We start from the raw sequence: 112,372 nt of genomic DNA, 5'->3' as shown, positions 1-112,372 counted from the left end.
GGCCCGGCGCCGGAGCCGAACAGGAAGGCGGTCTTCGGGAACTGCTTGGCGGTCCTGCGGGATTCGCGCTCGGCGGCGAAGGCATCGCCCAGCACCAGCTCATAGCCGCCTTGCGCATATTCGCGCATGACACGGCTGAAATCGGCGGTCTGCACCTTCTCCGACCATTTGTACTCGATGCCGAGTTCCTTCTCGGCCTTCTGCAGGGCGACGTGGATCTGGTTGTCCCACGGCTCCTCGATCGGCGTGGCGAAGATCGCCGCCACTTTCAGCTTCTTGGTCTTAGCAAAGGCGCTGCCCGGCAGCATCGCCGCCGCAAGGCCGAGCGCGCCCAGCTCCAGCACGTTGCGTCGCGAAAGCCCTTCGCGTTTCGATTGGATTCTGCTCTTCCCGTTGTCCATTGCATGCCCCTCTGATTGGCGCCGTGTCGAGCCGGCTCTCTTCTCTGGAATATCAGCGAAGGAACTATGGAACGGTGCCCGGCTTTTGTCCACATGGTCAAATTTGAAGGGCGGAACGACGTGGGAATTCGCGCAGCCGCACCTTCAGAACGGCCGGAGTTGCTCGCTCACAATCTCTCCAGCGCCACCGCTATGCCCTGGCCGACACCGATGCACATGGTCGCGAGGCCGTAGCGGCCGCCGCGTTCGCGCAGTTCCAATGCCGCCGTGCCGGTGATGCGCGCCCCGGACATGCCGAGCGGATGGCCGAGCGCGATGGCGCCGCCATTCGGGTTGACGTGCTCCGCATCCTCGGCAATGCCGAGTTGGCGCAGCACGGCGATGCCTTGCGAGGCGAAGGCCTCGTTGAGCTCGATGACATCGAATTGTTGCGGCTCCAGGCCGAGCCGGGCGCATAGCTTCTGCGTGGCCGGCACCGGACCAATGCCCATGATGCGCGGCGCCACGCCGGCGGTGGCACCGCCGAGGATGCGGGCGATCGGCGTCAACCCGTATCTTTTCACGGCGGTTTCCGAGGCGACGATCAGCGCCGCGGCACCATCGTTAACGCCCGACGCGTTGCCGGCCGTAACCGTGCCGCCTTGCCGGAACGGCGTCGGCAATTTGGCCAGCGCCTCGATCGTGGTACCCGAGCGCGGATGTTCGTCCTTCGAGACGACGATCGGGTCACCCTTGCGCTGCGCGATCGTCACCGGCGTGATTTCCTTTGCCAGCCGGCCATTGGCTTGTGCGGCGACCGCCTTGTCCTGGCTGCGCACGGCAAACGCATCCTGGTCGGCGCGAGAGACGGCGAACTCTTCCGCCACGTTCTCGCCCGTCTCCGGCATCGAATCGACGCCGTATTGCTTCTTCATCAGTGGATTGACGAAGCGCCAGCCGATCGTGGTATCGTGAACTTCGGCATTGCGCGAAAACGCGGTCTCGGCCTTCGGCAGCACGAACGGTGCGCGCGACATCGATTCGACGCCGCCGGATATCATCAGCTCCGCCTCGCCGGCCTTGATCGCGCGCGCTGCGATGATGACGGCATCCATGCCCGAACCGCAGAGGCGATTGACGGTCGAGCCGGAAATCTCCTTCGGCAGGCCGGCCAGCAGCAGTACCATGCGCGCCACGTTGCGATTGTCCTCACCGGCCTGATTGGCGCAGCCATAGACGACGTCGTCGATGGCAGCCCAGTCGATGCCGGGATTGCGCTCGACCAGCGCCCTCAGCGGGATTGCGCCGAGATCGTCGGCACGCACCGCCGACAACGAACCGCCGAAGCGGCCGATCGGCGTGCGGATATAGTCGCAGATATAGGCCTCGGCCATTATGCAGCTTCCCTTTGCGCTGACGATTTCTGCTCCCGGCCCAGCCATGTTGGCCGCATTCTCCTTGAGACGAAAGCACATCTTGCCGCCGGCCGTTAGGCCAAAGGGAATTTCAGCTCCCGCCCGCCGGGAGCTGCGGATCAGCCGATGCTTTCACCGCCGTCGATCACCAACGCCTGCCCGGTCATGAAGGACGAGCGGTCGGAAACGAGAAACAGGATCGCTTCGGCAATTTCCTCCGCGCTGGCCCAGCGCTGCATGGGGATCTTGGTGCGGACATAGTTTTCGATCGCCGCCCGCCCGCCCATCTGCGCGATAAACGGTTCGTTGAAGGGCGTGTCGACCCAGCCGGGGCACAACGCGTTGACGCGGACATTGTGCCGGGCATAGTCGAGCGACATCTGCCGGGTCATCGCCACCACGGCATGTTTTGAGGTTGCGTAGGCGATCATTTCGCGGTCGTAGAACACACCCGAATTCGAGGCGGTATTCAGGATCACCCCGCCGCCTTGCGCGATCATCGACGGCATGACCAGCCTGGCCGCGAGGAACTGCGCCCGCACATTGATCCGCCAGGAGGCATCCATGCCGTCGGCGCCGACTTCGGTCAGCGTGCCGCCGACCTGGATCCCGGCATGATTGTGCAGGATGTCGATCCGCCGATGCCGGAGGAGCGTTCCTGCGACGAGCTGCTCGACCGCCGCATCGTCGCCGACATCGGTGGCGACGGCTTCGGCCCGACCGCCGGCCGCACGAATGTCGGAAGCGGTTGCTTCCCCCGCCGCCTGGTCCCTGTCGGCGATCACCACGAGCGCGCCTTCCCTGGCCATTATCATGGCGCCGGCACGCCCGATCCCCGACCCGGCGCCCGTCACCACGGCGATGCGATCTTTCAGAATCATGTTTTTGTCTTTCAGTGGGATGGTTTTCGCTGGCGCAATTGCCATTGGGCGAGCACCACGAGCAGAACGGAGGCGACGAGCACGATCGTCGCGATGGCATTGATCTCCGGCGTGACCCCGCGCCGGATCGAGGCAAAGACATAGATCGGCAATGTCGTCTGCGCGCCGGCGACGAAAAAAGCGACGATGAAATCGTCGAAGGAGAATGTGAAGGCGAGCAGGAAGCCGGCAATCACCGCCGGCATGATCTGCGGCAACACGATGCTGCGGAACGTCGTCAGCGGGGTGGCGTAAAGATCGCTCGAAGCCTCGACCAGATTGCGGTCGAGGCTGCCGAGGCGCGTGCCGACGATCATCGCCACCAGCGCCATCGAAAACAGCCCGTGCGCGGCGATGATCGAGCCATAGCCGAGCGCCAGGCGCGGTGGCTGGTCGTTCGGCCACAGCGAAGCGACAAACGGGTTGACCACCCCGAATAGCTGGACCAGCGCGACCAGCGTCGAGATGCCGATGACGACGCCAGGAACGACGATCGCAGCACCCAAAAGCGCATCGAAGACGGCTCGCGTCCGCGCGCCGACACGCGCCAGGCCAAGCGCCGCCGCGGTGCCGCAGAGTGCCGCGAGCAAGGCGCTGGTCGTGGCGATTAACAGGCTGTTCTTCAGCGCTTCGACCAGGAACGGGTTCGCCAGTGCCTTGCCGTACCATTGCACCGAGAAGCCAGTGAACTCGCTGGCGTGGTGGCCGGCGTTGAACGAGAACAGCACCACCAGCGCGATCGGCAGGTAGAGAAAGGCAAAGACCGCAACGACGAAGGCACGCATCAGATCAGGTCCACCCGGCGGGCACCCGAAAGCCGTGTCGAAATGCGGTTCGCGGCAAGCAGCACGACCACGGAAACCGCTACAAGGGTTATGGCGATTGCCGATCCGAACGGCCAGTTGCGCGATTGCAGGAACAGATCGACCAGCGCGTTGCCGATGAAGAACACCATGCCGCCGCCGAGCAGCGTCGGGATCAGATATTCGCCGAGCAGCAGGATCATGACCAGCGAGAAGCCGGTCATCACACCTGGCAAAGAGAGCCGCAGCGTCACGCCGAGGAATGTCGAGATCGGCGTCGCTCCGAGATCGGCGGAGGCCTCCAGCAGCCGGCGGTCGAGCCGCTCGAGGCTGACATAGATCGGCAGGATCATCAGCGGCAGATAACCATAGACAATGCCGAGCAGAACCGCTCCCGGCGTGTTGATCAGCCGCACGTCCTCCATCCCGGCATAGGCCAGCAGAGCTGGGATGCCGCGCCCGCCAAGAACATACATCCAGGCATAGGTTCGCATCAGCAGGCTGGTCCAGAACGGGATGACGACAAGCGCCAGCAGGATCAGCCGCCAGCGTTGCGGTGCGCGTAAGGCGAGGTAGTAGGCGACCGGATAGGCAACGAGAAGACAGGCCAGTGCGCCCGCCGGCGCCAGCACCATGGTGTTCCAGAAGGCGGTCGCCCGCGCCGGAAGATTGGCATACTGCGCCAAGGTGAAAGCGGCCTGATAGCCACCTTCCGGCGCCCGCTCGCCGACGCTGAAAACGGCGATCGCGACGAACGGCAAAACTAAAAACACCAACAGCCATGCGGTCGCCGGACCGAGCAGCAGGGCGGTCAGGAGATTGTGACGAAGGACATTGCTGCGCATTGAAAAAACCGCCCCGGTGCCGGCGGGCATCTGTCCGCCGAGGGAGTTGCCTGCATCGGACCTTTGGTCCGCCCGGTTCAAGCCGACTTGAAGCGTGCCATCAATTCGGCCCGGCCCGGGTCGGTCAAGGTCGCGGCTGCACCGAATTCGAGTGGCTTGAGCAGATCCGCCGCCGGATAGAGGATCGGATTTTCCAGCACCTCCTTGGGCAGCAGCGCATTGACCCGCGCATCGGTGGAAGGCGCACCGTTGGCCAGGTGCTCCTTGACCGCGACTTTCGGGTTCATCAAATAGTTGAGCAAGGCATAACCCGCAGGCTTGTTGGGCGCATCCTTGGGGATTGCGTAGAAGTCGGTCCAGATCTCGCCGCCTTCCTTGCCAAGCACGTAGGCGATTTCGGGGATGTCGCGGTGGAGCTGCGCCCCGTCATTGGTCCAGCACATCGTCATCCAGGCGTCGCCGGCACGCATCGACGGCTGGTAGTCGCTGGAGACCGCGAACAGATGCGGCTTGACCTTCAGCAGCAATTCCTCCGCCTTGGCGAGTTCGTCCGGCTTCAGCGAGTTGAACGAGAAGCCGAAATATTTCAGCGCGTTGCCGATCGTGGTCAGCTGGTAATCATGAACCATGGTCCGGCCGTCGCCCTCCGCCATCGCCGTGTCCCAGAATTCCTTCCAGCTCGTCATCGGCTTGGCCAGTTTCTTGGTGTTGACGGCAAAGCCGGTGGTGCCCCAATTCTTCGGCACAGCGTAGGTCACGCCGTCGATGGTGCCTTCCCCAGTGAAGCGCGGGTCTTCTTGCGAGCCGTCATAATTGGCAAGCTTGGCCATATCGAGCGCTTCGATGATGCCGAGCTTCTTGTAAGTCGAGATCGTGTAGTTGGTTGGAACGAAAAGGCTCCAGCCCGAGGCGCCGGCCTGCAGCTTGGCCAGCATCTCCTCGTTTGAGCCGAACACATTGACCTCGACGGCAACACCGGTCTCGGCCTGGAAATTCTCGAACGTCGCCGGGTCGTGATAATTGGGCCAGGTGGCAATCGACATGCGGTCGCCAAGACCTTCCTGGGCGAAAGCCGGCGTCGGCATGATGCCGAGCTCGCGGGCCATCACCGCCGTTGCGATGCCCAGGCCGGTAAGGCCAAGGAACTCGCGGCGGCCGATGGAACCCCGCTTGAGGCGCATCAATTGATCGACGAACTTTTCAGGGCTTATCGGCAGTCCGTCACGATATGATTTCGACATTTTTGTTTTCCCTCTGGTTGGTCCCGTTATTCTCCGGAAACGCCAGCGGCGTTCCGGCTGCAAAGCCGATGGCAACGGGTTCACCCGGCTTGAAGAGATTTCCACCGCCAATCAGATGATCGGCCTTTGCGAGCAGCGTCCCGATGCCCTGGACCTCGATTGCATATTCCGCAGTCGAACCGAGAAAGATCCGGTTGCGGACGAGCCCGTTCAGCCGGCCGCTTCCGGGCGCGCCGAGGCTTATTCAGGGCGCAGGCTGACCGAAACGGCTTCACCCTGAGCCAGCGAAGTCCGCTTGCGCGCGGCAATGACAGTGCCATCGGCAAGCGCCACCTCGACGAGCTTGCCCGAGAGCCCGACGACCTTGCCGCTCAACAGATTGGTCTTGCCGACGAAATCGGCGACAAAGAGGTCGGCGGGTTCGTCGTAGATTTCGCTCGGCTGCCCAAGCTGGACGATACGCCCGCCATTCATGACGCAGACGAAATCGCTCATCGACAGTGCTTCTTCCTGATCGTGGGTGACCAGGACGAAGGTGATGCCGATCTCGCGCTGCAGGTTCTGCAGCTCTATCTGCATGTCGGTGCGCAGCTTCTTGTCGAGCGCCGCCAGGGGCTCGTCGAGCAGCAGCACCGCCGGCTTGTTGACCAGCGCCCGCGCCAGGGCGACACGCTGCTGCTGGCCGCCGGAAAGCTCATGGATCTTGCGGCGTCCATAGCCGGCAAGCCGCACCATGGCGAGCGCCTCGCCTGCTTTCAGGCTGATCTCGCGCGACGACAGGCGCGGCCGCGCCTGGCGCAGGCCATAGGCGATGTTGTCCTCGACATCCAGATGCGGAAACAACGCATATTGCTGGAACACCATGTTGACCGGCCGCCGATAGGGCGGCGTGCCGGCCATGTCGTGGCCACGGATGAATACCGCGCCTTCGCTTGGCTGTTCGAAGCCGCCGATCATGCGCAAACAGGTTGTCTTGCCGCAGCCGGACGGCCCGAGCAAGGCGACAAAGGCAGACGGCGGGATGGCAAGATCGATGCCGCTGACCGCGATCACGCTGCCGTAGCGTTTGGTGACCCCGCGAAACTCGATGTCGGGCACTGCGGTCAAAGCTGCGGGCTCCAGCGGCTAGTTGATCTCGAAACGCTATCAGAGCCAATGGCGGCTAGTATATACCTCCCAGGTGGTATATTTCGTCTATTTTCTCGTCTGGAGGGGTATGAATTGGGCGTTTCGCGCAGCGATGAATACAGCCGGCTCGCTGCGCTCATCGCAGCGACGCGGGAGACCAGCGGCGAGCTTTTCGGCAAGGCAATGGTGGCCTGGCTCCGGCAGCATGTCAGCTTCGATTATTGCGTGATCTTCGGCTATCGCGGCGCCTTACGCCCGCCGCTGCTGTTCGAGACATTCTCGCCGGCCGACAGCCACGTCTTCGTCGCGCTCTATCAGGAAGGGCCTTATCTGCTCGATCCGTTCCACCATGCTGCGGTCGAGCGCAAGGAAGGCTTTTGGCGCATGCGCGAATTGGCGCCGGATCGCTTCTATGCCAGCGAATATTACCGCTCCTATTACAGCCAGACCAGACTTGCGGAGGAGGTCGGCTTTTTTGTGCCGCTGCCGGGAAAGGACGCACTGGTGCTCTCGCTGATGCGATTGCGCGCTTCGGGACCTTTCGGAACCGCCGATGCGAGGTTGCTGCGCGACATGGCGCCTGCGGTGATCAATCTCATCAGGCTGCGCTGGCATGATCTTCCGGCCGACAAACCGGCAGAGACGAAGCAGGACGAAACGATTGCTCCAGTCAGCGAGTTCGAACGTGCTCACATCTGGAAGAGCCTCTCGCTCACGCCGCGCGAGCAGCATGTCGTCGATCTGGTGCTTCAGGGCCATTCCACGGAATCAATCGCCAGGGCGATGCGCATCGTGCCGGGAACCGTAAAAGTCCATCGCCGCAACATCTACCGCAAGCTCAAGATAAAGTCGCAGGCGGGTCTGTTCGCGCGTTTTGTCGAGATCATGGACGCACGGATTCGGTAGTCCCAAGTTCAGCCGGCAGCGCCGTCCCAGGAACCGGTTTCGGCCATTTGCCTGAGCAGAGGTGCCGCCCGGAAGACGTCCTCGCCGGTCTGCTGGTGCCAGTGATCCAGCCGCCGGATGATCTTGTCCACGCCTTCGCGGCTTGCCCAGAACATCGGCCCGCCCTTGCCGACCGGGAAGCCATAGCCGTTGACCCAGACGACGTCGATATCGGACGCGCGGGCGGCAATCTGTTCCTCGAGGATTTTGGCGCCCTCGTTGATCATCGGATAGAGCGTGCGCTCGATGATCTCCTCGGCGCCGATTGCCCGCGGTGCAATGCCGCGTTCAGCAGCCTTGTTGTGGATGAGCGCTTCGACCTCCGGATCGGGCAGCGGCGTGCGCGAACCGTTCTCATAGCGATAGAAGCCGCTGCCGGTCTTCTGGCCGAAATGGCCCTGTTCGCACAACGTGTCGGCGATGTCAGCCGTCTGGCCACGCGCCTTGCGGTTGCGCCAGCCTATGTCGAGGCCGGCGAGATCGCTCATCTGGAACGGCCCCATCGGCCAGCCGAAATCGGTGAACACCTGGTCGACCTGGCGCGGCATTGCACCCTCGAGCAGAAGCGCCTCCAGTTCCGCACCCCGCGCCGCCAGCATGCGGTTGCCGACGAAGCCGTGGCAGACGCCGACGACGACCGGCACCTTGCCGATCCGCCGCGCCAGATCGACGATGGTCGTCAGCACGTCCGGCGAGGTCTTGTCGGCGCGGACGATTTCCAGAAGCTTCATGACGTTAGCCGGCGAAAAGAAATGCATGCCAAGGAGATCTTGCGGCCGCGACGTCGAAGCGGCGATCTCGTTGACGTCGAGATAAGAGGTGTTGGTGGCAAGGATCGCGCCCGGTTTGGCCACCGCATCGAGCCTGCCGAATACCTCCCTCTTGACCGCCATTTCCTCGAACACAGCCTCGACGATCAGGTCGCAATCGGCGAGGTCTGCATAGTCGGTGCTGCCCCTGAACAAAGCCAGCCGCTGGCGCTTGGCGTCTTCGCTCAGCGACCCGCGGGTGACGGAAACGGCATAGTTCTTGTCGATCGTCGCCAGCCCGCGTTGCAATGCTTCCTGCGTTGTTTCCAGCAAGGTCACGGGAAGACCGCCATTGGCGAACGCCATGGCGATGCCGCCGCCCATCGTGCCGGCGCCGATGACGCCGACCCGGGCGATCTTGCGCCTGACGACATCCTTGCCGGCAAGCTTTGCCGCCTCACGTTCAGCGAAGAACAAATGCCGCTGCGCGCGTGATTGGTCGCCGGCGACAAGCTTGACGAACAGGTCGCGTTCGGCCGCCAGCGCTTCGTCGAAGGGCAGCGTGAGGGCGTTGCGGACCGACTGCGCACAGGCTATCGGCGCCTCGAGACCGCGCGCTTTGCCCGCAAGCGTTGCCGCCTCCTTGTCGAAGGCCGGCAAGTCGGCCTGGTCGAGGCGATCGTTGCGGTCGCGCACCGGCGTGAACGGACCGCCTTTCGCGGCCGTTTCGCTGGCGAAACTCACCGCTTGCGCGGTCAGGTCGCCATCGAAGACGGCATCCACCAGACCGGCGGCGCGCGCCTCGGCCGCATTGATCGGCGTTCCCGAAACGATCATGCTGAGTGCCTTCAGCGGACCAACCAAGCGCGGCAGGCGAACCGTGCCGCCGCCGCCCGGCAGCAGGCCGAGCTTGACTTCCGGCAGGCCGAGCCTTGCCGCTCGGTCGGCAACACGGAAATGGCAGCCGAGCGCCAGTTCCAGGCCACCGCCGAGCGCAGTGCCGTGAATGGCGGCGACCGTCGGCTTGGCGATGGTTTCCAGCACGGCGACAATGGCGCGCAATTCCGGCTGCTGCGCCGGTCTGCCGAATTCGGTGATGTCGGCGCCGGCGACGAAGGTCCGCCCGGCGCAGGCTATCACGATTGCTCCCACCGACGGCTCGTCCCGCAGGGAAACGAGCGCCCGCATCAACGGCTCGCGCACATGGAAGCTCAGCGCGTTGACCGGCGGATTGTCGATGGTCACCAGCGCGACGTTGCCGTGCCTTGTAGTGCTGACGAAATCGGGCACGCAAACCTCATACAATGATGTTGGCCAGGAGCCCGACGGGATTTACAGCGCTGGCATGCGGATGGGAACCACATGTTTGCGGGCCGGATCGATATCCTCTCGCCGCCGGGTGGCCTTGCCTTAGCGCAGCGCCTTCTGCCCGCCGGCCGCGGTGATGACGCCGACGATGATCAGCCCGGTCAGCACCAGGCGCACGCCGACGCTTACGCCGAACGTGTTGAGCATGGTCAACAGCAGCACGAGGAACAGCGCCGCGCCCCAGACCCCCGGCACATTGGCCTTGCCGCCGGCTACCGACGTGCCACCGATGACGACGACCGCGATCGACGCCAGCAGATACTCATTGCCGATATCGACATTGGCGCCGCGGAAATAACCGGCGAGCAGTGCACCGTCGAGGCCGCCGAGCGCGCCCGACAGCGTGTAGGTGAGGAAGCGGGTGCGGCCGACATTGACGCCTGCCAGCCAGGCGGCGCGGATGTTCTGGCCGATCGCCAGCACCGAGCGTCCGTAGATCATGCGCTGCAAAACGATGCCGGCGCCGATGGTGAACAGCACGGTCAGGATCGCCAGCACCGGGATACCGAACACCTGCCAGTTGGTGAAATCGGCAAAGCCCGGCGGCGGCTTGATCTGCAAGCCGCGCCCATAGCTGATATCGACTGACTGGATGACGAAGCTGGCCGACAGCGTCGCGATAATCGGCGGAATGCGCAGCGCCCATATCAGCAGGTAGTTGACGGCACCGATCGCCATGCCGCAGGCAAGCGCGGCCAGCAGCCCGACCGCGATCATCGCATCATTGCCGTCCATGACCTTCATGGCGACAGCACTGGCAAGGCCGATATTGGCCGGCAGCGACAGGTCGACATTGCCCGGCCCGAGCGTGATGACGAACATCTGGCCGACGCCGACGATGACGGTGAAGACGGCAAGCGACAGCGCCGCCGTGATCATCCCGCCTCCGCCATAGCCGCCGGTGAAGGCGATCGTCGCCAGCCACACCAGCAGCGCCCCGAAGAACGACCAGATCCAGGGTCTGGCGAGCAGTGTCCGCAGCGAGACCATGCTCACCTCTCCCTGCGGCTGATCAGCACCCGGGCCGCCAGCACGATGATCAGGATGGCGCCATTGGCGGCAACCTGCCAGTCGGGCGGAATGTGCATGAACGTCAGCAGTGGCGATGCGGCCAGCGCCAGCGTCAACGCGCCGATGACGGCGCCGATCGGCGACACCCGGCCGCCGACGAACTCACCGCCGCCGAGGATGACGCCGGCGATCGAAAGCAACGTGTAGCCATTGCCGATATTGGCGTCGGCCGAGGTGGTGATGCCGATCAGCGCCATGCCGGACAAAACGCCGAACAGGCCGGTCAGCGCAAACAGCGCGATTTTGGTACGGAGCAGCGACCAGCCGGCGCGCTTGAGTGCGGCTGAATTGCCGCCCGATCCACGCAGGATGACACCATAGGAGGTGCGCATCAGGCCAAAGTGGACGACCGCCGCGATCAGCAATGCCGCGATGATCGGGAACGGAATGAAGGGTGGCTTGAAGGCCATCAGCGCCAGCAGCCAGTCCGGCGCCTTGCCGCCGGGCTTTGGCAGGATCAGGATGGCCAGGCCCTGCCAGACGAAACTCATGCCGAGCGTCACCACGATCGAGGGCAGGTTGCGCAGATGGATCAGCGCGCCGAGCAGCGCGTAGACACCGATCGACCCGAGCAGGATGACGACGCCGAGCAACGGCGCGTCCTTCAGCCATGTCGCCGTGACGCAGCCGACGAAGCCGACAAAGGTGCCGATTGACAAATCGAGCTCGTTGCCGGCGATGACGAACATCTGCGCGATCGTCGCCAGCGCGATCGGGATCGCCAGATTGAGCATCAGGCTGAAGCCGAAATAGCTGATGGCGCGCGGGTTGAGCCAGGCGATAGCGATGAGCACCAGCGCCAACGACAGTGCCGGCAGCAGGCTGCGCAGCATGCGCGCCCGCCTCGTGGCGCGAGCCGACGATTTTAGCCCATTCTCGATGGATGCCGCCGTCATCTCAGGCCGCGTCGCCAAACGAGGACTGGATGATCTTTTCCTCCGTCAGTTCGTCGCGACGAAGGTTGGCGACGATCCGGCCATTCTTGAACACATAGATGTGGTCGCAATTGTCGAGCTCTTCGGTTTCGGTGGTGTACCAGAGGAATGTGCGGCCATGGCGAGCTTCTTCGCGCACGAGATCGTAGACTTCGAGCTTGGTTCCGATATCGACGCCGCGCATCGGATCGTCCATCAGCACGATCTTGGCGTCGGAGCCGAGCGCCCGCGCGAACAAGGCCTTCTGCTGGTTGCCGCCGGACAGCGAGAAGATGTTGTTGTTCATGTCGGGCGTGCGGATGCCGATTTTCCGCTGCCACAGCTGGGCGAGCTCGGCTTCGCGCTGCGGTGAGATCAAGAGGCCGTTGCGCAATCGCGCCAGCGAACGGATGCCGATGTTCTCGGCGATCGACCATTGCGGAAAAATCCCGTCCGACTGGCGGTCGCCGGCAACCAGCGCCACCGGCGCGGTGACCTCGATGCCGGTCTTGGCGCGGGAAGCCGCGGCAAAGATCGCCAGCAACAGGTCGGTCTGGCCATGCCCGGCAAGTCCGGCAAGGCCGATGATCTCACCGGCACGGGCGATGAGCTCATTGCCGTCTTGCTGTCGCGCCGGCCGCGCCCGGACCCGCAGCGGACCGGGCTCCGGCTTGCCGCTCGCAATCTCTGCGGCGGCCTTCTCGCGCGCCTCCGCTCCGCCCATCGCCGTCACCAGCCTGTCGCGGTCGAAGGCGTCGGCCTGCCCGGCGGCGACCACCTTGCCGTCGCGCATCACCACGATGCGATCGGCATTTCCGAGCACTTCGCCCAGCACATGCGAGATCAGGATGCAGCTCTTGCCGGCGGCGATGAAGCGGCGCACGAACGCTAGCAGCTGGCCGGCGGTATGCGCATCGAGCGAGGATGTCGGCTCGTCGAGGATGACCAGTTCGAGCGGCTCCTGCGTGACCGTGAAGGCGCGCGCCACCTCCACCATCTGCCGGCTGGTGATGGAAAGATCGCCGACGATGTCGGATGCCGAGATGCTGTGGCCGGGGAATATCTCGTCGAGCTTGGCGGCAATCAGATGGGCGGCCTTGCGCCGCCAGCCGAAGCCATTAAGCGAGGCGTGGTTGATCCGCGTATTCTCGGCGACGCTGAGGTTCGGGCAGAGCGACAGTTCCTGGAAAACGCAACGTATGCCGAGCTGCTGTGCGCGCGGCACCGAATAACTTGCCTCGACGCCGCCGCGGACCGCGATCTGCCCGCTGTCGGGGGTAAGCGTGCCGGCCACCATATGCATGAGCGTCGACTTTCCGGCGCCGTTATGGCCGACGAGACCGACGCATTCTCCGGCACGAACGCTGAAATCGACACCGTCGAGCGCCCTGACGGCGCCGAAATGTTTTTCGGCTCCGTCCAGTCTTATGATGTCCATACTGACGGCGCCGAAATGTTTTTCGGCGCCGTCAGGCCTGATGATGTCTGCACTGGCCTCGGGCATGCCTCAACGATACCCGGTTATCTGTGGCGGCAACAATAGTGCCATGCTCACTTGATGTTGGCCTTGATCGCCGCGACGGCGTCTTCCTGCGTGTATTCGTGGCTGGCGACGCCGCCCTTCGGAATCTTCGGCAACGCTGCCTCGAAATCGTCCTGTGTGAAGGCGAGATAAGGAACCAGCAGGTCGTGCGGCACGTCGGTGCGGCCGTCGAGCACTTGCTGCGCCACCCAGAAGGCAAGCGTCGATACGCCTGGCGCGATCGAAGCCGACCAGGTCTGGTAACCGTCCTTTTCCTTCTGCTCTTTCCACCATTGCAACTCGTCCTGGCGATTGCCCATGATGATGGTCGGGCGCGGCTTGCCGGCGGCGGCAAAGGCCTGCGCCGCGCCGTAGCCGTCACCGCCCTGGTCGACGACACCGACCACATCCGGCAGCGACGGCAGGATCGTCGCTACGGCCTTCTGTGCCGTGGTCTGGTCCCAGTCGCCGGTCACCGAGCCGACGATCTTGAACTCGGGATGGGCGGCGACACCTTCGAGGATGCCGGCATGGATGGCATCGTCGATCGAAGTGCCGGCAAGGCCACGGATTTCCAGCAGATTGCCACCCTTGGGCTGGAACTTGGCCATCTGCTCGACTTCCTGCTTGCCCATGTCCTTGAAGTCGACGACGACGCGGTAGGCGCAGGGTTCGGTGACGATGCCATCGAAGGAGACGACGACAATGCCGGCGTCGCAGGCCTGCTTGATGGCGCCGTTGAGGGCATCCGGAGATGCCGCGTTGATGACGATCGCGTCATAGCCCTGCAGGATCAGGTTCTGCACCTGGGCTGCCTGCGTCGGCACTTCCTTGTCGGCCGTCGTGAAGACGTCGGCGGCGCCGACCACCTTGTCGGCGACTGCCTTCTTGGTGACGATGCCGTAGCTGTCCAGCATCGCCTGCCGCCACGAATTGCCGGCGTAATTGTTGGAGAAAGCGATCTTCTTGCCGCTGGTATCGGCAAGCGCGGTGCCTGCGGCAAGCATCGCCGCAAGGGCGCCCAAAACGAATATTTTCTTCATGTCATACTCCTCCCGTGAGTTGCTGTCTTACTGGTGGCTAATGGCTGGTTGGTGGCTAATGGCTGATACGCTCACAATGCTGTTTTTTATCTATTATCAGACAAATGCAGATAGCCAGCAAGCTGTCAACATCAATCCATGGCCGACGATCAACTTGCGGTGCAATCATTGAAACCGGTTCGACTCCTGGTCTAGGGATGGCGATGGAGACGGATTAAATGGCAGTGAACCTTGCCCCGGGTGCACCCGGCATTCCGGCGCGCTGGACGTCGAGCGCCAAGAGCGGCGTCGGCACCGCGCTGTCGCCGGCCTGCCCGATCTGGTTCACCATCAGCCACGGTATCCTCAACGAGATCTACTTTCCCCGCCTCGACAGCGCATGCACCCGCGATCTGGGGCTGATCGTCACCGGACCCGACGGCTATTTCTCCGAAGAGAAGCGCGACGCCGAGCATCGCATCGAACCCCTCGAGGACGGGGTGCCTGCCTATCGGCTGGTCAACACCGCAGCCGATGGAAGCTACCGGATCGAGAAGCGCGTCCTCACCGATCCGGAACGTCCCGTCTTGCTGCAGGAGATCATGTTCACGTCGCTCAAGGGTGTGGCCAGCGACTACCGCGTCTACGCGCTGCTGGCGCCGCACCTCGTCAATGCCGGCATGGGCAACACTGCCTGGATCGACGACCATGAAGGACAGCCTGTTCTGTTTGCATCGGGACGCGGCGTCTGCCTGGCGCTCGCCTCGTCGCGGCCGTGGAAGGCGTGCGCGGCCGGCTATGTCGGCGCCTCCGACGGCTGGCAGCAGCTTCGTCAAAGCGGCCGGCTCGATCCGGCCTGCCGCAGGGCCGAGGACGGCAATGTCGCGCTGACCGGTGAGATCGCCTTTTCGGCTGCGAACCCAAAAATGTTGCTGGCGCTGGGCTTCGGCACGACGCCGCAACAGGCGGCGGAAACTGCTTTCGCCAGCCTGAACCAAGGTTTTGGGCCCGCAGCCGGATCCTACATCGACAAATGGCGCCAATGGCAGGCCGGATTGCTGCCGCTGGACCGGCATGCGGTGTCCGCCCTCAATCCCTACCGCCTCAGCACGGCGGTGCTGGCGACACACCGCTCGTCGACCGGAGCAGCCGTGGCCAGCCTGTCGATCCCGTGGGGCTTCAACAAGGGCGACGACGATCTCGGCGGCTATCACCTGGTCTGGCCGCGCGATCTGGTCGAAACCGCCGGCGGATTCCTCGCCGCCGGCGACCCGGCGGAAGCCTTGCGCATCCTTGGCTATCTGCGCTCGATCCAGCAGCCGGACGGCCATTGGCCGCAGAACGCCTGGCTCGACGGGTCGGTCTATTGGCCGGGCATCCAGATGGACGAGTGCGCCTTTCCGCTGCTGCTCGCCGACGCGCTGCGCCGCGCCGGGCATTTGCCGCCTGCGGTACTCTCCTCCTTCATGCCGATGATCGAGCGCGCTGCCGCCTATGTCGTACGCAACGGCCCCGTCACCGGCGAGGACCGCTGGGAGGAAGACGCCGGCTACAGCCCGTTCACGCTTGCCGTCGAGATCGCCGCGCTGCTTGCGGCTGCGGACATGTTCGATGCCGCCGGCAAAACAGAGCCGGCAAACTATCTGCGCGAAACCGCCGATATCTGGAACGATCAGATCGAGCGCTGGACCTACGTCGCCGGCACCGCCGCATGCGACGAAGCCGGCGTCGAAGGCTACTATGTCCGCATCGCCCCGCCCGACACCGCCGGCGCCGCATCGCCGAAGGACGGCTTTGTGCCGATCAAGAACCGCCCGCCCGGTGATGCGGACCGCCCAGCCGAAGCGATCGTCAGCCCGGATGCGCTGGCGCTGGTCCGCTTCGGCCTGAGGGCAGCCGACGATCCGCGCATCCTCGACACGGTCAAGGTCATCGACGCGCAATTGCGCTGCGAACTGCCGCAGGGGCCGCTCTGGTACCGCTACAATGGCGACGGCTATGGCGAGCATGCCGACGGCGCACCCTTCGATGGAACCGGCCAGGGCCGGCCCGGCCCGCTGCTGGTCGGCGAGCGCGCCCATTACGAGCTGGCGGCAGGGCGCAGGGACAGTGCGGCACGCCTGCTCGCCACGTTTGAGGGCTCCGCCGGGCCGGGCGGCCTGCTGCCGGAGCAGGTCTGGGACGGTCCCGACATGCCGGAGCGCGAATTGCGGCATGGCGGCCCCTCCGGCAGCGCCAAGCCGCTGGTCTGGGCGCATTCCGAGCACATCAAGCTGCTGCGTTCGCTGCGCGACGGCGCCGTGTTCGACATGCCGCCGCAAGGCGTCAAGCGCTATATCGAGGGCAGGACGGTGTCGTGCCTCAGGGCATGGCGCTTCAACCACAAGATCCGTACCGTCCCGGCAGGCAAGGCGCTGCGCATCGAACTTCTGGCCCGGGCGGTGGTTCATTGGAGCAGCGACAATTGGGCAACCGTCCATGACACCGAGACCGCCGCGAACCTTTTCGGTATCCATCTCGCAGAGTTGCCGGTTGCCGACGCCGCTCCGGGCAATAGCATTGTCTTCACATTCTTCTGGTCCGATGCCGGCCGTTGGGAGAATGCTGACTTTTCTGTCGGCATCGGCGATACCGCACAGCCACTAGATCATCGATCCCTCAAGTAAGGCAGGACGAGACCATGCAGATAGGAATGATGGGACTGGGCCGGATGGGCGCCAACATGGTTCGGCGCCTGCTGCGCGATGGCCACGAATGCGTCGTCTACGACATTAACCCGGCGAGCGTCGCGGCGCTTGTGACCGCCGGCGCGGTCGGAGCCGCCTCGATGGAGGAGTTCGTCGGCAAGCTCACCAAGCCGCGCAGCGCCTGGCTGATGCTGCCGGCGGCGATCACCGGCCGGATCGTCGACCAGGTGGCCGCCCTGATGGAGCCGGGCGACATCATCATCGACGGCGGCAATTCCTATTATCATGAGGCCGTCGACCACGCCGCGCGCCTGGCCTTGAAAGGCTTGAGCTATGTCGATGTCGGCACCAGCGGCGGCGTCTGGGGCCTCGAGCGCGGCTACTGCCTGATGATCGGCGGCCCCGACAGCGCGGTGCAGCATCTCGATCCGATTTTCGCAACGCTGGCGCCGGGCGCCGACGCCGCTTCGCCCGCCCCTGCCAAGGACGCCGGAACCGCTCCCTTCGGCTATCTCCACTGCGGACCGAGCGGCGCCGGCCATTTCGTCAAGATGGTCCATAACGGCATCGAATACGGCGTCATGGCCGCCTATGCCGAGGGCATGAACATCCTGAAGTCGGCGAACGCCGGCAAGCGGCAGCGCACCGCCGACGCCGAAACCAGTCCACTCGAGAACCCGCAATATTACCAGTTCGACATCGACATCGCTGAGGTGGCAGAGGTCTGGCGGCACGGCAGCGTCATCGGCTCGTGGCTGCTCGACCTGACGGCCGGCGTGCTGAAGGCCGATTCGTCGCTGACACAGTTCGGCGGGCGGGTCTCGGATTCCGGCGAAGGCCGCTGGACGCTGAAGGCGGCGATCGACACCGGCGTGCCGGCGCCGGTGCTGTCGTCGGCGCTGTTCGACAGGTTCTCCTCGCAAGGCGAGTCCGAATTCGCCGACAAGCTTCTGTCCGCCATGCGCTATGCCTTTGGCGGCCATGTCGAAAAACCCAAGGCCGGCTCGTGACGGGCGACAGGGAGGCACGCCCATGAGCCAGGAACGATCGGACACGCTGGTGCTTTTCGGCGCCACCGGCGATCTCGCCCACAAGAAGATCTTCCCCGCCCTCTACGCCATGGTGGCCAAGGGAACGCTGAACGAGCCGGTGATCGGCGTCGCCTTCGATCCTTGGGATATCGCCAAGCTGCAGGCGCGCGCCCGCGACGGCATCGTCAACGCCATCGGCAGCATCGACGAGAAGATCTTCGCAAGGCTCGCGTCGCTGCTGCGCTATGTCAGCGGCGACTACCGGGCGCCTGCGACCTTCGATAAACTGAAGACCGCGCTCGGCAGCGCACAGCGGCCGCTGCACTATCTGGCGGTGCCGCCCGCCATGTTCGAGGTCGTCGTCCAGGGACTGGAGCAGTCGGGCGCTGCCCAGGGCGCGCGCCTGATGGTGGAAAAGCCGTTCGGCCATGATCTGCAGTCCGCGCGCTGGCTGAACCGGGTACTGCATCTGGTCTTCGACGAAAAGTCGATCTTCCGCATCGACCATTATCTCGGCAAGGAGGCGATCCAGAACCTGCTCTATTTCCGCTTCGCCAATTCCTTCCTCGAGCCGATCTGGAACCGCAACTTCGTCGAGAGCGTGCAGATCACCATGGCCGAGGATTTCGGTGTCGAGGGCCGCGGCCGCTTCTATGACGAGGTCGGCTGCATCCGCGACGTCATCGAAAACCATCTGCTCAACATCCTCTTGCTGCTCGCCATGGAGCCGCCGGTCGGCCGCTCGGCCGACGATCTGATCGACGAGAAGGTGCAGGTGCTGCGGGCGATCCGGACGCTGACCAGGGACGATGTCGTGCGCGGCCAGTTCGACGGCTATCTCAACGAGCCGGGCGTGGCGCCGAACTCGCCGGTCGAGACCTTCGCGGCGGTGCGCTTTTTCGTCGATACCTGGCGCTGGCAAGATGTGCCGTTCTTCATCCGCGCCGGCAAATCCCTGCCGGTGCACGCCACCGAGGTCATCGTGCGGCTGAAACGGCCGCCGCTCGACGTCTTCGATCCAATCAAGCCCAGCGACTGCAATCACGTGCGCTTCCGCATCGATCCGCAGGTGGCGATCTCGATCGGAGCCCGGCGCAAGGCGCCCGGCGACGACATGGTCGGCGAGCAGGTCGAGCTCACCGCGCTCGACGATTCGAAGGGCGACATGCCGCCTTACGAGCGATTGATCGGCGACGCCATGAACGGCAACGGCCAGCTGTTCACCCGCCAGGACGCCAGCGAGCTCGCCTGGCGCATCGTCGGCCCGGTGCTCGGCGACACCACGCCGCCCGCGATCTACGCGCCAAAGACCTGGGGGCCGACCGAAGCGATGGCTGGATTCGGCCCGCCGAACGGCTGGATCAATCCATCGAAATGATTTCTGGGAGGCGAAAGAGATGGCCAAAGCGGTGAAGCGACCGGCACCCGACGCCGAAAAGATCGTGCTTGCGATCGATATCGGCGGCTCGCACGTCAAGATCCGCACCAGCGCCGGCGGCGACGAGCGCAAGTCCGCTTCCGGACCGGAGCTGACGCCGCAGCAGATGGTCGCGGCGGTGAAGACGCTGGCCGAAGGGCTGCAATACGATGTCGTCTCGATGGGCTATCCGGGTCCGGTGCACCACAACCGGCCGCTCACCGAACCCGCCAATCTCGGCAAGGGCTGGGTCGGCTGCGATTTCGCCGCTGAGTTCGGCAAACCGGTGAAGGTCGTCAACGATGCGCTGATGCAGGCCGTCGGCAGCTATGAAGGCGGCCGCATGCTGTTCCTCGGCCTCGGAACCGGCCTCGGGGCCGCGATGATCGTCGACAACGTCGCCCAACCGATGGAGCTTGCCCATCTTCCCTACAAGAAGCGCGGCAGTTTCGAAGACTATGTCGGCGAACGCGGCCTGCAAAAGCGCGGCAAGAAGAAATGGCGCAAACACGTCTTTGACGTGGTCGACCGGCTTCGCGCCGCCATGCAGCCGGATTACGTGGTCATCGGCGGCGGCAATGTCGAGGAACTCGCCGACTTGCCCGCCGATTGCAGACGCGGCGACAATACACGCGCCTTCGAGGGCGGATTTCGACTGTGGCGCGACAAATCCCTGATTATCTGATATTGCTGATTGTCTGATATTATCGAGCACCGGCTCAGGGTTGTTAATCCCGCGCTGCCGTTAGTATTATTATTCAAAATAATGTGTGACGTGGTGCGGCGTCATTGCATTGCGCAGATTTGCCGACTAGGAATTTCTGCGACCCCCACGGACGGAGAAATAGATTGACCGACGACAACAACAACGCTCGCAAAGACATCGACCTGCTTGAGCTGACCGCCCATATCGTGTCCGCATATGTCGAGAAGAACCGCTTGCCGGCTTCCGGCCTCGGCGATCTCATCGCCAGCGTCAGCGCTTCCATAGGCGGGCTCGGGCAACCGGCAGTGCCGGTCGCCGCGCCGCTGACGCCTGCCGTCAATCCCAAGAAATCGGTGACGCCGGACTACATCATCTGTCTCGAGGACGGCAAGAAGTTCAAATCCTTGAAGCGCCATATCGGCGTCCATTTCGGGCTGACGCCCGACGCCTATCGCGCCAAATGGGGCCTGCCGTCCGACTACCCGATGGTCGCCCCCAACTACGCGGCCTCGCGTTCGCAGCTGGCCAAGGCAATCGGTCTCGGCCGCAAGGCCGCCCCGCCCGCGCCCGTCAAGGGCAGGGGCAGGAAGGCCAAGGCGACGGCCTAAAGCGTTCGGAGCAGGTCCGGTCGCTCCGCCAGCGGCAACGCCCGGCGGAGCGGAAATTGTTGATCCAGGCCGGATTTTTGCGCGCGCCCTGCGCTGAACTGCGCTAAAGGCTCTCTTGGCCGGACCAGCGCCCATCGTGGAAGTGCCCCGCCGGCCGACATCATGACCACAGAATCCCAAGTACCGCCTGACCAGCGTTATGCCGCCTTTCGCCATCGGCCGTTCCTGAGCTACTGGGCGGCGCGCTTCCTCTCGACATTCTCCACCCAGATCGTGTCGGTCGCCGTCGGCTGGCAGATCTACGATCTGACCCGCGACCCGTTCGACCTTGGGCTTGTCGGCATCGTCCAGTTCCTGCCTTCGCTGCTGCTGGTGCTGGTCACTGGCGACGTTGCCGACCGTTTTGGACGCCGCCTGATCATGGCGCTGGCGGTGCTGGTCGAGGCGGGCTGCGCTTTGGCGCTTCTGTTGCTGACGCTGCGCGGCCTCTCCGGGCCGATGCCGGTCTTCATCGTGCTCGCCATGTTCGGCATCGCGCGCGCCTTCTTCGGGCCGGCCTCGTCATCATTGTTCGCCAATCTGGTGCCGCCCGAGGATTTCGCCAACGCCATCGCCTGGAACTCGTCCGCCTGGCAGACGGCAACCATCGTCGGGCCGGTCGCCGGCGGTCTGCTCTACGGGCTTTCGGCCGAAGCCGCCTACACCACCGCGGCCGCGCTGATGCTCATCGCCGCCGTGCTGATCTTCACCATCCCGAAGCCCGCCCAGCGCAGCCGGGCCGACAGGCCGACAGTACAGACCCTGTTCGCCGGCTTCGGCTATATCTGGGGCGAAAAGATCGTGCTCGGCGCGATTTCGCTCGATCTGTTCGCGGTGCTCCTGTCCGGCGCCTCGGCGCTGCTGCCGGTCTATGCGCGCGATATCCTCGAACTCGGCCCGTGGGGGCTCGGCCTGTTGCGCTCGGCGCCCGGCGTCGGCGCCATCTGCGTCGCCATCTGGCTGGCCGGGCACCCGATCCGCAACCATGCCGGCCTTGTCATGCTCGGCTTCGTCGCGCTGTTCGGCGCGTTCACCGTCCTGTTCGGCCTCTCGACCATCACCTGGGTGTCGATCGCAGCCCTTGCCCTGCTCGGCGCCACCGACATGTTCAGCGTCTATATCCGCGAGACGCTGATCCAGCTGTGGACGCCGGACGACGTTCGCGGCCGCGTCAACGCCGTCAACCAGGTGTTTGTCGGCGCCTCCAATGAGCTCGGCGAATTCCGCGCCGGCACCATGGCGGCGCTGATCGGCACGGTTCCGGCCGTGGTGGTCGGCGGCGTCGGGGCGATCGCTGTCGCCGGTCTATGGGCGGTGCTGTTCCCACAGCTGCGCAAGGTGCGTCATCTCAGGGGGCGAAACTAAAGCGCGACGCGCTTTAGTTCGTTTGTTTGTGCATGTCGTTTTCCCAAAACCGCTGCACACTTTTGGGCGACATGCACCGACTTCACCGCAGCGCCGGCTTGCCAAAAATCATGGGCAGGAACTCGCCGAGCCAGCGCTTGAGGTGCATGTCCCAGATCAGCCGGCCACCGAGATGGTCGCGGCCGGGCTGCGCGCCGGGCAATTCGAAGCGATGGGCGCCGCGCACCACCCAGCGCTGCATCATCGCCCGGGTCAATTCGCCATGGAACTGGATGCCCCAGGCATTGTCGCCATAGCGGAAGGCCTGGTTGGGATAGGTTTCGGCCGTCGCCAAAAGTGTTGCGTCCTTCGGCAGCGAAAAGCCCTCACGATGGAACTGATAGACCATCTCCGGCCAATGCATCAGCCTGCTGCCTGCTTCAGTCGCCTTTAGCGGATACCAGCCGATTTCGACGAGGCCCTCGCCATGGCCCTCGACCCTGCCGCCGAGATGCTTGACCAGCATTTGCGCGCCGAGGCAGATGCCAAGCAGCGGCCGGTTCTCGTTGAGTGGAATTTTGAGCCAGTCGGTCTCGCGGCGGACGAACTCGTCGCCGTCATTGGCGCTCATCGGCCCGCCGAACACCACGGCGCCGGCATGGCCATCCAGCGTCTGCGGCAAGGCCTCGCCGAGCGGCGGGCGGCGGATGTCGAGATCGAAGCCTTCCTCGATAAGCATATGGCCGACCCGGCCCGAGCGCGAATGCTCCTGATGCAGCACGATCAGGATCTTTGGTCTCGGGCTTGGCTTGGGCGGCATTGGAAGGCGGGATCCTGTCTATTCGTCGCTTGACGTTCCGGCAGCACCAGGAGCCGCGGCCGCCGCCTTGAGGCGCGCCTCGACGCGGTCGCGGCGTTCGACGCCGATCAGCTCGGCGACCCGCCAGACGGTATTGTCCTCGAGTTCGTGCAGCTCGCCATCGGCATAGACGATCTCCCACATCAGGCCGATAAAGGCCTTTCGCGCCTCGGCGTCGAGATGGCGCTTGAGCACGCTGGTAAAGGCGTAAAGGTCGATCGCCTCATTGTCGGCCCGCTCGCCGGCAGCCGCCAACGCATCGAGTTCGTCGCCGCTGATCGAATAGCTTTCCGCCAGCACCTTCTTGAACCGTTCCCATTCGGTATCCTGGCGCACGCCGTCGGCGTTCATCACGTGGAAAAGCAGGGCGGATGCGGCAACGCGCGGATCGTCGGCGCTGGCGCTGGCGCCGCCACCGGACGGCAGGTCCCTTAGAAACGACAGAACGCGTTCGAACATCAAATCATTCCCAATAAGCCCGGGTCCACTCGACCCTGATCAAAACAAACGAAACCGGCGCGTCGATTTATCCGCCTCGTCGTCGGGATCGACGCCGGGGTCGTCGGGCAGCCGCGTCAACTCCTGCGCCGGCTCGACGGCTTCGGCATCGTGCGGCACCGCGGCAAACGCCGCCGCGGCGACCGGTGTCACATGATCCTCGCCGGCACGGTTTTCGGTCTTTGCTTCGGTCGCGGTGCCCGGTGTCTCGGCAGCAACCGCTGTGTGCTCGATCGCCTCGGCTGTTTCCTGTACCGGCTTGGCTGAAGCCGCAATTGCCGGCACCGATGCCTCCTGCGTATCCTCATCGCTGTCGATCAACTGGCCGAGCCGCTCCATCGGCGCTCGCCATTCGAATGCATCGAGCCTCCCGGTGATCGGCGATACCGGAGCCCAGCGGTCGGAGACGACGCCGTCGGCGACCCAGGCCGGGTCGCGCGGCGCTCTCACCGCCTTCGACAGCAACTGCCGCACCTTGCCCTGGTCGCCGGTCTCGGCCTCCTCGATATCGGCCAGCAGCAGATAGGCGCCTTCGCGGCGATCGATGCGGATGGCGGCTTCGGCCTCGCGGCGGGCGGTTGAAAAATCCTGCGCATCGAGCGCGGCGCGCGCCACGGCAAGCGAGGCCTCGGCATGGTTCTTCTTCAGGTCCTGCAGCTTCTTTGCCCGGTTCAGCCGGTCGAGCACGGCATCGCCGGGCCTGGCATGGGTGTAGAGCTCGGCGATCTCCGGGTGCGGCTCGGCCTTCCACGCCGCCTCGAGGATTTTCGAGCCCTTGCGCACGTCGTTCTGCCGAAACAGCAATTTCGCCGCGACGACCGCCGCCGGCGCGAAATCCGGCCGCAGCCGGTTGGCTTCGAGAGCCGCCGTCCGGGCGGCATTGGCATCGCTGTCGATCAGCGCCTGCGCCTTGGCGGTGAGCAGCACGGCGCGGCGCCGGTTAGCGGCGTCGCGCTCGATCTGCCGCGTCGACTTCTGGGCGTCGACAAGTTTCAGCGCGCCGTCCCAATCGCCGCGTCCAGTCAAGTCTTCCAGCGTCGATTCGGCCGCCCAGGCCAGCTGCGGCGCCACCGCCGCGGCACGGCCGGCATAGTGGCGGGCAGCATTGCGGTCGCCGAGCCGCTCGGCTTCGAGATACAGTCCGCGCAGGCCGAGCAGCCGCATTTCGGGATCGTCGAGCATGGTCTCGAACTTTTCGCGGGCGCCCTCATGGTCGCCTTCGAGCAGCGAGGCCTGCGCGTCGAGCAGCTGGATCAGCGGCTCCTGGTCGGAGCGGATCAGCTTTGCCGCTTCCTTGGTCTTCTTGCGGGCGAGCGCGCCGTCACCGGCGCCGGCGGCGATCATGCCGGTCGACAGTGCCTGGTAGCCGCGGTCGCGGCGGCGCACGCGGAAATAGCGCGAGATCGTATAGGGGCTGGTCCACAGCGCCTTGACCAGCCACCAGACGATCATCACCGCGGCAACCACGGCAACGATCGCCACCGCCGCGACCATCAGGCTGACCTGGTATTGATAGCCGTTGAAGGTGACGAGCATTTCACCCGGCCGGTCGGCCAGCCAGGCGAACCCGAGCCCGAGCGCAAAGACGACGGCAAGGAAGGCGAGGATGCGGATCATCGGGTTCCTCACGCCTTCATCGCGCCAGCGATGAGCGAATCGATCTGCGTCTCGACCTCCATCCGCGCTTTCAGTTTGCCGGCAAAGTCGGCGCCGGCGGCCTTGGCCGCTTCAGGCAGCGTTTCGTATTCGCTGAGCGCCTTGGCGTAGTCGCCCTGATTGACGGCGACCTCCATGCGGGCGACGGTTTCCGGGGCGCCGGCGCCCTCGATCGCACCGATCGGCCTGACCTTGACCAGCGATTCGGCGCTCGACAGCAGCTTTTGCAGGATGCCGGCATTCTGGTCGACAGGCGTCGCGGCAGCGACCATGGCGTTGGCGGTGGCGTCCGCTTCGGCGGCGATCTCGGCGCGCGTTGGGACCCCCTTTTCGGCATAGGCGCGCAGCGTCGCGATCTCGGGTGCATCCGGTGAGATCGCGGCAAAGGTTTCGAGTTCGGCCGCGAACGGCACACCGCGGTCGAGCGCTGCCTTGAGCGCAGAGGCGGCAATGGCCAGCGCGATCTTCGGCTGCGAAGCCTGTGCATCGACCTTGCCCGAGAGCTGTGAAACCGACTGTTCCAGCGCTGCAAGCCGGCCTTCCTGCGCCTTTGCCGTGTCGCCGGCCGATTTCACCAGCGCGTCGAGCGCGGCCAGCCTTTCGTTGAGCGGGCCGAGATCGACCGGCGCCGTGCCGCCGGCCTTACCGAGGGCCGCGACCGCCGTCTCGATCTGCCTGACTTTGTCGCCAAGTGCTGCCAGTCCGGCATTGTCGCCGGCGCCGCCTTGCTCGACCGTCGATTTCAGCGCCGCGACGTCCGCCCTGACCTGATCCAGCGCCGACGACAGCCCGTCGACTTTGGACGATGCGTCATTGTTGGCGCCGGCCTGTCTGAGGTCCGCGACCTCGCGCTTCAGCGAAACGATCTCACCATTGACCGCGTCGAGCGACACGGGGCCTGACCCCGGCGCGCCGAGCAGGCCGGCAAATTGCAGCCCGCCGGCGGCGGCCAGCGCGATGACGCCGCCGACAATACCGGCGGCGATGCCGTTGATGCCGCTCCGCTTCGGCTGCGCTGCCATATGGTCGTCCCTCGTCTCAGCTGTCTTCTCGCCGGAACCTGGTATCCTCGGTTCGTTGGCCCCGGTTCCGCTGGGTGCATCTTCGAAACTGTAGTCGGAAGCCGTGAAGCGACCGACCGGCGCATCCGAACCGGCCGGATAAGGGATTTCCGCTTCCCGGGAAGAATCGGCGCCTGCGTCCGTCGGCTCTTGCGTGCCGGCCCGCGCGGCTGCGTCGGCATGTTCCCATGGTTCGAGATCGGTCTGGTCGGCATGCACCGGCTCCTCAGGCGGCTCCGGCTGCGATGCGTTCGCCGCTTCCTCGGCCCGCGCCTCGTAGGTCTGCGCCGCGGCCGGCTGCTGCGAGCTGGCATCCTGTTCGTCGGCGACTCGCGAGACGGCGCCGGGCTCCAGCTCGATGGTCACCGGTTCACGGCGGCTCTTGGAATGCCGCATCTTCGGCGTCTTGACCATGCTCGGGCTCCGCAAAATTCGCTTCGGGATGGTTGAAAGGGTCTAGCACATCACCAAGCGGTGAAAAGGGGCGGCGTGATGACGCCACGGCTTGGAGTTCAGTTTTGGCAAAACGCCGCAGCGGTTTTGGGAGATGCAATGCGGGGCCAGAAACGAAAAACCCGCCTCGGCGGCGGGTCGGTGGGGCGAATCAGCACCATAAGTGATTTTCTAGCATAGCTGCCGGCACAAAGCAAGAACAAAATGTGCCCGAGCGCAATTGTCTCAGGTTGGTGGCTGCCCGTCAAGCTGCCGATCTCCCCCCTTGCGGGGGAGATGGCCGGCAGGCCAGAGGGGGGTGTGACAGAGCACCAACGTCTACCTAAACCCATCCCCCAACCGGGAATGGAGGGCTCGATTGGCTGACAGGTCGGAGGGACAGCACCCCCCTCTGCCCTGCCGGGCATCTCCCCCGCAAGGGGGGAGATCGGCAGCTTCGCCGACAGCGCCTGCTGCGGAATAAATTGAGGATGCCGGCAGGAGGTATGCCAACGTCCGGAACAGGCGGATGCCGGTCAGCGCCGCGCCTGCAAAAGCCCCAGCAAGGCATCTTCGCTGGGCTCGGGCGCAATCCGGATCCTTTCGCCGGCGACATCGCCGAGGACCGCGACAATGCGTCTCGACAACACGAAAAACCGCGTTTCCTGGAAAAGGCCACGCAGCGCCGGCCGGCCAGCCAGGGCCTGCATAGCGGTGGCCGCCTTGGCCGAATAGAGCAGCACCGCCTCGACCGGCTGGGCGGACAGGCGCGCAAGAACGGCCTCGTCGGAGTAATCCAGCACAACGGTGTCGTAGGTCTCCACGGCGCGGACCTGAAAGCCCGCCGCCTGCAGCCGCTCCTCGAAGACCGGAAACCGCACCCGCCCGCAGAGATAGACGATGGTCTGCCCCGCGTAACCGCCAGCAAATCCATCGGCCAGCGCCTCGGCATTGCCCGGGCCTTCGCTGACCGACAGAAACCCGGCCGCGCGGGCGGCTTCCGCCGTCTTCCTGCCGACGGTGTGGCACGGCAAGCCGGCGAGCGCCGCGATGACCTCTTTCGGCGCATGGCGAAGGGCATTGGCGCTGGTGACCGCGACCGCCGCGGCGCCATCGGCGACCGCGCCGGCATCGACCGCCAGCGCCACCGTTTCGGTCAATGGCAGCAGGATCGGCTGAAAGCCGGCGTCAGCGAGCCGGCGCGCCGTGCGCGAGGCGCCCGGTTCGGGCCTCGTCACCAGGACGCGGAGCATGTCAGGTCCAGCCGTCGAAGAATGTTTCGCCGGCCTTGGCCCGAACGGTCGCGGCGGCTTTCGCGCCAATGTGCGACGCCTCCTGCACTGGCCCTTCCAGCCTGACCTCATGCGACTGCGTGCCATCGGGCGAGATGATCAGCCCGGCAAAGGAAACCGTTCCGCCCGATATCGTCGCATGGCCGGCGATCGGCGTGCGGCAGGAGCCGTCGAGCGCCGCCAGGAAGGCGCGCTCGCAGGCCAGCGCCTCGCCGGTCGGCCCGTCATGGATCGCTGCCAGCATCTGTTCCACGTCGCGGTCGCCGATGCGGCTTTCGATGCAGATCGCGCCTTGCCCCGGCGCCGGCGGAAAGACGTCGAGCGGCATCAGGTCAGTGACGACATCTTCGAGGCCGAGCCGCTTCAGCCCGGCATAGGCGAGGATGGTGCCGTCGGCGATGCCTTCGTCGAGCTTGCGCAGCCGCGTCTGCACATTGCCGCGAAACATCACCACGTCGATGTCCGGCCGCATCCGCCGGATCAGCGCCTGGCGCCTGAGCGACGACGAACCGACCCTGGCGCCTTGCGGCAGGCCGGCAATCGTTCGCGCCGCCTTGCCGATGAAGGCGTCACGCGCGTCCTCGCGCGGCAGGAAGGCGGCCAGCTCCAGCCCCTCGGGCAACAGCGTCGGCATGTCCTTCGACGAATGCACGGCGATGTCGATGCGCCGCGCCAGCAGCGCCTCCTCGATCTCCTTGGTGAACAGGCCCTTGCCGCCGGCTTCGGACAGCGGCCGGTCCTGGATGCGGTCGCCGCTGGTCGAGATGACGACCACCTCGAACGCCTCGGCCGGCATGCCATGCGCCGTCGTCAGCCGGGCCTGCGTTTCATGCGCCTGCGCCAGTGCCAGCGGGCTGCCGCGTGTTCCGATTTTCAAGGTTGTTTGCATGGCGCGCCGTCCGTGATAACCCCCGGCAGGATCGAGGTCCGTCTTCCCGGCTTTCTCCTATCGGGGAAAGGCAGGCCGTACAATCCTTGGAGACAGCGACGAATTGATCCGCGTTCTGGGCATCGAGACGAGTTGCGACGAGACCGCCGCCAGCGTGGTGGCGCTGGACGATCGCAGCGCGCCCCAAATCCTGTCGAACATCGTGCTCAGCCAGATCGAGGAGCATGCCGCTTTCGGCGGCGTCGTGCCGGAGATCGCCGCGCGTGCCCATGTCGAGGCGCTGGACGGCATCATCGAGGCAGCGCTTGCTGATTCCGGCGTCGATCTCGCCGACATCGATGCGATTGCTGCCACCGCCGGTCCCGGTCTTGTCGGCGGGCTGATCGTCGGCCTGATGACGGCAAAAGCCATCGCCGCGGCAGCCAAAAAACCGCTGATCGCCATCAACCATCTCGAAGGCCACGCGCTCACCGCCAGGCTGACCGACGGGCTCGACTTTCCCTACCTCTTGCTGCTGGTCTCCGGCGGCCATACCCAGATCGTCGCCGTGCGCGGCGTTGGCGACTACCAGCGCTGGGCGACGACCATCGACGACGCGCTTGGCGAAGCCTTCGACAAGACGGCTAAGATGCTCGGCCTGCCCTATCCCGGCGGACCGAATGTCGAGAAGGCGGCGGCAAATGGCGACGCGGCCCGTTTTGCGTTTCCGCGCCCGATGAAGGGCTCGGTGCAGCCCGATTTTTCTTTCTCCGGCCTCAAGACCGCGGTGCGCCAGGCGGCAACCGCGATTGCCCCGCTGAGCGACCAGGACGTCGCCGATATCTGCGCCTCGTTCCAGGCGGCGGTGGCGGATGCGCTCGGCGACCGTGTTTCGCGGGCGCTGACCAGGTTCCGTCAGCAATTCCCGGACAAGGCTGAGCCTGCGCTGGTTGTCGCCGGCGGCGTCGCCGCCAACCGGACGATCAAGGCGACATTGCAAGCGCTGTGCGAGCAGGCCGGGTTCAGCTTCGTCGCCCCGCCGCTTAACCTCTGCACCGACAATGCGGCGATGATCGCCTGGGCCGGCATCGAGCGCCTGCGCGCCGGCATATCAGGCGAAAACGCCGCCGATTTCGTGCCGCGCTCGCGCTGGCCGCTGGACAGCGTCTCGGCCCCGATGGTCGGCTCTGGCCGGCGCGGGGCCAAGGCGTGATGAGCAAAGCCATGACGCGCAAAGCCAGCACCGGCTGGCGTGTCGCCGTGCTCGGCGGCGGCGCCTGGGGCACGGCGCTGGCGCTGGCCATGCTGCGCGCCGGTCATTCGGTCCGGCTGTTCGCGCGCGACCCGGAGACCGTCGCGGCGATCGACCGTGGCGAAAATCCGCGCTATCTGCCCGGCATCGCGCTCGATCCCGGCATCGCGGCGACAAGTGACATCAAACTGGCTCTCGCCGACGCCGACTGCGTGCTGGCGGTGGCGCCGGCGCAATCGTTGCGCGCCATGCTGACGGCCGCGTCCAGCCATGTGCCGAAAGGCGTCCCGCTGGTGCTCTGCGCCAAGGGCATCGAGCGCGACACCGGCGCGCTGCTGTCGTCCATTGCCGAGGAAATCCTGCCGGCAAATCCGGTCGCCGCCCTGTCGGGCCCAAGCTTTGCCACCGACGTCGCCAGGGGCCTGCCGACGGCCGTCGTGGTCGCCGCCCGTGACGAGGCCCTGGCCGCCGACCTTGCCGCCCGTTTTTCGGCTGAAAACCTGCGCTGTTATTCGAGCGACGACCTAATCGGCGTCGAGATCGGCGGCGCGCTGAAGAACGTCTTTGCCATTGCCGCGGGTGCCGTCACCGGCGCCGGGCTCGGCGCCAGCGCCCAGGCCGCAATGGTGACGCGCGGCTTCGTCGAATTGCGCCGCATCGGTGCCGCCTTCGGCGCAAAGCCGGAGACGCTGATGGGGCTTTCCGGCCTCGGCGACCTGCTGCTCACCTGCTCGTCCGCGCAGTCGCGCAATTTCGCCTATGGGCTGGCACTGGGGCAAGGCAAGCCGCTTGCCGGCCTGCCTCTGGCGGAAGGCGTGCCGACGGCGGCGATCGCCGCCCGCATCGCCGGTGAGCGCCGGATCGATGCACCGATCATCGCCGCCGTCGCCGCCATACTGGACGGCACCGTCACCATAGACCAGGCTGTGTCGGCGTTGATGACCAGGCCGCTCAAAACCGAAACCGACATGTGATCCCGAACGATTGCGGAGATGGAAAGATGCTGTTTGCGTTGATTTGCAAGGACAAGCCAGGAAGCCTGCAGGTGCGGCTCGATACGCGGCCCGAGCATATTGCCTTTCTGGAAGGGCTGAACGGCGACAAGAAACTGGCCTTCGCCGGCCCGTTCCTCGACGCAGACGGCAAGCCGAACGGCAGCCTCGTCGTTGTCGAGGCGCCCGATCTGGCTGCGGCAAAAGCCGTGTCGACGGCCGATCCCTATACCAAGGCAGGGCTGTTCGAAAGCGTCGAAATCCGGCAGTGGAACTGGAGCTTCAACAAACCGGCGGATATCTAATCGCGGCGGCACCTGAGGAGGAGCAACACAATGAACTACTGGCTGTTCAAATCCGAACCTTCGGTCTTCTCCTTCGAGGACCTCAAGGCCAAGGGCAAGGCCGGCACGCAATGGGACGGCGTGCGCAATTATGCGGCGCGCAACAACATGAAGGCGATGCAGATCGGCGATCTCGGCTTCTTCTACCATTCCAATGACGGGCTCGACATAGTCGGCATCGCCGAAGTCTGCGCCCTGGCCCATCAGGACAGCACGACCGACGACCCCCGCTGGGAGTGCGTCGATATCCGCGCCTTCAAGGACATGCCGAAGCCGGTGACGCTGGAACAGGCCAAGGCCAATCCAAAGCTGGCCGACATGGCGCTGGTGCGGCTCGGGCGGCTTTCGGTGCAGCCGGTGACGCCTGCCGAATGGCAGGAGGTCTGCCGCATGAGCGGACTGACGCCGGCGCCATGACGGCGCTGACGCCGGACAGCGCCAAGAAATTCATCCTCGACAACACGGCGCTCATGGCGCCGCCGCATGTGCCGGAGATACGCCTGCAGCTGGCCGACGAGGCGCATGAATTGTGGCAGCGGACCGAGGATGAGCTGAGCGAAATCGGCCTGCCACCGCCCTTCTGGGCCTTCGCCTGGGCCGGCGGCCAAGGCCTTGCCCGCTACATCCTCGACAATCCGGCTGCGGTGCGCGGCAGGCGCGTGCTCGACTTCGCCTCCGGCTCCGGCCTTGTCGCCATTGCAGCAGTGATGGCCGGATCTGCCGAGGTGATCGCCGCCGATATCGACCCGTTCTGCGCGACCGCGATCCGCCTCAATGCAGAGGCCAATGGCGTCGAGATAGAATTCCTCGCCGGCGACTGCATCGGCACCGATGCGGGCTGGGATCTGGTGCTGGCCGGCGACGTCTTCTACGACAAAGCTTTCGCCGACAGGCTGATGCCGTGGTTCGGGGCGTTGAAGGCGCGCGGCGCCGACATCCTCGTCGGCGATCCCGGCCGCTCCTATCTGCCGAAGGCCGGGCTGGAACCGCTTGCCGTCTACGAAGTGGCGGTGACCCGCGCGCTGGAGGACGCCGAGGTCAAGCGCACCACCGTCTGGTGCCTTGCTTGACGGCATCGCCGAACAGGCGTTCCATCGCGCAATCGACCGGAGGGAATCATGGATTTTTCAGCAATCAATTGGCTGGCGGTAATCGTCGCCGCCGTGGTGGCGTGGCTGTTCGGCGCGGCCTGGTATATGGGCTTGAGCAAGCCGTGGCTGAAGGCCGCCAAGCTTGATCCGGCGACGATGAGCAAGTCGATGCTGCCCTTCGTCGTCTCCTTCGTCGCGGAGCTTGTCATGGCGCTGGTCATGTCGCTGATCATCGGCGCCGTGACCGGCGGCGAACCGAGCCTGCTTGCCGGGGTGATCTTCGGCTTCGTTCTCTGGCTGGGGTTCGTCGCCACGACGCTTTCGGTCAACCATCGCTACGAAGGTTTCGGCTGGGATCTGACGCTCATCGATGTCGGCCATTGGCTCGGCGTGATGCTTCTCATCGGCGCGGTGATCGGCTGGTTCGGCGCGGCGGCGACAGGCTGACCTTTAGGCGGCGACAGGCTGACCTTTAGGTTGGGGTCTTGGCGACTTCCTCGAGAAGCCAATCGCGAAAGGCGACGATGCGCGGATCGTTCGCCGCACTTTCGGGATAGACCAGGAAATAGGCGAATTCGGGCGCGACCTTGATGCCGAGTTCAAAGGGCCGGATCAGCCGGCCTTCCGAAAGGTCGTTTGCCACCATGGCGAAATCGGCGAGCGCAACCGCGTTGCCGTCGAGCGCGGCCTGCACGGCATCCGTCGAATTGCCGAACACGATGGTCCGGCTGTCGTCGAAATCGTCGACGCCCGCCGCCGCCATCCACATGCTCCAGTTCGGCCAGGTGACGCCCTGGCGCGACCACTCGATATGCGCCAGCGTATGATGGAACAGGTCGCGTGGCTCCTTGAGCGGCGGCCCTGACCGCAGCAAGGCCGGACTGCAGACGGGAATGATGACGTTTTCGAACAGCCGGTGCGAGCGAAGCCCCGGATATTTGCCGGCGCCGAAACGGATGCCGACATCGACATCGTCGCGGTCGAAATCGCGCACCTCATAGCTGATATCGAAGCGCAGCTCGATTGCCGGATGCTGTTTGCGAAAATCGTCGACGCGCCGCATCAGCCACTTCGTCGCGAATTGCGCATCGAGGGTGACCTTCAGCAGCGCCGATCCGCGCGCCGTCTTCTGCGCCCGTGAGACCGCGCGGCCAAGCAGGTCGAGCGCGTCGGTCGAGGCCTCGAACAGCACCGCACCCGCCTCGGTGAGCCGGATTGTGCGGCTGGTGCGTGTGAACAGCATGATGCCGAGCTGATCCTCGATTTCCTTGATCTGGTGGCTGACCGCTGCCGGCGTCAGGCCGAGCTCGTCGGCGGCGCGGGTGAAATTGAGGTGCCGGGCCGCCGCCTCCAGCGTCCGCAGCGCACGGGTTCCAGGCAGCAGGCGCGCCATCAGGGCCAGACGAGGAGGGTTCGGTCGAGCATTCCAATCCTCAAACAAAACTTGAAGATGCAGAAAAAACTACTCGTTTCCCGTTTGAATTTCAATCCGCCATGATCTGAGCATCGAAGAAACATCAAACCGGATTTGATGTCCGGAGAAGCGGATTGCACCATGTCTGACATCGCCCTGCGCTCTGTAACCCTCCGCCCGGCCTGGCTGCGCGCCGTGCTCGACTGGCTTCGGCACGCGAGAATCGCGGCCAATCTTCCCTACGAGAATGTCGAGGATCTCTCCGATCGCCAGCTGCGCGACATCGGTAGCGAACGCAAGGACATCGCACGCGCCATGGACCGCGAACTCGGCCGGCTCGGCCTTCTCGACATAGGGTGGCAAAGGAGTAGGGGAGTAGGGGAGTAGGGGAGTAGGGGAGTAGGGGAGTAGGGGAGCTAAGCGGCGCGCCCGCCCCTGTCTCTACTTTTACTGCCCTATTCCCCTACTCCCTTATTCCCCTATTCCCTTACCTTACCACCCTCACCACCGTCCGCTCCGACAGCAGCGGCAGCAGCCGTGCCATGGTGCGGGCTGTTACCGCGACGCAGCCTTGCGTCGGCGTGAAGCCGGGGCGCGCCAGGTGGAAGAAGATGGCGCTGCCGCGCCCGCGCCGGCGCGGCACAATGTTCCAGTCCAGCACTAGGCAAGCATCGTAGAGATCGTCGGCCCGCTGCATCCGCTCATGGCTGGCGCCATAGGGGATTTTGACCGGGCGGTTGTAGTTGCGGTCCCCAGGCACTTCGCACCAGCCGAGGTCGCGGCCGATCGGCGTCATCGCCAGCCGCGTCCGGCGGCCGCTGGAAAAACGGTCGCCGCGAAAATATCCCGACAATATCCGCATCGAGGCGAGCGGCGTGGCGCCATCGCCCTCGCGCTTGCCGGCCGAGATGCCGCCATGCCCCAGCGCACATGGAAACACGAGTTTGCCGGCCTGTAGAAAGCCCTGGCTGGCATGGCCGGGCCGCGCGCGCACGGTGAGCACGGTAAGCCCTTTCGGCAAAATTGCGCCGACTGCATTGCGATCGTGTTTTTTCTTGTATGATCGTGCCACGGAACAAATCACTGTGAACGGCTGTTGTGCCGGTCAGCTTCCGCATAAACAGGCAGCGGTCAACTGAAATCTCTTTTCAAAACAACGGATTGATCCATGACTTCACGCACCATTCTGATCGTCGACGACGATGACGACCTGCGCGGCACCCTTGTCGAGCAATTGTCGCTTTATGAGGAATTCGATGTCCTGCAGGAAGCGACCGCCGCCAAAGGCGTCGCCGCGGCGCGCGGCGGGCTTATCGACCTGCTCATCATGGATGTCGGCCTGCCCGACATGGATGGCCGCGAGGCGGTGAAGATATTGCGCAAGGGCGGCTACAAGGCGCCGATCATCATGCTGACCGGCCACGACACTGATTCCGACACGATCCTTGGTCTCGAGGCCGGCGCCAACGACTATGTGACCAAGCCGTTCCGCTTTGCCGTGCTGCTGGCCCGCATTCGCGCCCAGCTGCGCCAGCACGAGCAGAGCGAGGACGCCACTTTCTCGGTCGGCCCCTACACGTTCAAGCCCAGCCAGAAGCTTCTGATCGACCCGCGCGGCGCCAAGGTGCGGCTGACCGAAAAGGAAGCCTCGATCATCAAATATCTCTACCGCGCCGACCAGAAGGTGGTGACCCGCGACGTGCTGCTGGAGGAAGTCTGGGGCTACAATTCCGGCGTCACCACGCATACGCTCGAAACCCACGTCTACCGGCTGCGCCAGAAGATCGAGCGCGATCCTTCCAACGCGGAAATTCTCGTGACAGAAAGCGGCGGCTACAAGCTGGTTCCTTAAACATTTCATTATTCAAATAAGCGATCCGGGCGGGGCGCTTTTCGGGTACGGTCCTGAGCTGGAGGTTGGTCTGGATCGAACTCGCGGAGGCATCGGGTCCAAGGAGCGGAACCGATTTTTGAAACGCCTTGCGCGTCCGGGGGACGCGCGGCGCTCTAGGGAGGAGTGGGACTGACGGTTCGGGGACATAGCTAGATGGCGCTGGATGACGACATCCGCATCCTGTCCACCGTGAGGCTCTTCGAGGGCTTTACGCAGGAACAGCTGCGTCTGCTCGCCTTCGGCGCCGAAACCACCATGCTGAAAGCCGACCACAAGCTTTATCGCGAGGACGACGAAGCTGATTCGGCCTACATCGTGGTCAGCGGCCGCATCGTGCTCTATCGCGAGCACGACGGGGAGCGCATCCCGATCGGCACCGCCGGTCCCGGCACCATACTCAGCGAACTGGCGCTGATCGCCGACACCAACCGGCTGACCAGCGCCTCCGCCGAAATCGATTCGGAAGTGCTGCGGCTCAGCCGCAAGATGTTCCGCCGCATCCTCGAGGAATACCCGGAGCTGGCGGTTCACTTGCACCAGCGCATATTGGAGGATTTCCAGGCGATGATCCGCCGGATCGAGGAACTTGGGCCGCGTTTTGCCGGCTAATGTAGCGCCTCTGGTTTAACCAGATTTCGGAATTTGCGAGTTCTCAAGGCCGGTGCGTTGCGGAAACAAGCTCGGCCTTGCGCCGCGCCGTCTCCAGTCCGAGCGCAATGAAGCGGCGCGCATGTTTGGCCAGCTCCATATTGTCGGTCCACAGATTGCGCCAGATCGCGGTTTTCCGCGACAGGTTCTCGTCGACGATTTCCGACGAGAAGGATTCGAAGCTGAGGTCGTCGCTGTAGCCGATAGCGGTCAGCGCATCGAATATCCCGGCGAAATCGATATTGCCGGTGCCGAGGAAGCCGCGATGGCTCTCGCCGATATGGACATAGCCGATTTTCTTTGCGGCGTTGCGGATGGCCAATCCGACATCGGCCTCCTCGATGTTCATGTGGAACGTGTCGAGATGCAGGAAGATGTTGTCGGAGCCGCTGTCCTCGATAAAGGCCATGCCTTGCGCGGCGGTGTTGAGCAGGTTGCTTTCGAAGCGGTTGACGATCTCGAGGTTGAGGGTGACGCCGGCTGACTTTGCCGTCTCCGCCACCTCGGCAAGCGTGCCGGCGCTGCGGTTCCACTGGTCGCGCGTCGGCGCCTCGCTCTGCAAGCCGTGGCTGGTGCTGAGGATGCCGGCAACCTTCTGGCCGCCGAGATCGCGAGTCAGCGCGATCGTACGTTTCAGGATTTCGACGCCGTGCGCCGCAATCGTTTTGTCGGCGCTCGAAATATCGCCGTCGGCCGGCAGTCCGATGCTGATCGCGACGCCGAGGCCGAGATCGGCTATCCGCTTGGCCAAGCCGTCAATGTCGACATTGGCGGGGTCGAGATAGGAGAATTCGATCAGGTCGAAGCCGGCTTCGCTGGTGTTGGCCAGCGTCCGCTCGAGATCGCTCTGCGTCGAGCTCGCCGACCAGACGAATGAGTGGATTCCGATGCGCGACATGATTGTCTCCGGTTATTCCAGCAGTAGCGGACCCAAGTCCAAATCGGTGTTTGGCAATCCGTTGCTCAGACAAAAAAGGTGCGGCCGGTCATACCCGCCGCCCCCGGCGTGGGAGGTTTAGCGAGCTGCGGTCCAGCCCTTGTAATCCTTCAAATTGTCGGCCGTGATCAGCTTCGGGTCGAGCAGCACCGTCGGCTCGGCCGGCTTCTTGCCGGCAAGCAGGTCAGCCGCCATCGTCAGCGACTGGCCGGCCATCACATAGGGATCCTGCGAGGCCGAGGCCTTGATCATCGACGTGCCGGAAGCGAGTTCCTTCTCGATATCGGGCGCGCCGTCGACCGCCGTGAAGATGAACTCCGAGCGGTTGAGCTGCTTGGCCGCAAGCTGGGCGCCGATCGCCGTCGGATCGTTGATGGCGAACACCGCGTCGATCTTGTCGAAACGGGTCAGCAGCGACTGGAACACTTTCAAGCCGCCGTCACGTGAGCCTTCGGCGTTCTGGTCGTCTGAAAGGACCTTGATGTCGGGGTGTTTTGCCAGCACGTCCTTGCAGCCCTTGACCCTCTCCAGGATCGACGACGAGGCCGGGCCGTTGAGGATGACGTAGTCGCCCTTGCCGCCGGTATGGTCGACCAGATACTGGCACGCCTCTTCGCCGGCCTTGACATTGTTGGTCATCACGGTGACATCGGCGCCCGGCGCCGAAACGTCAAAAGCGGCAACGACGATGCCGGCCGCCTGTGCCTTCTTCACCGCCGGTGCGATCGCCTTGGCATCGACGGCATTGAGCATGATGACGTCGACGCCGGCGGCGATGAAGGAATCGACCTGCGAGACCTGCTTGTTGAGATCGTAGTCGGCCGATACCGATGTCACCTGCACATTCGGGTTGATTTTCTTGGCCGCGTCCTCGATGCCCTTGATGGTTGCGACGAAGAACGGGTTGCCGAGCAGGCCGACCGAGATGCCGACCTTGTTCAGGTCCTTGGCCGATGCCGGCGCGATGACGGCGGCTGCAAGGGCGACGCCGCAGAGCAGTTTAGCGATGATCTTCATTGTTTTATTTTCCTCCTGATGCCCGCGCCTCTCACGGTGCGTTACACATGAAACCGGCTCGATGGACGCCGGCGACTAAGGGCCATCACGTTCTTGCTCCTGCCTGGAGCCGGTAACGGTCGAGGGCGACCGCCACGATGATGACCAATCCCTTGATGATGTACTGCCAGATGTCGGAAACACCGGCGAGGATGAGCCCATTTGACAGCACGGCGATGATCAGGCCGCCGATCAGCGTGCCCCAGATCGAGCCGACGCCGCCGACGAAGCTGGTGCCGCCGAGGATGACCGCGGCAATGGCGTCGAGTTCGTAGGACTGGCCGAGCTGCAGCCCGTTGGCGGCATAGAGCCGGGCCGCCGACATGGCGCCGCCAAGGCCGGCCAGAAGGCCGGAAACGCCGTAGACGAAGAGCAGCACCAGCGGCACCTTGATGCCGGTCAGTCTGGCGGCCTCGGCGTTGCCGCCGACGGCGTAGATCCAGGTGCCAAGCACGGTGCGCTTGAGCACCAGCCAGGACAGCACCACGACCGCCAGCGCGATGATGACCAGCCATGGAACGCCGAACAGCGAACCGTTGCCGATGAAGTCGAACGGCAGGTCCGAGTTGAACACCGTCGTGTCCTGGCCAAGCAACCGGGCGACGCCGCGCACGGCGGTCAGTGATCCCAGCGTGACGATGAAGGGCGGCAGCTTGATGTAGGCGATCAGCAGGCCGTTGATGACGCCGAAGCCGAGCCCGACGAGAATGGCCGCCGGCACGCCCAGCAGTCCCCAATCGGGCACCAGCGACACCATCACCGCCACCATCGCCGAGGCGGCAAGGATCGAGCCGACGGACAGGTCGATGCCGCCGGTCAGGATGACGAAGGTCATGCCGGCCGCCAACACGATGTTGATCGACGATTGCTGCATGACGATCAGCAGATTGGTCTGGGTGAAAAAGCGCGGGTTGATGAACTGGAAGCCAACCGCCAGCAGAATCAGGATCGGCAGCATGCCGAGCGCAGCGATGGCGGTGCGCCACCTTGTGCTCCTGCCGACCGCCCGGTCGTCCGCTTTCATCGTGTCGGCCACCTTGTCGGTCATCGCTGAGCCGCTCCCGTTGCAAGTTCCATGATCGCTTCCTGCCGCAGTGGCTCGCCCTCCGACGCCGTTACCTCGCCGGCAATGGTGCCGTCGCGCATCACCAGCACGCGGTCGGCGATGCCGATCACCTCCGGCAGTTCGCTGGAGATCATCAGGATGGCGATGCCTTTCTTGGCCAGATTGTCGATCAGCCGGTAGATTTCCGACTTCGCCCCGACGTCGACGCCGCGGGTCGGCTCATCGAGGATGACGACCTGCGGCTCTGTTTCCAGCAGGCGGGCGAGCAGCACCTTCTGCTGGTTGCCACCCGACAGCGAGCCGGCATTGGCCTGCACCGAGCTGGTGCGGATGGAGAGCTCGGACACCGCCTTGGCGGCGCGCTTTTCGGCAGCCGCGAAGTCGCGCAGACCGCCGGCCTTCGCGTCCCTTGCCAGCACGCCCATGCTGATGTTGTCGGAGATCGACATGTCGAGGAACAGGCCAAGTTGCTTGCGGTCCTCGGTCAGGTAGGCGATGCCGGCATCCAGCGCCTCGCTTGGCGAACCGATGGATATCGGTTTGCCGCCGAGCTCCAGCGTGCCCGATATGTGCCTGTCGGCGCCGAAGATCAGCCGTGCCAGTTCGGTGCGGCCCGAGCCGACCAGGCCTGCCAGTGCCAGCACCTCGCCTTTGTGGAGGTCGAAGGAGCAATTCTTTATGAGATTGCCGTCCGACATGCCGCGCACCGACAGCGCGACGGCGCGCTTGCTGTCCGGCGGGCGGTGATCCTTCTTGTAGAACGTCGACAGATCGCGCCCGACCATCATCGATACCAGGCGTGAGGCGTTCAGATCGGCGCGGTCGAGCGTGCCGACATAGCCGCTGTCGCGTAGCACGCTGACGCGGTCGGCGAGCTGGTAGACCTCTTCCATGCGGTGGCTGATGTAGATGATGGCAATACCTTGCGACTTCAGCGTCGCGATCACCTCGAACAGCCGGTCGGTCTCACGCGAGGTCAGCGACGTGGTCGGCTCGTCCATGACGATGATGCGCGCATTGGTCGACAGCGCGCGGGCGATTTCGACCAACTGGCGTTCGCCGAGCGACAGGCTGGTGACCGGGGTGCGCGCTGAAAAAGTCACACCGAGCCGCGCGATGATGTCGCTGGCGCGCCGGTTACACTGCTCGCGATCGACGATGCCGAACCGTCGCGGCTCGTTGCCGAGGAAAATGTTCTGCGCCACCGACAGATTGGGCGCCAGCGACAGCTCCTGGTAGATGACCGCAATGCCGGCGGCGCGTGCCTTGATCGGGTCGCCGGTGGCGGCCGGCATGCCGTCGATCAGGATTTCGCCGCCGGGATCCGGCCGGTAGGCACCGGACAGCACCTTCATCAGCGTCGACTTGCCGGCACCGTTCTCACCCATCAGCGCGTGCAGCTCGCCGGCATGGACGGTCAGCGACACATCGTGCAGGGCGCGGATCGGGCCGAATGTCTTCGAGATGTGGCGCATCTCCAGCACCGGCTGGCGCACCGTCTCGATCCGGGCGATGGCGCTCATCGCGCACCTCCCACAGCTGCTCTGGGGGCACCCCGATCGGCGGCAAGGCCGCGCCAGTCGTTGCGGTAGCCGGCAAGGCCGCTGAAGCTTGCCGCATGCACCGCCTCCGGCGCCTCGGTGGCAAACTCGCGTCCGACGCTTTCGAAGGCAAGTGCTGCGGCACCGGTGGCGCTGCCCTCCAGCGTTGCGCCCTGCAGGAAGGCCTGCCCGGGACGCACTTGCGCCAGCAGCGCGGCAAGCAGCCCGCCATTGTTCAGGCCGCCGTCGACGATGACGGTATTATCGGAATGGATCAGCTCGAGGCACAAATCGACCATCAGCGCGACATAGAGCAGCGCCATGGCCGCGCGTTCGTCGGCGTTGGGCGTGCGCCCGACCAGTTCGCCGCGCCGGTGTGCCATCGGGCCGCCGGGCGCGAAGCTCGGCAGCGCCATGATGCCGGCGTCGATCACCCGCTGTATCGATGACGGCGCGATGGCGCCCTGCCAGCCGGCGCTGATCGTCGCGAATTCGCGGCCGCCCATGAAGCGGATGGTTGGCACCGGGCCGCCATCGACATCGACGTTGACCAGCATGTCGCGCTCGCCGTCGAGTGCGTCGAGCGGGCAGTCCGGATTGAGAACGACGACCCAGGTGCCGGTCGAGACCACGGTCACCGGCCCGAGCTGCTGCCGGCGGTAGGCATGGAGCGCGGCATTGCTGTCGTGGACGCCATTATGGATGGCGACCGGCTTCGCGGCTCGGCCGAAGCGCTGCTCGCCGATCACCGCGCCGGCACGCTCGAAGGCGGGCATCTGGCCGCGCCAGCCCTCGCCATCGACCAGCGAGCTGAAATCGCGTTTGCGCGGCGCCCATAAATGCGAGTGGCAGCCGAGATAGGACACTTCCGATACCGGCCGGCCACCAAGGCGCCAGCTCCAGTATTGGGGGTAGCCGAGGATCGATTTCGCTGCGGCGAAGGCACCGGGCTCCACCTCCTTCAGCCACAACATGTGGCGGCCGTAGTTGAAGCCAAGCGGCAGGCGCGGCGAAAAGGTCTCGGCAAAATCCGGAATGCGGCGATCGATTTGCGCGGCGATCTCGGCCGGCGGTTCCTGCTCGTAATCGAGGATCGGATGCGTCAGCGCGGCGTCGTCGACCAACGCGAAGGTGCAGCCATGGCCGGATACCATCAGCCCTTCCACGCCATGCGTGTCGACGGCGTCATCGATGGCGCGGGCCGCCCAGTCGTGCAGCGTTGCCTCGTCGAGCACGCTGAAGCCGTTTTTGCGGATCCAGCTCGGCTGGGTGCGGCGCTCGTCGAGGATGCGTCCGTCCTGGCCGAAGACGAACAGCTTCGAATTGGTCTTGCCGAAATCGAGGACGGCTACTTTCACTGGGCGCCTCCCGAGGAAGCGGCGATGCGCACCATGACGCCGGCATCTTCGAGCATGCGCGCGTCGGTGTCGGACAGGCCCTCATCGGTGACCAGCGTACCGATCCGCGACAGCGGCAGCGCCACGTTGCGGGCGTGGATCGACAGTTTGCGGCTGTCGGCCAGCACGACGATCTGGTCGGCGCAGAGGCTGAGCTCGACGATCGAGCGGACCAGCAGCGGGTGCGATTCCAGAAGGCCTTCCTGGCCGATGCCTTGCGCGCCGAGAAAGAACTTCGAGGCGTAGAACGGCACCGTCTGGGTCAGCGAATGGATGATACCCGGCTCGCGGTGCAGTTCGCCGCCGGCGACGGTCAGGCTGCAATGGCCGTGATCGCTGAGATAGGCCGCGAGCGGCATCGAGTTGGTGTAGAGCCGGATGTTGCGGTCGGCGAGCTTGACGCCGAGATGGAAGCAGGTCGAACCGCCATGCACGATGACCGCGTCGCCGTCGCGCACCATGGTGGCGGCGAGAGCGGCGATCTGCCGCTTGGCCTCGACGGCGAGGTCGCGGTTCTCGTCATAGGGCCTGGCATAGGCGACGCCAACTTGCGAAGCGCCATCGAGCGCCGAGATGCCGCCATAGACCTTGCGCGCTTCGCCGGCCTCGTCGATCTTGTCGATGTCGCGCCGCACCGTCGCCGCCGACACGCCAAGCCGCTCCTGCAGCTCGCGCACCGATGCGAAAGGCCGGTCTCGCAAAAGCTCGACAATCTGGCGCTGGCGGCCGGAGTCGCTCAACCCTTACCTCCCAATGCGCTTGCCTCCCAAGCCATTTTGCACGGCATTGCCATTTTGCACGGCAATTGGTGCAACTTACTCAACGGGCCTCGGATTGCAAGCGTGATTTGACGCGATAACATCACTGTTGACGTAACTTACTCGCATCTGCGATACCAGCGTCGGTCTTAGTCCCGGCAACGGGCCGTCCAAAGCCGTGGCCACGCGGCCGGTTTGTGGAGGAATTTCGATGACGATCAGTGCGGATGCGCAGGAATTGGCAGCGCTGCGGTCGCTTTCGGCCGTCATCGGCAGCGACCCGCATCTGACCCAGGCCGCCGGCGGCAATACCTCGCTGAAAGCCGGCGACACGCTCTGGATCAAGGCCTCCGGTACCTGGCTGAAGGACGCGCTTACCGCAGACATCATGGTGCCGGTCAGCATCCCGCCATTGCTTGAAGCCATCGAACGGCGCGACCCGGCCGCCGAACAGCCGCAGGCCTTTGCCATCGGCGCCCTCAATCCACGCGGCTTGCGCCCGTCGATCGAGACCACGGTGCATGCGCTGATGCCGCAGCGTATCGTCCTGCATGTCCACTGCGTCGAGACCATTTCGCTGGCCGTGCAGGCCGATTGCGAGGCCGAGGTCGCCAGGCGGCTCGATGGCCACCAATGGACCTATGTTCCTTATCGCCGGCCGGGGCTGCCGCTTGCCCAAGGGATCGCCGAGCGCTTGCGGCCAGGCGTAGACATCCTGATCCTCGGCAATCACGGTCTGGTCGTTGCAGCCGAGACCGTCGCCGCGGCCGACATGCTGCTGCGCCGCGTAACCCGGCTCCTGGCGCGGCCGCCGCGCCAGGTGGCTGAGCCGGACATTGCCGCACTGACGGCGCGCGCCGGCGGCAGCGGCTACAGACTGCCAGCCGACGTGGAGGCGCATGCGGTGGCGATCGACCCCGAAAGCTGCCGCATGGCTTCGGGTGGCAGCCTCTACCCCGACCACGTCATCTTTCTCGGCGAGGGTTCGGTCGTGGCGGGACCGGGCGAGGATGTGAAGCGCGTGATCGAGCGCTGCGGCGCCGCACCCGTGGCGATCCTGTTTCCCGGCCTTGGCGTGCTGATGCGCGGCGACGCCGGCGCCGGCGCCGACGCCATGCAGCGCTGCCTCGCCGACGTGACGGCGCGGGTCGATGTCGCAGCGAAGCTGAATTATCTGACAGCGGCGGAGAATGACGAACTGATCAACTGGGACGCCGAAAAATATCGCCAGAAACTCAATGCCGGAGGCAGCTGACATGCCGCGTTCGTCAAGCCCACTATCAACTGGCCCGCTTGCCATCGGCATCGACATCGGCACATCCGGCGCGCGCGCCGTCGCAATGCGCCCGGACTTTTCCATCGCCGCGCATTCCGAAATTGCCCTTGAGCGATTTGGGCTGAACGGCCGCGACCCCGCCGTATGGTGGGAGGCGGTCGGCGCGACGTTGGCGGAAGTGCTCAAATGTATCGATCGCGCGGCAGTGCTCTCGATCGCCGTCGACGGTACGTCGGGCACGCTGCTGCCGGTCGACGGCTCCGGGCGGCCGCTGGCCGAACCGCTGATGTACAACGACAAGGTCGCTGACGACATTATTCTGACTGCAATAGCCGGCGCGGCACCGGCAACGAGCGCTGCACTTGGGGCGACGTCCGGTCTCGCCAAGGCGCTGTCTTTCCAGCACCTGCCCGGCGTCGCCACTGTGCTGCACCAGGCCGACTGGATCGCCGGACAGTTTTCCGGCCGCTTCGATGTCAGTGACGAGAACAACGCGCTGAAAACCGGCTACGACGTCGAGGCCCGGCGCTGGCCGGACTGGATCGCGGCGACCGGCATGCGCATGGAATTCCTGCCCCGAATCGTGCGGCCGGGCGATGTCACGGGCACGCTCACCGCCAGCGCTGCGAAAATGTTCGGCCTGCCGCGCGACGTGGTTGTCGTCGCCGGCACCACCGATGGATGCGCGTCGTTCCTGGCGACCGGTGCGACTGCCGCGGGCGCCGGCGTCACCGCGCTCGGCTCATCGCTGACCATCAAGATCCTCTCCGACCGGCCGATCTCGGCGCCGCAATTCGGCATCTACAGCCATAGGCTGGGAAACACCTACCTGGCGGGCGGTGCCTCGAACTCCGGCGGCAAGGTGCTGGCCCAGCATTTCCCCGTCGCCCGCATTGTCGAACTCAGCAAAAAGATCGACCCGGCGACAGAGACCGGCCTCGATTATTACCCGCTGCCGGCGCCGGGCGAACGCTTCCCCATAGCCGATCCGGCGCTGCCGCCCCGCCTCGAGCCGCGGCCCGCCGACGACGCCGATTATCTGAAAGCGATGTTCGAGGGTATTGCGGCGATCGAAGCGCTCGGCTATCGCCGGCTTGCCGAACTCGGCGCACCCCGGCTTACATCGGTCAGGAGCGTCGGCGGCGGTGCGGCCAATCCGGCCTGGACGGCGATCCGGCAGCGCAAGCTTGGCGTCGCTCTCGTGCCGGCTCTTTCGGAGGAGGCCGCCGCCGGCACGGCGCGGCTGGCGCTGATGGGCGCAGGCGCAGCGGGGCTTTTATGACGGCCAAGATAATTCAGCACCTCGACGGCATCGCCGCGCTGGCCGAGCGCTATCAGGTGTTCCTGCTCGACCAATTTGGTGTGCTGCACGACGGCACCAGCGCCTATCCAGGCGCTATCGAAGCCTTGTCGGCACTCAAGCGCGCCGGCAAGACCATCGTGCTGATCTCGAATTCCGGCAAGCGGGCGCAACCCAATGAGCGCCGCCTGCTGAAGCTCGGCTTCGCACCGGGAAGCTGGGACCATTTTGTCTCCTCCGGCGAGGTGGCGTGGCGCTCCTTCCACGAAATGGCGGCATCGGGGACCCTGCGCCCGCAGACAAAATGCCTGCTGATCAGCCGCGATAATGACCGTTCGGCTGTCGACGGCCTGCCCTTCGTCCTGGCCAAGGACGGCGACGATGCAGAACTGGTACTGATTTCCGCCAGCGAGGGCGATCGCTACGACCTCGACCATTATCGCCGGCTTCTCGGTCCGGCGGCGAAGCGCCAGGTGCCGTGCTTCTGCACCAACCCCGACAAGATCATGCTGACTGCCGTCGGGCCTTGCTTCGGCGCTGGCCGGCTGGCCGATCTCTATGAGAACCTCGGCGGCAGCGTCACCCGCATCGGCAAGCCCTATCCGCAGATATTCGAGGCAGCGCTGGCGCTGGCGGGCAACCCGGAGCGCGGCAACGCGGTCTGCGTCGGCGACAGCGTCGAGCACGACATCGCCGGCGGCAACGGCGTCGGCGTCGCGACGACGCTGGTCCTGTCCGGCATATTGGCGGAGACACCTGATCTGGAGACTGTTTTCGCCACGCTGAACGCCCGCCCCGACTACATCGCGGATAGCTTCAGGTTTCGCTGAATTGTTAAGGCGAGACAAAGCTAATCGAGGTTGAAACGCCCGATCACCGGCACATGGTCGGAGGGCCGCTCCCAGCCGCGCGCCGGCCGCAGGATTTCATAGCCGGCAAACTGCGGCACCAGGTTTGGCGACGACCAGATATGGTCGAGGCGGCGGCCGCGATTTGACGCCTGCCAATCCTGTGCACGATAGCTCCACCAGGTGTAGAGCTTCTCCTCGTAAGGCACATTGAGCCGCATCAGGTCGACCCAGTCGCCGGCGAGCCGCATCGCTTCGAAATTTTCCGTCTCGACCGGCGTATGGCTGACGACGTTGAGCAGCTGCTTGTGCGACCAGACATCGTGCTCGAGCGGCGCGATGTTAAGATCGCCGACCAGGATCGAGCCGGAAACCTCGTCATGCTCGGCGCGGACGGCGTTCATCTCGGCAACAAAATCGAGCTTGTGCTTGAACTTCCGGTTGACGGCCGGGTCGGGCTCGTCGCCGCCGGCCGGCACGTAGAAATTGTGCAGCAGGATCGCCTTGCCGCCAGCCTTGACGGTGACCGACAGATGCCGGCTGTCGTCGATCTCGCAGAAGCGGCGCTTTTCGACCACCTCGATCGGCCGCCGTGCCACCGTCGCAACGCCGTGGTAGCCCTTCTGGCCATGGAAGGCGATGTGCTCGTAGCCAAGCTTGCGGAACGCCTTCTCCGGAAACAATTCGTCAGGAACCTTGGTTTCCTGCAGGCAGAGCACGTCCGGCGCCTGCTCGACCAGCAGACGCTCGACGATCGGCATGCGCAGCCGGACGGAGTTGATGTTCCAGGTAGCGACGGAAAACGGCATGTGGGGTTCCGGACAACGCAAGATCCGCCGGATGGCCCGACGGAAGTCAATCGCGGAAACTACTGCCAGCCGCGCACCGCAAAAACAAGCCGGCCGCGCCTTGGGGGGCGCGGCCCATGACTTTCCAGAAATATCAATACAGGAACCAAGCCCAAGGTGTGCTGAGATTCAGGTCAGGCCGAGTCGGAGTCGAAGACGGGCGCGAAGCGACCAGAATGGTGGATTCCGAGAACCGGAGCGGAGCGTACTTTTGGGTACGTGAGCACCGGCCTACGCCGGCCGTAGCGTTAACTGCCACGACCGCTCATGAGTGCTTTGGCCGGCGAAGGCCGGAAGCGCAGGAAACCGCCGTTTGCAGGCCGGCATCACCTGAATATCGACACACCTTAGCGCGACTTGGTGTTCAGTTCCCGGTTGGCCGTATAGTCGATGGCAAAGGTGTCGGGCGCGAAACTGACGCCCTCCTTGGTGTTGAAGATCATCACCGTCGTGTCCTTGCCTTGCGCATCGGTGATGGTCCACTGCCGCAATTCATAGGATTTCGGATCGAACATCATGGTGATCTTCGAATTGCCGAACACCGATTTGTCGGCAAGCTGGATGGTGGTGAGATCGTTTTCTTCCTTGACGCTTCTGACGCGTCCGCCCGACAGATCGATCTTGTCGTCGAGCAGCAGCTTCAGCGGTGTCTTCGACAGCGGGTAGAGGTCGGAGGTCCGCAGCTTCTTGTTGAGGATGACCACCGACTTGCCGTCGGAAATCACCCTGAAATTCGAGGCGCCGTCATAGTTGAAGCGGATCTTGCCCGGCCGTTCCAGAAAGAACTTGCCGCCGGTCTGCTCGCCCTTTGGCCCGAACTGCACGAACTCGCCGCTCATCGATTTGACCGAGGAGAAATGATCGGCGATCTTCTGCGCCGTCGCCGGAACCGCTGCTTGCGCCGACGCCAGCAGCTGGAAGCCGGGCACGACGTTGACGGCCGCGGCACCGGCCAGGACCAGACCGAGGCCGAGCACCTGTCGGCGGGTTGGGGCGAAATCCCTGCTTGGGGCGAAAGATGCGTTTTTCATGCCGGTCACCATCATCTGATTGCTTGCTCGTTATATTGGTCTGGCCCCCCAGTTGGGCTTAAGTTTGGCGGGCGCGCAGCGCTCATCCGTTGCAACGCGCCGAGAGGTTCAAAGTTGCCGGCGCGGATGCGCTCTAGAACTTGTCGTCCTCCGTCGGCACCAGGATTTCGCGTTTTCCGGCATGGTTGGCCGGGCCGACAATGCCTTCCTTCTCCATCTTCTCGATGATCGAGGCGGCGCGGTTGTAGCCGATGCCGAGCCGGCGCTGGATGTAGCTGGTCGAGGCCTTGCCGTCGCGCAGCACCACCGCGACCGCCTGGTCGTAGGGATCGTCGGAATCCTCGAAATTGCCGCCGTCGCCGCTGCTGCCACTGCCTTTGCCCGACGGCTCATCATCATCCTTGTCGTCATCCTCGGTGATGGCGTCGAGATATTCCGGCACGCCTTGCAATTTCAGATGCGCGACGATCCTCTCCACCTCGTCGTCGGAAACGAAGGGACCGTGCACGCGCTGGATGCGGCCGCCGCCGGCCATGTAGAGCATATCGCCCATGCCGAGCAGCTGTTCGGCGCCCTGCTCGCCCAGGATGGTGCGGCTGTCGATCTTCGATGTCACCTGGAAGGAGATGCGGGTCGGGAAGTTGGCCTTGATGGTGCCGGTGATGACGTCGACCGACGGCCGCTGCGTTGCCATGATGACATGGATGCCGGCGGCGCGCGCCATCTGCGCCAGGCGCTGCACTGCGCCTTCGATGTCCTTGCCGGCGACCATCATCAGATCGGCCATCTCGTCGATGATGACGACGATGTAGGGCATCGGCTCGAGGTCGAGGTTCTCCGTCTCGTAGATCGCTTCACCGGTCTGGCGGTCGAAGCCGGTCTGCACGGTGCGCGAGATTCTTTCGCCTTTTTTCTCGGCCTGCTGCACGCGCGCGTTGAAACCGTCGATGTTGCGGACGCCGACCTTCGACATTTTGCGGTAGCGGTCCTCCATCTCTCGCACGGTCCATTTCAGCGCCACCACCGCCTTCTTCGGATCGGTGACCACCGGCGTCAGAAGATGCGGGATGCCGTCATAGACCGAGAGTTCCAGCATTTTCGGATCGATCATGATCAGCCGGCAGTCCTGCGGCGTCAGCCGGTAGAGCAGCGACAGGATCATGGTGTTGATGGCGACGGACTTGCCCGAGCCGGTGGTGCCGGCGACCAGCACGTGCGGCATCTTGGCGATGTCGACGATGACCGCCTCGCCATTGATGGTCTTGCCCAGCGCCAGCGCCAGCTTGGCCTTGGTGGTCTCGAAATCGCGGCTGGCCATGATCTCGCGCAAATAGACGGTCTCGCGCCTGGCGTTCGGCAATTCGATGCCGATGGCGTTGCGGCCAGGCACCACGGCGACACGGCAGGCGATGGCGCTCATCGAGCGGGCGATGTCGTCGGACAGGCCGATCACCCGCGACGATTTGATGCCGGGCGCAGGTTCCAGCTCGTAAAGCGTGACGACCGGACCCGGGCGCACATGGATGATTTCGCCCTTGACGCCGAAATCCTCCAGCACGCCCTCGAGCAGGCGGGCGTTCTGCTCCAGCGCGTCCTTCGACAGGCTGGCGTCGCGCACCACGTTCTTCGGTTCCGACAGGAAATGCAGTGACGGCATGTCGAATTTTTCCGAGCCGATCAGCGAGGTCTGCGCCTCGCGCTGGACCCGGGCGCCGGGTGCCGGCCGCGGCGCCGGCGCCTCGACGCGTGTCGCCGCATCGGAACGGAAGTTCTGCACCTTCGCCGTCGGCGCGGCGCGGCGTTGGCCGGCCGGCTCGGGCGCGAAATCCATGTCGTCGTCATTGTCGTCGTTATCGAAGACATCGGCATCGTCGGGGTCGATCGAGGCACTGCGGTCGTTGACCATGGCGGCGAAGAATTCCGGCTCGACGCGGGCGCGCCCGCCCGGGCTCATCCGCGCCTCGGCGAACTCGGCCGATTCGACCCGTTCGGCCGCCCGCCGCCAGGCGCTGGCCCGCGGCTCCATCTCCGGCTCGAAATCGTCGCGCTCGCGCCGGCGCGCGGCGCGGCGACGCAGATAGGCCCGCAGCGACAGCCACCAATGGGTGATGGCGCCAAGCGCCAATATGCCTTCGTCGCCCTCGTCCTCGTCATTGTCGAAAAGCAGGTCGTCCTGCGGATCGGCAGCAGTGGGCTGATCAAGGACGGCAAAGCCGTTCTTGCGTGAAATCAGCGCCGAACCATACAGAAACAGCCCCAGCGCCGGTGCTGCAAGGAGCACGGCAAGCACGCTGGCGACGAGGCCGGTCGGATAGCCGCCGATGACCAGGCCGGGAATGTTGAGCACCATGTCGCCAAAGACGCCGCCGAGGCCGGTCGGCAGCGGCCAGGTCTTGGGCGGCACCACGCAGCCGGCAATTGCCGCGCCAAGCAGCGAAAACCCGAACCAGGCCAGCGCCCGTTTCGGCAGCCGGTCGACGCCGCGCGCGGTAAACAGCAGAAATCCCCAGATCACCGCCGGCACCAGCGCCGCAACGGCGGCAAGTCCGAAGAACTGCATGGCAATGTCGGAAAAGACGGCGCCGGCATAACCCATTGCATTGGTGACGATATTATCGGTGGCGTGCGAGAAGCTCGGATCGGCGACGTTCCAGGTGGCAAGGGCGGCGACGCCGAAGCCAACCAGAGCAAACAGCCCGGCACCGACCAGCCGCCCGACCTGGCGCCTCGCGAACGCCCGGATGCCGTGCCCCGTATCGGCCAGCGCAAGCGGTGCTGAAGCCCCTGAACGCATGCTCTTCCTCGTCTGTCGTTGCCCGGCCGGGCGCGGACGCGCAACACGGCAGATTCGGCTGTCAGACTAGCGGTGGGAAGGTTAAGGGCGCATTAACCATGGGCAGTCTGCGTCTGCGGAACGGGCGCAGGATGTCACGCCTGACTTCCTGTTCAAACGCGGCGGTGATCCTGCGACAGGCATTGGCAACCACGCTGACTCGGCGAAAATGGCGGGCACGCTGGAGCCGCTGCGGCCGATGTTTCACGCCGCCGACGGATCGAGCACCTTGATCAAGCGATCGTGATCGAGCCGTCACGGCCATCCGCGCACAAAAAGAGGCCCGGAAGATTTCCGGGCCTCAAGGCGTGAGCCCTTGCAGGAGCATCACGACGGGATGGGACGTCGCGAGGCGGCCGAGGCCGCCCCGGACGAGCTTACGGGTGATAGGCCACTTCGCCGTGCGAGGTGAGATCGAGCCCTTCGCGCTCTGCATCGGCTGTCGGACGCAGGCCGACGATCAGGTCGACGATCTTGTAGAGGATCGCGCTGCCGATACCCGACCAGAGGATTGTCACCAGCACACCTTTGAACTGCGACATCAGCTGGGTGGCCGTGCCGGCGTAGCCGGCGGCGAAGTCGGCTGTCGAGTAATCGACGATGCCGGCGCCGCCGAGAGCGGGATTGACCAGGATACCGGTGCCGAGCGCGCCGATGATGCCGCCGATGCAGTGGATGCCGAAAACATCGAGGCTGTCGTCGTAGCCGAACTTGTTCTTCACCACCGAGACGAAGAAGTAGCAGACGCAAGTGGCGACGAGACCGAGCACGATGGCGCCCATCGGTCCGGCAAAGCCGGCGGCAGGTGTCACGGCGACGAGGCCGGTGACAGCACCCGAAACGGCGCCAAGCATGGATGCTTTGCCGCGCAGCAGCGTTTCAAGCACGATCCAGGTCACTGCCGCCGCCGCCGTGGCGACAAACGTATTGACCATGGCCAGCACGGCATAGGCGTTCGCTTCCAGGTTCGAACCGGCATTGAAGCCGAACCAGCCGACCCACAGCAGCGAGGCGCCGACCATGGTCAGCGTCATCGAGTGCGGCGCCATGACGTCCTTCTGGTAGCCGATACGCTTGCCGATCATCAGCGCGCCGACAAGGCCGGCAATGCCTGCATTGATGTGAACGACGGTGCCGCCGGCGAAGTCGATGGCGCCGAAGCCGAAGATGAGACCCGACGGATCGCTATAAGCGCTCGGGCCGCCCCAGAACCACACCATGTGCGCGATCGGGAAATATACGAAGGTGACCCAGAGGATGGTGAAAAGGATCACGGCGGAGAACTTGATGCGTTCGGCGAAAGCGCCGACGATCAGGGCAGGCGTGATGCAGGCGAAGGTCATCTGGAAGAGAACGAACACCAGTTCGGGAATGGCCACGCCCTTGGTGAAGGTTTCGGACACCGTCGTCACGTCGACGCCGGCCAGAAACATCTTGGAAAGGCCACCGACGAAGGCGTTGCCGGGGGTGAAGGCCAGGCTGTAGCCGTAGAAAACCCAGACGATCATGACCACGCTGGTGATGGTGAAGACCTGCATCAGCACCGACAGCATATTCTTGGCGCGAACCAGGCCACCGTAGAAAAGGGCAAGGCCGGGAATGGTCATCAGCAGCACCAGAATAGTGGAGATCATCATCCACGTCGTGTCGCCCTTGTCGACGGTGAATGCCGGCGCCGCTGCCGGTGCTGCCGGAGCCGCTTCCTGCGCGAACGCAGCAACCGTGCCCAGTGCAGCGAGAGCGAGCGAGCCCAAAACGGCCGCGCGTCCCGTTAACTTCAAGGTGGAAGGAATATTCATTGAACTCTCCATTGGAATACGTGTCCGCGGCTCAAAGCGCGTCGGTGTCTGTTTCGCCGGTGCGAATGCGCACCGCCTGGTCGATGCCGAAGACGAAGATCTTGCCGTCGCCGATCTGACCGGTCTTGGCCGCCGCGGTGATGGCTTCGACGGCCTTGTCGACCATGTCGACGGCGACCGCGACTTCGATCTTGATCTTCGGCAGGAAGCTGACCGCGTATTCCGCCCCGCGATAGATTTCCGTGTGCCCCTTCTGACGTCCGTAGCCTTTTACTTCGGTGACGGTCAGGCCTTGGATGCCGACTGCGGTGAGCGCCTCGCGCACCTCGTCGAGCTTGAACGGCTTTATGATTGCCATCACGATCTTCATAAGGTTTCACCCTTTGCTGTTGCGGGTCCCCGCGTTTGCACGACTTCGCCGATCCCCATGAGAGCCGGAGAGTGCCCGCTAGGATTCAAGCTCCGTGCCAATTGCCGAAGCAGGGTGTTAAGCTGTTGTTAAACAACGAAATCGGGAAGGTTTGTCGGCTGCCTGTTCACAGTTGCGTCAATGCAAATGATTAAAAAATAGGCAAAATTCGAAAAATGCCTACTCGGCAGGCGGCCGCTTCAGCCGGATGAGTCCTTCTTGGGCAACCGAGGCGATCAACGTGCCGTCGCGGGCAAATAGCGAGCCGCGGGTAAAGCCACGCGATCCTTGCGTCGACGGGCTGTCCTGCGTGTACAGCATCCAGTCGTCGAGCGGGTGGCTGCGATGGAACCACATGGCGTGGTCGAGGCTCGCTGCCTGGATGTCGCGATCGAAAATGGCGCGGCCGTGGGCAAAAGTCGAGGTGTCGAGCAACGTCATATCGGAGAGGTAAGCGAGCACGGCCGCCTGCGTGGCGCGGTCGGCCGGCACCGGGCCGGTGGTGCGGATCCAGATGTTCTGCTTCGGCTCGAGCTTTTCCCGGCTCGTGTAATGCTTCAGCATCACCGGCTTCATCTCGATCGGCCGGTCGCGCTCCCAATAGCGCTTGATGCCGTCGGGCACGGCTTCGCCGAACTTGCCCAGCAATTCGCGCTGCGACAGCAATGTGTCGGGCGCCGGCACGTCCTGCGGCATCGGCACCTGATGTTCCAGGCCGACCTCATCCTGCTGGAATGAGGCTTCCAGCGAAAAGATCGCCTGGCCGTGCTGGATCGCGACGACGCGGCGCGTGGTGAAGGAGCCGCCGTCACGGATGCGGTCGACCTCGTAGATGATCGGCACCTTGGTGTCGCCCGGTCGCATGAAATAGCCATGCAGCGAGTGCACATGGCGCTCGGCCTCGACCGTTCGCTGCGCGGCGACAAGCGCCTGGGCGATGGTCTGGCCGCCGAAGATGCGCTGCCAGTCGAGCTTGGGGCTGCGACCGCGATACAGGTTGTGTTCCAGCTGCTCGAGGTCGAGAATGCCGAGAAGCTCGTCCATGGCTGCCGTCATCTTGACCTCGCCGCAAAATTACCATGGCGGTTTCCGACAGGAACAGCGGGCAGTCAAGGGCGGAATGCCCGGCGACAGTCAGGCTGCGAAAGGAATTGCCATCGTGGACAGCAAGAATTCGCTCGACGTTCTGGTCGCCGGCGCCGGCTATATCGGCCTGGCCGCCGCCGTGTCTCTGAAGCAGGCGCGGCCGAGCCTCGCCGTTGCCGTCGTCGACGCAGCACCCGCCGGCGTCTGGCAGAAGGACGGCCGCGCCTCGGCGATTGCAGCCGCCGCGTGCCGCATGCTCGACCAGCTCGGCGTCTGGAACGAGATCGCGCCGGAGGCGCAGGCGATCACCGAAATGATCGTCACCGATTCGCGCACAACGGATCCGGTCCGTCCGGTGTTCCTCACCTTCGATGGCGAGGTCGCGCCCGGCGAACCCTTTGCGCATATGGTCGCCAACAAGGATTTGAACGGCGCCTTGCGCCGGCGCGCCGAACAGCTCGGCATCGGCATCATCGAGGGCGTCGCCGTCAGCGCCTTCGATACCAACGGCGCCGGCATCACCGTGCATCTTGCCGATGGCGCGACGCTTAAGGCGCGGCTGCTGGTCGCCGCCGACGGCGTCAACTCGAAGCTGCGCGACATGGCCGGCATCAAAACGGTGAAATGGGAGTATGGCCAGTCCGGCATCGTCTGCACGGTGGCGCATGAGCGGCCGCACAACGGCCGCGCCGAAGAGCATTTTCTTCCGGCCGGCCCCTTTGCCACGCTGCCACTCAAGCCGGGCAAGGACGGCACCAACCGTTCGTCGATCGTCTGGGTCGAACGGTCGCAAGACGCCGAAAAGCTGGTCGGGGGCGACACCCTGGTCCTGGAGTATGAGCTCGAGCACCGCTTTGGCCTCAAGCTCGGCGAAATCCATATCGCCGACAAGCCCCGCGCCTGGCCGCTCGGGCTGACCATTGCGCGCGCCTTCGTCGCGCCGCGCATCGCCTTGGCCGGCGACGCCGCCCACGGCATCCACCCGATCGCCGGCCAGGGCCTCAATCTGGGCTTCAAGGACGTGGCGGCACTTGCTGAGGTGGTGGTCGAGGCCGACCGGCTCGGCCAGGACATCGGCGCGCTCGACGTGCTTGAGCGCTACCAGCAATGGCGGCGCTTCGACACGGTGCAGATGGGCATCACCACCGATGTGCTGAACCGGCTGTTTTCCAACGATTTCGGCCCGCTGCGTACGTTGCGCGACGTCGGTCTTGGCCTTGTCGAACGCATGCCGCGGCTGAAGGGGTTCTTCATCCGCCAGGCGTCAGGTCTGTCCGGCAACACGCCGAAGCTGTTGAAGGGCGAGGCGATCTGATCCATCTCACAGACATGCCAGGATGTGTTGAGATTCAGGTCAGGCCGAGCCGGAGTCGAAGACGGGGCGCGAAGCGACCAACAGTGGCTTCCGAGAACCGGAGCGGAGCGTGCGTTTGGGTACGTGAGAATAGGAGCGCAGGAAGCCACCCTTTGCAGGCCGGCATCACCTGAATATCAGCACACCCTAATTGACCTCGAAACCGAGCTTCTGGCGCAGCCGGAGCATGCGCTGGTCGGAAATCTGCTGGCTTTGCCCGCCGACTTCCGTGACACGGCTGACCATCTGTAGCAGATCGTTCCTTTCAGCCGCATCGAGGCGTTCGCGCAGGAACGGTGCCAGCTTGTCGATGACGACCGTGGCGTCGTCGATTTGCGAGGCCGCCCATTTGGCGTAGATCACCGCTTCATCGGTCTGCTTTTTGTCGGCAATCTCCGAGATCACCGATCGAATGGCAGCTTCGCGTTGCGGCAGCACCGGACCATGCTCGGAAACGATGGCGGTGATCAGCGTCGCCGCCGCCACGACCGGATCGTCGATCGCCGTCAACGGCGAGAGCGCCGCCTGCTTGCGCAGTTTCTTGCGGCGGACATTGCCCTGGACGCGGCCAACGACGTCGGCAACCTCACGCGCCGCGTCGTTCATGGTCTTCAGCCGGTACCACCAGAACGCCGCTGCCCCCAGCAGGCCGATTGCAGCAATCAATATATGCATGCCCAAGATCCCCAATCTCAGGCGACGATAAGAGAAGTGTTGCTTCGCTTCAACACGCAAAAGTTGCGTCAATTGAAGAAAACGAAAGCCTGCGCCAGTCGCCGGCCGCCGACATCTCTACGACCCCGGCACATTGTAGATCGCCCGCACCTCGATCGTGCCGATTTCTGCCAGCGGAATGCCGCCGGCGATCTCCAGCGCCTCGTCGAGGTCCCCGGCCTCGATCATGACGAAACCGAGCAACTGCTCCTTGGTCTCGGCGAAGGGGCCGTCGGTGACCAGCCGCTTGCCTTTGCGCCGGCGCACGGTTTTCGACGTCTGCACCGATTGCAGCGCCTGCGCGATGATCAGCCGGCCGCTTTGCGCCACCGACCTGTCATAGGCCAGCGAATCGGCGTCGAGCTTGGCCAGCCTCGCAGGCGTCATTGCGTAGAGATCTTTTTCTTCACCGTAGACCAGGCAAACGTATTTCATCTTTACCTCCATTCCTGGGTTGAAGCGGCAGCCGAGGCTAGGGAAATCTCGGCCGCGCCTTTGCCCGCTGTATGATCGAGCCCCGCTGCATAATCCAGAAAGGACACCGCAATCCCGATAATGGCAATCGCCGCAAGCAGCCGGCCGAAGCCGGAAGGCGGCACGCGCGACCAGTCGGCTTGTTGTTCACCGGCCCTGTGGCTGGTGTTTGTCCAGTGAGCAGAAAACAGATTGTTCATGTGGTCCTCCATCCGGCCACCAATTCCATGGCCGCCCGCAGGACGGTCGGGGCAGATGGAAGTCGACATTTTTGCACGCATATTTTTTTCGCGATTTTTTCCCGAGCGATTTTTTGCTTGACCATGATGTGTCACGCTGCCGCCGATACGAAAGCGCGGGTGGCCTTCGCTCCAGCGCGCGCTATAGTCGACTGGATGCCGATCACGGGCTCAATCACGACAATCAAGGAGGAATTGATGGACCGCACCGCCAACGCCGTTTGGAAAGGCAGTTTCAAGGAAGGCAAAGGCACGCTCGAAACCCAGAGCGGGACGCTGAAAGGTACGCCCTATTCTGCCAAGATGCGTTTCGAGGACGAGAGCGGCAAATCCGGCACCAACCCGGAAGAGCTGATCGCCGCCGCCCATGCCGGCTGCTACGCCATGCAGCTTTCGCATTTCCTCGCCGAGAACGGCACTCCGGCTGCCGAGCTCGACGCCAAGGCCGTGGTAACGCTGGTCCCCGGCACCGGCATCACCGGCAGCGCGATCACGCTGGTCGGCAAGGTGCCGGGCATCGATGCCGCCAAGTTCAAGGAACTGGCCGAAAAGGCCAAGGCCGAATGCCCAGTCTCGAAAGCGCTCGGCGCCATCAAAGTATCGCTCGACGCCAGTCTCGGGTGAGCCGTAAGCAAACCTGCATCGAACAGCCGGTCGATGATTGGCGACAGCATAGCGGCCATCCGATCTCCCTTGCGGGGGGCTGGCAGGATAGAGGGAAGATCGCGGCTTTATTCCAGCTTGGGTTGCTCGCCCCACGACAGTGGGGAGAGGTGTCTCGGCGAAGCCGAGACGGAGAGGGGAACCGCGCTCTATGAAGCCCCCTCTCCGGCCGCTTCGCGGCCACCTCTCCCCCGCTTCGCGGTGGGCGAGGAACCCAGTCTTGAGAGTCGGGGGGCCACGGGCTCCCCATGATGCCCGGGCGTAACCCAATGTCAGTTCTTTAAGGCCGCAGCGCGCACGTCCGACGGCGTCGCGTCGTAGCGCCGGCGGAACGCCCGGTTGAAATAGGAAAGGTCGTTGAAGCCGGCATCGAAGGCGATTGCCGTGATGCTGCGGCCGGCATGAGAAGGATCGACTAGCATGCGATGCGCGCGCACTAGCCGCTGGCGCAGCATGAAGTCCGACAGCGACGTGCCTTCGCTCTCGAACAGCTTTCGCACATAGCGGGCGCAGAGATGGTGGCGGGCGGCGATGTCGTCGGCCGACAGCTCGTCGTGCCCGCCATGGGCGAGGATATCGGCCTTGATGGCGCGCAATCGCGCCACTCGCACGCCGCGGCCACGCGCAATTTCGGCGGTCGCCCCCATGGCAAGCGCGGCAAGGTCGAAAATGTGAGTCGCGGCCAGCTGCCAGGTTTCCGGCGTCAGCGCATCGTCTGCATCCTGGATCGACTGGACATAGTCGAGCAGCAGCCGCATCGCCCCGCTCGTGGTCGGCGACGGCTGCATAAGCACCGAAGCCGGATCGCCGATCAGCGGCGAAAGCTGCCTCAGCGAGAAGCTCATATTGACGAAGCGCATGCCGCCGGGCTGGATGAGGTTGAGGCCGACCTCTTCGCCGCTCATCATCAGCGCCCGGCCGTTGCCGATCGGTTCCTCGCGGCCGCGATGCTTCATGACGCTCGCGCCATCGAGCGCCGCCAACAGGAGGAGGTCGTCGCTGTCGATCAGCGGCATCGAGTGATGCGCCCGGAATTCCGAGGAGGTGCCGGTGGCAATGCCGAGGCCGGGCAGCGCACGCACCTTCATGTCGACATGCGTCGGTGCGAGCGGATCGAGATCGACCTTGAGGACCGTGCGGCCGTAGACCTGGCGCATCACCTCGACGCGATCCTGCTCCGGAAACGCGTCCGTCATCAGCCTGAATGAGGTCGTCGCATTCATCGGCATCCCCCAGCCCGAGAGCGCGCTGATATGCGCCGAGCCCCCTGAAACGTCAATACAGGGCCGTTTAGGCCGTTTTTAGGGCCGTCTCGTCCAAGCCGGCTTGTCTCCATCGGACGTAGTTTGCAGCCCGTTTCCAAAACCGGAAATCCATCGGCAATGACCACAGGGGGTTCGATGTATCACCTGCAACTGTTCAGGACGCTGTCGGCGCTCGCCTCGGCGGGCTTTAATCCGCGCGTCTATCTCCTGTCGCTTGCGCTCGGAAAAACCGCCACCCATGATCGCGACCTAAAGCTGCCACCGCGCATCGGGGAGCGTCAGCCATGAGCCTGCGATATGCCTTTTTGGCGGCGCCGATGCTGTGCCTTGGCCTTTCCGGCTGCGTCGGCCTCAATCCGATTTCCGCGGCTGTCGGCCTCGGCGGCATGGCGGCGGCAAACTCCATCGGCATGGCGCAATCGGGTGTCATCAGCCCGCAGGAGCAGGCGAAATATGCCGGCATGTCCTGTGCCGAGTTGCGGCAACAGGCCGCCGGCTACGAGGAGGCCAGGAACCATGGGCCTTCGCCGAAGAAATATGGCGGCATGGCACCCCCCGGCAAGATGGCGATCGTCAACAATGTCATAGCCACGCGGCTTGCCCATCTGCACAAGCTTATCGCGAACAAGGGATGCTGACCGGCTCCTCACCCGCGCGCCTGGCGGTTTTTGTCACACTGGCGGGCCTGACCGGTTGCCTGGCCGTCGGCCCGGCCGATGCCGCCGGCCAAGGCAAGGGGCGGACAGCCCGTTCGCGCCAGGGCTCGATACCACCAGCACTTGTCGGCAAATGGGGCTTTGCAGTCGCCAGCGGCGATTATTGCACGACGCTCGGCCATTGTGCGCCGGGCAGCGGCGGCAGCATCTCCTTCACCTTCAGCGCCAACGGGCGCACGCAATATGCGCTGTTCGAATCCTCGCTGGTCGACGGCTGCGGCCAAATCCAGTCGCTGACGCTGAAGACGGGCACGACGACCGTGCACGGCTCGACGCTGGTCTTCACGCCTAAGGCCGGAACCTACAAATCCGTCAATGGCTGCCGGCCCGATCTGACCGGCACCTGGAAGTTCGGCGCCGGCGACCTGAAGCCGGTCTCGCTGAGTTGGCAGCTGAATGGCCGGCAGTTGCGGCTGGTCGATCCGGGGGGCGAGGCGAGCGGCGTCTACAGCAGGAGGTGAGGTCGCGATTCAGTGCCCCTCGCCGGTCAGCGCGTCGAGGCGGGCGCGCAATGCCGCGACCTCCTGCTCGAGGGCCTGCACGCGCATTTCCAGATCCGAGGCCGGCAAGGGCGATTGCTGGGGCGCCGCGGCAGCCGACAGCTGCACCGGCCCGCTGAGCAGTTGGACATAACGGTCCTCGCGCTGGCCCGGGCCGCGGTCGATCTGCTGCACCAGCGGCGGCCTGCGGCCGATCAGCAGATCGAGATTGCCGCGAAGCTCCTCGATCGACGGCAACCGTGCCATGCGCTCGCTTCGCGCCAGCAGTTCATAGGCCGTCTGCGGGCCGCGCAGCAGCAACAGGCCGAGCAGCGCGATCTGCGCCGAGGTCAGGGAAAAGCGCTGCGCCACGACATGCTCATAGCGCTCGACGCGCGACGCGAACACCTGCCTGACCAGGCCCTTCTGCTCGAGCTGGCCAAGCGCCCTTCTAACCTCGGCAAGCTCGACCGACATTACCGGCTCGCGCGCCGTCTTCTGGTTGGCCGCGGCAAGTGCCGCATTGAGCGTCAGCGGATAGACGTCGGGCGTCAGCTCCTTCTTCTCGATCAGGCAGCCGAGCACACGCGCCTCGATGGGGGAGAGGATGGGAAGCTCATCGCTCATTGAAGTTCAGCCTCCCGGCGGTAAAAGTCGGTTGCAAGGACACGGTTTCGCGCCTGGCGGGCTTCATCCCGGATCACGCCGGCAAGGTTCATTTCGTGGTGACCATAGCGCGCCTCAAGATAGCGCGCGATCGCCGTCGGGATGAGACCGGTCCCCATTTCCCGCGTCTGGCTTTTGCGGTCGATCAGGCTGCGGATTTCATCGCTTGCCTGCGCTGGCATCTCGATCTGGTCGATGCACTCGCCAAGGTTCATCGGCGGTAGACCGGCGAGGCCGCGCTGCTCCATCCAGTCCAACGCGACCAGTGGTCGAATGAGATAGAACAGCTTCTTCAGCTTCACCTCGCCGGAAAAGCTGCCGATCTTGGCAACATGTGAACGCGCCAGGCCGAGATAGTGACGCGCTACTTTTGCCGGATCGACGATCTCGGCAAGCAGGTCGAGAAGGCGCCGCCGAAATCCCGTGACCTCTTCGTAGACGATTGATGATTTTGCCCATTCGACGATGACGGCATTGCCGCCGAGCCCGAGCAGCAAGGCCTTGCGCAGATCCCAGCCACCGGCATCGATCTCGCCTTCGATGGGAAATTCGATCACGTCGCGTGCCTGTTCCAACACAAGGTGATCCGATGCCGGCCTGACATAGACGAAACGGCAGTCATAGTCGCTGTCGGGAGACGGGAACCCCCAGGCGCGGCTGCCGCTTTCGATGGCGAACAGGATCGTCACGCCTTGCGTTCGCACGACATCGAGTCGCGCCCGGATCGCCGCGACGGCGTCAGATGAAAAATCGGCAGGTAGCTGCTTCATCTGCTGCTAAACCCGTCGCTCCACCATCATCTTCTTGATCTCGGCGATCGCCTTGGCCGGGTTGAGCCCCTTGGGGCAGGTCTGGGCGCAGTTCATGATCGTGTGACAGCGATAGAGCCGGAACGGGTCTTCGAGATTGTCGAGCCGCTCGCCCGTTGCCTCGTCCCTGGAATCGATCAGCCAGCGATAGGCCTGCAGCAGCGTCGCCGGGCCGAGATAGCGCTCGCCGTTCCACCAGTAGCTCGGGCAGGAGGTCGAGCAGCAGGCGCACAATATGCACTCGTAGAGCCCGTCGAGCTTTTCGCGGTCCTCATGGCTCTGCAGCCATTCCTTGGCCGGCTCGGGCGACACCGTCTTCAACCACGGCTCGATCGAGGCGTGCTGGGCGTAGAAATTGGTGAGGTCGGGCACAAGGTCCTTGACCACTTGCATGTGCGGCAGCGGGTAGACCTTGATCGCGCCGGAAATGTCGTCGCAGCCCTTGGTGCAGGCCAGCGTGTTCGACCCGTCGATGTTCATGGCGCAGGAGCCGCAAATGCCTTCGCGGCAGGAACGGCGCAGCGTCAGCGTCGGGTCGATCTTGTTCTTGATCCAGAGCAGCGCGTCGAGCACCATCGGCCCGCAATCGTCCATGTCGACGAAATACGTGTCCATGCGCGGGTTCTCGTCATCGTCCGGCGACCAGCGATAGATGCGGTATTCGCGCAGATTGGTCGCGCCCTCCGGCTTCGGCCAGGTTTTTCCGGCCATGATCTTCGAGTTTTTCGGAAGCGTGAGTTCGACCATTATCTCAGGTCCTTTCGGATGACGAGCTTCAGCCCGGACCAGATCCCGTTTATGGCGGCGACCTTGACGTCGACGAGGTCGAGCTTCAGCGCCTCGGTGCGGATAACGTCCTCGGTGACGTCGGTCGGCACTTTCGATGCCTTCTTTGGCCACGACACCCAAACCATGCCGTGCCGCTTAATCGCCGCTTCTACGTCGCCAAGACGGTCCTCGATTTCGACACGCCGCCGGGCGAAAGCATGCACGGCATCGTATTTCTCATGAACGCCAGAGATCGCCGACCAGTCAGCCAGCCGGTCGACGTGGGCAAAGTCGACGGCGTCGGTCAGATCGTCGAGTTCGGGCGGCAGGGCGACGAAGGCGGCAATCATCCCGTCCTTCAGGCCGAGCTTGGCCGGAAGGGGTGTGCCGGAATATCCAGCTGCCGCCAGCGCCATGATCAATACACCCTGGCCTTCGGCGCAATCTTGGCCGGGTTGATGCCGCCGTCTGCTTCCTTAAGCAGCGTCTCGGCGTGCACCGGCCGGTAGCTGAGCGCTACCTCGCCGGCCTCGTTGAGCCGGGCCAGCGTATGCTTGCGCCAGTTCGCGTCGTCGCGGGCCGAAAAGTCCTCCCGCGCGTGCGCCCCGCGGCTTTCCTTGCGCGCTTCGGCGCCGTAGACGGTGGTGATGGCGTTGGCCATCAGGTTTTCCAGCTCCAGCGTCTCGACCAGGTCGGAGTTCCAGATCATCGAGCGGTCGAACACCTTGACGTCGCCGAGTTCACCCCAGATCTGCGAAATGCGCCTGCAGCCGCTTTCCAACGATTCCTGGGTGCGGAACACCGCCGCGTCCTCCTGCATCGCCTTCTGCATCTTTTCGCGCAAAACCGCTGTCGGCGTCGAACCGTTGGCGTGGCGCAGCCGGTCGAAGCGGTCCATGATCTTTTCGACCGAGGCTTCGTTGGGCGACGGGATCGCGACGTTGCGGTCGATCACCTTGCCGGCCCGGATCGCCGCCGCACGGCCGAACACCACCAGGTCGATCAGCGAATTCGAACCCAGCCGGTTGGCGCCGTGCACCGAGGCGCAGCCGGCCTCGCCGACGGCCATCAGCCCGGGCAACACCTGGTCCGGGTTCAGGGCGGTCGGGTTGAGCACCTCGCCCCAGTAATTGGTCGGCACGCCGCCCATATTGTAATGGACGGTCGGCAGCACCGGGATCGGTTCCTTGGTCAGGTCGACGCCGGCAAAAATCTTTGCCGACTCTGAAATACCCGGGAGCCTTTCGTGCAAAACGGCCGGATCGAGATGGTCGAGGTGGAGAAAAATATGGTCCTTCTTCGGGCCGACGCCACGGCCTTCGCGGATCTCCAGCGTCATGCAGCGCGAGACCACGTCACGCGAAGCCAGATCCTTGGCTGACGGCGCGTAGCGTTCCATGAAGCGCTCGCCCTCGGAATTGACGAGATAGCCGCCCTCGCCGCGCGCGCCCTCGGTAATCAGGCAGCCGGCGCCGTAGATGCCGGTCGGGTGGAACTGCACGAACTCCATGTCCTGCAGCGCCAGGCCGGCGCGTGCGACCATGCCGCCGCCATCGCCGGTGCAGGTATGCGCCGAGGTGGCCGAGAAATAGGCGCGGCCATAGCCGCCGGTCGCCAGCACCACCATCTTGGCCGAAAAACGGTGGATGGTGCCGTCGTCGAGGTTCCAGGCGACGACGCCGGTGCAGGTGCCGTCCGGCTCCATGATCAGGTCGAGCGCGAAATACTCGATGAAGAACTGCGCATTGTGCTTCAGCGACTGACCGTACAGCGTATGCAGCATGGCGTGGCCGGTGCGGTCGGCGGCAGCGCAGGTGCGCTGCACCGGCGGCCCTTCGCCGAAATTCATCATCATGCCGCCGAACGGCCGCTGGTAGATTTTCCCGTCCTCGGTGCGGCTGAAGGGAACGCCGTAATGCTCGAGTTCATAGACCGCCGCCGGCGCCTCGCGCACCATGTATTCCTGCGCGTCGGTATCACCCAGCCAATCCGAGCCCTTGACCGTGTCGAAGAGATGCCACTGCCAGTTGTCGGGCCCCATATTGGCGAGCGAGGCGGCGATGCCGCCCTGAGCGGCGACCGTGTGCGAGCGCGTCGGGAAAACCTTGGTGATGCAGGCGGTGCGCAGGCCCTGCTCGGCCATGCCGAGCGTGGCACGCAGGCCAGCACCGCCGGCGCCGACGACCACGACGTCGAATTTGTGGTCGACATAGCTATAGGCGGAAGCCGTATTGGCGTTCTTCGCGTCCTTGGCCAAAAATCAGCCTCCAAATGCCAGTTTAAGCAGGGCGAAGACCGAAGCGACGCCGACGACTACGGGAAAGAATGTGTTGAGCGCGAGCAGCGCCAACCTGGTGCCCTCGCCATGCACATAGTCTTCGATGATCGCCTGCATGCCGAGCCGCATGTGGTAGAGCACCGACAACAGCACCAGCGCCAGCACCAGTGCCACGAACGGATTGGCAAGTGCGGCGCGCACCTCGAGATAGCTGGCGCCGTTGAGTGCGATCAGGAAGCCGACGAAGAACAGGACCAGCGGGATGTTGGAGATCGCCGTCAGCCGCTGGCGCCAGAAATGGCCGGTGCCCTCGCGGGCCGAACCCAGGCCGCGGACCTTGGCCAGCGGCGTGCGCATATCGGTGTTTTTGCCTGTCATGTCAGGCTCCCCCGCGCCATGTAGCCGGCGATCCAGATCAGCAGCGTCAGCGTGACCGAGCCGGCCAGCGTCGCCCAGGCGATCCTCGAGGCCGTATGCTTTTCCAGCCCTGCCCCAGTGTCCCAGATAAGATGGCGCACGCCGCCCAGCATGTGGTGCATCAGCGCCCAGCTGTAGCCGAACAGCACCAGCCGCCCCAGCCAGGAGCCGAAGGCCCAGTTGACGGCATTGAAGGTCGCCTCCGAGCTCGCCGCCGCCATCAGCCACAGCGCGACCAGCAGCGTGCCGAAATAGAGCGCCCCGCCGGTGATGCGGTGGACGATCGACATCGTCATGGTGATCGGCGGCCGATAGACGGTCAGGTGCGGCGAAAGCGGCCGTTCACGTCTGGTAAATTCGCGGGTGGCTGGTGATTTGCTCATGGCTCCCCCAGTTCGGCGTCTCTGGAGCCTCAGGTGGAAATGCGGCATTGCCGCTTCCGGTTGCGACTTCGGACAGCCGGTTTCTAATGCTCTTTTTGCACCGCGTCAAAGCCGGAAAACCGTTTTGAAAACGTAATTTAGTCTGATGAAAGCGAAGGTTTCAGCTTCAATCGATTAGGGCTGTGACCTTGAGCCGGCACAATGTCGCTGCACTGCAAAATATGGCTGCCGCACCGGGTCGATCAGCGTTTACAGGCCACCGGTGAGGCACCGCCCTTCATCACCAGCGCGTCACGCCCGTCAATCACGACTGCGTCATGCGCCTCGCCGTAACGGCTGGTCTGATTGGCCGGTGAGGCCGGCAGCTCGGCGCTGGTGCCGTCCGGGCCGAGCACACGCACCGACGTGCCGAGATTCTCGATGGTCATCACGCTACCGTCGGCGCAGTTGTAAGTAGCAGTGCGCGGCTGCGGTGCCGTCGGTTCGCTGGCGGCGGGAGCAAGCGACACGGAAGCGGCGGGCGCATTGCCGAGCTTGGGCGCGCCGGTCTGCGGCGCGCAGGCGGCGGCGGCTAGCAGCGGCGGAATGGCCAGCGCCATCCGAAACGTGCGGCGTAATCTCATATCCTGCTTCCCCCGCGCATCGAGCCCGCCGCGATGCTCCGGCAAGCCCCCGGATTTTCATGCTTTTTGAGTCGCGCCCGATGCCGGCGATGGTGGGAACAAGGCATGGCCGAATGATGGCCGGTGGGCGACCGAGTATTAACCATGTTTTCCGAGACCTCGCGGCGGCGGCGGTTGCCCTCTTAACAAAGGTTAATAAAAGGTTAATTTCTGATTCGAGGAGGCTTGCCTCCCAGCAATGGAGCAGCACGCCATGCATTCGAATTCAGCAGGATCGCGCCTTCCCTGGTTCCTATTGGCGGCGCTCGCCGTCGGCGTCGTCGCACCGGCATTCGCCGGAACGCGCCATCATGACCGCGTCTATGCCGATTCCTTCGGCAATCTCGTCATCGACAGCGCCGCCGGCTACAAGCGTATCCTCGTTGGCGAGGGCAAGCTGGCCAAGGAATTGTCCGACTACACCAGCGCCGGCCAGCCCGACGTGATCTACGAAAACGAATCGGACGATGTCCGCGACGGCGACTGCTACAGGCCGCCGGTTTTCGTCAAGGGCCGCAGCTATATGTACGGCCTCTCCGACGGCGAGATGCCGGAGCTCAGCCCGTGCCGCTGACGGCCGCGCTGCCGTTTGTCGCCGGCGCCGGCTGGGCAGCAGCCGGCCCGGCCGAGACACGCACGCAATCGCGGCCGCTGCCCTTCGCCTGATAGAGCGCTTTGTCGGCGCGCCGCAGCAGGTCGGAAAAGCTTTCGCCCGAACCAAGCTCGGCAACGCCGAAACTGGCGCTGCAGCGATGATCCGCCGGTAGGCAGTCGATGGGCGTGGCACCGAAGGCGGTACGCGTGCCCTCGGCGAAGAGCCGGGCGGCGGCGAGGTTGGTCCCCGGCAGGAAAATAGCGAATTCCTCGCCGCCGATCCGGCCGGCGACATGATGGTCGGTCGCGGCATCGCGGAGAAAACCGGCAAAGGTCTCGATGACCCGATCGCCGGACGCGTGGCCGTACGTATCGTTGATGCGCTTGAAATGGTCGAGATCGGCAATGACCAGTGCCGCCGAGACAGCCCGCCGCATGGCGTCGCGCAGTGCGATCTCGGCATGGCGCTCGAAGCCGCCACGGTTGAGCAGCCGTGAAAGCGTATCGGTTTCCGATTTCGACGTCGCCTCGGCGAGCACGTCGCGGACCAGGATAGCCAACGTCACCAGCGCAAGCGCCAGGCCGAACACGGTGCCGATAGACTGCGACACCAACGCGTAGCTGGTCTGCGCATAAGATTGCGGGTTGGCGCCCCAGCCGCCAAGCGCATGGGCGATGAAGGGTTTGCTGGCGAACTGCAAGGTGCTGGCTGCCAGGACAGCCATCAGCATATAGTCGAGCCGCTCGCGTCTTTGCCTGGACGACAAGACGATCGTCAGCCCGGTGAATTGCATGGCCGCATAGGGAAACTGGTAGGCCGCCATGCGCACAAAGGATTGACGTTGCAGGTCCTGTACGACGTAGACCGCCACGGTGGCGAAGACCAGGAAGAACAGCATCGGCGGCCAAGGCGGCGAAACGCGGTATTTCTGGGCAAGCCCGCCATTGAAGGCGACGGTTGCGCCAAGGAAAGCGGCAAAGGCGGCGACAACCACGGGGCGCGCATTGTCGAAGGCGGGAATGCTGAACTCGATGGCGAAATAGGCCATGCCGAGCACATAGCCGAACGCCAGCCAGCGCGCCGACACCCGTCCGGCGTCATAGACCGCGATCGTCATGAAGGCCGCCGCCAGCAGCCCGGCAACGAACAGGTTGATCACCAGGATGAAATTAGCGCTGCCCATGGCGTTTTGGCACCCCCCGCCGAACAGCAAATCACCGAGGCGCGAAAAAGACGTTAATTCGACGCCGCCGCTGACGCTCCGCCGGCACCGGTCCGATTGGGAAGGACGACCGTTTCAGGCCGCTGATAGGACAGGCACACGCTGTCGCGGCCATTTCCTTTGGCTTTGTAGAGCGCTTCGTCGGCGCGCCGCATCAGCGGGTCCAGCCCTTCGTCGCTAGTGCGGGCGGCCACGCCGAAGCTCGCGGTCACTCTTGTGTCGGGCGGAAGCCCGTCGATTCTGCCCGCCGAATAGAGCGTGCGAATGGTTTCGGCAAACAGTCTTGCCGCGCCAAGGTCGCTGAGCGGCAAAAGCACGGCGAACTCCTCGCCGCCGATGCGGCCGGCAACGCCGCCCGTGCCTGCAGCCAATAGAAGCTTGGCGGCGAAGTCGGCGATGACGCGATCCCCGGCTGCGTGGCCATGCTGATCGTTCAGCGCCTTGAAATGATCGAGATCGGCCAGCACCAGCGTCGCCGGCAACCGCGCCGTGGCACAGTGCTGCAGGACCAGCGTGGCGCGTTCCTCGAAACCGCGGCGGTTGAGCAAGCCCGACAGCGGGTCTGTCAGGGTTTCTGTCTTCAGGGCCTTCATTACATCGAGCGCGGCGGCGCCGAACAGGCAGAGTGCAATGAGCAGCGACAGCAATGCATGCGACAGCAGCGCCGTCGTCCAGTAGGACGAAGTGTAAAGCCCTTCATAGCTGGTGAACGGCCCATGCGCGATGACGACAGCAAGGGTCCGCGCCAGGAAGTTCAGGCCGGAAAGCAGCGACAGCACGAACAGGATCATCTCCGTCGGGCCGTTGTTGCGCACCACGCGCAACTCGGCGGCGACAACCAGGCTGATGCCGCCGAAGCTGAAATTGATGGCAAGGATCCGCCACGTGATATCCGGCCGGGCAAAGAGAAACCATGAGACCGCGGCCAGGCCGCCGCCCGCCAGAATGCCGATCGCTGGATACGGCACGCGCCGCCCGTAGCGCGCGATGACCGCGCCGGCGAGACAGCAGGTCGCGAAGGTGAAGCATAGGATGGACATGAGCTTGGTCGGCGCCATTCCGACCGGCAGCGTGAAATACTGGAGCAGGAAGCCTGCGGCCGAGGCCGAGTAGCCCGCTGCCAGCACGATCAGATAGGGACGGTGGCGCTGATAGAACCACAGCACGAGAAATGCCGCGCCGAGTGTAAGGGCGATGCCTGGATTGAGCAGCGCTATGAGCAGGCCGGTGTCCAAGCGCTGTAATTTCCCCTCGCTTCCCTCAGGAGACGTTAGAGCGGAAGCCCAAACAAGCGGTTAAGCGAAAGCGAATATACGACAGGTGCGTCGACAAAGCCGCTGGGCGGAACCGCGAACGGCGAGCGGCGTTTCACGACGGCAACCAGGAGACGCTCCGATGGCCGACACGATCATGCTGACCGATCACGATGCAATTCGCTCATGGGCCGCGGCGCGCGCCGGCTTTCCGGCGATCGTCGACGTGTCGCCCGAAGCCGGAACGCAGCCCATGCTGAGGCTGGTTTTCGGCCAGCATGCCTACCAGGACCAGGATGAGGCCGAACGCCCGGTCAATGCCGGCGGCTATGAACTGGTCGAATGGGACGAATGGTTCAAGCTCTTCGACGAGCGCCAACTGGCGCTGGTCGTCGCAAAGGACCAACCCGGCCGCCGTGAGGGATTCCACGAATTCGTCAGGCGCCCCGGCTGAAGAAATGCCCGAACCGCACTGCGGCTCGGGCAACTCATATCCGACTGCGCGCGCCTGCGCTATTTCCACTCGCGGATATCGACGAAATGGCCGGCGATCGCTGCTGCCGCCGCCATTGCCGGCGACACCAGATGGGTGCGGCCCTTGAAGCCTTGGCGCCCTTCGAAATTGCGGTTCGAGGTCGAGGCGCAGCGCTCATGCGGCTTCAGCCGGTCGTCGTTCATGGCAAGGCACATCGAGCAGCCCGGCTCGCGCCAGTCAAAGCCGGCGGCGACAAAGATCTTGTCGAGGCCTTCGGCCTCGGCCTGTTCCTTGACCAGGCCGGAACCGGGCACGATCATCGCGCTGACCCGCGGATTGACCTTCTTGCCCTCGATCACCTTGGCGGCGGCGCGCAGATCCTCGATGCGGCCATTGGTGCAGGAGCCGATGAAGACGCGGTCGAGTTCGATATCGGTTATCTTGGTGCCCGGCGTCAGGCCCATATAGTCGAGCGCGCGTTGCTTGGAGGTGCGCTTGTTCTCATCAGTGATGTCGTCCGGGTTCGGCACGATGCCCTGGACCGAAACGACGTCCTCGGGCGAGGAGCCCCAGGAGACGATCGGCGGCAGCTTTGCCGCGTCGAGCACGACCACCTTGTCGAAATGCGCGCCTTCGTCGGACTGCAGCGTCTTCCAATAGGCGAGCGCGGCATCCCAGGCTTCGCCCTTGGGGGCGCGCGGCTTGTCCTTGACATAGGCGAAGGTGGTCTCGTCGGGCGCGATCAGGCCGGCGCGCGCGCCGGCTTCGATCGACATGTTGCAGATCGTCATGCGGCCTTCCATCGACAGCGCACGGATCGCCTCGCCGGCATATTCGATGACATAGCCGGTGCCGCCGGCCGTGCCGATCTCGCCGATGATGGCGAGGATGATGTCCTTGGCGGTGACGCCTTCCGGCAGCGCGCCGTCGACACGCACCAGCATGTTCTTGGCCTTGCGCTGGATCAGCGTCTGCGTCGCCAGCACATGCTCGACTTCCGAGGTGCCGATGCCATGCGCCAGCGCGCCGAACGCGCCATGCGTCGAGGTGTGGCTGTCGCCGCAGACGATGGTCATGCCGGGCAGCGTAAAGCCTTGCTCCGGCCCGATGATGTGGACGATGCCCTGGCGGATGTCCTTCTCGGAATAGTATTCGATACCGAAATCCTTGGCGTTTTTGGCCAGCGCCTCGACCTGGATGCGGCTTTCCTCGTTCTTGATTCCAAACTTGCGTTCCGGCGAGGTCGACACATTGTGATCGACCACGGCCAGCGTCTTTTCCGGATGCCGAACCTTGCGGCCGGTCATGCGCAGGCCTTCGAAAGCCTGCGGGCTGGTGACTTCGTGGACGAGGTGGCGGTCGATGTAGAGCAGGCAGGTGCCGTCGTCCTGGCGGTCGACCACATGGTCGTCGAAAATCTTGTCGTAGAGGGTGCGCGGTGCGCTCATTTGCGTAAATCCGTCGATTTAAAAAAAGGAAAAGGACGCCGGTCGGCCCGGCGAAACAGCCTGGCGAGTCTGCCTTAGCTAAGTCGGCTGGTCAGCGCCCCGCAGACGCGCGCCGAAAATCGCGACGGCAGGCGTTTTCTGTCCTGCAGCACGAAACCCTTATAGGCCGGATCGCCAAAAAGCTCTTCCATGGCGCTGCTCTTATCAATGTTTTGGCTTTTCAGCAATCGTGGCGGCCTTCGCAGGCGCTTCACAGCACCTCGAACACAAACGTCTTCACCAGCGCGTCGGGCTCGGCGATCGCATAGCAGCGGAACCATGGGCTCTCCTCGACCGGCCGCCATTTTTTCGCCTGCTCCAGTTCGTCAAACACGGCTTGAAACCCGCCGCTTTCAAATACCTGGTCACGGACGGTGAAGATGGCGTGGCCGCCCTTCCTGGTGATGCGTACCAGTTCACGCAAGCCGGACGCCGGCGCGTGGCTGATGGTGAACACGCCGGTCGAGAAGAAGGCGCGAAAATACCCGTCCGCCCAGGGCAATGGCCCGCCGAGCATCGCCTGTTTCAGCTCGCTGTAGGCCTGCCGGCTGCCGGCGATTTTCAGCATGTCCTCCGACAGGTCGAGCCCGGCAATGTCGTGGTAGCCGAGCGCCTTGAGCGACGGCCCCGACAGGCCGGTGCCGCAGCCGGCGTCCAGCAGCGGCCCTTCGCCTGACGGCACGTGGCGCGTCACCCAGGCGGCGATCAGGAACGGCAGGAGATAGCCGAGCGCCGCGGTTTCGCCGTCATAGGTCGCAGCCCATTGCGCATAGGCCTTGGCGAGCGCCTCAGGCGTGTCGGCCGTGTAGACCGCTTCCAGCGCCGCATTGGCTTTGTCGATGATCATGGTTCTCCCCGGTCGCATTCGTTCGATGGTAGCGCCGTTTTCGCCTGCCTTCTATTCCCCATGCTGGTGCCGCAGCCGCTTCTCCAGCGCCCGCAACGCCAGCGACAGACCGACGGTCAGGATGAGATAGATATAGGCGACGATCGAATAGGTTTCGAAGAAGCGGAACGAACCGGCGGCGTAAATCTTGCCCATCTGGGTGATGTCGGCGACGCCGAGCACCGAGACCAGCGAGGAATCCTTGACCATGGCGACGAAATCATTGCCGAGCGGCGGCAGGATGGTGCGGATCGCCTGCGGAAAGACGATCAGCCGGAAGCGCTGCGTGCGCGTCAGCCCGAGCGCCTTCGCCGCCTCGATCTGACCCTTCTCGACCGCCTGGATGCCGGCGCGGAAGACCTCCGAGATGAAAGCGGAATAGCCGATGGTCAGCGCCATGATGGCGCGCCATAGCAGCGACACGTCGCGTACCAGCAGCTCACCGAACAGGCCGGCGCTTTGCAGCGGCGCCGTCAGCGCGTTCCATGCCGCGACGAAGGCCGGCGCGCCAGCAAAGGCGATCCAGAACAACAGCACCAGGATCGGCACGCCGCGGATGATCTCGACGTAGAAGCGGGCGATCTGGCTGAGCCAGCGTGAGCCCGACAGCCCCATCAGCGCCACGCCAAGCCCGATGGCGCAAGCCAGCGTGAAGGCGACCACGGTGACGAAGATGGTGACGCCGATGCCCTTGGCGACGGTCGCGAACACCTGGGCATAGAGGTCGCTGGCGGCGATGAAGATGGCGGCGGCCAAGGCGATCGTCACGGCCACGGCAAGCCACCACGGGAAGTCGGATTTGGCGGAGGCTGGGGGCGCCGGCGGCATCAAGCAATACCGGTGACAGAGTCGCCCAGAGTCAGCACGAGTTCCCGCGCATCACCGGGCACCAGCGACAAAAGTCCTACTGCCCCATCTTGTAGTCGAGGAACCACTTCTTGTTGAGCGCGTCGAGCGTGCCGTCGGCCTTGAGCGCGGCGATTGCCGCGTTGACCGGCTTCACCAGGTCGGAGCCCTTGGGGAAAATGAAGCCGAAATCCTCGGTGCCGAGTGGGCCGCCGATCAGCTTAAGGCCGCCATTGGACGCATCGACATAGCCCTTGCCGGCAGTGCCGTCGGTGAGCACGACGTCTACGTCGCCGGACTTCAGCGCCTGCACCGTCGCGCCGAATGTCTCGAACAGCTTGATGCGCGGATTCTGTTCATTGCCGTCGAGGACGCTGTAGACCGCGGTGTAGAACGGCGTGGTACCGGCCTGCGCGCCGATCAGCCCGTCCTTGAAGGCAGCGAACGTCTTGGCATCGCTGAAGCGCTTCTCGTCGCCGCGCACCAGCATGAACTGTTCCGAGCGCATATACGGGTCGGAGAAATCGACCTTCTGCTTGCGGTCGTCCTTGATGGTGATGCCGGTCATGCCAATGTTGTACTGGTTGTCGGAAACCGCCTGGATCATCGCGTCCCAGGAAGTATTCTGGTACTCGACCTTGAAATTCAGCCGCTTGGCGATCTCGTTCATCGCGTCATATTCCCAGCCGATCTGCTTGCCGGTCTTGGCATCGATGAACTGCAGCGGCGGATAGGCGTTTTCCGTCACCACCACCACTTTCTTGCCGCCGAGGTCGGGCAACGCCTGCGCCATAGCCGCGACAGGCACAAGAAGGCAAGCCAGCAGGCCGGCCAGCAGCAGTTTCGAATTGATCATGACTATGCTCCCCAGGAACTGAACCGCCTCGATCGGCCGAGGCATGCAGGAAAATCCGGCGCCGACTTTAGCTTTCCGCAGGCGCCTTGCAAGCCGCTCCGATGCGCCGCTCGGCACGAAAATGGATTTCCGATGCTTTCAACGACGGCATTACGGAACGATCCGTATCGATTGCGGGACTGGCAAAATCGAATCCGCCTCGCGAAACAAAAAGGCGGCCGAAGCCGCCTTTCCGAAAACATGGGTTTTGAAGACGCCTTATTCGGCGGCAGCTGTTTCCGCGGCCTTGGCTGCCTCGTCGGCGGCCTTCTTCTCGGCGGCGTCCTGCGCTGCCTTCTCGGCGGCCAGCGCCTGGGCGGCGGCCACCTTCTCGGCCTCGATGCGCGCCTTCTCGGCGTTCAGCGCATCGCGCTCTTCGTCGTTCAGCTTGCGGGCGCGCACGCCGGTGTTTTCCGAAATACGGGCCGATTTGCCGCGACGATCGCGCAGGTAATACAGCTTGGCGCGACGCACCTTGCCGCGGCGCACGATCTCGACGCCCTCGACCATCGGCGAATAGACCGGGAACACACGCTCCACGCCTTCGCCGTAGGAGATCTTGCGAACGGTGAAGCTCTCCTGGAAACCGGCGCCGGCGCGGGCGATGACGACGCCCTCATAGGCCTGGACACGGGTGCGGGTGCCTTCGGTCACGCGGACCTGGACGCGCACGGTGTCGCCGGGCTGGAATTCGGGAAGCTTGCGCTTGGCTTCGATCTTGGCGGCCTGCTCGGCCTCGAGCTGACGGAGGATATCCATCTCATAAATCCACTTCTTGTTCTTCCGACAGTCAGAGCGTCCGACACTCGCCTTGCAGTCACATCGACCGCTCGGCTATGCCCTTCGTTCGAGAACGTCTGTTCGAGAACATCGGGCAGGGGCGACTACACCGTCATTGTTGACGGGCCAGAAGATCGCTCTTGGCAGATTTTCTTCCGGTTCGGCGCGCACATACAGCTATTTCGGCGCTTTGTCACGCCTTCGCTGTTTCTTTTTTGGCGCTGCTTCTTTTGACTGGCGCCCGCTGTGGCAATCCCATGATCGCTTGTGGTCCAGGGGGTTGCGCCCGCGCGTCAAGCTTTCTAAGCCGGAAGATAAGCATTTTCCTCCAGCGACGACACCCCTCATGCCAATCTTGGACGCGGTCCTGCTCTTTCTCGCCGGCTTTCTATCAGGCGCGGTCAACGCAGTTGCCGGCGGCGGCACGTTCATAACCTTTGGCGCCATGACCCTGGCCGGCCTGCCGCCGATCGTCGCCAATGCGACATCGTCGGTGACGCAATTTCCTGGCTACATCACCTCGACGCTCGCCTATTGGCACGACATCAAGCATTTCTGGCGCGGCGCACTGCTGCTCAGCCTCATTTCGGCTTTCGGTGCGCTGTCTGGCGCGCTCATCCTTCTAGGGCTCGACAACCCGGCGTTCCGCGCCTTGGTGCCGTGGCTGCTGCTGGCGGCGACGGCGTTGTTCGCTGCCGGGCCATGGCTGAAGCCGGCGCCCAAGCCGGAGCATGAGGCCGCGGTGGGTTCGCTGGTCGGATCGCTGGCGCAGTTCGCCACCGCCGTCTATGGCGGCTTCTTCGGCGCCGGCATGGGCGTCATGATGCTGGCGACGCTCGGCCTCACCCAGTCCGGCGACTATCACCGGCTGAACGCACTGAAGAACATGCTGGCCGTTGTCATAGCTGCGGTCGCCATCCTGGTCTTTGTCTCCGGCGGCGTCATCGCCTGGCTGCAGGCGATCATCATGATCCCAGGCGGCGCGCTGGGCGGCTATGCCGGCGTCTGGATCGCCAGGCGCGTGCCACAGAACGCGGTGCGCGGCTTCGTCATCGCGGTCGGCCTGTTCCTGGCGTTTTACTATTTCGACAAGGGCTGAGCGGCCAAAAGATCCGGCCTTCGCTCTTTCGTCAGCTTTTCCGCCTCGGCCCGCCGCCAGGCGGCGATCTTCTTGTGATTGCCCGAAGTAAGCACCTCCGGGATCGGCCGGCCCTCGAACTCCTGCGGCCGCGTGTAGTGCGGATGTTCGAGCAGGCCGTTCTCAAAGCTCTCTTCGTCGCCCGACACCGCATTGCCCATGACGCCGGGCAGCAGCCGCACCACGGCGTCTAACAGCACAAGTGCCGCCGGCTCGCCGCCGGACAGGATGAAGTCGCCGATCGAGACTTCCTCGAGGCCTCGCGATTCGATGACCCGCTGGTCGACGCCTTCGAAGCGGCCGCAGACGATCACCGCACCCGGCCCGGCGGCGAGCTCGCGCACGCGTGCTTGGTTCAGCGGCTTGCCGCGCGGGCTCATCAGCAGGCGCGGACGTGGATCGCCCGGCGGCGAGGCATGGTCGATGGCGCTGGCCAGCACGTCTGCCCGCATCACCATGCCGGCGCCGCCGCCGGCCGGCGTGTCGTCCACGGTCCGGTGACGATCGCGGGCAAAGTCGCGGATCTGGATCGTTTCGAGCGACCAAATGCGGGTCTCGAGCGCGCGCCCGGCCAGCGACAGGCCGAGCGCGCCGGGAAACATCTCGGGATAGAGCGTCAGCACCGAAGCCGAAAAACTCACCGGTTGCCTCCGGCGTCCCTCGGCCCGCGCGGCCTGCCCTTGGGGTCGAAACCGTCGTCACCGGCAGGCTCGCCGTCCTCGTTCTCGACCAACCCTGCGGCGGCCGGATCGATGCGGACAAAGCCGCCGGCGATCGACACTTCCGGAACGGCGGCCTGCGTGAACGGGATGAGCACGCCTTTGCGCTCGGCAAGCGTCACGTCGAGAATGTCGCCGCCGCCGAAATTATGCACGGCGACGACCTTTCCGATGACCGCACCAGTGTCATACTTGACCTCCAGCCCGACGAGGTCGGCATGGTAGAATTCATCCTCTTCGCCCTCATCCGGCAACACTGAACGGTCGACGAACAATTCGGTGCCGGCAAGCGCCTCGGCGGCATTGCGATCGCTGACGCCCTTGAAACGCACCACCACCACGGTGTTGGCAGGCCTGATATCGACGATCTGGAAGGCGCGGCCATCCCTGGCGTAGAGCGGACCGTAATCGGCCAGCGCCAGCGGGTCGCCGGTAAAGCTCTTGACGCGCAATTCGCCCTTGATGCCGTGCGCGGCACCGATCACGGCCATCTGGACGGGGTTTTGCGGCTTGCTCATCTGCGGAAAATCCTTTGCCTTGCTCTAGCCCCAGCCCGTCGTCATTTCAATGATGCCGCTCTTCACCGCTTCCTAACCCGAGTGCCGGAAGATGGTTGGGAATTGGAAGAGCGCAATGCGGGAATTCCTCATACCGGCAAAACCCGATCTTCAGGCGGCGCGCGAGGCGTGGCTGAAGATGCTGGCGCGCGAACGCCGGCTGTCGCCCGAAACCGTCGAGGCCTATGAGCGCGACACGCGCCAGTTGCTGCATTTCCTGACCGGCCATTGCGGCGGCTCGCCCGGCATTTCCGACATCGCCGATCTGCGCCCCGCCGATCTGCGCGGCTTTCTCGCTGCCCGCCGTACCGAGGGCGCCGGCGCCCGCACGCTCGGGCGCGGCCTAGCCGGCATCCGCTCGCTGCTGCGTTTCCTGGAACGGCGCGGCCTCGCCAATGCGGCAGGTGCGGCAGCCCTGCGCGCGCCGCGACAGCCGAAATCGCTGCCCAAGCCGCTGACCGCAAGCGATGCAAAACACGTCGTCTCGGTGGAAGGCCAACTGGCGGAGGAGCCGTGGATCGCCGCGCGCAACGCCGCCGTGCTGACCCTGCTCTATGGGTCCGGCTTGCGCATTTCCGAGGCGCTCGGCCTGTCGGGCGCCGATCTGTCCTCGCCTGGTGAGACCGTGCTGCGCGTCACCGGCAAGGGCGGCAAGACGCGGTTGGTGCCGGTGCTGCCGGTGGCGCTGCGGGCGATTGCCGAATACCGCCGCTTGTGTCCCTATCATCTCGATCCCAAGGGCGTGCTGTTTCGCGGTGCCCGCGGCGGCCCGCTGAACCCGGCAATCGTTCAGCGCGACATGGCCAAGCTGCGCTCGGCGCTCAACCTGCCCGACACGGCGACGCCGCATGCGCTGCGCCATTCCTTTGCAACGCATCTGCTTGGGCGCGGCGGCGACCTGCGCACCATCCAGGAGTTGCTCGGCCACGCCAGCCTGTCGACAACCCAGATATACACCGGTGTCGACACCGCCAGGCTGCTCGAGATTTACGAAGCAGCTCATCCGCGTGCGTGATGGATGCTTGATTGGTGGCCATCTCGCAACAATTTTGATGCGCCGATTAACCGTTTTGCCGCTTTTTGCGCCTAGAACCGCAGCATGAAACGCCTCATCGCCATCGCCGACCGCGCGACCCATGTGTCGCTGAAGCTGCTTGTCGCGCTCAACGCCCTGTTTTTCCTCTCCTTCCTCATCATCGCGCTGCTCGCCGCAGGCAAAGCACGCGCCGAGATCCCGGTCTGCGCCGGTACCGATATGCTGGGCGCGCTGCAAAAGGACGACCCGGCCACCTACCGCAAGATCGAGGCGGACGCGGCAGTGACGCCGAACGGCAAGGGCCTGCTGTGGAAGCTCGAAAAATCAGGCGAAAAACCGTCTTTCCTGTTCGGCACCATGCACGTTACCGACCCGCGCGTCACCACGCTGCCGCCCGCCGCGCAGAAGGCATTCGATGCGGCTGGCACCGTCATCATCGAGACCACCGAAGTGCTCGACAAGCAGAAGATGATGGCCGCACTGCTGAAAGAGCCGGATCTGATGATGTTCACCGACAAGACGACGCTTTCGTCGCTGCTGTCGCCGCAGGATGCGGCGGTGGTCAACAAGGCGCTCGATGCGCGTGGCATCCCGCCAGCGACCGTCGCCAAGATGAAGCCCTGGTTGCTGTCGGCGATGGTGGCGCTGCCTGCATGCGAAGTCGCCCGCCAAGCTGGCGGCGCACCGGTGCTCGACGTCAAGCTTGCCAAGGACGCCGAGGCTTCGGGCAAATCAGTCGAGGGGCTGGAGACAATCGCCGACCAGTTGCGCGCCATGGCTTCGCTGCCGATCGCCTTTCACCTGAAGGGGCTGGTCGATACGCTGAAGCTTGGCGACAAGGTGAACGACGTCAACGAAACCATGATCGTGCTTTACCGGCGTGGCGACACTGGCATGTACGTACCGCTGTTTCGGACCGTCATTCCCGAACAGGTCGACGACCAATCGGGTTACGCCGAATTCGAGCAGACCATGATCACCAGCCGCAACAAGGTGATGGTCGATCGTGCAGCGCCGATCCTCGCCCACGGCAATGTCTTCATGGCGGTAGGCGCCATGCACCTTCCCGGAGCGCAAGGCTTGGTCGAGGGTTTCCGCAAGACCGGCTACACGGTGACCGCCGTCAACTGAACAACACGGCGGAGTTGCACACCGAATCATTGCCGTGGCGCGACGGCGGACCACCCGCGCTTCGTGCCAAGAAACTGAAAAAGGTTCGGTTTGGCTCGATCGAACCCGTTTTGCGGTGGAAATGCATGCCTGCAAGCGATTCCGGATCAGAATTGCCCTGTTTTCGGCGTTTTCAACGCCTAATGTGAAACCGATTCAACGATTGTACGTTGATGGCTATTACTTGATGTTTTTCATCCACGGAGGACACTTTTATGGCGAACACACCCAATCCGAACGACCCATTCACCTCACCGGGTACCGCACGGCCACGCGGCGGCGGCAGCGGCTGGCTGATTGCCCTGGTCGTCGTTATCCTGGCAATTGTCGCCTATTATGTTTTTGGAAGACGTAGCGAGGCACCTGCGCCTGCCGAACCGCCCGCAGCCAGCACACCGGCTCCGGCTCCAGCACCTGCCGAGCCGATGAAGCCAGCCGAACCGGCTCCTGCGCCAGCTCCGGCAACACCCGCTCCGGCTCCCGCTCCGGCAGAACCTGCACCCGCTCCGGCCCCTGCGCCAGCCCCTGCGCCAGCCCCGGCACCAGCACCGGCCCCTCAGTAATCAGACTGCCGACTTAATATATGAACGGCCCGCTGAAAGGCGGGCCGTTTTGTTTTTGGGAACAGCCGTCGATGGCTTCGTCATCCCAGGGCGGAGCGAACGCGAAGCGGAGCGCAGACCCTGGGATCCATGCCGTGACATCCGCCGAAGAATGCAGTGGTGCAGAATCACCGGTTACCAGCCGATGCGAAGAGGCACTCGATTCTGGTTCGCCGGAACACTGCCGCTTAGGTAACGGCATGGATCCCAGGGTCTCCGCGACATCGCTCCGCTCCTGCTCCGCCCTGGGATGACGAATCGCGGATGTTTCAGCCAATCTCTAAGCTTTGCGATTCACCGCGTTTGCTCAGATATGGATGGGCTTGAAGAACGTCGCCAATGCCGCCTCCTTGACCGCCTCCGACATTGTCGGATGGGCGTGACAGGTGCGGGCTAGGTCTTCCGACGAGCCGCCAAATTCCATCAGCACCGCCGCCTCGTGGATCATCTCGCCGGCGCCGAAGCCGACGATGTGGACGCCGAGCACGCGGTCGCTGGCCTTGTCGGCCAGGATTTTCACAAAGCCGTCGGTGTGCAGCATGGCGCGCGCCCGGCCATTGGCGCTGAACGGGAATTTTCCCGCCTTGTAGTCGACGCCGGCCTTCTTCAATTCTTCTTCGGTCTTGCCGACCGAAGCGATTTCCGGCGTGGTGTAGACGACGCTCGGAATCACGTCATAGTTCACATGCCCGGCCTGGCCGGCAATGGTTTCGGCCACCGCCACGCCCTCGTCCTCGGCCTTGTGGGCGAGCATCGGGCCGGCGATGACATCGCCGATGGCGTAGATACCGGGGACGTTGGTCCTGAGATCGCCGTCGGTCTTGACCCAGCCGCGCTCGTCGACGTCGACGCCTGCCTCCTTAAGCCCGAGAGCGTCCGAATAGGCCCGTCGTCCCGTCGCGATCAGCACGGCGTCGGCCTCGATCGTCTCGGCCGCCCCGCCTTTGACTGGCTCGAAGGTGACCGTCGCTCCCTTCTTGGCCTTGGCGACGCCGGTCACCTTGGCGCCCAGCCTGAACTCAAAGCCCTGCTTCGACAGCAGGCGCTGGAACTGCTTGGAGACCTCGCCATCCATGCCGCCCAGGATGGTGTCGAGGAACTCGACCACGGTGACCTTGGCGCCGAGCCGCGCCCATACCGAGCCGAGTTCCAGCCCGATGACGCCGCCGCCGACCACCACCAGATGGCCCGGCACCTTGTCCAGCGACAGCGCGCCGGTCGACGACACGATCACCTTCTCGTCGAAATCGACCTTGACACCGGGAATGCCGGCGACGTCGGAGCCGGTGGCGATGACGATGTTCTTGGTCTCAATCTCCTCGACCTTGCCGTCATCGGAGGTCACCGACACCTTGCCAGCCGCAACTACTTTGCCGGTGCCACGAAAACTGTCGATCTTGTTCTTCTTGAACAGGAAGGCGACGCCATTGACGTTGGCCGTCACCGTCGCATCCTTGTGTGCCATCATCTTGCCGAGATTGAGCTTGGGCGCGCCGATCTCGACGCCGAGCGCGTCGAAGGAATGGCCGGCCTCGGCAAACATCTCGGACGCATGCAGCAGCGCCTTTGACGGGATGCAGCCGATGTTGAGGCAGGTACCGCCGAAGGTCGGGTTCTTTTCGACCACCGCCGTCTTCAGGCCGAGCTGTGCCGCCTTGATGGCGCAGACATAGCCGCCCGGTCCCGATCCGATGATAACGACGTCATAGGCCATGATACTGTCCCTTTGCTTTAGCGGCCGCCGCCGACTTCCAGATTGGCGCCTGTCGTATAGGAGGCCTCGTCCGACAGCAGCCAGAGAATTGCGGCCGCGACTTCCTCGGCAGTGCCTGCGCGCTGCATCGGCACCACCCGGCCCATTTTCTCGGCGCGATCCGGCTGCCCGCCGGAGGCATGAATTTCCGTGTCGATGATGCCCGGGCTGACCGCGTTGACACGGACGCCTTCCTCGGCCACTTCCCGCGCCAGGCCGACAGTGAAGGCGTTGATCGCGTTCTTGGAGGCTGCGTAGTCGATATATTGACCTGCCCCGCCAAGCCTTGCCGCGATCGAAGACAAATTGACGATGGCGCCGCCCTTGCCGCCATTTCTGGTCGACATGCGCTTCACCGCTTCGCGTGCGCAAAGCATCGGCCCAATCACATTGATCCGCATCATGCGCTCGAGCCGCGCGAACGACATCTCGTCGACCCGTGACAGGCTGTCGACGACACCGGCATTGTTGACCAGCGCATCAAGCCCGCCGAAGCGGTCTTCGACCGCCTCGAACATGGCCAGCACATCCGTCTCGCTGCCGACATCGGCCTTGAGGGCAAAGGCTTCTCCGCCGCCGGCCTCGATGTCGGCGACCACCGTTTCGGCCGCTTTTGCATTCGACGCGTAATTGACCGCAACGCGGTAGCCGGCCTCGGCGGCAAGCCTGCATGTAGCGGCGCCAATGCCGCGGCTGCCGCCGGTCACCAGCAGGATTTTTCCGCTCATTCCTGACATCCTTTCAGGGCAAAGACGTCCCAGGGCACCTTGGAAAAGCCGTTGGCGCCATAGGCCGCCGACATCTGCAACGACGCCCCCAGATCGGGCAGGATCAGCTTCTTCGGCGCATCCTTTCCTTCGCCCGGCAGCAACGCGATATTGCCCTGGTCGTCGGCCGTATAGATGACCCCCTCCCACACAGTGCAGGCGGCGAGCTCGTCGCCGGTGACGTCGCCGGCCGGGCATTTGTACATCAGTGAGCCATGCGGCCGCGCCACGCCCTCCGTCCACATGACGATTCCGTCGAGAACGACGCCCTTGTCGAGCACCATCTTGAAACTGTTGGTGACGGCGGCCGATTCGCCGGTTGGCCTGAAATCGATCTCGGCTGCGTTTTCAGTGTCGCCGTAGACGGCCAGTTCGAGCGGGCAGGCGGCAAGCGCAGCGGAGACCGTCTGCACGCCGAGTGCGGAGATCGTGACAAACAAACCGGACCGGAAACGAGAGGAACCAATCCGGTGGCGCAGATCCATTCTCCGGCTCACTCGGGCCGCCCCTAGAGGTCGAGCACCAGCCGCTCGGGATCCTCCAGGCTTTCCTTGACCCGCACCAGGAACGTCACCGCTTCCTTGCCGTCGACGATGCGGTGATCGTAGGACAGCGCCAGATACATCATCGGCCGGATGACGATCTGGCCGCCGACCACCACCGGCCGCTCCTGGATCTTGTGCATGCCCAAAATGCCCGACTGCGGCGCATTGAGGATCGGCGTCGACATCAGCGACCCGTAAACGCCACCGTTGGAAATCGTAAACGTGCCGCCTTGCATATCCGCAACCGATAGCTTGCCGTCGCGCGCCGCAAGCCCGAGCCTGCCGATGTCCTTCTCGATTTCGGCGATGGACATCTGGTCGGCATTGCGCACGACCGGCACGACAAGGCCTTTTTCGGTACCAACGGCGACGCCGATATGGGCGTAGTTCTTGAAGATGATGTCGGTGCCGTCGATCTCGGCGTTGACGGACGGGATCTCCTTCAGCGCATGGGTGACGGCCTTGGTGAAGAAACCCATGAAGCCGAGCTTCACGCCGTGCTTCTTCTCGAACACGTCCTTGTATTTGCTCCTCAGCGCCATCACCGCGCTCATGTCGACCTCGTTGAAGGTGGTCAGCATCGCGGCGGTCGATTGCGCTTCCTTGAGGCGGCGCGCGATGGTCTGGCGCAGCTTGGTCATGCGCACGCGCTCCTCGCGCGACGCATCGTCGGCCGAGGACGGCGCGCGCGCGGCGACAGGTGCCGGCACAGGTGCTGCCTTTGGCATTTCGGCCGGCTGCGACGGCGCGCCCCTGGCGATCAGGTCGAGCACGTCGCCTTTCAGCACCTGGCCGCGCTTGCCCGAGCCCGAGACCTGGTCGACCGCAAGATTGTGCTCGGCCAGCAGCTTTGCCGCCGACGGCGCCGGCGGCATTGTGCGTGTCTCAATCGCGCCGGCGTCGCCGGCGATCTTGGCCGTCTCGGCCGCGGCCTGCTGGACGCTCGAGGCCGCGGTCGGAGCCGAGGCCTGCGACACCGCGTCCGGCTTCGCTGCCGGAGCGGCGGCAGCATTGGCTGCTGCGCCGGCGCCTGCCGAAATCGTGCCGAGCAGCGCCCCGACGCCAACCGTCTCGCCTTCCTTGACGGCGATCTCGCTGAGCGTGCCCGCGGCGGCGGCCGGCACTTCCACCGTCACCTTGTCGGTTTCGAGTTCGACCAGCGGCTCATCGGCGGCGATCGCGTCGCCGACCTTCTTGAACCATTTGCCGATGGTCGCCTCGGTGACGGATTCACCAAGTGTCGGGACGCGGATTTCGGTTGCCATTGTGCCTGTCCGTTTCTTTCGGTTCTATTTTATCCGCCCAGTTCTGTTCTATTCACCAAGCGCGTCGTCGAGCAAGGCGGCAAGCTGGGCGAGATGCTTCGACATCAATCCGGTCGCCGGCGAGGCGGCGGCCGGCCGGCCGGTATAGCGCACCCGCTGGTGCTTGGCGTCGATATGCGCCAGCACCCATTCGAGATACGGATCGATGAACGACCAGGCGCCCATGTTCTTGGGCTCCTCCTGGCACCACACCATCTCGGCATTGCGGAAGCGCGACAGTTCGGTGATCAGCGCCTTGGCCGGGAACGGATAGAGCTGCTCGACGCGCAGCAGGTAGATGTCGTTGATGCCGCGCTTCTCGCGCTCTTCGTAGAGGTCGTAGTAGACCTTGCCCGAACAGAGCACGACACGGCGGATCTTCGAATCCTTGGTGAGCTTGATGGCCTGGCCCGACAGCAGCTGGGCGTCGTCCCACAACAGCCGGTGAAAGGCGCTTTCGCCCGACATTTCCGGCAGCGTCGACACCGCCCGCTTGTGGCGCAGCAGCGACTTCGGCGTCATCAGGATCAGCGGCTTGCGGAAGTCCCGCTTCAATTGCCGGCGCAAGATGTGGAAGTAGTTGGCCGGCGTCGTGACGTTGGCGACCTGCATGTTGTCTTCCGCGCAAAGCTGCAGGAAGCGCTCGAGCCGGGCCGACGAATGCTCCGGCCCCTGGCCTTCATAGCCGTGCGGCAGCAGGCAGACGAGGCCCGACATTCTGAGCCACTTGCGCTCGCCCGACGAGATGAACTGGTCGAATACCACCTGGGCGCCATTGGCGAAGTCGCCGAACTGCGCTTCCCATAGCGTTAGCGCCTTCGGCTCAGCCAGCGAGTAGCCATATTCAAAGCCGAGCACGGCCTCTTCCGACAGCATCGAGTTGATGACCTCGAACCCGGCCTGCGCCGCCGACAGATTGTTGAGTGGGATGTAGCGGGTCTCGTCGCGCTGGTCGTAGAGCACGGAATGGCGCTGCGAGAAGGTGCCGCGCTCCGAATCCTGTCCGGACAGCCGGATCGGATTGCCGTCGAGCAGGATGGCGCCGAAGGCCAGCGCCTCGGCCGTCGACCAGTCGATGCCTTCGCCCGATTCGATCGCCTGGCGGCGGTTGTCGAGGAAGCGGATGATCGTCTTGTGTGCCTCGAAATCCTTCGGCACCTCGGTCAGCTTCTTGCCGATCTCCTTCAGCGTCTTGACCGGTACCGCGGTCTTGCCGCGCCGCTGTTCGTCCTGGTTGTCGGCCGAGCGCAGGCCGGACCAGGCGCCGTCCAGCCAGTCCGCCTTGTTCGGCTTATAGTGCTGGCCGACCTCGAATTCCTGCTCGAGATGCGCCCGCCAGTCGGCCTTCATCTTTTCGAGCTCGGCCTGGCTGATATGGCCTTCGGCGATCAGCCGGTCGGCATAGATCTGCATGGTCGTCTTCTGGTTGCGGATCTTGCGATACATGATCGGCTGGGTGAAGGCCGGCTCATCGCCCTCATTGTGGCCGAAGCGGCGGTAGCAGAACATGTCCACCACGACAGGCTTGTGGAACTTCATGCGGAATTCGATCGCCACCTTGGTGGCATGGACCACGGCTTCCGGATCGTCGCCATTGACGTGGAAGATCGGCGCCTCGATCATCTTGGCCACGTCGGACGGATAGGGCGACGAACGCGAAAAGCGCGGGTTGGTGGTGAAGCCGATCTGGTTGTTGATGATGAAATGCAGCGTGCCGGCGACGCGGTGGCCGCGCAGGCCGGACAAGCCAAGGATTTCGGCAATCACGCCCTGGCCGGCAAAAGCGGCATCGCCATGCAGCAGCAGCGGCAGCACCTTGGCGCGCTCTTCCAGCGGCACGATCTCCTCGCGGCTGCGGCCAAACAGATAATCCTGCTTGGCGCGCGCCTTGCCCATCACCACCGGATCGACGATTTCCAGATGCGATGGGTTGGCGGTCAGCGACAGATGCACCTTGTTGCCGTCGAACTCGCGGTCGGATGAGGCACCGAGATGGTACTTCACGTCGCCCGAGCCTTCGACCTCGTCGGGCGCGGCCGAGCCGCCCTTGAACTCGTGGAAAATGGCGCGGTGCGGCTTGGCCATCACCTGCGACAACACGTTCAGCCGGCCGCGATGCGCCATGCCGAGCACGATCTCCTTCATGCCGAGCTGGCCGCCGCGCTTGACGATCTGCTCCAGCGCCGGGATCAGCGACTCGCCGCCATCGAGGCCGAAGCGCTTGGTTCCCTTGTACTTGACGTCGATGAACTGCTCGAAGCCTTCGGCCTCGACCAGCTTTTGCAGGATCGCCTTCTTGCCGGTGGCGGTGAAGGAGATCTCCTTGTCGGCGCCCTCGATGCGCGCCTGGATCCAGGCCTTCTCCTCGGGATCGGAAATATGCATGAATTCGACGCCGAGCGTCGAGCAATAGGTCCGGGTCAGGATGTCGAGCATCTGCCGGATGGTGCCGAATTCCAGCCCGAGCACATTGTCGAGGAAGATCGGCCGGTCGTAATCGGCTTCGGTGAAGCCGTAATTCTCCGGCGACAGCTCGTTATAATCCTCGAGCGGCTTGGCAATGCCGAGCGGATCGAGATTGGCATGCAGATGGCCGCGCATGCGAAAGGCGCGGATCATCATGATGGCGCGGACGGAATCGCGCGTCGCCTGATGCACGTCGGCGTCGGAAAGGGCTGCGCCGTTGCCGGCCGCTCGGTCCTTGACCTTCTTTTCGATGTGCTTTTCGACCAGGCCCCAATTGCCGTCCAGCGCCGAGACAAGCTCGCCATTGGCCTGCATCGGCCAGGAGGGCTTGGCCCATGAGGCGCCCTTGGCATTCTTGCGCACGTCGCCGGCGTCGTCCTTCAGCGCCGCGAAAAAGTCCTGCCATTCGGGATCGACCGACGCGGGATCGTCCTCATAAGCGGCATAAAGCGCGTCGATATAATCGGCATTGCCGCCATAGAGGAAAGAGGTAAGCGAAAACTGGTCGTTGGCCTGATCTTGTCTTGCCATTTTTTTCCGCGGAGCGCCTGCTCCGTCTCCTTTTCAGAGCGAATAGAGAGTAGCGAGTAGGGATTTCCCTGGTTCGCGCCGTTACTCTGTTTTTCCTATTCGCTATTCACTACTCGCTACTCACTTATCCTTTGATCGCCTCGACCAGCGTCGTACCGAGCCGTGCTGGCGACGGCGATACCTTGATGCCGGCCGATTCCATCGCCGCGATCTTGTCTTCCGCGCCGCCCTTGCCGCCCGAGATGACCGCGCCCGCATGGCCCATGGTGCGGCCCGCCGGCGCCGTGCGCCCGGCGATGAAGCCCGCCATCGGCTTGCTGCGGCCACGCTTTGCCTCATCCTTGAGGAACTGCGCGGCGTCTTCCTCGGCCGAGCCGCCGATCTCACCGATCATGATGATCGACTTGGTCTCATCGTCGGCAAGGAACATCTCCAGCACGTCGATGAACTCCGTGCCTTTGACCGGATCGCCGCCAATGCCGACGGCGGTGGTCTGGCCGAGACCGACATTGGTGGTCTGGAACACCGCCTCATAGGTAAGCGTTCCCGAGCGCGAAACAACGCCGACCGAGCCCTTGCGGAAGATGTTGCCGGGCATGATACCGATCTTGCATTGGTCGGGGGTCAGCACGCCGGGGCAGTTCGGCCCGATCAGCCGCGACTTCGAGCGGTCGAGCCTCGCCTTGACCTTGATCATGTCCATCACCGGTATGCCCTCGGTGATGCAGACGATCAGCGGGATCTCGGCCTCGATCGCTTCCAGGATCGCTTCGGCGGCACCCGCCGGCGGCACGTAGACGACCGAAGCGTTGGCGCCGGTCTTCGCCTTGCCTTCGGCTACGGTGGCGAAGATCGGCAGTGCCTCGCCCTTGGCGCCGGTCCAGATCTCGCCGCCCTTCTTGGGATGGATGCCGCCGACCATTTTCGTGCCGTGATAGGCCAGCGCCTGTTCGGTGTGGAACGTGCCGGTCTTGCCGGTCAGGCCCTGCACCAGCACCTTGGTGTTCTTGTCGACGAGAATGGACATGGTGGTCCTTTTCAAAAACCGTTGATCGGGGAAGGCCGCGCGCTCATCGTCACAACCGCTTCAGCTCGGCGACGGTCAGGTCGCTCTTGGCGTTGCCGGTGTTGAGCGTCGTCGCCGGCTCGAACATCAGCACCACAGGTTCTTCGCTCAGCGAGCGCGGCCGGTGCTCGACGGCGCGCGGCACGACGATGAACTCGCCGCTGGAAAGCTCCACCGTGCCGTCGCGGAAATCGATGGCGATGCGGCCGCGCAGCACCAGGAAGGCCTCGTCTTCATTGTCGTGCGCGTGCCAATCGAAGACGTCGCCGAACTTGGCGATCTTGACCTGGGAATCGTTGACGTCGCCGGCAATATGCGGATCGAAGACCTTCTTGATCTTCGTATCCGCCGCCTCGACGAGGTTTATCTTGTGCGGAGGCACAGACTCAGCCCTTCACCGCCGCGACAATCTTCTTGGCTGCATCATCGAGGTCATCGGCCGACACCACGTTCAGCCCGCTGTCGTTGATGATCTTTTTGCCGAGCTCGGCATTGGTCCCTTCCAGCCGCACAACCAGCGGCACTTGCAGGCCGACCTCCTTGACTGCGGCGATGACGCCCTCGGCGATGATGTCGCACTTCATGATGCCGCCGAAGATGTTGATCAGAATGCCTTTGACCGCCGGATCCTTGGTGATGATCTTGAACGCCGCCGTCACTTTTTCCTTAGACGCGCCGCCGCCGACATCGAGGAAGTTGGCCGGCTCGGCGCCGTAGAGCTTGATGATATCCATCGTCGCCATGGCAAGGCCGGCGCCGTTGACCATGCAACCGATATTACCGTCGAGCGCGACATAGGCGAGGTCGTATTTCGACGCCTCGATCTCCTTCTCATCCTCTTCGGTGGTGTCGCGCAATTCGAGCACGTCCGGGTGGCGGAACAGCGCATTGTTGTCGAACGACACTTTTGCGTCGAGCACGCGCAGCCGGCCGCTCTTCATGACGATCAGCGGGTTGATCTCGAGCAGGCTCATGTCCTTCTCGACAAATGCCTTGTAGAGGATCGGAAACAGCGTGCCACCATCTTTGGCGGCGTCGCCGTCGAGCCTCAGTGCGGCGTTGAGCGTGTTCACATCGTCGGCCGTCACGCCCTTTTCCGGGTCGATGGCGACGGTGATGATCTTTTCCGGCGTGTCGTGGGCGACCGCCTCGATGTCCATGCCGCCCTCGGTCGAGACGACGAAGGCGACGCGCCCGACCGAGCGGTCGACCAGGATCGACAGATAGAGCTCGCGCTCGATGTCAGCGCCGTCCTCGATGTAGAGCCGGTTGACCTGCTTGCCGGCCGGGCCGGTCTGCTTGGTGACCAGCGTATGGCCGAGCATCTCCTTGGCGTTGGCGACGACCTCGGCCACCGACTTCGCCAGCCTGACGCCGCCCTTCGCATCGGCGCCGAGCTCCTTGAACTTGCCCTTGCCGCGGCCGCCGGCATGGATCTGGCTCTTGACCACATAGAGCGGGCCGGGCAGCGCCTTGGCGGCGGCTTCCGCCTCGCTCGCCTTGAACACCGGCACGCCCTCGGCCACCGGTGCGCCAAAACCTTTCAGCAGCGCCTTGCCCTGATACTCATGGATGTTCATGCGCTATGTCTCCAGCTTGTTTGGCGGGCTTGGTTGCCGGCTTATTTGGCCGCGAGATGCGGAGCGATCTTGACGCAGGCGTCGCACAGACCCTGCACCGCGGCGACCGAACTGTCGAACATCTTCTGTTCGCTTTTCGCCAGTTCGATCTCGATGATACGCTCGACGCCGCCGGCGCCGATCACCACGGGAACGCCGACATAGGTGTTCTTGACGCCATATTGGCCGGAAAGAAAGGCAGCACAGGGCAGCACCCGCTTCTTGTCCTTGAGATAGGCTTCGGCCATGGCGATGGCCGAGGCGGCGGGCGCGTAGAAGGCCGAACCGGTCTTGAGCAGGCCGACGATCTCGGCGCCGCCGTCGCGGGTGCGCTGCACGATCTGGTCGAGCCGCTCCTTCGAGGTCCAGCCCATCTTGATGAGGTCGGGCAGCGGGATGCCGGCAACGGTGGAATAGCGGATCATCGGCACCATGGAATCGCCGTGGCCACCGAGCACGAAGGCGGTGACATCCTCGACCGAGACCTTGAATTCCTCGGCCAGGAAATAACGGAAGCGCGAACTGTCGAGCACGCCGGCCATGCCGACGACATGGCTCTTCGGCAGGCCGGAAAACTTCTGCAGCGCCCAGACCATGGCGTCGAGCGGATTGGTGATGCAGATGACGAAGGCCTTCGGCGCGTATTTCTTGAGGCCGGCGCCGACCTGCTCCATCACCTTCAGATTGATGCCCAGAAGATCGTCGCGGCTCATGCCGGGCTTGCGCGGCACGCCGGCGGTGACGATGCAGACGTCGGCGCCCTCGATGCCGGCATAGTCGTTGACGCCGGTCAGCCTGGAGTCGAACCCATCGACCGGCGACGACTGCGCGATGTCCAGCCCCTTGCCTTGCGGGATGCCTTCGGCGATATCGAACAGCACGACGTCGCCGAGATCCTTGAGGCCGACCATGTGGGCGAGGGTGCCGCCGATCATGCCCGAGCCGATGAGCGCTATCTTGTTGCGTGCCATGTCAGGATGTTTTCCCTTTGACTATGACGGCGCCCAAATCCTTGACGATTTGATGACGGCGTCGGAGGAAGAGGCCGGAATGCTGCGGAACCGCGAAATTCGCCGCACGCAATAGCCCCGGCCGTGCAAAAATTCAAACGATTATTTTGGAGTGAGTAATTTCAATCGGTTAGAAACAATGGGACTTACGTAAACGTAAAAGTTCTGAAGCCGGCTAGAGGAATTCTACACAATGGCATCTGAAATCAGAAGGCTATTTCCGGGCGATGACGCCCTTGTGATGCGGGTTGCCGACGAGGTTTTCGATGAGCCGGTCAGGCCGGATCGACTCTCTGCCTATCTCGCGGCGCCCGGCCATTTCATGATCGTGGCCCTCGCCGACGGCGTCGTTATCGGCCAATGCGCCGCGATCGTCCACCGGCACCCGGACAAGGTGAGCGAACTCTACATAGACGAGGTCGGCGTGGCGCCGGCCTTTCAACGCCAGGGCATTGCGACGAGGATGCTCGACGCCATGTTCGCACTCGGTCGCGAGCATGGTTGTGAGGAGGCCTGGGTCGGCACCGAGCCGGACAATGTTGCTGCTCGCGCACTTTACGAGTCGCGAAAGGTGCCGCATGGGCCGGCGGAGGATTCTGTGATGTATGTTTATCGATTATAGACGCGGCGGGACGGACCCTTTTAACGATGGCTGGACAGGTGTGAAGGAGCGCTGCAGATCAGCCTGCTGGGCATCGGGCTCCTAGCCCTAAGCCTGCCGCGCCTCTGTCGATGATCCCCGCGCCTTCTGCCTTTCCACCCAATCCTCCAGCCAGTCGTGGCTCTGCATCTCGATCAGCCGCGATGCGGTGCGCTCGAACTCGAAGACCTCGTTGCCGCGCTTGGCCGTATAGAGCTGCGGCGGCGGTGCTGCGGCGCTCATCACCAGCCGCACATGATGATCGTAGAGCGTATCAACCAGCAGGATGAAGCGCTTGGCTTCGTTGCGCTTGCCTTCGCCGAGCACCGGCACATGGTCGATGAAGATGGTCGAGAAACGGCCGGCGATGGCAAGATAGTCACGGGCGCCGAGCGGCCTCTCGCAGAGATCAGCGAAGGAAAACCGCGCCGCCTCGCCGGCAGCACGCGGCACTACGACATGCCGGCCCTTCACCATCAGCATCGTCTCGGCCGTCGGCCTGCCATGCGTCATCACCGCCCAGGCGTCGTCGAGCGCATGGTCGGCGGCGGCATCGGCCGGGGTGACGTAGACCGGCATGCGGCTGAGCTTGTCGAGGCGGTAATCCTTGTCGGCGTCCAGCGCCAGCACCTGCGCGTGGCGCTCCAAGATAGCAACAAACGGCAAGAACAACTGACGGTTCAGGCCGTCAGGGTAGAGCTCCTGCGGCGCGACATTGGAAGTGGCGACCAGCACCACGCCATTGGCAAACAACGCCGAAAACAACCTGGACAGGATCATCGCATCGGCGATGTCGGTGACCGAAAACTCGTCGAAGCACAGCACCCAGGCTTCCTCGGCCAGCGCGCGCGCCACCGGTGGGATCGGATCGTCCTCCTTGGCCGTGCCGTTCTTGCGAGCCTGCCGGTGCTTCTGGATGCGATCCTGCACGTCGGCCATGAAATCGTTGAAATGCACGCGGCGCTTGCGCCGCACCGGCAGCAGCTCGAAGAACATATCCATCAGCATGGTTTTGCCGCGGCCGACGCCGCCATGGATGTAGAGGCCCTTGACTGCCTCGTGCACTTCGCGCTTGCGGGCGAACAGCCACCCAAGTGCGCTTGATTTATGCGCCAGCCGCTTTGCCGATATTTCGTCGATCAGCCGGTCGAGCGCAGCGGCGATCCGCTCCTGCGCCGGGTCGCGCCCGATGGCGCCCGTCTCGACCAGATGGTCGTAGCGCTGCTTGACGGTCGCATGGGTCTGGAGGCCGTCACGCAGATGCATCGGTCACGTCGTTCCGGAGCAATTCCAAGAAAAGTGTGTAGCGGTTTTCTGTCCGGAATTGCGTAAAAAACAAAAGAGGGCAATTCCAGGAAAGTGTATAACGGTTTTCCGTCCGGAATTGCGTAACAATAGGGGCGGTTCGATTACCTTGTAAGCGAGATCGGCAGGCCGTTGGAAGTCTGGCCGTCGAATTTCTCGCCGCCCGAGGAATACAGCCGTGCCAGCGTGCCGCCGTTCTCGTCAAAGAGCGTCAGCTGTTTGCCGGCGACGTTCCAGGATTTGATGCCGTCGAGCGGCGCCGGGCAATGCAGCGGTCCGGCGCGATAGCCCGAGCCGAATTTGGTCTGCGGCGTCGCCACCTGACAGCTCTGGCCGGACACGCTTGCCTTCCACACGCCGGCGACGCTGGAGGCGGTCAGGTCGGCCGCGCCGGCCGGCGCCGTCCCGTCGGGCGGCAACGAGGCGACCTGGGTGTTCTGCGGCGCGGTTGGAAATTTCGACGGATCGGCCGGGCCGGGTGTCGCCGGGGGCGGCAGCTGGTTTGCAGTCACCTTGCCGGCGGGCGCAGCTTCCAGCGGCGCCGGCTGCTGCTCGTCCATTGATGAGAACCGCGAGGTTGAACAGCCGCTCGCAACGAGCGCGGCCAGCGATACGGCCAGCAGGCCGGTTTTCGAAAATCTCATTCTTCAACCTCCGTCGGATCCGGCTGGGGGGTGCCGTCCGCGCAATGTCCCTCTCACCAAGATGGAGAAGGTGGCGAAATTTCAACCCGATATGGTTAAAATACGGTTTGCGCCGCTAATGTTGCAAATTTATCGCAAAATGCACATTGCCTGGCTGATACCTCCGGGTCGGTGCGATACGGCGCGCCGGCTCCAAATCCTTGACGTTCACCTCAAATGCTTGCGCCAGCTGGCTCCGGCATTATCTCTTGGCAATCAGCAAACTGCAGGGAGCCGATTTCTTGGCCGCGAGAAAGAGAGCCGCCAACCGCTATTACAGCGGCCCGCCCAGCGATCATTTCGACGGCACCTTGTTCTTCAATCCCGACGGCCGGCCGCCGGGTCGCTTTGCCGATCTGTTGAAATGGCAATTGAGCGGCGAGCGCTCGAAATGGCCAGCGGCGAATCCGAGTCCGTTTCCACCGGCAAGACCGGTCGAGCGGATCGATGGTGCAGCGCTCCGCCTCACCATGGTCGGCCATTCCTCGCTGCTCGTCCAGACAGCCGGCCTGAACATCCTTACCGATCCGGTCTGGTCGCGGCGTGTCTCGCCAATCTCGTTCGCCGGGCCGAAACGCGTCAATCCGCCGGGCATCGCCTTTTCCCATCTGCCGCCGATCGACCTCGTGCTGATCAGCCACAACCATTACGACCATCTCGACCTCGCCACGCTGAAGCGCCTGAAGGCAAGGCACGACCCGCTGCTGCTGACGCCGCTCGGCAACGACGCCATCATCGGCGCTGCCGTTCCCGGTATGCGGCTTTCCGCGCATGACTGGGGCGATCGGGTCGATATCGGCAATGGGGTTGCCGTCTATGTCGAGCCGGTGCACCACTGGTCGGCCCGCGGCACCCGCGACCGGCGCATGGCGCTGTGGGCGGGTTTCGTCGTCGAAACGCCAAGTGCAAAGATCTATTTTGCCGGCGATACCGGCTTCCACGGCGGTATCAACTACCGGCTGATGGCTGAAAAGCATGGCGGCTTCCGCCTCGCCATCCTGCCGATCGGCGCCTACGAGCCGCGCTGGTTCATGGCGCCGCATCACCAGGATCCGGAGGAGGCGGTGCAAGGCATGCTTTTGTGCAACGCTGGCTATGCCGCCGGCTGCCACTGGGGCACATTCCGGCTCACCAACGAGCCGATCGACGAGCCGGCCAGAAAGCTCGGCGAAGCGCTTGGAGCCGCCGGTCTACCGCGGGATCGTTTCCGTGCCTTGCAGCCGGGCGAAGTCTGGGACGTGCCAGAGGTTTAGCGCGGCGGCTGGCCTGACGGCGAAGGCGGCTGCAAAGCTTCCATATGCCTGGCTATATGGGCGGCGTCGCGGCCCACATATGAAAGAAGGCCGGAGCCGAAGGTATGCATCCAATGAAGGCCAAGAAAGTACAGGCCGGGAAAGGCTGTCACGCCACGCTGTTGAATAGGTGCGTTGCGCGAATCGAAAATTGGTAAATCGATCCAGTTATAGTCGAAGCGATATCCCGTTCCCCAGATGACCGAGCCGACGTTCTCACCGGAGATATCCACTGACCGGGCGCCGCCGACTTCCGCCAGGATTGGCGTTGCTGAGCGTTCATTGCCATCGCTGATGTGGTCCGCGACTTCAGGTTTCTCTGCCAGCGCCTCTGCCGCGGAGACAAAATCGTCATAGGACCTATCGGCTTCAGCCAATATCTGCGAGGCATCCCCGGCCACCAACAGTTTTCCATCGGCGCATCCGAGTACACGTCCCAGCACCACTCCACCATCGCGTGCAAAACGGCGGACGTTCATATCGTAACCGCCGTTGACACCGGTTACGACGGTCGAGGGGGGATACCGCCGCTCCGGGAAACTATCGATAGTGATCTCGAAACGTCCCATTTTGTCGAACCACCACAAGACATCCTGGCCGCGATAGCGCCGCGGCACCCGACGATGCGGACTGACCGAAAGATAGACATCGCGCCCGGATTGCTGGAGTTCATCCGCAATCTGGCTACCGGATGCACCACTGCCCACCACCAGCACCACTCCGGGGGAAAGCTCGTCGGGGTTGCGGTACCTCGAAGCGTGAACCTGGTAAACGGATCGAGGCAAATCCTTGGCCGCCGCCGGTACCATCGAACGCTGGAAAGGGCCCGTCGCCACAACGACATTGCGGGCCGTCATGCTGCCGGCGTTTGTCTCCAACGCATAATCGCCGGTATCCCTGTGTCGGAGCTTCGTGACCTCCACACCCTCGCGAACCGGAGCTGCAATTTTTGCGGCATAGTGCTCGATGAACCGCGTGATGGCGGTGTGGTGGGCGAATCCTTCCGGTTCAGGGTCCTGATAAGAAACCCCAGGAAGCTCTATTGCCTGGTTGATGAATTGAAACCGAAGCGAATCCCAACGCTCAGTCCGCCAGCGTCCGGCAATACGCGCGCGTTCCAACACGACATGCTCACGTTCATGTTGGTGAAGATAGTAACTCATGGCGAGCCCCGCCTGGCCGCCACCAATAATGATCGTGTCCCAACGCTCAGTCATTGGAAAACTCTATCGCCGGCCCGCCAAACACGTCGTCAGCTTACGGTCTCGGTGCGGTGAAGATCTTGGGTAAGACGAAAAAAGGGATCCAAGATTGCTTACCAGCGAAATATCCATTCCCGGACGTCAAATCGACACAACGGTAGCGTTCATTCAACACTATGACAATATTGCATCCGTAGCTGCATATCACAGCCGGGTCCTCGACCCGCCCAGCCACCGCAGGGAACCCAAGCCCTCGCAGAAGCGTTTGTAGGTGTTCAAACCTGCCGGCTGCGAGGTGTCTCTCATGATCAGGTGGATCATCATTCTTTTGATTATCGCGGCCGCGGCAAGCCTGCTCGGCATGCCGGCACTGGCTGGAGCCGCCGCAACCGGCGCCCGCATCCTCATCGGCATCGTGCTGATCATCTTCCTGCTGATCGTGCTTGGCGTATTCGCGGTGACCTGAAAAGCATGCCGCACTGGTAATTTCGGCCGGTATCCGCCATATAGGCGCCAAATCGGCAAGAGACCTTTCGATCCATGGCAAGCGCGGCCCCTTTCGCCAAGATGAACGGTATCGGCAACGAAATCATCGTTGCCGATATGCGTGGCCGTGCCGATCGCGTAACGCCTGCGGCAGCCGTCGCGCTTAATGCCGACGCCGCGACCAGGTTCGACCAGATCATGGCGATCCACGATCCCAGGACGCCGGGCACCGCCTTTTTCATCGACATCTTGAATTCCGACGGAACCAGTGCGCAAGCCTGCGGCAACGGCATGCGCTGTGTCGTCCAGGCGCTCGCCGCCGAGACCGGCCAGAAGACATTTGCCTTTGAAACAGTCGCCGGCATCCTCAATGCCGAGGAACATGCCGACGGAATGATCTCGGTCGACATGGGCAAGCCGCGCTTTGGCTGGCGGGACATCCCGCTGGCCGAGGAGTTTCGCGACACCCGCATGATCGAACTGCAGATCGGCCCGATCGATGCGCCGGTACTGCATTCGCCGTCGGTCGTCTCGATGGGCAATCCGCACGCCATCTTCTGGGTCGACCGCGACGTCTGGTCCTATGAACTCGAGCGCTTCGGCCCGCTGCTCGAAAACCACCCGATCTTCCCTGAGCGCGCCAACATCACCATCGCGCAAGTGACTTCGCCGGAGACCATGGCCATCCGCACCTGGGAGCGCGGCGCCGGCCTGACCAAGGCCTGCGGCTCGGCTGCTTGCGCCGCCGTGGTCGCCGCGGCCCGCACCCGGCGCACCGGCCGCAGCGTCACGCTGATGACGCCCGGCGGCGGCTCGCTGCACGTCCTGTGGCGCGACGACGACCACGTCATCCTGACCGGTGCCGCCGAATGGGAATTTTCCGGCAGCTTCGATCCGTCGACCGGGGCGTGGGCGCGCGACACCGAAAGCGCCGCCTGATGGCTCCTCGTGGCAACAGGGGTATCGACGTCGTCACCTTCGGCTGCAGGCTGAACACCTATGAATCCGAGGTGATGCGGCGTGAAGCCGAAAGCGCGGGCCTCGGCGGGCTCGAAGGCGGCGCTATCATCTTCAACACCTGCGCCGTCACCGGCGAGGCGGTGCGCCAGGCCAAGCAGTCGATCAGAAAAGCCCGCCGTGAGAACCCGGCCGCCCGCATCATCGTCACCGGCTGCGCCGCGCAGACCGGCCCGCAGGATTTCGTCGCCATGGACGAGGTCGATCTCGTCCTCGGCAATGAGGAGAAGCTGAAGGCGCATTCATATCGCGCGCTGCCGGATTTCGGCGTCAACGACACCGAAAAGGCGCGCGTCAACGATATCTTTTCGGTGCGCGAAACGGCCACCCACATGGTCGACGCCATCGAGGGCCGGGCGCGCGCTTTTGTCCAGGTGCAGAACGGCTGCGACCACCGCTGCACCTTCTGCATCATTCCCTACGGTCGCGGAAATTCGCGCTCGGTCCCGATGGGCGCCGTGGTTGAGCAGGTCAAGCGACTCGCCGGCAGTGGTTATGCCGAGATCGTGCTGACGGGCGTCGACATGACCAGTTTTGGCGCCGATCTGCCGGGCGCACCGAAGCTCGGCAAATTGGTCAAGACCATCCTGAAGCAGGTGCCAGACGTGAAACGCCTGCGGCTTTCTTCCATCGATTCGATCGAGGCCGACGACGATCTGCTGGACGCCATCGCCACCGAGCCGAGGCTGATGCCGCATCTGCACCTGTCGCTGCAATCGGGTGACGACATGATCCTGAAGCGGATGAAGCGCCGGCACAGCCGCGACCAGTCGATCCGCTTTTGCGAGGATGTGCGCAAACTGCGCCACGGCATCGTTTTCGGCGCCGACATCATCGCCGGCTTCCCGACGGAGACGGATGCCATGTTCGAAAACTCGCTGGAGATCGTCGAGGAATGCGGCCTGACGCATCTCCATGTCTTCCCGTTTTCGCCGCGCCAGGGCACGCCCGCCGCGCGCATGCCGCAGCTTCGCCGCGAAATGGTCAAGCAGCGCGCCGCACGGTTGCGCGCCGCCGGCGAGGTCGCCTACCGCCGTCACCTTTCCTCGCTCGCTGGCACACGCCAGTCGATCCTGGTCGAGCGCGATGGGCTCGGCCGCACCGAAGGGTTTACGCTGGCCGTGTTGTCAGCCGGGGCGCCGGGCGACATCGTCGAGGCTGATATCGCCGGCAATGACGGTATCAGACTGATCGCCGCGCCGCTTGCCGCCCGCGCCGCCTGAGAGCGCAAGACATGGCCGGGTTTTTCAAGAAGATATTTTCGTTCGGCAAGAAGGAAGTTGTCGAGGAGCGGCCCGACGAGACCGCACCGCTGCCGCCGATCAAATGGGACGAACTGGAGGCGCTGAAGCCGGCGGCCGAGCAGGCCGTCCCGGAGTTTTTGAAACGCGAAGAGTCGCGGCCCGAGGCAGACACTGCGCCTCCGCCGTCTGTCGAGACGGAAGCGCCGCCCGCGCCGCCGCCACCGCTCGAACCCGCACCAACCATTCCGCCCGAGCCAGAGATCCAGCCGGAGTCGGAAACGCCTGCTGAGGAGCCGGAAGAAATCCCGGCCGAGCTTGTTATTCCCGAGCCGGAGCAGCCGGAGATTGTCCAGACTGAGCCTCGGTCATCGGAAGCTGGCGCTGCCCCTCATCCGCCTGCCGGCACCTTCTCCCCGTATGGTGACGGGGAGAAGGGGGCTGATCGGCAGGCCGAGCCTCCTTTTGAAAGCGATGAAGAAGAAGCTGCAACGCTGACGTCCCCCTCTCTCCGTCCTTCACGGGGGTCCGAAGGACCGGCGAGACAAGCGGCTCGCCCCGGAACGGGAAAGGGTGAGGGGCAGCGCGAACCTCTGCAAGATACCGCACCGCCCGCCGAGAGCCCCTCCGCAGCGCCCGAAGCGCCGCCGGCCGAAATCCCGCCTCCGCTCCGCCAGCCCGCCCCGGTCGAAACGAAACCGGTCTTGACCGAGATTGCGCCCGAACCAGAGGCCATTCCGCAACCATCGCCGGAGCCAAAACCTGCCCCCGGCAAGGTGACCGTAACCAAGAAGGTCGAGCAGAAGGCCGAGCCGCAAAGAGCGCCCGAACCGGCGCCGAGGCGCTCCTGGTTCCAGCGCATGCGAGACGGGCTTGCCCGCTCTTCCAGGGAGTTGTCCGGCAACATCGCCGGCGTCTTCACCAAGCGCAAGCTCGACGAGGACACGCTGCAGGACCTGGAGGATGTGCTGATCCGCGCCGATCTCGGCATGGAGACGGCTTTGCGCGTTACCGACGCGCTCTCCGCCAGCCGCTACGGCAAGGATGTCTCCGAGACGGAAGTCCGCGCCATCATGGCGGCGGAGGTGGAGAAGGTGCTGACCCATGTCGCCATGCCGCTGGAACTCGACCTCAGCCACAAGCCGCATGTCATCCTGGTCGTCGGCGTCAACGGCACGGGGAAAACCACGACCATCGGCAAGCTCGCCGCAAAGCTGACCGATGGCGGCCTCTCGGTGATGCTCGCCGCCGGCGACACTTTCCGCGCCGCCGCGATCGAGCAGTTGAAGATCTGGGGCGAGCGCACCAACTCGCCGGTCATTGCCTCGAAGCTCGGCGCCGACGCCGCCGGCCTCGCTTACGACGCCTTCGAGCGGGCGAAGGAGGCCGGCTCCGACGTGCTGATCATCGACACCGCCGGGCGGCTGCAGAACAAGACCGAACTGATGGCGGAACTGGAAAAGATCGTCCGCGTGCTGGGCAAGCTCGATCCGGAAGCGCCGCACACCGTGCTGCAGACGGTCGATGCCACCACCGGCCAGAATGCGCTCAACCAGGTCGAGATCTTCCGCAATGTCGCCGGCGTCAACGGCCTGGTGATGACCAAGCTGGACGGCACGGCGCGCGGCGGTATTCTGGTGGCGATCGCGGCAAAGCACAAATTGCCGGTCTACTTCATCGGCGTCGGCGAACAGGTCGACGACCTCGAACCCTTTTCCGCAAGCGAGTTCGCCAGGGCGATCGCTGGCGTGGCTTGACGAGCATGATCCCGAAAAGTTGCAGACTTTTTGGATTGGATCGTGCGTAAGAAGGATCCCATGAACCCACCCATCCTCGAACGCGACCTGTCCGATCCGCGACGCAAGGCGTTGAACCCCGGCCTGAAATTCCTGCTCGAACTCGGGCCTGGTCTGGTGTTCTTTTTCACCACCATCCGCGGCGCGTGGCTTGTCGGGAAATTCCCGATCCTCAGCCATATCGGCGAGCCTATCCTGATTGCCACAGCGTTCTTTATGGTGGCGACGGCGCTGTCGCTCAGCGTTTCGTGGATTTTGACGCGCAGCTGGCCGATCATGCCGCTGGTCTCGGCCATCGTCGTGTTTGTGTTTGGTGCGCTGGCGCTGTGGCTGCAGGACAAGACCTTCGCTTTCATGAAGCCGACAATCATCAACAGCCTGTTCGGCATCACGCTGCTTGGCGGGTTGGCGTTTGGCAGATCGCTGTTGGGCTATGTCTTTGATTCCGCCTTCAATCTCGACGCCGAAGGCTGGCGCAAGCTCACTTTCCGATGGGGGCTTTTCTTCCTTTTTCTGGCTGTGCTGAACGAGGTCGTGTGGCGCAATTTTTCTGAGGAAACCTGGCTTTATTTCAAGGTCTGGGGCACGATTCCCATTACCCTTGTCTTCACGTTAAGCCAAATGCCATTGATCCTGCGCCACTCGCTCGAGGACAAGGCCGCCAAGGAAGAGAAAGCCGGCAAATAGAGCAATTCCAGGAAAAGTGTGTAGCGGTTTTCCCGGGAAAAGCGCGTAGCGCTTTCCCTAGGGAATTGCGTCAGAATAGGAGGAGAGGGGCATGGAATTCATCACCACGCGCGACGAGTTGAGGACGATCTACAAGACGCCTCGGCCGACCGACGGTTCGATCCGCAAGGAACTGAAGGCATTGGACGGCCACTGCCGTTCCTTCATCGGCAAGAGCCCCTTCGTGCTGATCGGCTCGTCCGACGGCGCCGGCAATGCCGATGTGACGCCGAAGGGCGACAGGCCGGGCTTCGTAACAGTGCTCGACGAGAAGACCATCGCCATCCCCGACCGGCCCGGCAACAACCGCCTCGACACGCTGGAGAACATCCTTCTCAATCCCTCGATCGGGCTGCTCTTCCTCATTCCCGGCATGAACGAAACGCTGCGTGTCAATGGCGATGCCCGCATCACCGTCGATGCGTCATTGCGTGAGCGGCTGGCGGTCGACGGCAAGGCACCGCAAAGCGTCGTCGTGGTGACGGTCAAGGCCGCCTACATGCATTGCGCGAAGGCCTTCATGCGCTCCGAATTGTGGAAGCCGGAGAGCTGGTACGACCGCGCGACGCTGCCGACGCTCGGCCAGATCCTGCGCGACCAGTTGGCGCTCGCCGATTCGGCCGAGGCGACCGACCGCTGGCTGGACGAGGAATACAGAGAGACCATGTGGTAGTGTGCCCGGCGACGAATCGCTCGAGCCGGTCTCCATTTCCTTGCTCAACATCCTCGCCATCTCTGGCAGCCTGCGCGCCGCCTCGACCAATTCGGCCCTGGTCGCGGCACTCGCGCAAAACGCGCCGCCGGACTGTCACGTCGCCGTCTACGATGGGCTTGGGCGGCTGCCGATCTTCAACCCCGACGACGAAGGCGAGCGAACGCCACCGCAAGCAGCGGCGCTGATCGACGCGGTCACCGCCGCTGACGGCGTCATCGTCTCCTGCCCGGAATATGCCCATGGCGTACCAGGCGGCCTCAAAAACGCGCTCGACTGGCTGGTGTCGCGCGATGCAGCCGTCGGCAAACCGGCCATGCTGGTCCACGCCTCGCCGCGCTCGCTGTTTGCCCGCGCCGCACTGGCCGAGATCATGCGGACAATGTCTTTCGCACTCTATGAGGAAGCAGCGCTCGAAATCGGCCTGCTCGGCAAGAAGCCGCCGGAGGTGGAGAAGATCCTGGCGGAACCGGCAAACCGGCTGGCAATGCGCCGCGCCGTTTCGGCCTTCGCGTCCTTCATCCGCTCGCGTTAAGTGGCGGCCATCGCGCTGTCGTTATCCCAGGGCAGAGCGAACGCGAAGCGAGCGTCGGCGATCCTTCGCGCCCCCCTCTGTCCTGCCGGACATTGGGGAGATTGGCCGTCATCCCCGCTTTCGCCAACCTCCAACGTTGAAAGACGGGCTAGGCGACGAAGCTGCCGATCTCCCCCCAAGTGGGGGAAATGCCCGGTAGGGCAGAGGGGGCCGCTGTCCCGCAGGCCTCTCGCAAACTTCCGCCTCGCTGCCGTTCCGTCGGGAGATTAGCCCTTCCGTCTCCGCGTCTCGACGTCGGTCTGGCCGACGAACCAGTCGCGGGCATTGACCTCTTCGAAGACCACCCAGACATCGTTGCTGGTCAGGCCGGTGGCGCCGGTGATGGCCGTCGTCACCTGGGCGGCGATCGCGGCCTTTTTTCCGGCCGGGTCGTCGGCAATCACCTCCTTGACCAGGCGGATGTTTACGAATGGCATGGTGCCCTCCCTTGGATATGCTTGGCGGCCGCTCAAAATGTCTTGGCGCCGTTGACCATGAGCCGGACCATGTAGAGCGAGGTCGTGCCGGCGATGTAGAGGCAGTTCAGCTTGTTGCCGCCGAACACGCAATTGGCGACGACTTCCGGTACCTTGACCTTGCCGATCAGCGTCCCGTCTGGATCATAGCAGTGGATGCCGTCGGCGGCGCTGGTCCAGATGCGGCCGTCCGCATCCAGCCTGAAACCGTCGAACAGGCCGGCGGTGCAGTCAGCAAAGACCTTTTCGCCTGAGACCGTCTTGCCGCCCTGGCCGACATTGAACACTCGAATGTGCGCCGGGTTTTGGGCACCATGCGTGCGGCCGGTATCGGCGACGTAGAGCTTGCTCTCGTCGAGCGAGAAGGCGAGCCCGTTGGGCCTGACCATGTCGGTGATCACCGCCTCGGTCTCGCCGGTGCCGGGATCGACCCGGTAGACATGGCAGGCGCCGATCTCACTTTCGGCCTTGTCGCCCTCGTAATCGGTATCGATGCCGTAGCTCGGGTCGGTGAACCAGATCGAGCCGTCGGACGTGACCACCGCGTCATTGGGCGAGTTCAGCCGCTTGCCGCGCCATTTGTCGGCGATGGTGATGACCGAGCCGTCATGCTCGGTGCGGCTGACGCGGCGGCCGGAATGTTCGCAAGTAACCATCCGGCCTTGCCGGTCGACGGTGTTGCCATTGGAATTGCCGGACGGCTGACGGAACACGCTGACGCTGCCGTCGGTCTCGTCGTAGCGCAGCATGCGATTGTTCGGAATGTCGGACCACACCACATAGCGCCCGGCCGCAAACCAGGCCGGCCCCTCCGCCCATCGGCAGCCGGTAAACAGCCTGTCGACCTGTGCGTTGCCGTTGAACAGCCGCGAAAAGCGCGGATCGAGAACTTCGTAGAATTCGCTGGTCATGGTTCCTCCCGGTATCAGTCGCTTGGCGAGCCGCGATCAAGCCAGCCTGCGATCGATATGGCAAGATCGATGATGCGTCAGAAGCATTAGGGGAGCGAATGCTGGCCCGGACGGCAGGTCACATCCGGTTAACCGGCTATGCGCCCAGCGCAATGGTGCATTGCAACATCTTATTTTTGCAACGCACCATAACTATGTCATGCTTCGTATCGATCAAGGGAGGAACAACTGGCCGCGAAATGCGGCGCAAAAGGAAACTCGCTATGATCATCGACAGCCTCATGAGCCGCGCTCGCGCCAGCATCGCCAAGCGCCGGCATTACAACCGCCTCGTCGCCGAAATCGACAGCTTCAGCAGCCGCGACCTCGCCGACATGCGCGCCGACCGCTCAGAAATGCTCTATCAGGTCCACAAGCAGATCTACGGCTGAGTCTTCGGTCGACCTATCACGATCGGCGGGCATCAGCCCGGCACGGCCAGCGCCTTCTCGATCTCCGGCAACAGCAGCGTCTGCGCCGAGTTCGGCGTCAGCGGCCCGACATGCTTGTAGGCGATCTTGCCATCCTTGCCGATGACGAAGGTCTCCGGCACGCCGTAGACACCCCAGTCGATCGCCGTGCGCCCGGCCTGGTCGACGCCGATCGCCTGGAACGGATTGCCGAGATCGCCAAGGAACCGACGGGCGTTTTCCGGCTGGTCCTTGTAGTTCAGCGCTGCCATGACGAAGCGTCTGTCCTGCGACAGCGCCAGCAGCACCGGATGCTCGTCGCGGCATGGCGCGCACCAGGACGCGAAGACGTTGACCAGCGTCACCTTGCCGGCGAACTGTTTTGAATCGAGGCCCGGCAAATTGGTGCCCTCGAGCGCCGGCAGGTTGGTCTGCGGCGCCGGCAGGCCGATCAGCGCCGACGGCACTTCCGAAACGTTGCGCCCGGACAACAGCTGCGCCAGGAACAATCCCGCCAGCCCGAGAAAGACCAGCAGCGGCACCAGCACGATCAGGCGGCGACGCGCCGGTGTTTCCGTTTCCGTGCTCATGATTTTGCTGCCTTGTCGGAGCGCCGGCGCACGCCGGACGCCTCCAGCTCGGCGAGCTCTCGCTTGCGGCCGCGCTGGTCGAGCAGGATCCAGCCAACCAGCCCGGCCAGCACCACGGCCGTAATGGCATAGGCGGCGGTGACATAAAGGGCATGCATGCTCATTTTCCCGATCCAAGGCTTCTCACGGCGAAATTCATAGCCTCACCGGCTGTTTGTCGCAATGAACGGGTCTGCGGCAGATTTGCGGTTATCGCAAGCCGAAGGTCACTGCGAAAGCAAAACACCTGATATGTTTTTGATACGCATGTATTGGCACGTCAGGGACAGCCTGACAGCCCCTTCGCAGGTAAGCAGGATTCTACCGGCGTCATCCCACATCCTGATTGCACTGGAGCCATGGCTCTGGAACTTGCGAAGGCTAATGGATTCGACCGCGATGAACTCAAGCCCGAAAGACACGGCATTGAACGCCGCCCATTTGGCGGGGGGCCGGTAGGGAAGGACGGTCGAGATGAAGGAAAGGTGCATGCTAGGCCCGTTGCGGTCCATCTTGGCCCCGGTAACCTCGACGGAGGACAGATCGGGGTAGTTGCCGTAGATGGTCTGGAGAAAGATCGGGTTCTCTATGCGCAGCGGCCACATCAATCCGTTCCGTGCCGCAGCGCCAGCGCCGCTGCCACCGGCCCGAGCACGGCAAGAAACAGGGTCAGCGCGGTAAGAATGAGGAAGGGATGCAGGAAGGGATCGGGGTCCGCCACCGCGCCATAGCTTGCCGATACGCCGAAGATCAGTACGGGAATGGTCAGCGGCAGCACCAGCACCGAGATCAGCAGTCCGCCGCGCGGCAACGCTACCGCCACCGCGGCACCGGCAGCACCGATGAAGGTGATCGCCGGCGTGCCGACCAGAAGCGTCAGCGCCGTGGCGCCGATGCCGGCCGGCTCCATGTTCATGAACAGGCCGAGCAGGGGAGCCGCGACGACCAGCGGCAGCACGCTTCCCGCCCAATGCGCCAGGCATTTCGTCAGCACGGTCAGGGCCAGCATGTGCCGGTCGTTGCCAAGCACCAGAAGATCGAGCGAGCCGTCCTCGCGGTCAGCCTGGAACAGCCGGTCGAGGCCGAGCAGGCAGGCCAGCAAGGCGGCGATCCACAGGATCGCCGGGCCGATGCGGGCCAGCAGCTTCAGGTCGGGACCGACGCCGAAGGGGATGGTCGCGATAACGGCGAGAAAGAAAATGACGCCGGTAAGCGCCCCGCCGCCGGCGCGGATACTTAAGCGGATGTCGCGCAGGAAGAGGGCTAGCATGATGTGAGATGCTTTCGCCCAGGCACCCCCCTCTGTCCTGCCGGACATCTCCCCCGCAAGGGGGGAGATTGGATGTCGCCTCGGCTTTCGTCAGTCTTCAACGTGAAAGAGAGGGCGAGTCGTTGAAACCGCCAATCTCCCCCCTTGCGGGGGAGATGTCCGGCAGGACAGAGGGGGGTGCGACAGAGCGCCGGCATCACCCAACCATCCCCATCACAAGCTCCCTCGCCCCCTCCAGCCCCAGCGGCAAATGCGTGGCCGCAACCACGATCCCCCCACCATCGAGATGCTTCCGCATTAGCCCGCCGAATCTCTCCTCCGAAGCCTTGTCCAGTCCCGCCGTCGGCTCATCGAGCAGCCACAATGGCCGATGACTGACCAGCAGTTTTGCGATCGCGGCGCGGCGGCGCTGGCCGGTCGAGAGATAGCCGAACGGCAGATGGCCGATGCCGCCCAACCCGACGGTCTCCAGCGCCTCTTCAACACCCCTGGAACCGGCGCCCGAAAAATCGCGCCAGAAGCACAGATTCTCCTTAACGGTGAGTGCGCTCTTCATTGCGTCGAGGTGGCCGAGATAGTGACAGGCCGAGGCGGCCGACGGAAAGTCTTCGCCACCACCTTCGAACCGCACACGGCCTGCCGCCACCGGCAACAGTCCGGCGATGATCCTGAGCAGCGTCGATTTGCCGGCGCCGTTCGCCCCGGTGACGACCAGCGCCTGGCCATCCCCCAGCGCGAATTCGATGCCGGAAAATACCGTCTCGCCGCCGCGTTCGCCGCCCAGATTTTCGGCGATCAGCCGCATCCGTTCCCCTTCGCCGAAAGTTCAAGCGCGGCTTCGGTGCGCCGCAGCAAAAATGGCAATTCCGTGTCTAGAACTATTCCAGAAAATTCTCTATATCCGCATCATCCGTGCCAGCGGTCGGCACGGGAACCGAATTTGCGCCGAACCAGCGCGCGTGCCGCCTTGAACGGCCCGGACGCTTGGGAACGGATAGCGGAAATGGCCGTACCCGCACCTTTGCGCGTGATTTGCATGCCCACTGGCGTCCGTTCCCTCCCCGGCAACCGACAGTTAGGGATCGCACGTGTCCAAATCACTCGACAGCTTCAATTGCCGCCGCACGCTGACCGCCGGCGGCACCGAGTACATCTACTATGATCTTGTCGAGGCCGAAAAGAACGGCCTCACCGGCATCGCCCAATTGCCTTATTCGATGAAGGTGCTGCTGGAGAACCTGCTGCGCAACGAGGACGGCCGTTCCGTTACCAAGGAGAGCATCCAGGCGGTCGCCGGCTGGCTGACCGACCGGGGCTCCGCCGGCGTCGAGATCGCCTATCGCCCGGCTCGCGTGCTGATGCAGGACTTCACCGGCGTTCCAGCCGTGGTCGACCTTGCCGCCATGCGCGACGCCATGGCCTCGCTCGGCGGCGACCCGCAAAAGATCAACCCGCTGGTGCCGGTCGATCTGGTCATCGACCATTCGGTCATCGTCGACGAATTCGGCACGCCGCTGGCTTTCGCCCGCAATGTCGAGCTTGAGTATGAGCGCAATGAGGAACGCTACAAATTCCTGAAATGGGGCCAGCAGGCGTTCCGCAATTTCCGCGTCGTGCCGCCCGGCACTGGCATCTGCCATCAGGTCAACCTTGAGTACCTCGGCCAGGTCGTGTGGACCAACAGCGAAGATGGCGAGACCACCGCCTATCCCGACACCTGCGTCGGCACCGATTCACACACCACCATGATCAACGGCCTTGGTGTTCTCGGCTGGGGCGTCGGTGGCATCGAGGCCGAGGCCGCGATGCTCGGCCAGCCCGTCTCCATGCTGTTGCCCGAAGTGATCGGCTTTCGCCTCACCGGCAGGCTGAGGGAGGGCGTCACCGCCACCGACCTGGTGCTCACCGTCACGCAGATGCTGCGCAAGAAGGGCGTCGTCGGCAAGTTCGTCGAATTCTTCGGTCCGGGCCTGTCCAACATGACGCTGGCCGATCGTGCCACCATCGGCAACATGGCGCCGGAATATGGCGCCACCTGCGGCTTCTTCCCGGTCGACAGCGAAACCATCCGCTACCTCACCATGTCGGGCCGTGACGAAAGCCGCATCGCCCTGGTCGAGGCTTATTCGAAGGCGCAAGGCCTATGGCGCGACATCGGCTCGGCCGATCCGGTCTTCACCGATCTGCTCGAGCTCGATCTCGGCAGTGTCGTCCCGTCGATGGCCGGCCCGAAGCGGCCGGAAGGCCGCGTGGCACTTGAAGACATTCCGGCCGGCTTCGACAAGGCCATGGAGACCGAATACAAGAAGGCCGCCGAAATCGACAAGCGCTATGCCGTCGAGGGCACGGACTACGATCTTGGCCATGGCGATGTCGTCATCGCCGCCATTACCTCCTGCACCAACACCTCGAACCCGAGCGTGCTGATCGGCGCCGGGCTGTTGGCGCGCAACGCCAACCGGCTCGGCCTCAAGCAGAAGCCGTGGGTCAAGACCTCACTGGCGCCGGGCAGCCAGGTCGTCGCCGAATATCTGGAGAAATCCGGCCTGCAGAAGGAGCTCGACCAGATCGGCTTCAACCTGGTCGGCTTCGGCTGCACCACCTGCATCGGCAATTCCGGCCCACTGCCGGCGCCGATCTCCAAGACCATCAACGATAAGGGCTTGATTGCTGCCGCAGTCTTGTCCGGCAACCGCAATTTCGAAGGCCGCGTCTCGCCCGACGTGCAGGCGAACTATCTCGCCTCGCCGCCGCTGGTCGTCGCCCACGCGCTGGCCGGGACCGTGACCAAGGATCTGACCACCGAGCCGCTCGGCGAGGATCGCAACGGCAATCCGGTCTATCTCAAGGACATCTGGCCGAGTTCAGTCGAGATCCAGGAATTCATCGAGAAGAATGTCACGCGCGAATTGTTCGCCCGCAAATATGCCGACGTCTTCAAGGGCGACGAGTACTGGCAGAACGTCAAGGCGCCGGAAGGCCAGACCTATGCCTGGGACGACAATTCGACCTATGTGCAGAACCCACCCTATTTCGCCGGCATGACATCAGGCTTCGGCAAGATCGGCGATATCAAGGGCGCGCGTGTGCTCGGTCTGTTCGGCGATAAGATCACCACCGACCACATTTCGCCGGCCGGTTCGATCAAGGCGGCCTCCCCGGCCGGCAAGTACCTCACCGACCACGGCGTCGGCGTCGCCGATTTCAACCAGTATGGCACGCGCCGCGGCAACCACGAGGTGATGATGCGCGGCACCTTCGCCAACATCCGCATCCGCAACCACATGCTGGGCGAGAACGGCCGCGAGGGCGGCTACACCATCCATTACCCGTCGAAGGAAGAGGAATCGATCTACGACGCCGCCATGCACTACAAGAAGGAGGGCGTGCCGCTGGTCATCTTCGCCGGCGTCGAATATGGCAACGGCTCGTCGCGCGACTGGGCGGCCAAGGGTACGAATCTGCTCGGTGTCCGCGCGGTCATCGCCCAGTCCTTCGAGCGCATCCACCGCTCCAACCTGGTCGGCATGGGCGTAATCCCCTTCGTCTTCGAGGAAGGCACCTCGTGGGCCTCGCTCAACCTCAAGGGCGACGAACTGGTCGAGATCGACGGACTGAGCAACATCAAGCCGCGGCAGAAGATGATCGCCAGGATCACCTATGGCGACGACAGCGTCAAAGAGGTTCCGATCATCTGCCGCATCGATACGCTGGACGAGCTCGACTACTTCAAGAATGGCGGCATCCTGCAATACGTGCTGCGCGACCTTGCGGCTTAAGGGAGTAGGGCAATAAGGGAGTAGGGCAGTAGGGGAAGCAAGGACAAGCACCTACTGCCCTACTGCCCTACTTTGGCTTTCCAAACCGCGCTGTCGCCGCCAGCAGCACGCCGAGCATCAGCCCGTTGAGGATGTGCCACAGGAAATGCGTGCCGAGCGGAAAGCCGCCGCAGACCAGCGGATCGATCATCCGGCAGACGACCGACACGACGAAGATCGCCGAACCCGCCAGATTGTACCAGCCGGCACGATTGCCGCTGGCCGCCACCCAGGCGCCGAAGAAGGCAAGCGCCAGGAAGGGCGGCAGGTAGCCGGTCGTGCCGTTCGACGCTTGGCGCAGCCAGTCCGGCACGGCAAAGGTCACCAGCCCGGCAACGGCGTAAAAGGCGACGAAGATGACGATCGCCTTGCCCCATTTCATGCCGAGAAAACGTCGCAGGTTGAACAGCGTGTAGGCCAGCGTGAACCCTGCAATCGGCAGCACGTCGGCCAGGATCATTCCCCTTGTGGCAAAGGTGTGGAACAGCGACGAGCCGACGCCGATCGCCACCACCCACCAGGCCAGCACTTCGGCGAAGGCGCCGGTGCCGCGCTTGCGCACCTGCCAGACACCCCATAGCCCGGCGGCAAAAAAAGCCAGATTGCTCAGCGCATTGAGCGGTTCAGCCCAGAATTCCGGCCCCGTCCGTTCGCAATAGAGGTCGACCGGCGCCAGGAGAGATTGCCACATGCTGATTGCCGCCCGAATCGCTTCCATCGTGAAGTGCGCGTCCACCTATTGCGCCCTTGCCAGCGGTGCAACGGCAAAATTTCACCGCAACGTGACTTCCCGTTGACTGCCGCTTCTGCCACATATTTCGACAATCAGAACAAAGCCGGCATCACCGGCGGGATCGGAACGGCCATGTCATCTCGAAGACCATTGCGGCTTGCGGCCGTTGCGCTGGCTCTCTCGGCGTTTGCCGGAAGCGCCTTCGCCGAGCAGGCCGACAAGCCATTAGGCGTCGTCGAGCTCTTCACCAGCCAGGGATGTAATTCCTGTCCGCCGGCCGACGAATTCTTCGCCGAGCTCGCCGCCAAGGAGAACATCGTCGCGCTCGCCTATCATGTCGACTATTGGGATTACCTCGGCTGGCAGGATACGCTGAGCCGCAAGGAAAATACCGAGCGGCAATATGAGTATATGCGCGCCTTCGGCAGCCGTTCCGTCTACACCCCGCAAGCCGTCATCAACGGCCGCAGCCATGTCAATGGCGCCAGCCGCAAGGAAGTCGACGGCGCGCTGGCCCGCATGGAGAGGGTCGGCGAAGGCATGCGCGTCGGCATCAAGGTCAGCCGGACCAGCGATCGCGTCATGATCGATGCCGGCGACGCCGTGACCGGCCCCGCCGACGCGCATGTCGTCATCGTCTATTTCAACCCGCCGCAGACGATCAAGATCGGCAAGGGTGAAAACACCGGCCGCAGCATGACCTACTGGAACGCCGTCTCCAGCATCCAGACCGCCGGCATGTGGCACGGCAAGGCGCAGCGCTACGAACTGCCGATGAGCGAGATCGCCAAGAAGGGCGGCTGCGCCGTGCTGCTGCAGTCGGTCGGCAAGGACGGCGTGCCCGGTCCGATCCTGGGTGCAGCCTTTATCCGCAAGCCTTAGATGGAGCGCTCTCCCTTCTCCCTTGTGGGAGAAGGTGTCGCCGAAGGCGACGGATGAGGGTGTTCCAGGGAACGCCAACGCCTCACTCCGTCCAACACCCTCATCTGTCTCGGCGCTGCGCGCCGATCCACCTTCTCCCACAAGGAGGCCTTTGCAGAGAAGGCGCATAGATATGCGATTTGAGGCATATATGCCTTTTTGAGCGTCGGAGAGCGCTGCTTGGCCGTTCAGCGCGGCATTTTTCAGGATAATCGGCTCATCCGGCCGATTACGGACGGAC

The 112,372-nt window shown here is 64.0% G+C and carries 113 protein-coding genes and 1 pseudogene (1 of these 114 cut by a window edge); 41 read left to right on the top strand and 73 right to left on the bottom strand.

The window, feature by feature from the left end; genetic code table 11:
- The 7 genes and pseudogenes from NKH01_RS10075 to NKH01_RS10045 form a co-directional block, all read right to left on the bottom strand.
- A protein-coding gene (locus NKH01_RS10075; RefSeq protein WP_023721351.1) for a BMP family protein crosses the window boundary here: on the bottom strand, positions 1-401 show its 5' end (the start). Its footprint begins 631 nt before the window's first position; the window shows 401 of its 1,032 coding nt (coding positions 1-401); its start codon is at positions 399-401; the stop codon falls past the left edge of the window.
- A 167-nt stretch (positions 402-568) separates the two neighbouring features.
- A complete protein-coding gene (pcaF, locus tag NKH01_RS10070) occupies positions 569-1,774 on the bottom strand; it encodes a 3-oxoadipyl-CoA thiolase (protein WP_352494090.1) in 1,206 nt (401 codons plus the stop codon).
- Between the two features lie 140 nt (positions 1,775-1,914).
- Complete coding sequence (locus NKH01_RS10065) at positions 1,915-2,676, bottom strand: SDR family NAD(P)-dependent oxidoreductase (RefSeq protein ID WP_353020075.1); 762 nt, start codon at positions 2,674-2,676, stop codon at positions 1,915-1,917.
- An 11-nt stretch (positions 2,677-2,687) separates the two neighbouring features.
- Positions 2,688-3,500, bottom strand: a complete 813-nt coding sequence (locus NKH01_RS10060) for an ABC transporter permease (protein ID WP_353020074.1) — start codon at positions 3,498-3,500, stop codon at positions 2,688-2,690.
- Entirely contained in the window at positions 3,500-4,363 is an 864-nt protein-coding gene (locus NKH01_RS10055) for an ABC transporter permease (protein ID WP_353020073.1), read from the bottom strand. The genes NKH01_RS10060 and NKH01_RS10055 overlap by 1 nt, the downstream gene beginning before the upstream one ends.
- A gap of 77 nt (positions 4,364-4,440) precedes the next feature.
- On the bottom strand, positions 4,441-5,604 hold the full coding sequence (locus NKH01_RS10050) for an ABC transporter substrate-binding protein (protein WP_352858630.1): 1,164 nt from the start codon (positions 5,602-5,604) through the stop codon (positions 4,441-4,443).
- Positions 5,585-6,711: pseudogene (locus NKH01_RS10045) on the bottom strand (ABC transporter ATP-binding protein). Before NKH01_RS10045 ends, NKH01_RS10050 begins: the two are co-directional and overlap by 20 nt.
- A 114-nt stretch (positions 6,712-6,825) precedes the next feature.
- Here NKH01_RS10045 and NKH01_RS10040 point away from each other — a divergent pair.
- Entirely contained in the window at positions 6,826-7,638 is an 813-nt protein-coding gene (locus NKH01_RS10040; RefSeq protein ID WP_353020072.1) for a helix-turn-helix transcriptional regulator, read from the top strand.
- A gap of 8 nt (positions 7,639-7,646) precedes the next feature.
- Here NKH01_RS10040 and NKH01_RS10035 read toward each other — a convergent pair whose 3' ends face one another.
- From NKH01_RS10035 to NKH01_RS10015, 5 genes are all read right to left on the bottom strand, one after another.
- Complete coding sequence (locus tag NKH01_RS10035; protein WP_353020071.1) at positions 7,647-9,716, bottom strand: 3-hydroxyacyl-CoA dehydrogenase NAD-binding domain-containing protein; 2,070 nt, start codon at positions 9,714-9,716, stop codon at positions 7,647-7,649.
- Between the two features lie 120 nt (positions 9,717-9,836).
- On the bottom strand, positions 9,837-10,784 hold the full coding sequence (locus NKH01_RS10030; RefSeq protein WP_023721360.1) for an ABC transporter permease: 948 nt from the start codon (positions 10,782-10,784) through the stop codon (positions 9,837-9,839).
- A gap of 2 nt (positions 10,785-10,786) precedes the next feature.
- Positions 10,787-11,761 (bottom strand): ABC transporter permease, encoded by a 975-nt coding sequence (locus NKH01_RS10025; RefSeq protein WP_023721361.1) that lies wholly within the window; start codon positions 11,759-11,761, stop codon positions 10,787-10,789.
- A 1-nt stretch (position 11,762) separates the two neighbouring features.
- Complete coding sequence (locus NKH01_RS10020) at positions 11,763-13,283, bottom strand: sugar ABC transporter ATP-binding protein (protein ID WP_023721362.1); 1,521 nt, start codon at positions 13,281-13,283, stop codon at positions 11,763-11,765.
- A gap of 47 nt (positions 13,284-13,330) precedes the next feature.
- Positions 13,331-14,344: an ABC transporter substrate-binding protein gene (locus NKH01_RS10015; RefSeq protein ID WP_023721363.1), complete on the bottom strand. Its 1,014-nt coding sequence runs from the start codon at positions 14,342-14,344 to the stop codon at positions 13,331-13,333.
- Positions 14,345-14,562: 218 nt separating this feature from the next.
- Here NKH01_RS10015 and NKH01_RS10010 point away from each other — a divergent pair, with 218 nt between their 5' ends.
- From NKH01_RS10010 to NKH01_RS09985, 6 genes are all read left to right on the top strand, one after another.
- On the top strand, positions 14,563-16,989 hold the full coding sequence (locus NKH01_RS10010) for a glucan 1,4-alpha-glucosidase (RefSeq protein WP_353020068.1): 2,427 nt from the start codon (positions 14,563-14,565) through the stop codon (positions 16,987-16,989).
- A 14-nt stretch (positions 16,990-17,003) separates the two neighbouring features.
- A complete protein-coding gene (gene gnd / locus NKH01_RS10005) occupies positions 17,004-18,020 on the top strand; it encodes a phosphogluconate dehydrogenase (NAD(+)-dependent, decarboxylating) (RefSeq protein ID WP_023721366.1) in 1,017 nt (338 codons plus the stop codon).
- A gap of 22 nt (positions 18,021-18,042) precedes the next feature.
- Positions 18,043-19,419: a glucose-6-phosphate dehydrogenase gene (gene zwf / locus NKH01_RS10000; protein WP_353020066.1), complete on the top strand. Its 1,377-nt coding sequence runs from the start codon at positions 18,043-18,045 to the stop codon at positions 19,417-19,419.
- A 19-nt stretch (positions 19,420-19,438) separates the two neighbouring features.
- Complete coding sequence (locus NKH01_RS09995) at positions 19,439-20,143, top strand: ROK family protein (protein ID WP_353020064.1); 705 nt, start codon at positions 19,439-19,441, stop codon at positions 20,141-20,143.
- A gap of 164 nt (positions 20,144-20,307) precedes the next feature.
- On the top strand, positions 20,308-20,772 hold the full coding sequence (locus NKH01_RS09990; protein WP_023721369.1) for a Ros/MucR family transcriptional regulator: 465 nt from the start codon (positions 20,308-20,310) through the stop codon (positions 20,770-20,772).
- 162 nt (positions 20,773-20,934) lie between these two features.
- Positions 20,935-22,176 (top strand): MFS transporter, encoded by a 1,242-nt coding sequence (locus NKH01_RS09985; RefSeq protein WP_353020063.1) that lies wholly within the window; start codon positions 20,935-20,937, stop codon positions 22,174-22,176.
- A gap of 82 nt (positions 22,177-22,258) precedes the next feature.
- Here NKH01_RS09985 and NKH01_RS09980 read toward each other — a convergent pair whose 3' ends face one another.
- From NKH01_RS09980 to hemC, 6 genes are all read right to left on the bottom strand, one after another.
- Entirely contained in the window at positions 22,259-22,975 is a 717-nt protein-coding gene (locus NKH01_RS09980; protein WP_353020062.1) for a glutamine amidotransferase, read from the bottom strand.
- Between the two features lie 18 nt (positions 22,976-22,993).
- The gene (locus tag NKH01_RS09975; RefSeq protein WP_353020061.1) at positions 22,994-23,473 is read right to left on the bottom strand and encodes a tellurite resistance TerB family protein; all 480 of its coding nucleotides are present in this window, start codon (positions 23,471-23,473) and stop codon (positions 22,994-22,996) included.
- A gap of 39 nt (positions 23,474-23,512) precedes the next feature.
- Positions 23,513-25,129 (bottom strand): heme biosynthesis protein HemY, encoded by a 1,617-nt coding sequence (locus NKH01_RS09970; protein ID WP_353020059.1) that lies wholly within the window; start codon positions 25,127-25,129, stop codon positions 23,513-23,515.
- A gap of 8 nt (positions 25,130-25,137) precedes the next feature.
- Entirely contained in the window at positions 25,138-26,643 is a 1,506-nt protein-coding gene (locus NKH01_RS09965) for a COG4223 family protein (protein WP_353020057.1), read from the bottom strand.
- 554 nt (positions 26,644-27,197) lie between these two features.
- Positions 27,198-27,914 carry a uroporphyrinogen-III synthase gene (locus NKH01_RS09960; RefSeq protein WP_353020056.1) on the bottom strand — a complete coding sequence of 239 codons (717 nt, stop codon included), beginning with the start codon at positions 27,912-27,914 and terminating at the stop codon, positions 27,198-27,200.
- A 1-nt stretch (position 27,915) separates the two neighbouring features.
- Positions 27,916-28,842, bottom strand: coding sequence for a hydroxymethylbilane synthase (gene hemC, locus NKH01_RS09955; RefSeq protein ID WP_353020055.1), 927 nt, complete (start codon positions 28,840-28,842; stop codon positions 27,916-27,918).
- 106 nt (positions 28,843-28,948) lie between these two features.
- Here hemC and tsaD point away from each other — a divergent pair, with 106 nt between their 5' ends.
- Genes tsaD through NKH01_RS09925 form a run of 6 tightly spaced genes read left to right on the top strand, consistent with a single transcriptional unit; the run spans position 28,949 to position 32,947 of the window.
- Positions 28,949-30,034 carry a tRNA (adenosine(37)-N6)-threonylcarbamoyltransferase complex transferase subunit TsaD gene (gene tsaD / locus NKH01_RS09950; RefSeq protein WP_352588416.1) on the top strand — a complete coding sequence of 362 codons (1,086 nt, stop codon included), beginning with the start codon at positions 28,949-28,951 and terminating at the stop codon, positions 30,032-30,034.
- Positions 30,035-30,045: 11 nt separating this feature from the next.
- Complete coding sequence (locus tag NKH01_RS09945) at positions 30,046-31,047, top strand: NAD(P)H-dependent glycerol-3-phosphate dehydrogenase (RefSeq protein WP_353020054.1); 1,002 nt, start codon at positions 30,046-30,048, stop codon at positions 31,045-31,047.
- A 26-nt stretch (positions 31,048-31,073) separates the two neighbouring features.
- Positions 31,074-31,370: a YciI-like protein gene (locus NKH01_RS09940; protein WP_353020053.1), complete on the top strand. Its 297-nt coding sequence runs from the start codon at positions 31,074-31,076 to the stop codon at positions 31,368-31,370.
- A gap of 30 nt (positions 31,371-31,400) precedes the next feature.
- Positions 31,401-31,826 (top strand): EVE domain-containing protein, encoded by a 426-nt coding sequence (locus tag NKH01_RS09935; protein ID WP_352481017.1) that lies wholly within the window; start codon positions 31,401-31,403, stop codon positions 31,824-31,826.
- Positions 31,823-32,479 (top strand): class I SAM-dependent methyltransferase, encoded by a 657-nt coding sequence (locus tag NKH01_RS09930; protein WP_353020221.1) that lies wholly within the window; start codon positions 31,823-31,825, stop codon positions 32,477-32,479. Before NKH01_RS09935 ends, NKH01_RS09930 begins: the two co-directional genes overlap by 4 nt.
- 48 nt (positions 32,480-32,527) lie before the next feature.
- On the top strand, positions 32,528-32,947 hold the full coding sequence (locus NKH01_RS09925; RefSeq protein ID WP_023721382.1) for a DUF1761 domain-containing protein: 420 nt from the start codon (positions 32,528-32,530) through the stop codon (positions 32,945-32,947).
- 25 nt (positions 32,948-32,972) lie between these two features.
- On the opposite strand, the gene gcvA is transcribed toward NKH01_RS09925, so the two are convergent.
- The gene (gene gcvA, locus NKH01_RS09920) at positions 32,973-33,893 is read right to left on the bottom strand and encodes a transcriptional regulator GcvA (RefSeq protein WP_023721383.1); all 921 of its coding nucleotides are present in this window, start codon (positions 33,891-33,893) and stop codon (positions 32,973-32,975) included.
- A gap of 162 nt (positions 33,894-34,055) precedes the next feature.
- Between gcvA and NKH01_RS09915 the strand changes: the two genes are divergently transcribed.
- On the top strand, positions 34,056-34,301 hold the full coding sequence (locus NKH01_RS09915; RefSeq protein ID WP_023721384.1) for a hypothetical protein: 246 nt from the start codon (positions 34,056-34,058) through the stop codon (positions 34,299-34,301).
- 100 nt (positions 34,302-34,401) lie between these two features.
- Here the strand turns inward: NKH01_RS09915 and NKH01_RS09910 are convergent, their stop codons facing one another.
- Positions 34,402-34,938, bottom strand: coding sequence for a L,D-transpeptidase family protein (locus tag NKH01_RS09910; RefSeq protein ID WP_245278686.1), 537 nt, complete (start codon positions 34,936-34,938; stop codon positions 34,402-34,404).
- 144 nt (positions 34,939-35,082) lie between these two features.
- Between NKH01_RS09910 and NKH01_RS09905 the strand changes: the two genes are divergently transcribed.
- Positions 35,083-35,766, top strand: coding sequence for a response regulator transcription factor (locus NKH01_RS09905; protein WP_023721386.1), 684 nt, complete (start codon positions 35,083-35,085; stop codon positions 35,764-35,766).
- A gap of 195 nt (positions 35,767-35,961) precedes the next feature.
- A complete protein-coding gene (locus tag NKH01_RS09900) occupies positions 35,962-36,417 on the top strand; it encodes a Crp/Fnr family transcriptional regulator (protein WP_023680480.1) in 456 nt (151 codons plus the stop codon).
- Between the two features lie 43 nt (positions 36,418-36,460).
- Here NKH01_RS09900 and NKH01_RS09895 read toward each other — a convergent pair whose 3' ends face one another.
- The 6 genes from NKH01_RS09895 to NKH01_RS09870 form a co-directional block, all read right to left on the bottom strand.
- Entirely contained in the window at positions 36,461-37,354 is an 894-nt protein-coding gene (locus tag NKH01_RS09895; protein WP_352494078.1) for a sugar phosphate isomerase/epimerase family protein, read from the bottom strand.
- A 117-nt stretch (positions 37,355-37,471) separates the two neighbouring features.
- A complete protein-coding gene (locus NKH01_RS09890; RefSeq protein WP_023721388.1) occupies positions 37,472-38,410 on the bottom strand; it encodes an ABC transporter substrate-binding protein in 939 nt (312 codons plus the stop codon).
- 85 nt (positions 38,411-38,495) lie between these two features.
- Positions 38,496-39,473, bottom strand: coding sequence for an ABC transporter permease subunit (locus tag NKH01_RS09885; protein WP_502896313.1), 978 nt, complete (start codon positions 39,471-39,473; stop codon positions 38,496-38,498).
- A gap of 20 nt (positions 39,474-39,493) precedes the next feature.
- Positions 39,494-41,038, bottom strand: coding sequence for a sugar ABC transporter ATP-binding protein (locus tag NKH01_RS09880; RefSeq protein WP_353020050.1), 1,545 nt, complete (start codon positions 41,036-41,038; stop codon positions 39,494-39,496).
- Positions 41,035-42,414: an FGGY-family carbohydrate kinase gene (locus tag NKH01_RS09875; RefSeq protein WP_353020048.1), complete on the bottom strand. Its 1,380-nt coding sequence runs from the start codon at positions 42,412-42,414 to the stop codon at positions 41,035-41,037. Before NKH01_RS09875 ends, NKH01_RS09880 begins: the two co-directional genes overlap by 4 nt.
- Complete coding sequence (locus tag NKH01_RS09870) at positions 42,411-43,193, bottom strand: DeoR/GlpR family DNA-binding transcription regulator (RefSeq protein WP_023721392.1); 783 nt, start codon at positions 43,191-43,193, stop codon at positions 42,411-42,413. The genes NKH01_RS09875 and NKH01_RS09870 overlap by 4 nt, the downstream gene beginning before the upstream one ends.
- A 229-nt stretch (positions 43,194-43,422) precedes the next feature.
- Here NKH01_RS09870 and NKH01_RS09865 point away from each other — a divergent pair, with 229 nt between their 5' ends.
- The 3 genes from NKH01_RS09865 to NKH01_RS09855 are packed head-to-tail and all read left to right on the top strand — an operon-like array spanning position 43,423 to position 46,617.
- Positions 43,423-44,466 (top strand): class II aldolase/adducin family protein, encoded by a 1,044-nt coding sequence (locus NKH01_RS09865; protein ID WP_352961997.1) that lies wholly within the window; start codon positions 43,423-43,425, stop codon positions 44,464-44,466.
- A 1-nt stretch (position 44,467) separates the two neighbouring features.
- Positions 44,468-45,769: an FGGY-family carbohydrate kinase gene (locus NKH01_RS09860; protein ID WP_353020046.1), complete on the top strand. Its 1,302-nt coding sequence runs from the start codon at positions 44,468-44,470 to the stop codon at positions 45,767-45,769.
- A complete protein-coding gene (locus tag NKH01_RS09855; protein ID WP_023721395.1) occupies positions 45,766-46,617 on the top strand; it encodes a TIGR01459 family HAD-type hydrolase in 852 nt (283 codons plus the stop codon). Before NKH01_RS09860 ends, NKH01_RS09855 begins: the two co-directional genes overlap by 4 nt.
- Positions 46,618-46,637: 20 nt before the next feature.
- Here the strand turns inward: NKH01_RS09855 and NKH01_RS09850 are convergent, their stop codons facing one another.
- The 6 genes from NKH01_RS09850 to tesB form a co-directional block, all read right to left on the bottom strand.
- Complete coding sequence (locus NKH01_RS09850; protein WP_023721396.1) at positions 46,638-47,444, bottom strand: exodeoxyribonuclease III; 807 nt, start codon at positions 47,442-47,444, stop codon at positions 46,638-46,640.
- A gap of 386 nt (positions 47,445-47,830) precedes the next feature.
- Entirely contained in the window at positions 47,831-48,514 is a 684-nt protein-coding gene (locus NKH01_RS09845; protein WP_352481025.1) for an outer membrane lipoprotein carrier protein LolA, read from the bottom strand.
- A 133-nt stretch (positions 48,515-48,647) separates the two neighbouring features.
- A complete protein-coding gene (locus tag NKH01_RS09840) occupies positions 48,648-51,308 on the bottom strand; it encodes an FtsK/SpoIIIE family DNA translocase (RefSeq protein ID WP_353020044.1) in 2,661 nt (886 codons plus the stop codon).
- Positions 51,309-51,724: 416 nt separating this feature from the next.
- Positions 51,725-53,146, bottom strand: coding sequence for an ammonium transporter (locus NKH01_RS09835; protein WP_352861562.1), 1,422 nt, complete (start codon positions 53,144-53,146; stop codon positions 51,725-51,727).
- A gap of 31 nt (positions 53,147-53,177) precedes the next feature.
- Positions 53,178-53,516 (bottom strand): P-II family nitrogen regulator, encoded by a 339-nt coding sequence (locus NKH01_RS09830; RefSeq protein ID WP_023679755.1) that lies wholly within the window; start codon positions 53,514-53,516, stop codon positions 53,178-53,180.
- 219 nt (positions 53,517-53,735) lie between these two features.
- On the bottom strand, positions 53,736-54,611 hold the full coding sequence (tesB, locus tag NKH01_RS09825; RefSeq protein WP_023722686.1) for an acyl-CoA thioesterase II: 876 nt from the start codon (positions 54,609-54,611) through the stop codon (positions 53,736-53,738).
- A gap of 64 nt (positions 54,612-54,675) precedes the next feature.
- Between tesB and NKH01_RS09820 the strand changes: the two genes are divergently transcribed.
- The gene (locus tag NKH01_RS09820) at positions 54,676-55,956 is read left to right on the top strand and encodes a ubiquinone biosynthesis hydroxylase (RefSeq protein ID WP_352845512.1); all 1,281 of its coding nucleotides are present in this window, start codon (positions 54,676-54,678) and stop codon (positions 55,954-55,956) included.
- Positions 55,957-56,142: 186 nt separating this feature from the next.
- On the opposite strand, the gene NKH01_RS09815 is transcribed toward NKH01_RS09820, so the two are convergent.
- The 3 genes from NKH01_RS09815 to NKH01_RS09805 all read right to left on the bottom strand — a co-directional run bounded on the left by NKH01_RS09815 (position 56,143) and on the right by NKH01_RS09805 (position 57,383).
- The gene (locus NKH01_RS09815; protein WP_023722688.1) at positions 56,143-56,670 is read right to left on the bottom strand and encodes a hypothetical protein; all 528 of its coding nucleotides are present in this window, start codon (positions 56,668-56,670) and stop codon (positions 56,143-56,145) included.
- Between the two features lie 117 nt (positions 56,671-56,787).
- Complete coding sequence (locus tag NKH01_RS09810) at positions 56,788-57,144, bottom strand: YciI family protein (protein WP_352999009.1); 357 nt, start codon at positions 57,142-57,144, stop codon at positions 56,788-56,790.
- 2 nt (positions 57,145-57,146) lie between these two features.
- The gene (locus tag NKH01_RS09805; protein ID WP_352481030.1) at positions 57,147-57,383 is read right to left on the bottom strand and encodes a hypothetical protein; all 237 of its coding nucleotides are present in this window, start codon (positions 57,381-57,383) and stop codon (positions 57,147-57,149) included.
- A gap of 237 nt (positions 57,384-57,620) precedes the next feature.
- Here NKH01_RS09805 and NKH01_RS09800 point away from each other — a divergent pair, with 237 nt between their 5' ends.
- Positions 57,621-58,046: an OsmC family protein gene (locus tag NKH01_RS09800; protein ID WP_352494072.1), complete on the top strand. Its 426-nt coding sequence runs from the start codon at positions 57,621-57,623 to the stop codon at positions 58,044-58,046.
- A gap of 311 nt (positions 58,047-58,357) precedes the next feature.
- Here NKH01_RS09800 and NKH01_RS09795 read toward each other — a convergent pair whose 3' ends face one another.
- On the bottom strand, positions 58,358-59,308 hold the full coding sequence (locus tag NKH01_RS09795; protein WP_353020042.1) for a helix-turn-helix transcriptional regulator: 951 nt from the start codon (positions 59,306-59,308) through the stop codon (positions 58,358-58,360).
- Between the two features lie 159 nt (positions 59,309-59,467).
- Here NKH01_RS09795 and NKH01_RS09790 point away from each other — a divergent pair, with 159 nt between their 5' ends.
- Genes NKH01_RS09790 through NKH01_RS09780 form a run of 3 tightly spaced genes read left to right on the top strand, consistent with a single transcriptional unit; the run spans position 59,468 to position 60,527 of the window.
- Positions 59,468-59,638, top strand: a complete 171-nt coding sequence (locus NKH01_RS09790; RefSeq protein WP_352481032.1) for a hypothetical protein — start codon at positions 59,468-59,470, stop codon at positions 59,636-59,638.
- Positions 59,635-59,988 carry a hypothetical protein gene (locus NKH01_RS09785; RefSeq protein ID WP_352494069.1) on the top strand — a complete coding sequence of 118 codons (354 nt, stop codon included), beginning with the start codon at positions 59,635-59,637 and terminating at the stop codon, positions 59,986-59,988. The genes NKH01_RS09790 and NKH01_RS09785 overlap by 4 nt, the downstream gene beginning before the upstream one ends.
- Positions 59,982-60,527, top strand: coding sequence for a hypothetical protein (locus NKH01_RS09780; RefSeq protein ID WP_352494068.1), 546 nt, complete (start codon positions 59,982-59,984; stop codon positions 60,525-60,527). Before NKH01_RS09785 ends, NKH01_RS09780 begins: the two co-directional genes overlap by 7 nt.
- A gap of 9 nt (positions 60,528-60,536) precedes the next feature.
- On the opposite strand, the gene NKH01_RS09775 is transcribed toward NKH01_RS09780, so the two are convergent.
- The 8 genes from NKH01_RS09775 to NKH01_RS09740 all read right to left on the bottom strand — a co-directional run bounded on the left by NKH01_RS09775 (position 60,537) and on the right by NKH01_RS09740 (position 66,489).
- Complete coding sequence (locus NKH01_RS09775; protein WP_353020040.1) at positions 60,537-61,172, bottom strand: YceH family protein; 636 nt, start codon at positions 61,170-61,172, stop codon at positions 60,537-60,539.
- A complete protein-coding gene (locus NKH01_RS09770; protein ID WP_023722698.1) occupies positions 61,169-61,981 on the bottom strand; it encodes a nucleotidyltransferase domain-containing protein in 813 nt (270 codons plus the stop codon). Before NKH01_RS09770 ends, NKH01_RS09775 begins: the two co-directional genes overlap by 4 nt.
- A 6-nt stretch (positions 61,982-61,987) precedes the next feature.
- Positions 61,988-62,767: a succinate dehydrogenase iron-sulfur subunit gene (locus NKH01_RS09765; RefSeq protein WP_023722699.1), complete on the bottom strand. Its 780-nt coding sequence runs from the start codon at positions 62,765-62,767 to the stop codon at positions 61,988-61,990.
- Positions 62,767-63,204, bottom strand: a complete 438-nt coding sequence (locus NKH01_RS09760; protein WP_352845343.1) for a DUF3052 domain-containing protein — start codon at positions 63,202-63,204, stop codon at positions 62,767-62,769. Before NKH01_RS09760 ends, NKH01_RS09765 begins: the two co-directional genes overlap by 1 nt.
- A gap of 2 nt (positions 63,205-63,206) precedes the next feature.
- Positions 63,207-65,045 (bottom strand): succinate dehydrogenase flavoprotein subunit, encoded by a 1,839-nt coding sequence (sdhA, locus tag NKH01_RS09755; RefSeq protein WP_353020039.1) that lies wholly within the window; start codon positions 65,043-65,045, stop codon positions 63,207-63,209.
- Positions 65,046-65,048: 3 nt separating this feature from the next.
- The gene (gene sdhD, locus NKH01_RS09750) at positions 65,049-65,444 is read right to left on the bottom strand and encodes a succinate dehydrogenase, hydrophobic membrane anchor protein (RefSeq protein ID WP_352845345.1); all 396 of its coding nucleotides are present in this window, start codon (positions 65,442-65,444) and stop codon (positions 65,049-65,051) included.
- Complete coding sequence (gene sdhC / locus NKH01_RS09745) at positions 65,441-65,866, bottom strand: succinate dehydrogenase, cytochrome b556 subunit (RefSeq protein WP_023722703.1); 426 nt, start codon at positions 65,864-65,866, stop codon at positions 65,441-65,443. The genes sdhD and sdhC overlap by 4 nt, the downstream gene beginning before the upstream one ends.
- A 242-nt stretch (positions 65,867-66,108) precedes the next feature.
- On the bottom strand, positions 66,109-66,489 hold the full coding sequence (locus NKH01_RS09740; protein ID WP_353020038.1) for a hypothetical protein: 381 nt from the start codon (positions 66,487-66,489) through the stop codon (positions 66,109-66,111).
- A 253-nt stretch (positions 66,490-66,742) separates the two neighbouring features.
- On the opposite strand from NKH01_RS09740, the gene NKH01_RS09735 reads away from it, so the two are divergent.
- Positions 66,743-67,102, top strand: coding sequence for a hypothetical protein (locus tag NKH01_RS09735; protein WP_353004062.1), 360 nt, complete (start codon positions 66,743-66,745; stop codon positions 67,100-67,102).
- Here NKH01_RS09735 and NKH01_RS09730 read toward each other — a convergent pair.
- Together NKH01_RS09730 and NKH01_RS09725 are read right to left on the bottom strand one after the other, a co-directional pair.
- Positions 67,086-68,306 carry a GGDEF domain-containing protein gene (locus tag NKH01_RS09730; protein WP_353020037.1) on the bottom strand — a complete coding sequence of 407 codons (1,221 nt, stop codon included), beginning with the start codon at positions 68,304-68,306 and terminating at the stop codon, positions 67,086-67,088. The genes NKH01_RS09735 and NKH01_RS09730 overlap by 17 nt on opposite strands.
- A 53-nt stretch (positions 68,307-68,359) precedes the next feature.
- Positions 68,360-69,580, bottom strand: coding sequence for a GGDEF domain-containing protein (locus tag NKH01_RS09725; protein WP_353020036.1), 1,221 nt, complete (start codon positions 69,578-69,580; stop codon positions 68,360-68,362).
- Positions 69,581-69,740: 160 nt separating this feature from the next.
- On the opposite strand from NKH01_RS09725, the gene NKH01_RS09720 reads away from it, so the two are divergent.
- Complete coding sequence (locus NKH01_RS09720; protein WP_352468075.1) at positions 69,741-70,052, top strand: hypothetical protein; 312 nt, start codon at positions 69,741-69,743, stop codon at positions 70,050-70,052.
- A 59-nt stretch (positions 70,053-70,111) separates the two neighbouring features.
- Here NKH01_RS09720 and leuC read toward each other — a convergent pair whose 3' ends face one another.
- From leuC to rplS, 5 genes are all read right to left on the bottom strand, one after another.
- A complete protein-coding gene (gene leuC, locus NKH01_RS09715) occupies positions 70,112-71,521 on the bottom strand; it encodes a 3-isopropylmalate dehydratase large subunit (protein ID WP_023722709.1) in 1,410 nt (469 codons plus the stop codon).
- 250 nt (positions 71,522-71,771) lie between these two features.
- Positions 71,772-72,407, bottom strand: coding sequence for a class I SAM-dependent DNA methyltransferase (locus tag NKH01_RS09710; RefSeq protein ID WP_352859608.1), 636 nt, complete (start codon positions 72,405-72,407; stop codon positions 71,772-71,774).
- Positions 72,408-72,458: 51 nt separating this feature from the next.
- Positions 72,459-73,274: an amino acid ABC transporter permease gene (locus NKH01_RS09705; RefSeq protein WP_023722712.1), complete on the bottom strand. Its 816-nt coding sequence runs from the start codon at positions 73,272-73,274 to the stop codon at positions 72,459-72,461.
- A 76-nt stretch (positions 73,275-73,350) separates the two neighbouring features.
- Complete coding sequence (locus tag NKH01_RS09700; RefSeq protein ID WP_352845355.1) at positions 73,351-74,148, bottom strand: transporter substrate-binding domain-containing protein; 798 nt, start codon at positions 74,146-74,148, stop codon at positions 73,351-73,353.
- 258 nt (positions 74,149-74,406) lie between these two features.
- Positions 74,407-74,946 carry a 50S ribosomal protein L19 gene (rplS, locus tag NKH01_RS09695; protein ID WP_023722714.1) on the bottom strand — a complete coding sequence of 180 codons (540 nt, stop codon included), beginning with the start codon at positions 74,944-74,946 and terminating at the stop codon, positions 74,407-74,409.
- Positions 74,947-75,313: 367 nt separating this feature from the next.
- On the opposite strand from rplS, the gene NKH01_RS09690 reads away from it, so the two are divergent.
- A complete protein-coding gene (locus tag NKH01_RS09690; RefSeq protein WP_352481045.1) occupies positions 75,314-76,066 on the top strand; it encodes a sulfite exporter TauE/SafE family protein in 753 nt (250 codons plus the stop codon).
- Here the strand turns inward: NKH01_RS09690 and trmD are convergent.
- Both trmD and rimM read right to left on the bottom strand, forming a co-directional pair.
- On the bottom strand, positions 76,048-76,746 hold the full coding sequence (gene trmD / locus NKH01_RS09685; protein ID WP_352845356.1) for a tRNA (guanosine(37)-N1)-methyltransferase TrmD: 699 nt from the start codon (positions 76,744-76,746) through the stop codon (positions 76,048-76,050). The genes NKH01_RS09690 and trmD overlap by 19 nt on opposite strands.
- The gene (gene rimM, locus NKH01_RS09680) at positions 76,743-77,342 is read right to left on the bottom strand and encodes a ribosome maturation factor RimM (protein ID WP_353020035.1); all 600 of its coding nucleotides are present in this window, start codon (positions 77,340-77,342) and stop codon (positions 76,743-76,745) included. The genes trmD and rimM overlap by 4 nt, the downstream gene beginning before the upstream one ends.
- A gap of 115 nt (positions 77,343-77,457) precedes the next feature.
- Here rimM and NKH01_RS09675 point away from each other — a divergent pair, with 115 nt between their 5' ends.
- Positions 77,458-78,396, top strand: a complete 939-nt coding sequence (locus NKH01_RS09675; RefSeq protein WP_353020034.1) for a tyrosine recombinase XerC — start codon at positions 77,458-77,460, stop codon at positions 78,394-78,396.
- 84 nt (positions 78,397-78,480) lie between these two features.
- Entirely contained in the window at positions 78,481-79,548 is a 1,068-nt protein-coding gene (locus NKH01_RS09670; RefSeq protein WP_023722719.1) for a TraB/GumN family protein, read from the top strand.
- A 948-nt stretch (positions 79,549-80,496) separates the two neighbouring features.
- Here NKH01_RS09670 and lpdA read toward each other — a convergent pair.
- The 9 genes from lpdA to mdh form a co-directional block, all read right to left on the bottom strand.
- Positions 80,497-81,903, bottom strand: coding sequence for a dihydrolipoyl dehydrogenase (gene lpdA, locus NKH01_RS09665; RefSeq protein WP_353020032.1), 1,407 nt, complete (start codon positions 81,901-81,903; stop codon positions 80,497-80,499).
- Positions 81,904-81,920: 17 nt separating this feature from the next.
- Positions 81,921-82,670, bottom strand: a complete 750-nt coding sequence (locus NKH01_RS09660) for an SDR family oxidoreductase (RefSeq protein ID WP_023722722.1) — start codon at positions 82,668-82,670, stop codon at positions 81,921-81,923.
- A complete protein-coding gene (locus NKH01_RS09655) occupies positions 82,667-83,194 on the bottom strand; it encodes a hypothetical protein (protein ID WP_352481048.1) in 528 nt (175 codons plus the stop codon). Before NKH01_RS09655 ends, NKH01_RS09660 begins: the two co-directional genes overlap by 4 nt.
- Positions 83,195-83,217: 23 nt before the next feature.
- Positions 83,218-84,519, bottom strand: coding sequence for a 2-oxoglutarate dehydrogenase complex dihydrolipoyllysine-residue succinyltransferase (odhB, locus tag NKH01_RS09650; protein ID WP_352548534.1), 1,302 nt, complete (start codon positions 84,517-84,519; stop codon positions 83,218-83,220).
- 48 nt (positions 84,520-84,567) lie between these two features.
- Positions 84,568-87,555: a 2-oxoglutarate dehydrogenase E1 component gene (locus tag NKH01_RS09645; protein ID WP_352717863.1), complete on the bottom strand. Its 2,988-nt coding sequence runs from the start codon at positions 87,553-87,555 to the stop codon at positions 84,568-84,570.
- Between the two features lie 124 nt (positions 87,556-87,679).
- Positions 87,680-88,582, bottom strand: a complete 903-nt coding sequence (gene sucD, locus NKH01_RS09640; RefSeq protein ID WP_352481051.1) for a succinate--CoA ligase subunit alpha — start codon at positions 88,580-88,582, stop codon at positions 87,680-87,682.
- Positions 88,583-88,631: 49 nt separating this feature from the next.
- Positions 88,632-89,003: a cupin domain-containing protein gene (locus tag NKH01_RS09635; protein WP_023723110.1), complete on the bottom strand. Its 372-nt coding sequence runs from the start codon at positions 89,001-89,003 to the stop codon at positions 88,632-88,634.
- A 4-nt stretch (positions 89,004-89,007) separates the two neighbouring features.
- Positions 89,008-90,201: an ADP-forming succinate--CoA ligase subunit beta gene (gene sucC / locus NKH01_RS09630; protein ID WP_352859623.1), complete on the bottom strand. Its 1,194-nt coding sequence runs from the start codon at positions 90,199-90,201 to the stop codon at positions 89,008-89,010.
- 41 nt (positions 90,202-90,242) lie between these two features.
- Positions 90,243-91,211 (bottom strand): malate dehydrogenase, encoded by a 969-nt coding sequence (mdh, locus tag NKH01_RS09625; RefSeq protein WP_023723107.1) that lies wholly within the window; start codon positions 91,209-91,211, stop codon positions 90,243-90,245.
- A gap of 232 nt (positions 91,212-91,443) precedes the next feature.
- On the opposite strand from mdh, the gene NKH01_RS09620 reads away from it, so the two are divergent.
- Positions 91,444-91,872, top strand: a complete 429-nt coding sequence (locus NKH01_RS09620; RefSeq protein WP_353020031.1) for a GNAT family N-acetyltransferase — start codon at positions 91,444-91,446, stop codon at positions 91,870-91,872.
- A gap of 87 nt (positions 91,873-91,959) precedes the next feature.
- On the opposite strand, the gene zapE is transcribed toward NKH01_RS09620, so the two are convergent.
- Both zapE and NKH01_RS09610 read right to left on the bottom strand, forming a co-directional pair.
- A complete protein-coding gene (gene zapE, locus NKH01_RS09615; RefSeq protein ID WP_023723104.1) occupies positions 91,960-93,156 on the bottom strand; it encodes a cell division protein ZapE in 1,197 nt (398 codons plus the stop codon).
- Between the two features lie 143 nt (positions 93,157-93,299).
- Positions 93,300-93,839 (bottom strand): protease inhibitor Inh/omp19 family protein, encoded by a 540-nt coding sequence (locus NKH01_RS09610; RefSeq protein ID WP_023723103.1) that lies wholly within the window; start codon positions 93,837-93,839, stop codon positions 93,300-93,302.
- 281 nt (positions 93,840-94,120) lie between these two features.
- On the opposite strand from NKH01_RS09610, the gene NKH01_RS09605 reads away from it, so the two are divergent.
- Positions 94,121-95,131 carry an MBL fold metallo-hydrolase gene (locus NKH01_RS09605; protein ID WP_353020030.1) on the top strand — a complete coding sequence of 337 codons (1,011 nt, stop codon included), beginning with the start codon at positions 94,121-94,123 and terminating at the stop codon, positions 95,129-95,131.
- Here the strand turns inward: NKH01_RS09605 and NKH01_RS09600 are convergent.
- On the bottom strand, positions 95,128-96,387 hold the full coding sequence (locus NKH01_RS09600; RefSeq protein ID WP_353020029.1) for a flavin-containing monooxygenase: 1,260 nt from the start codon (positions 96,385-96,387) through the stop codon (positions 95,128-95,130). The genes NKH01_RS09605 and NKH01_RS09600 overlap by 4 nt on opposite strands.
- Before the next feature lie 289 nt (positions 96,388-96,676).
- Here NKH01_RS09600 and NKH01_RS09595 point away from each other — a divergent pair, with 289 nt between their 5' ends.
- From NKH01_RS09595 to NKH01_RS09565, 7 genes are all read left to right on the top strand, one after another.
- Positions 96,677-96,838 (top strand): DUF1328 family protein, encoded by a 162-nt coding sequence (locus NKH01_RS09595; RefSeq protein ID WP_031195454.1) that lies wholly within the window; start codon positions 96,677-96,679, stop codon positions 96,836-96,838.
- Between the two features lie 74 nt (positions 96,839-96,912).
- Positions 96,913-97,797 (top strand): diaminopimelate epimerase, encoded by an 885-nt coding sequence (dapF, locus tag NKH01_RS09590; RefSeq protein ID WP_352588012.1) that lies wholly within the window; start codon positions 96,913-96,915, stop codon positions 97,795-97,797.
- Positions 97,797-99,098, top strand: a complete 1,302-nt coding sequence (gene mtaB, locus NKH01_RS09585) for a tRNA (N(6)-L-threonylcarbamoyladenosine(37)-C(2))-methylthiotransferase MtaB (RefSeq protein ID WP_353020028.1) — start codon at positions 97,797-97,799, stop codon at positions 99,096-99,098. Before dapF ends, mtaB begins: the two co-directional genes overlap by 1 nt.
- Positions 99,099-99,109: 11 nt before the next feature.
- Entirely contained in the window at positions 99,110-100,873 is a 1,764-nt protein-coding gene (gene ftsY / locus NKH01_RS09580; RefSeq protein ID WP_353020027.1) for a signal recognition particle-docking protein FtsY, read from the top strand.
- Between the two features lie 60 nt (positions 100,874-100,933).
- Entirely contained in the window at positions 100,934-101,599 is a 666-nt protein-coding gene (locus NKH01_RS09575; RefSeq protein WP_352817258.1) for a septation protein A, read from the top strand.
- A gap of 91 nt (positions 101,600-101,690) precedes the next feature.
- Complete coding sequence (locus tag NKH01_RS09570; protein WP_352481060.1) at positions 101,691-102,311, top strand: pyridoxamine 5'-phosphate oxidase family protein; 621 nt, start codon at positions 101,691-101,693, stop codon at positions 102,309-102,311.
- Between the two features lie 40 nt (positions 102,312-102,351).
- Positions 102,352-102,885: an NADPH-dependent FMN reductase gene (locus NKH01_RS09565; protein ID WP_353020220.1), complete on the top strand. Its 534-nt coding sequence runs from the start codon at positions 102,352-102,354 to the stop codon at positions 102,883-102,885.
- Between the two features lie 266 nt (positions 102,886-103,151).
- On the opposite strand, the gene NKH01_RS09560 is transcribed toward NKH01_RS09565, so the two are convergent.
- The gene (locus NKH01_RS09560) at positions 103,152-103,361 is read right to left on the bottom strand and encodes a tautomerase family protein (RefSeq protein ID WP_353020026.1); all 210 of its coding nucleotides are present in this window, start codon (positions 103,359-103,361) and stop codon (positions 103,152-103,154) included.
- A gap of 32 nt (positions 103,362-103,393) precedes the next feature.
- Complete coding sequence (locus tag NKH01_RS09555) at positions 103,394-104,311, bottom strand: SMP-30/gluconolactonase/LRE family protein (RefSeq protein WP_353020025.1); 918 nt, start codon at positions 104,309-104,311, stop codon at positions 103,394-103,396.
- Between the two features lie 263 nt (positions 104,312-104,574).
- On the opposite strand from NKH01_RS09555, the gene NKH01_RS09550 reads away from it, so the two are divergent.
- On the top strand, positions 104,575-104,742 hold the full coding sequence (locus tag NKH01_RS09550; protein WP_023721879.1) for a hypothetical protein: 168 nt from the start codon (positions 104,575-104,577) through the stop codon (positions 104,740-104,742).
- A gap of 32 nt (positions 104,743-104,774) precedes the next feature.
- Here the strand turns inward: NKH01_RS09550 and NKH01_RS09545 are convergent, their stop codons facing one another.
- The 5 genes from NKH01_RS09545 to ccmA all read right to left on the bottom strand — a co-directional run bounded on the left by NKH01_RS09545 (position 104,775) and on the right by ccmA (position 107,464).
- The gene (locus NKH01_RS09545) at positions 104,775-105,350 is read right to left on the bottom strand and encodes a DsbE family thiol:disulfide interchange protein (RefSeq protein WP_353020024.1); all 576 of its coding nucleotides are present in this window, start codon (positions 105,348-105,350) and stop codon (positions 104,775-104,777) included.
- The gene (gene ccmD / locus NKH01_RS09540) at positions 105,347-105,514 is read right to left on the bottom strand and encodes a heme exporter protein CcmD (RefSeq protein ID WP_023721882.1); all 168 of its coding nucleotides are present in this window, start codon (positions 105,512-105,514) and stop codon (positions 105,347-105,349) included. Before ccmD ends, NKH01_RS09545 begins: the two co-directional genes overlap by 4 nt.
- Before the next feature lie 102 nt (positions 105,515-105,616).
- A complete protein-coding gene (locus NKH01_RS09535; protein ID WP_352481064.1) occupies positions 105,617-105,994 on the bottom strand; it encodes an Imm50 family immunity protein in 378 nt (125 codons plus the stop codon).
- Complete coding sequence (gene ccmB / locus NKH01_RS09530; protein ID WP_023721884.1) at positions 105,994-106,659, bottom strand: heme exporter protein CcmB; 666 nt, start codon at positions 106,657-106,659, stop codon at positions 105,994-105,996. Before ccmB ends, NKH01_RS09535 begins: the two co-directional genes overlap by 1 nt.
- Before the next feature lie 196 nt (positions 106,660-106,855).
- The gene (ccmA, locus tag NKH01_RS09525; RefSeq protein WP_023721885.1) at positions 106,856-107,464 is read right to left on the bottom strand and encodes a heme ABC exporter ATP-binding protein CcmA; all 609 of its coding nucleotides are present in this window, start codon (positions 107,462-107,464) and stop codon (positions 106,856-106,858) included.
- A gap of 283 nt (positions 107,465-107,747) precedes the next feature.
- On the opposite strand from ccmA, the gene acnA reads away from it, so the two are divergent.
- The gene (gene acnA, locus NKH01_RS09520; RefSeq protein WP_353020023.1) at positions 107,748-110,438 is read left to right on the top strand and encodes an aconitate hydratase AcnA; all 2,691 of its coding nucleotides are present in this window, start codon (positions 107,748-107,750) and stop codon (positions 110,436-110,438) included.
- A gap of 67 nt (positions 110,439-110,505) precedes the next feature.
- Here acnA and NKH01_RS09515 read toward each other — a convergent pair whose 3' ends face one another.
- A complete protein-coding gene (locus tag NKH01_RS09515) occupies positions 110,506-111,168 on the bottom strand; it encodes a ceramidase domain-containing protein (RefSeq protein WP_023721887.1) in 663 nt (220 codons plus the stop codon).
- 174 nt (positions 111,169-111,342) lie between these two features.
- On the opposite strand from NKH01_RS09515, the gene NKH01_RS09510 reads away from it, so the two are divergent.
- The gene (locus NKH01_RS09510) at positions 111,343-112,092 is read left to right on the top strand and encodes a DUF1223 domain-containing protein (RefSeq protein ID WP_023721888.1); all 750 of its coding nucleotides are present in this window, start codon (positions 111,343-111,345) and stop codon (positions 112,090-112,092) included.
- Positions 112,093-112,372 lie beyond the last annotated feature (280 nt).

This window comes from Mesorhizobium sp. M1403 (assembly GCF_040317695.1).
In the GTDB taxonomy this organism is placed as follows: Bacteria; Pseudomonadota; Alphaproteobacteria; order Rhizobiales; family Rhizobiaceae; genus Mesorhizobium.
Note: the sequence above shows the minus strand (reverse complement) of the source record. Positions and strands in the feature narration are given on the sequence as shown.

Coding starts and splice junctions, on each gene's coding strand:
- pcaF (WP_352494090.1), bottom strand. CDS start 1,774: ATGGCCGAGGCCTATATCTGCGACTATATCCGCACGCCGATCGGCCGC.
- NKH01_RS10065 (WP_353020075.1), bottom strand. CDS start 2,676: ATGATTCTGAAAGATCGCATCGCCGTGGTGACGGGCGCCGGGTCGGGG.
- NKH01_RS10060 (WP_353020074.1), bottom strand. CDS start 3,500: ATGCGTGCCTTCGTCGTTGCGGTCTTTGCCTTTCTCTACCTGCCGATC.
- NKH01_RS10055 (WP_353020073.1), bottom strand. CDS start 4,363: ATGCGCAGCAATGTCCTTCGTCACAATCTCCTGACCGCCCTGCTGCTC.
- NKH01_RS10050 (WP_352858630.1), bottom strand. CDS start 5,604: ATGTCGAAATCATATCGTGACGGACTGCCGATAAGCCCTGAAAAGTTC.
- NKH01_RS10030 (WP_023721360.1), bottom strand. CDS start 10,784: ATGGTCTCGCTGCGGACACTGCTCGCCAGACCCTGGATCTGGTCGTTC.
- NKH01_RS10025 (WP_023721361.1), bottom strand. CDS start 11,761: ATGACGGCGGCATCCATCGAGAATGGGCTAAAATCGTCGGCTCGCGCC.
- NKH01_RS10020 (WP_023721362.1), bottom strand. CDS start 13,283: ATGCCCGAGGCCAGTGCAGACATCATCAGGCCTGACGGCGCCGAAAAA.
- NKH01_RS10015 (WP_023721363.1), bottom strand. CDS start 14,344: ATGAAGAAAATATTCGTTTTGGGCGCCCTTGCGGCGATGCTTGCCGCA.
- NKH01_RS10010 (WP_353020068.1), top strand. CDS start 14,563: ATGGCAGTGAACCTTGCCCCGGGTGCACCCGGCATTCCGGCGCGCTGG.
- gnd (WP_023721366.1), top strand. CDS start 17,004: ATGCAGATAGGAATGATGGGACTGGGCCGGATGGGCGCCAACATGGTT.
- zwf (WP_353020066.1), top strand. CDS start 18,043: ATGAGCCAGGAACGATCGGACACGCTGGTGCTTTTCGGCGCCACCGGC.
- NKH01_RS09995 (WP_353020064.1), top strand. CDS start 19,439: ATGGCCAAAGCGGTGAAGCGACCGGCACCCGACGCCGAAAAGATCGTG.
- NKH01_RS09985 (WP_353020063.1), top strand. CDS start 20,935: ATGACCACAGAATCCCAAGTACCGCCTGACCAGCGTTATGCCGCCTTT.
- NKH01_RS09980 (WP_353020062.1), bottom strand. CDS start 22,975: ATGCCGCCCAAGCCAAGCCCGAGACCAAAGATCCTGATCGTGCTGCAT.
- NKH01_RS09975 (WP_353020061.1), bottom strand. CDS start 23,473: ATGTTCGAACGCGTTCTGTCGTTTCTAAGGGACCTGCCGTCCGGTGGC.
- NKH01_RS09970 (WP_353020059.1), bottom strand. CDS start 25,129: ATGATCCGCATCCTCGCCTTCCTTGCCGTCGTCTTTGCGCTCGGGCTC.
- NKH01_RS09965 (WP_353020057.1), bottom strand. CDS start 26,643: ATGGTCAAGACGCCGAAGATGCGGCATTCCAAGAGCCGCCGTGAACCG.
- NKH01_RS09960 (WP_353020056.1), bottom strand. CDS start 27,914: ATGCTCCGCGTCCTGGTGACGAGGCCCGAACCGGGCGCCTCGCGCACG.
- hemC (WP_353020055.1), bottom strand. CDS start 28,842: ATGCAAACAACCTTGAAAATCGGAACACGCGGCAGCCCGCTGGCACTG.
- NKH01_RS09945 (WP_353020054.1), top strand. CDS start 30,046: ATGACGCGCAAAGCCAGCACCGGCTGGCGTGTCGCCGTGCTCGGCGGC.
- NKH01_RS09940 (WP_353020053.1), top strand. CDS start 31,074: ATGCTGTTTGCGTTGATTTGCAAGGACAAGCCAGGAAGCCTGCAGGTG.
- NKH01_RS09935 (WP_352481017.1), top strand. CDS start 31,401: ATGAACTACTGGCTGTTCAAATCCGAACCTTCGGTCTTCTCCTTCGAG.
- NKH01_RS09930 (WP_353020221.1), top strand. CDS start 31,823: ATGACGGCGCTGACGCCGGACAGCGCCAAGAAATTCATCCTCGACAAC.
- NKH01_RS09925 (WP_023721382.1), top strand. CDS start 32,528: ATGGATTTTTCAGCAATCAATTGGCTGGCGGTAATCGTCGCCGCCGTG.
- gcvA (WP_023721383.1), bottom strand. CDS start 33,893: ATGGCGCGCCTGCTGCCTGGAACCCGTGCGCTGCGGACGCTGGAGGCG.
- NKH01_RS09915 (WP_023721384.1), top strand. CDS start 34,056: ATGTCTGACATCGCCCTGCGCTCTGTAACCCTCCGCCCGGCCTGGCTG.
- NKH01_RS09905 (WP_023721386.1), top strand. CDS start 35,083: ATGACTTCACGCACCATTCTGATCGTCGACGACGATGACGACCTGCGC.
- NKH01_RS09900 (WP_023680480.1), top strand. CDS start 35,962: ATGGCGCTGGATGACGACATCCGCATCCTGTCCACCGTGAGGCTCTTC.
- NKH01_RS09895 (WP_352494078.1), bottom strand. CDS start 37,354: ATGTCGCGCATCGGAATCCACTCATTCGTCTGGTCGGCGAGCTCGACG.
- NKH01_RS09890 (WP_023721388.1), bottom strand. CDS start 38,410: ATGAAGATCATCGCTAAACTGCTCTGCGGCGTCGCCCTTGCAGCCGCC.
- NKH01_RS09885 (WP_502896313.1), bottom strand. CDS start 39,473: ATGAAAGCGGACGACCGGGCGGTCGGCAGGAGCACAAGGTGGCGCACC.
- NKH01_RS09880 (WP_353020050.1), bottom strand. CDS start 41,038: ATGAGCGCCATCGCCCGGATCGAGACGGTGCGCCAGCCGGTGCTGGAG.
- NKH01_RS09865 (WP_352961997.1), top strand. CDS start 43,423: ATGACGATCAGTGCGGATGCGCAGGAATTGGCAGCGCTGCGGTCGCTT.
- NKH01_RS09860 (WP_353020046.1), top strand. CDS start 44,468: ATGCCGCGTTCGTCAAGCCCACTATCAACTGGCCCGCTTGCCATCGGC.
- NKH01_RS09855 (WP_023721395.1), top strand. CDS start 45,766: ATGACGGCCAAGATAATTCAGCACCTCGACGGCATCGCCGCGCTGGCC.
- NKH01_RS09850 (WP_023721396.1), bottom strand. CDS start 47,444: ATGCCGTTTTCCGTCGCTACCTGGAACATCAACTCCGTCCGGCTGCGC.
- NKH01_RS09845 (WP_352481025.1), bottom strand. CDS start 48,514: ATGAAAAACGCATCTTTCGCCCCAAGCAGGGATTTCGCCCCAACCCGC.
- NKH01_RS09840 (WP_353020044.1), bottom strand. CDS start 51,308: ATGCGTTCAGGGGCTTCAGCACCGCTTGCGCTGGCCGATACGGGGCAC.
- NKH01_RS09835 (WP_352861562.1), bottom strand. CDS start 53,146: ATGAATATTCCTTCCACCTTGAAGTTAACGGGACGCGCGGCCGTTTTG.
- NKH01_RS09830 (WP_023679755.1), bottom strand. CDS start 53,516: ATGAAGATCGTGATGGCAATCATAAAGCCGTTCAAGCTCGACGAGGTG.
- tesB (WP_023722686.1), bottom strand. CDS start 54,611: ATGACGGCAGCCATGGACGAGCTTCTCGGCATTCTCGACCTCGAGCAG.
- NKH01_RS09820 (WP_352845512.1), top strand. CDS start 54,676: ATGCCCGGCGACAGTCAGGCTGCGAAAGGAATTGCCATCGTGGACAGC.
- NKH01_RS09815 (WP_023722688.1), bottom strand. CDS start 56,670: ATGCATATATTGATTGCTGCAATCGGCCTGCTGGGGGCAGCGGCGTTC.
- NKH01_RS09810 (WP_352999009.1), bottom strand. CDS start 57,144: ATGAAATACGTTTGCCTGGTCTACGGTGAAGAAAAAGATCTCTACGCA.
- NKH01_RS09805 (WP_352481030.1), bottom strand. CDS start 57,383: ATGAACAATCTGTTTTCTGCTCACTGGACAAACACCAGCCACAGGGCC.
- NKH01_RS09800 (WP_352494072.1), top strand. CDS start 57,621: ATGGACCGCACCGCCAACGCCGTTTGGAAAGGCAGTTTCAAGGAAGGC.
- NKH01_RS09795 (WP_353020042.1), bottom strand. CDS start 59,308: ATGAATGCGACGACCTCATTCAGGCTGATGACGGACGCGTTTCCGGAG.
- NKH01_RS09790 (WP_352481032.1), top strand. CDS start 59,468: ATGACCACAGGGGGTTCGATGTATCACCTGCAACTGTTCAGGACGCTG.
- NKH01_RS09785 (WP_352494069.1), top strand. CDS start 59,635: ATGAGCCTGCGATATGCCTTTTTGGCGGCGCCGATGCTGTGCCTTGGC.
- NKH01_RS09780 (WP_352494068.1), top strand. CDS start 59,982: ATGCTGACCGGCTCCTCACCCGCGCGCCTGGCGGTTTTTGTCACACTG.
- NKH01_RS09775 (WP_353020040.1), bottom strand. CDS start 61,172: ATGAGCGATGAGCTTCCCATCCTCTCCCCCATCGAGGCGCGTGTGCTC.
- NKH01_RS09770 (WP_023722698.1), bottom strand. CDS start 61,981: ATGAAGCAGCTACCTGCCGATTTTTCATCTGACGCCGTCGCGGCGATC.
- NKH01_RS09765 (WP_023722699.1), bottom strand. CDS start 62,767: ATGGTCGAACTCACGCTTCCGAAAAACTCGAAGATCATGGCCGGAAAA.
- NKH01_RS09760 (WP_352845343.1), bottom strand. CDS start 63,204: ATGGCGCTGGCGGCAGCTGGATATTCCGGCACACCCCTTCCGGCCAAG.
- sdhD (WP_352845345.1), bottom strand. CDS start 65,444: ATGACAGGCAAAAACACCGATATGCGCACGCCGCTGGCCAAGGTCCGC.
- sdhC (WP_023722703.1), bottom strand. CDS start 65,866: ATGAGCAAATCACCAGCCACCCGCGAATTTACCAGACGTGAACGGCCG.
- NKH01_RS09740 (WP_353020038.1), bottom strand. CDS start 66,489: ATGAGATTACGCCGCACGTTTCGGATGGCGCTGGCCATTCCGCCGCTG.
- NKH01_RS09735 (WP_353004062.1), top strand. CDS start 66,743: ATGCATTCGAATTCAGCAGGATCGCGCCTTCCCTGGTTCCTATTGGCG.
- NKH01_RS09730 (WP_353020037.1), bottom strand. CDS start 68,306: ATGGGCAGCGCTAATTTCATCCTGGTGATCAACCTGTTCGTTGCCGGG.
- NKH01_RS09720 (WP_352468075.1), top strand. CDS start 69,741: ATGGCCGACACGATCATGCTGACCGATCACGATGCAATTCGCTCATGG.
- leuC (WP_023722709.1), bottom strand. CDS start 71,521: ATGAGCGCACCGCGCACCCTCTACGACAAGATTTTCGACGACCATGTG.
- NKH01_RS09710 (WP_352859608.1), bottom strand. CDS start 72,407: ATGATCATCGACAAAGCCAATGCGGCGCTGGAAGCGGTCTACACGGCC.
- NKH01_RS09705 (WP_023722712.1), bottom strand. CDS start 73,274: ATGCCGCCGGCGCCCCCAGCCTCCGCCAAATCCGACTTCCCGTGGTGG.
- NKH01_RS09700 (WP_352845355.1), bottom strand. CDS start 74,148: ATGATCAATTCGAAACTGCTGCTGGCCGGCCTGCTGGCTTGCCTTCTT.
- rplS (WP_023722714.1), bottom strand. CDS start 74,946: ATGGATATCCTCCGTCAGCTCGAGGCCGAGCAGGCCGCCAAGATCGAA.
- NKH01_RS09690 (WP_352481045.1), top strand. CDS start 75,314: ATGCCAATCTTGGACGCGGTCCTGCTCTTTCTCGCCGGCTTTCTATCA.
- rimM (WP_353020035.1), bottom strand. CDS start 77,342: ATGAGCAAGCCGCAAAACCCCGTCCAGATGGCCGTGATCGGTGCCGCG.
- NKH01_RS09675 (WP_353020034.1), top strand. CDS start 77,458: ATGCGGGAATTCCTCATACCGGCAAAACCCGATCTTCAGGCGGCGCGC.
- NKH01_RS09670 (WP_023722719.1), top strand. CDS start 78,481: ATGAAACGCCTCATCGCCATCGCCGACCGCGCGACCCATGTGTCGCTG.
- lpdA (WP_353020032.1), bottom strand. CDS start 81,903: ATGGCCTATGACGTCGTTATCATCGGATCGGGACCGGGCGGCTATGTC.
- NKH01_RS09660 (WP_023722722.1), bottom strand. CDS start 82,670: ATGAGCGGAAAAATCCTGCTGGTGACCGGCGGCAGCCGCGGCATTGGC.
- NKH01_RS09655 (WP_352481048.1), bottom strand. CDS start 83,194: ATGGATCTGCGCCACCGGATTGGTTCCTCTCGTTTCCGGTCCGGTTTG.
- odhB (WP_352548534.1), bottom strand. CDS start 84,519: ATGGCAACCGAAATCCGCGTCCCGACACTTGGTGAATCCGTCACCGAG.
- NKH01_RS09645 (WP_352717863.1), bottom strand. CDS start 87,555: ATGGCAAGACAAGATCAGGCCAACGACCAGTTTTCGCTTACCTCTTTC.
- sucD (WP_352481051.1), bottom strand. CDS start 88,582: ATGTCCATTCTCGTCGACAAGAACACCAAGGTGCTGGTGCAGGGCCTG.
- sucC (WP_352859623.1), bottom strand. CDS start 90,201: ATGAACATCCATGAGTATCAGGGCAAGGCGCTGCTGAAAGGTTTTGGC.
- mdh (WP_023723107.1), bottom strand. CDS start 91,211: ATGGCACGCAACAAGATAGCGCTCATCGGCTCGGGCATGATCGGCGGC.
- NKH01_RS09620 (WP_353020031.1), top strand. CDS start 91,444: ATGGCATCTGAAATCAGAAGGCTATTTCCGGGCGATGACGCCCTTGTG.
- zapE (WP_023723104.1), bottom strand. CDS start 93,156: ATGCATCTGCGTGACGGCCTCCAGACCCATGCGACCGTCAAGCAGCGC.
- NKH01_RS09610 (WP_023723103.1), bottom strand. CDS start 93,839: ATGAGATTTTCGAAAACCGGCCTGCTGGCCGTATCGCTGGCCGCGCTC.
- NKH01_RS09600 (WP_353020029.1), bottom strand. CDS start 96,387: ATGACTGAGCGTTGGGACACGATCATTATTGGTGGCGGCCAGGCGGGG.
- NKH01_RS09595 (WP_031195454.1), top strand. CDS start 96,677: ATGATCAGGTGGATCATCATTCTTTTGATTATCGCGGCCGCGGCAAGC.
- dapF (WP_352588012.1), top strand. CDS start 96,913: ATGGCAAGCGCGGCCCCTTTCGCCAAGATGAACGGTATCGGCAACGAA.
- mtaB (WP_353020028.1), top strand. CDS start 97,797: ATGGCTCCTCGTGGCAACAGGGGTATCGACGTCGTCACCTTCGGCTGC.
- ftsY (WP_353020027.1), top strand. CDS start 99,110: ATGGCCGGGTTTTTCAAGAAGATATTTTCGTTCGGCAAGAAGGAAGTT.
- NKH01_RS09575 (WP_352817258.1), top strand. CDS start 100,934: ATGAACCCACCCATCCTCGAACGCGACCTGTCCGATCCGCGACGCAAG.
- NKH01_RS09570 (WP_352481060.1), top strand. CDS start 101,691: ATGGAATTCATCACCACGCGCGACGAGTTGAGGACGATCTACAAGACG.
- NKH01_RS09560 (WP_353020026.1), bottom strand. CDS start 103,361: ATGCCATTCGTAAACATCCGCCTGGTCAAGGAGGTGATTGCCGACGAC.
- NKH01_RS09555 (WP_353020025.1), bottom strand. CDS start 104,311: ATGACCAGCGAATTCTACGAAGTTCTCGATCCGCGCTTTTCGCGGCTG.
- NKH01_RS09550 (WP_023721879.1), top strand. CDS start 104,575: ATGATCATCGACAGCCTCATGAGCCGCGCTCGCGCCAGCATCGCCAAG.
- NKH01_RS09545 (WP_353020024.1), bottom strand. CDS start 105,350: ATGAGCACGGAAACGGAAACACCGGCGCGTCGCCGCCTGATCGTGCTG.
- ccmD (WP_023721882.1), bottom strand. CDS start 105,514: ATGAGCATGCATGCCCTTTATGTCACCGCCGCCTATGCCATTACGGCC.
- NKH01_RS09535 (WP_352481064.1), bottom strand. CDS start 105,994: ATGTGGCCGCTGCGCATAGAGAACCCGATCTTTCTCCAGACCATCTAC.
- ccmB (WP_023721884.1), bottom strand. CDS start 106,659: ATGCTAGCCCTCTTCCTGCGCGACATCCGCTTAAGTATCCGCGCCGGC.
- ccmA (WP_023721885.1), bottom strand. CDS start 107,464: ATGCGGCTGATCGCCGAAAATCTGGGCGGCGAACGCGGCGGCGAGACG.
- NKH01_RS09515 (WP_023721887.1), bottom strand. CDS start 111,168: ATGTGGCAATCTCTCCTGGCGCCGGTCGACCTCTATTGCGAACGGACG.
- NKH01_RS09510 (WP_023721888.1), top strand. CDS start 111,343: ATGTCATCTCGAAGACCATTGCGGCTTGCGGCCGTTGCGCTGGCTCTC.